Source organism: Devosia riboflavina, from assembly GCF_000743575.1.
GTDB classification, from domain to species: domain Bacteria; phylum Pseudomonadota; class Alphaproteobacteria; order Rhizobiales; family Devosiaceae; genus Devosia; species Devosia riboflavina.
Map to the genome: position 1 here is coordinate 1 of NZ_JQGC01000033.1, position 113568 is coordinate 113568.

Sequence of the window (113568 nt, forward strand, 5' to 3'; positions counted from 1 at the left end):
CGCCAGCTGGAACCGGAAGCCTATCGCCCTGAGCCTGCCGCGCAGACTCTCGTCGATCCGATCCGCACCACGGCTCGCCCGGCAGAACCGGCCCGCGCCCCTGCCCGTCCGGCCGTCCAGGCTCAGCAGCCCGCCCCGGCTCCGGTCCAGCAGCCCCAGCCTGCTCCGGTTGCCCGTCAGGCCGCTCCTGTGCCGCAGCGTCAGGAAGCCGAAGCCGGTGAAGGCGGTTGGCTGCGTGATGTGCTGCGCAACGCTTCGGCCAGCCAGGCCGGCCAGCCCACGCAAGGCCTTTCCACGCTGACCGAAGAAATCGCCAATGCCATCGACGACAACGCCCTGGCCGATGCCTGGGCCCGTTATCAGGCCGGCGAATCCAACGTCTTCTCGCGCCGCATCTATTCGCTGACCGGCCAGGGCACCTATGACGAAGTCCGCAAGCGCCTGCAGCGCGATCCTGAATTCGCCCGCACGGCCCAGGCCTATATGAGCGATTTCGAACAGCTTCTTAAGCGCGCCGCCGCCGGCCCGCGCCCCGCTGCCGAAACCCGCGAATACCTGCTCTCCGATCGCGGCAAGGTCTACACTACCCTCGCCCATGCCAGCGGCCGCCTGAGCTAAGGCAAAGCAAAGAAACGCAAAAGCCCCGGAGCGATCCGGGGCTTTTTTGTTTTGGAGTACTTGCTGGCGCACTATCACTCAGTGGACCATATCGCGGTGCGACCATCGCACTTCTAGAGCATACCCCTTTGAACTGGTGCTCTCGCAAGCGCAGGCGTCCTAAACGCCTGATGTTCGATTTGTCGGAAAACCTTCATTTCCACCGTGCTGCCCTCGGGCTCGACCCGAGGGCCGGTGCGGGAGCCGCATAGGTCTGTGCTTGACATGGACGGCCCTCGGGTCGAGCCCGAGGGCAGCACAGTGGCTGGGATAAAATCTACCCAACCTGTCCCTTTCGAAATCCCCCCCTGGAGCTGTCACCACCAGGCTTGTACTGGCGGTACACGCAGCCGCGAAATGGATTGCCGGGACAATCCGGCAATGGCGACAGCGGAGAAGGCGAAGAACAGTTACTTCCCCTGCGCCGGCATCAGTCGCAGCGATAGCCACACGCAGAGCCCGCCCAGCAGCGCCAAAGCTGCGGCCACGAAATAGGCCCCGGCGCCCATATCCTTGACGAGCCAGCCAAAACCGACAACCGCAATGATGGAGAGCAATTGCTGCCCGACGACATAAAGGCTTTGTGTTTCGGCCGCGATGTCCTCGCTCGTCCAATTGGCGATGAAATGCACACAGCCCATATAGCCCAGGGCAAAAGTGATGCCGTGGGTCAATTGCAGCGCCACGAGGAAACCGATGCCGGGCTCAAAGCCCATGGCAAACCAGCGCAGCGCCGAAGCGATGGCCGAGATCAGGATCACGACGCGGGCCGAAATCCCCCCGCCGAACCGCTTCCACAAAAACATCATCGCCGCTTCCGACGCTGCCCCGAGCGCGATCAACGGCCCGATAACGTCTTCGGAAATGCCCTGCTCCTTCCACAGCAGCGAGGCAAAGGCATTGAGAATGAAATGCGTGCCGAACACCATGCAGAAGCCGAACAGCGGCAGAAGGAACCATGGCTTTGCAATGTCGCGCAGACGAGCGGCCGGAGCCGAGGTTGCCGCCTTCACCGTCTTTTCCTCGGCCGGCGCCCGGAAAGCGGGCAATTGCAGCGCTACCAGTGCGCGCAATATGGCGAGGCCGACAAAGAGCGGCACGAAGATATCGGCGCCGAACCAGACGACGAGATAGCCGGTGAGCCCATTGAAGACCATGTAGCCCACCGTGCCCCAGGCCCGCATGACACCGAAATCGCTGCCATTGCGCCGCGCCAGCCGCATGGCCGCCGCATCGAGCACCGGCCCGACGGCGCCGCCGGGAAGGCAGACCAGCGTCCAGAACAGTAAAATGCCCCAGAACTCGTTGACGAAGAAAAGGCCGATGGGGACGATGCCGCCGATTAGCGCCCCGATGACGATGACCTGCCGCCAGTCTTTGGCCCGGTCGGCCACGCGCCCGATCACCAGGTTGAACAGCAGGATCATGGCAATGGGCACGGCGTTGATGAGGCCGATCTGCTCGGGCGTAATGCCCTTGCCCGAAAGCCAGATCGGCAGGAACATCACCGCCGCGCCGCTGCCGGTGAAGAAGCTCGCATAAAAGGCCGAAGTGCGCATTTCGGGCGTCACGCGGCCGGCAGGCATCTGGCTCATTCAAGCAATCCGAGGAAACGAGAAAGGCGGGCGGGTGCCCGCGTCAGGAAACGGCTGGCCGCGTCGCGTCCTTGGGTGGACGCATACGCAGCGAAATCAATACGCAGACAATACCGACAGAGCAGGTCACGGTCGAAGCAAAGAAGGCGGCCGAACCGAACCATTCGACCAGCCACCCGAACGTCACCAGCATGATCATGGCCGCGCCCTGGTTGAGCATATTGGCAAAACCCTGCGCTTCGGCGGCGTTGGATTCATGCGTCCAATTGGCAATGAAGTGCACGACCCCGAAATAGCCCATGCCGAAACTGAAGGCATGCAGCAATTGCAGGAAGAACAGCGCCTGCACCGGCGGCGCAAAGGCGAGGACGGTGAAGCGGAAGAGCCCGGCCAGGCAGGCGACGAGGATCATGTTGCGCGCCGTGACCCGTCCGCCGAAGCGGCGCCAGGCGAACATCAGGACCGCCTCGCCTACGGCCGCAATGCCGAGCAGCGGGCCGAGGAAATGATCGGGAACCCCCTGCTGGTGCCAGAGCAGCGCGCCAAAGCTGCCCATCACCGCATTGCTGGCATTGACCAGCGCGAAGGCGATAAGTGGCAGCACGAACCAGGGCTTTAGCGAATCGCGCAGCTTGACCCGCTGCAGCGGCGCGCCCTGTGGAACATTGGCGAGGGTCGCTTCCTGCGCCGGCGCCCGAAAGCGCGGCAGGAGAAAGCCGAGAACGGCGCGGATCACCGTCATGGCGATATAGAGCGTCACGAAGGCACCCGGCCCGACAACGGTGAGAAGGCCGCCAATACCAGCCGCGCCGACCACATAGCCGATGGTCGCCCAGGCGCGCACGGCGCCAAAATCCGTGCCGTTGCGCTTGGTCATGCGCACCGTCGCCGCATCGATGATGGGCGGAACCAAGCCATTGGACATGGCCGTCAGCGCCCAGATGAGCAGGATGCCCCAGAATTCGCTCATGAAATAAAGCGCGAAGGGAATGACCGCCGAAACCAGCGAAATGGAAATGATGGCGGTGCGCCAGTCATCCGCGCGGTCGGCTATGCGACCGATGACCATGTTCAGGAGCAGAAGGCCCAGCATGGGCAGTGCGTTGATCAGGCCGATCTGGTCGGCCGGTATGCCATGCAGGCTCAACCAGATGCCGAGAAAGACCGACGCCACGGCGCCCGGAAGATAGACGGTAAATTGATAAAGCGATGCACGCGCCTCGGGTGTATCGAGGCGCGACAGAACGGAAGACATGGAAAAAAGACTCCGGGCGCAAATCAGCGCCCCGGACCCCTTGGTGCCTTGCACTGTCACACAATGCAAGACCCAAATAGGGGCAGGCTGCAACGTTCTAAAGCAATGCGTCCTTTCGGGTACGCCTAGATCGCTTCGGCCAGTTGCGGCAGCCGCACCGTCGCCGGCACGAGCCCATCGAGAAACTGCCTCGCGCTGGCGGCCCAGGTGAAATTCTGCGCATGCGCACTGGCATCGCGCCGATCGAGCATCAGCGCCCGCCGCACGGCAACGGAAAGCTCCGTATGCAGCGCCCCTGCCCGCCCATCGGTGAGAATGTCCTTGGGGCCAGTGACCGGATAGGCCGCCACCGGCGTACCGCAGGCTAGCGCCTCGGTCATGACATTGCCAAAGGTGTCGGTGCGGCTGGGGAAGACGAAGACGTCGGCGCCCTGATAGGCTTCCACCAGCGCATCGCCATGGCGATAGCCGCAGAACACCACATCGGGGTGCAGCTTTTCGAGCCGGACGCGGTCGGGACCGTCGCCGACGACGATCTTGGTGCCCGGCACGTCGAGCGCCAGGAATGCCTCGATATTCTTCTCCGCCGCCACCCGGCCCACATAGAGCAGATGCGGTCCCGGACGATGGGCGAAAACATCGGACTTACCGGGCTGGAAGCGCTCCATATCGACGCCGCGCCCCCAGAGTTTCAGGTGCTTGAAATCGCGGGCCGCGAGATCGTCACGCAGCGATGGCGTGGGGACCAGCGTATTGCCGGCGGGATCGTGGAACCAGCGCAGATACCCATAGCTCCAATCCTGCGGCACCGGCAGGCGCGCCGACACATATTCGGGGAAGCGCGTGTGAAAGCTCGTCGAAAAACCCTTGCCGCGCTCGATGCAATATTGCCGGGCCAGCAACCCCAGCGGGCCTTCGGTCGCGATGTGGATATGATGGGCACGCGAATGGGCCAGGCGATGGAACACGGCCCGGCGCGAGGCCAGCGACAACCGGATTTCGGGATAGGTCGGCACCGGCACGGTCCAGAAGGCCTCCGGCGTCAGATAATCGACGCTGTGCCCCCACTCGCGCAAAACCTTGCCGACGCTTTCGAGCGTGCGCACGACGCCGTTGATCTGTGGGCGCCAGGCATCGGTGACGATAACGATGCGACGGGATGACGGAAATGAAACGGTATTGGCCATGGCGGCACCGCGTGGCTGAGTTCAGGCAAGTTCAGCCTGCTCCCGCCAATTTGCGTTGCCATGACGATATTGCGACGGAGCGGCGACAGCCTATTCCGTTACCGGGCGACGGATTTTCGCCCGCCGCGGTTCGCCCACCACCATCTCGGTCCACTTGATGAGTTCGAATTCGCCATCGTGATTCTCAGCGACTGCCGTGCAGCTTTCGACCCAATCGCCGGTATTGATGTAATGGATGCCGAGGCGGTCATGCATATCGGCAAAGTGGATATGGCCGCAGATGACGCCGTGGACGCCCGACTCCTTGGCCTCATGCACCAGCGCCTCTTCGAAGCGCCCGATCACTGAGACGGCGTTCTTCACCTTCTGCTTGGCCCAGGCGCTCAGCGACCAGTATTGCAGCCCCAGCCGGCGCCGCACCCAGTTGATGGCAATGTTCACGCGCAACGCGAAGTTGTAGGCCCAATCCCCTACATGGGCGAGCCATTTTGCATTCATCACCACCACGTCGAACTGGTCGCCATGGATGACGAGATAGGTGCGTCCGGTCGCCGAAGTGTGGATCGTCCGATCCACCAGCTCGATCTCGCCAAAATAGGTGCCGAGATATTCGCGCAGGAATTCGTCGTGATTGCCCGGCAGGTAGATGACGCGCGTGCCGGCTGTCGCCTTATCGAGCAGGATTTGGGCGAGGATGTTGTAGTCCTCGGGCCAGTGCCAGGCCTTGGCCAGCCGCCAGCCATCGAGAATGTCGCCGACCAGATAAATGGTCTCGGCGTCATGCAGGCGCAAAAATTCGATAAGCTGCTTCACCCGGGTGGGCTTCATGCCCAGATGCACGTCGGACAGGAACAACGCCCTTACGCGCCGCACCTCGCGGTCATCCGTCATTGCCCGGCCTCCAAGTTACTGCGGCACTTTATCTTCGGAGCGCGACGGAGGAAACCGGCTTCGTCAGAAAGAGGTGGAAAGCCCAGCGACTGTTCCGCCTATTCTAGCCGCTGCTTCAGGGCAACAATGCGGTTGTAGCTCTGTTCGATACGCCCAGCGAAGGCGGGATCGGCCTCGGCCTCTTTGACGAGAATATCCAGAACCTCGCTCGACAGGGTCGGCCGCTGATAGCCGGTATTGGAAAAGAGCAGGATATCCATCCCCGCCTTCACGCCTTCGATGACAGTCTGTTCGAGCGTGAAATGATCGCGGATGGCGCCCATTTCGAGATCGTCGCTGATCACCACGCCGTCGTAGCCGAGATCGGTGCGCAAGACACCGTCGATCCAGCGCGCCGAAAGCGAGGATGGGGTCTGGCCGTCATCGTCGGCATAGTCGGCGTGATAGAGGTGGCCGACCATGACCATGTCGACGACGCCTTCGGAAATCAGCTCCTGATAGGGCTTTAGCTCGTCGGGCGACCAGGTCTTGGTGATATCGACAAAGCCTTCATGGCTATCCGCGGTTGAAGATCCATGGCCGGGAAAATGCTTTAGCGCCGTCGCGAGCCCAGCCTTGTGGTGGCCTTCGATAAAGGCCCGGTCATAGTCGATTACCGTGGCGGGATTGGCCCCATAGGCGCGGCCAAACTTGGCAATCACCTGATTGTTGGGATTGGTATTGAGATCAGCCACCGGCCCGAAATTGACGGTAAAACCCTGCGCCGCGATACCCTTGGCCATGTCGCCATAGATCGCCTCGGCCTCTTCCGGCGTATCGCGCGCGGCTATGGTGGCTGCATTGGGGATCTCGGTGAAACCGACATCCTTGGTAAGCCGCTCGACCGCTCCGCCTTCCTGATCGATGGTGATGAAGGGCGGCAGGTCCGGCGACGCCGCACGAAATTCCGCATTCATCGCCGCGACGGCTTCGAGGCTCGCCACATTCTTCTTGAGATACATGACGCCGCCGAGTCGGCCGGCTGCCAACTCCGCGCTGATCGCCTCAACGCTGGCATCGCCTGCGCTGTCGCCTTCAAAACCCATGACGATCATTTGCCCCGCCATTTCTTCAAGCGTGGCGGCATGAACAGGCACGGCAATGGCTAGGCATGTGAAAGCAGCGGCGAATATCGGGCGCAAAACGGGACTCCGGCGGGCGAATCTGTCGCGCAGAGTGGCCATGAAAAACGGGCGAGACAATGACTGAGGTTGGGTGGCGGGCTCCGTGCCTCCAACACCCCCACCCTTGATCCCTCCCCACAAGGGGGAGGGAGACGATGGAACCGCGACGTCTCAGCCTGCGCCTCCCTCCCCCTTGTGGGGAGGGAATGAGGGTGGGGGTAGCGACAGGCTCCGAGCTAAAATCAGCCCGCCGTGCGGTTCTGCCGGTTGGCAATCAGATCGTCGACCACGGCCGGATCGGCCAGTGTCGACGTATCACCGAGCGACCCAAAGTCGTTTTCGGCGACCTTGCGCAGGATGCGGCGCATGATCTTGCCCGAGCGGGTCTTGGGCAGGCCCGGCGCCCACTGGATGAGGTCCGGCGTAGCGATCGGTCCGATTTCCTTGCGCACCCAGTTCTTGAGCTCGGCCCGCAACTCGTCGGAACTGCTCTCGCCCGCCATCAGGGTCACATAGCAATAAATGCCCTGCCCCTTGATATCGTGCGGATAGCCGACAACGGCCGCTTCGCTGACCTTTGGATGAGCCACGAGCGCGCTTTCGACTTCCGCCGTGCCAAGCCGGTGGCCGGACACGTTGAGCACGTCGTCGACGCGGCCCGTGATCCAGTAGTAGCCGTCCTTATCGCGCCGGCAGCCGTCGCCGGTGAAATAATAGCCCTTGTACTGGGTGAAGTAGGTATCGATGAAGCGCTGGTGATCGCCATAGACGGTGCGCATCTGCCCCGGCCAGCTATCGGCAATGGCCAAGACACCCTCGGCCTTGGTCTGCTCCTGCAACACGCCCTCGGGCGAGAGCACGACAGGCTGCACCCCGAAGAAGGGCTTGGTCGCCGAACCCGGCTTCACCGGGAAAGCGCCCGGGAACGGGGCAATCATGTGGCCGCCCGTTTCCGTCTGCCACCAGCAGTCGACCACGCCGCAGCGATCCTTGCCCACATGCTTGGAATACCAGAGCCAGGCTTCGGGATTGATCGGTTCGCCCACCGTGCCCAAAAGGCGCAGGCTCGGCATTTCGAACTTGTCCACGAAATCCGACCCGGCCCCCATCAGCGCGCGAATGGCCGTCGGCGCGGTGTGGAAGATGTTGACCTTGTGGCGCTCGACAACCTGCCAGAAGCGGCTGGCATCGGGCCAGGAGGGAATGCCCTCGAACATCAGCGTCGTCGCGCCATTGGCCAGCGGCCCGTAGACGATATAGCTGTGGCCGGTGACCCAACCCACGTCCGCCGTGCACCAAAAAACTTCGCCACGCTTGTAGTCAAAGGTCTTTTCGTGCGTCAGCGCTGCATAGGTAAGGTAGCCACCCGAAGTGTGCAGCACGCCCTTGGGCTTACCGGTGGAGCCGGACGTATAGAGGATGAAAAGCGGATCTTCCGCATTCATCGGCTCCGGCTCGTTGAACGGCTCGACGCCAGCGGCGGCCTCATGCCACCACACGTCGCGCGAACCCTTCATCGGCACATCGGCGCCGGTATTGTGCACCACGAGCACCTTGCGCACGCCGGGGCAATCCTGCAGCGCCTTGTCGACATTGGCCTTGAGCGGCACGGCCTTGCCGCCGCGACGGCCTTCGTCGGCCGTGATCACGACCTCGGAATTGCAGTCATTGATGCGGCCGGCCAGCGCGTCCGGCGAAAAACCGCCGAACACCACCGAATGCACCGCGCCGATACGGGCGCAGGCCAGCATGGCATAGGCAGCCTGCGGAATCATCGGCAGGTAGATGGTGACGCGGTCGCCCTTCTTGACGCCCAGCGATTTCAGCACATTGGCGCAGCGACACACTTTCTCGTGCAGCTTGCGATAGCTGATATATTCCGCTTCATCGGCCGGATTGTCCGGCTCCCAGATGATCGCAATATCGTCGCCACGCTCGGCCAGATGCCGGTCGATGCAATTGGCGGCAACGTTCAGAACCCCGTCCTCGAACCACTTGATCGAGACATCAGGATATTCGAACGTCGTATTCTTTATGGTCTTGGGAAAGGTCACCCAATCGAGGCGCTTGGCCTGCTCAGCCCAGAATCCGTTCGGATCTGTGACTGACCGCTCATATTGCGCAGCATATTGCTCGCCCGTCGTCTGGGTATGTGCAATCGCGGCCGCACTTGGCTGGAACAAGAGCTCTTCGCTCATTGTCATCCTCCCTGGTCTCTCCCGGGACCCGTTCTAATGAGCCGTTCTATCCGCCGCAAGCCCTTGACGATACGACTGAAGTGTTACGCCACGCTCCATTAACGGCCTCGCGCTAGACTAAATGTCGCAGATTTGCGCAAGGGAGCAGAGCCATGGCCGAAATGACCATCCGTGCCGCCACGCCAGGGGATGTGCCGCTTATCCATGCCGAACTCATGGATGTGATCGCGACCTCGCCGCACTATAGCGACCGCTTCAAGGCCCACGAAATGGGCCGCCTCAACAAGACCTTTCTCCACAACCTGATGGCCATCGATCCCTGGCACATCATGATCATGTGCGCCGATGGTGTGCCCGGCGGCGCCATGGTCTCGGGTCCCGAATGCGGCGCCGTCTTCCGCTACTGGAGCTGGGTTTTCCCCTCGCATCGCCAGACCAAGCTCGGCATGTTCGGCATGCGCGCCTTCGACGAGCATTGGGACAAGAAGCGTTTCCACAAGGCTTTCACCTTCGTGCGCCCCGAAAACGAAGTCGCCCGCATGCTGCTCAAGCGCTACGGCTATAAGGAAACGGCGCTGCTCGAGCAGCACATCTTCGGGCAGGATTACCTGCTGATCGAAAAGTTCTACACCAAGGAAGAGGAAGGCTATGACAGCGGCGTCAATATCGGCCGCCTCGGACGCCTCAAAAATCGGCTGAAAGGTCTCGTAGGGGCCTGAGCGTCCCTACTCTGCTGCCACCACGCGCCGCCGCGAGCGGAACCACTGCAGGATCGACACGTCGATATGGGCCGTGTGGAGAGCGGTCAGCCACAGCGCGACGGACCAGATGCTGATCGCAAAGATTGCCGCCAGCGACGCGCCGACCAGCCCAAAGCTCGGCACCAGCAGCAGATTGCCCAGGAACAGGGCAAAAATCCCCAGCGCAATGGCGGGCAAGCTCGCCCAGGGCCGATCATGGATCGACAGCACGATCGAAGCCGGCCCCATGGCCGAGCGCACCACGAGCGACAGGCACAGAATCGCGAGCGGCATCGCCCCGGCTGAAAATTCGGGCCCGAACAGCATCAGCGCAATCGGCGCGCCCACCAGGGCCACGCAGAACAGCAGCAGCGCCACCCCACTCGCCACCACATTGGCCTCGCCGACCTTGCGGTTGAATTCGTCGCGATCGGCCTTGGCCTCGCTCTCGAACATGTCGGGCATGGTCACGGCGTAAACCGCCGCCACGCCGAAGGAGACGAGCGAGAAGATGCGCGTGCAGACGCCGAAAATGGCCAATTCCTCACGACCGAGCTGTTGGCTCAGCAACAGGAGATCGATGTCGAAGAAGAAATCGGTGGCAAGGCTGATCACCACCCATGGGAGAGCAAATCGCCACCAGCGGCGGGTCTCGGCAGTCTGAGCGCTCTCACCGAGCGGAATTTTTGGCAGGCTCGTCACCACAAAGCCGAACTGCACCAGCGACACCACGACATAGCCGACGCCGATGCACCAGAGCATCTGGGTAAACCCGGCCTCCGGAATGCCCGCGCCCAGCGCTACGAGGAAGGACGCCAGCACGATCATCGGCCGCAGCAGCGTATCGGCAAAAAAACCGGCAAAAGGCCGCTTGAGCCCGACCAGGGTCGCACTGTTCACATAGACAACGGCCGTACCCAGAGTAAGCAGCGCGAAGGGCACGAAGTGCAGCGCCACAGCGCCCTGCCCTTGCCCGATGGCTTCAAGCAGCATCGGCCCGATGATGATCAACCCGGCAAAGCTCAGCGCCACGAAGCCGTAGGAGCGCGTCAGGAAGGCCAGCAATTGCTGCCGATTGCCCCGCGCCCGATATTCCGCGGCAAAATAGGTGCCGACGGTGTGATAGCCGAGCGGCATCACCACCGAGACGAGATTGACGCTGGCGACCACCAGGAGGAACTCGCCCAAAAGCTCCGCCCCCCACAGCCGCGCAATCAGCGCCTGGGCAACGAAAATGAAGCCGGCCCCGAAAATGCGGGCGGCAAAGATGATGGAGGATTGCGAGGCCAGTTTTCGGGCGAGGCTCATTGCAGATACTCGTCCCAGATATGCGGCGCCTGATCGGGCCGCGCCTTGCTGCTCCGCAGCCAATCGAGATGCCGGCGCGTATGCTGGACCACGTCACGGGCCGTGAAGGCAGCGTTACCGACAAAACCAGCCCAGGGTGACGAGGCATAGTTCAGCACCGGCGGCACGGGACGGATAGCGCCCGCCGTACCCACCATGCCGGTCTTGAACTGATGCAACCCGTGGAAACCATCGGTACCGCCGAGGTCATACCATTGTGCGCGCGTATGGTCGCGCAGCCAGCGGATCACATGCCAATGGAGGAAATAGCCGGCCCGCAAGGGCAAGGCCTTGTCATTGGTCGCGCCATAGAGATAGACGGCCCGCTCGCCGGCCTTGAAGACCAGCGCGCCGGCCACCGTCTCGCCTTCGTGGCGCACAAAAAACAGCTCCGGCCGCAACGGCTCGTCGAGCGCCATCAGCGCGTCGAGCGTTTCATAGGCCGAATGATCGGGAAACTGCTTGCGCTCGGTCATCGAGGCATAAAGCGTCTTGAAGGCCTCGATATCGCCCCCTTGAGCCCATTCGAATTCAAGCCCCGACTTTTCGGCCTTGTTGAGCTGCCGCCGCCAGGTCTGGTGGAAGCTTTTTCGCAGCTCATCGTCGGAAAGGCGCAGCCTCACCAGATAGCGATTGGGGAACAGCAGCGTCGAACCGCGCCTGAAACCGCGCTGGCGCAGCGCCAGATAGCCGCGGTTGATTTCCTCGGGCGAGGCATGCAGCAGGACCGACAACATCATGCCGCGCTTTTCCGCATAGTCTTCGGCGAGACGCTCGACCATGGCCGAGCGGAGCGCGTCAGCATCCGGCCCATTGGTCGAAGCGAGCATGGGCGCCCATTTCACCACGGCCATCTTGCTCAGCCGCAGCGGCAAGGGTTGGATCATGACCAGCGCGCCGCCCACAACCGTGTTGCCGCGCTGAAAGACAACCGGCTCCTGGCTCACGCCCGGCCAGCGGGTGGAGGCAAAAGCATGCATCTGCTCCTGGCAGACTTCATCGAAACCGCCGATGAGCCTGTCCCATTCGGCGCCGGAAACCTGCCGCGCCACAAGCGCGATGGCATTGGCGCCGGCAGCCGGAACGGCGGCCCGCGCAGGCTCCATCATCTCCCCGGCAATAACGGACATGAAAATCCCCGCAGATTGGTCGTCTGCGGGGAGGCTAGTGGTTCGAGGTGAGCAAATTCCTATTTCGCTGCACCAAATGCCTGCAATCGCGGCACTTGGTTAGCGAATGCTCAAGCCTTAATGCGCTGCGGCTGCAGCAGCCGGCGCATGCGGCGTGTAGAGGAACGGGATTTCCGGAATGGTGAAGAACGCCCCAGCACCCTCGAGCACCATGCGGATGGCGACGAAGAGGATGATGAGGAGACCAATCCAGGCAATCCAGCGGAAGCGATGCAGCAGGCGGGCGATGAAGGTCGCCGCAACGCCCATCATCACGACGGAGAGCGCCAGGCCGAAGATTAGCGCCTCAAAATGGTGCTGCGCCGCGCCAGCCACGGCCAGAACGTTGTCGAGCGACATGGAAACGTCGGCGATGATGATCTGGGTGACCGCCTGGCGCAGCGTCTTGCGCGGCGCCTTGCCGGCGACAGTGCCGTCGGCATTGAGATCATGCCCGGCCAGGGCCTCGGTTGCTTCGCCCTCTTCCTCGTCGGAAACGGTCAGCTCGCGATACATCTTCCAGCAGACCCACAGCAGCAGGACGCCGCCGGCGATCAGCAGGCCGCCGCCAAGCGACAGCAACTGGGTGGTGATCAGCGCAAAGCCGATGCGCAGCACGGTGGCCGCAGCAATACCCACGAGGATAGCCTTGCGGCGCAGGTCAGAAGGAAGTCCGGCAGCGGCGAGGCCGATGACGACAGCATTGTCTCCCGCCAGCACCAGATCGATGAGAATGACCTGAAGCAGCGAGCTGAAGAAACTCGGATCGATGCCGAACATGAAGGAGGCGCTTTCCAATCAGAAAAATCTTCTGCGGCTATACGATGCCTGATGGAAGGAAGAAAGCGCCTGTTCCGTAAACAATTGGGATAGTTGTGCGCGGGGCCGACATTTGATCTCGCAGCCCCGCACAGCGCAGCAAAAAGCCCCGGTAGCGCTTGCTGCCGGGGCCTTTGTTGTCGACGTTGATATGTTTCCATCTCGTATCGACACTTGAACAACGTGCCGCCCACCGGATCGTTCCACCTCCCTGTCGATTTTTCTCCCCACCCAGCGCGCACAGCCGTCCAACAAACTTTAGAATGAATCTAAGAAAAGCGCTTGCAGTCTGGATTCATTCTAATCTATTCTCGCTAACAGGTTGAGATCACTAGATTTCATGATTTCAAAAGTCGAGTTTACGGAGCGACCAATGACCACTTCCGCCGCCACCACCTGCACCTCCTGCGTGTTCTTCGAAGACAAGGCCGCTGCCAATGCCGGCGTGTGCCGCGCCCATCCGCCGGTCCCCTCCTCCGCCTCGGAAAAGCCGGCCGCGGTGTGGCCGACGGTCAAGAATGACGACTGGTGCGGTCAGCACACGGCCGGTCGCCAGTAAGCGCCAGAACCTCACGACAAAGCCCCGCACATGCGGGGCTTTTTTTGTGTCCGCAAGCCCGGTCCCAAAAGCAAAACAGGCGCCGCTGGTTGGCGGCACCCTGTTTTAAGGCTTTGTATTTCTTGAAACTTTGGTGGGCGCACAAGGGCTCGAACCTTGGACCCGCTGATTAAGAGTCAGCTGCTCTACCATCTGAGCTATGCGCCCGTCTCTAGGGACCGGCACCAAAGTGGCGCCTCTCTAGCAAGCGACTTTTCGGCTGTCTAGAGCGTTTTCAAGAAAAGTGGTCGCCGGTTTTCTGCTTCGAAAACGCGACAAAGGATGTCGGTTTCTCCGACTATCCTCGGCTCGTCTGAGAGGCAGAAACGACAGAGGCGACCCGAAGGTCGCCTCTCGTAGTCCTTGTAAACAAGGAAGACTTTGGTGGGCGCACAAGGGCTCGAACCTTGGACCCGCTGATTAAGAGTCAGCTGCTCTACCATCTGAGCTATGCGCCCGTCTTAGGAAGACCGGCACCAAAGTGGCGCCTCTCTACCAACTGACTTTTCGACTGTCTAGCCCGTTTCGTCACAAAATGTGGATAAGCTTCTGGGATCCTTGTGGATCGCCCCTCCTGCGGCGCGACCGGGCGCCGCAACAGATCGTGATGCCTCCCGGCGCATCGGGCGGGAGAGCAGACTTCTACGAGCGCAGGTGCCTATAGGCGTTCAATTCGAAGACATTGTCGCGCGGCTCGGGCTCTTCAGGCCGGAAATCGTCCATCAGGCCGATCGTCCGCTCGATGATGTGACGCAATTGGCGAGATTGCTGGTCGGCGCCTTGCAGGATAACCGCAGCGCGCTGCAAATGGTCACGAGCAAGCAAATAGGTCGGGTTCACTTTTGCTCCTTTCTATACGGCTTAAGGGGAATCGGCGCATGAACAAGGGTGAACGCGCATAGTTGTCGGCTACTTGCTGACTTGCCTGCGATTTAGTTCAAATGCCATGGACCGGGAACGCCGCCCCGAGAGCCCCGGCCCAAGGGGCTCTGCCGGTTTTGAACACCTAATCTGGCTGTTGAGAACTTCCCCGCCTTCGCCCCGATCTCCGCTGGCACGGCCGCACAGATGCGCTAAAACGGAGCTGCACCTCTTGTCGGAGCCGTCAATTGCCTCTGCCCGAACTCACGGAAATCGCCGAAAAACTGCCGGAAACCGTTCCTTTCGTCGGCCCGGAGGCCATCGAGCGCAAGACCGGGGTGAAGATTCGGGCCCGAATCGGCGCCAACGAATCCGGCTTCGGCCCCAGCCCCAAAGTTCTGGCCGCCATTCGCGAGGCCGCCGAGGGCATCTGGAAATATCCCGACCCCGAAAATTACGAGCTCCGCGTCGCTCTCGCTAACTTCCACGGCATCGCGCCTGACGAAGTCACCATCGGCGAAGGGGTCGATGGCCTGATGGGCCTGATCGTGCGCCTCTTCATGGAACCGGGCGACGTGCTGCTGACCTCGCTCGGCGCCTATCCGACGCTCAACTATCACGTCGTCGGCCATGGCGGCCGTCTGGAATTCGTGCCCTATCAGGGCGCCCACGAGGACCTCGCCGCCCTCGCCGAAGCCGCCCAGCGCCTGAAGCCGCGCATCGTCTATGTCGCTAACCCCGACAATCCCATGGGCTCCTATTGGCCCGCGGCCGACATCGAAAAATTCATCGCCGCCGTGCCCGACGAAACCCTCATCATGCTCGACGAGGCCTATGGCGAACTGGCGCCCGACGACGCCCTGCCGCCCATCGATACCAGCAAGGGCAATCTCCTGCGCCTCAGGAGCTTTTCAAAAGCCTATGGCCTTGCCGGCATCCGCGTCGGCTATGCCATCGGCCCGAAAAAATTCATCGGCGCCTTCAACCGCGTGCGCAACCATTTTGGTGTCAATCGCCTCGCCCAGGCTGCCGCCATGGCCGCGCTGGCCGATCAGGACTATCTGCGTGAGGCGAAAGCCAACATCGCCGCCGCCCGGGAGCGTATTGCCCGGATTGCGCGGGACAATGGCCTTACTGCCCTGCCCTCCGCCACCAATTTCGTCGCGGTCGATTGTGGCCGCGATGGCGACTATGCCACGAAAATCCTCGAGCAACTCGCCCTGCTCGGCGTCTTCATCCGCAAGCCCGGCACGCCGGGGCTCGACAAGCACATCCGCATCAGCGTCGGCCCGGAGGCCGACATGGCCCTCCTCGCCGAATCCCTGCCCAAGGCCATTCGCGCCGCTCAGGGCGGCGCATGAAAGCCAATCCGTGCGAGGAGATAGCGATGGTTGGAACCATGGCTATCGGCACCCGCTGACACGTCGAGAATACGCGCGTCGCCCCGCGTAAAAATATTGTCGATGGGCACGCCAAGCGGCCCCAGTTCCACCGGCCACGTCGCCGGGTAAGTCGGCCCGGGCACAAGGTTTTGCGCCCGCCCCAGCCAGGCGACCGGCGCGGTCCAGAGAGCCGAGTTGAAATCGCCCGACAGCACTACCGGCCCCTCGATTTGAGCCAGCGTGTAGCGCAGATAGCCCAGCTCCTGCAGCGAAGCCTCGTCGAAATAGGGTTTTGAGAGGTGAATTCCAACCACTGTGAGATCAACGCCGTCGATGCTCATCGGCGCCACTACCAGTCTCGAGCGCCGGAAAGGCGGAATTTCCAGCACCTTCCCATCCACGATAGGATGGCGAGAAAACAGCGAAATATCGCAGGTCGCCACCCGATCGCAGCCCAACCGATAGGGCAAGGCCGCCTCGATCTGCGGGATATATTCGACGACGCCCGGCGTCTCCATGATCAGCGCCACATCGGGCGCCGTAGCGACGATGAAATCGACCGCCTCGCTGGCCGTGCGATTGCCGCTCAGCACATTGTAGTTGAGGAAGCTCATTTCAGCCCGCAGCGCGCCGACCGGCTCATTCCGCCGCGCCTGGAACTCCCAGACGTAGTAGGCGCCATGGGCGAAAGCGACGGCAAGCACAGCCATGAACAGCAGCGCCCGCCACCTGGCGCCGAACAACACCATGAACAAGGCGAGCACCAGTCCCAACCCCACGAGATGAAACCGCAGGGTCTGCAACAAAAGTTCGCCGGGCAGACCCGGCGTAACCGACGTGATGACGAGAATGATGGCGAGCACGCCGCCAAGGGCAAGGACCGCGCCTCGATATTCCGCTTTGCTCCACATGCCGCTCTCTCGCGCTGGTCGGAACAGGCTAGAGCAGCTTCCTCATTTGGATGCAAGACAGCGGACTGTTCACGAGCTCGCTGGGGTCCCATTCGAACGGTTCCCAACCCGTCTTTTCGTAAAAGCCCAACGCGGTCTCGACGGCATTGACGAGCAGAGTGTGAACACCAAGCACACGCGCCTCTTCGGTCACCAACGCTTCCATGACCCGCCCATGTCCTCGCTTTTGCTCCGAAGCCGTGATCGCCACAAGCCGGACCGCAGCCCGGCCGCCTCCGAACAAATCGAGTCGCACCGTACCCAGCGCCTGCCCATTCCGTTTCAGCAGAAACGGATGAGCGAACTCAGCACGATCGAGCGGGTGGTTCTCATCGTAAATACCGAAGCGCCCCCGCGCTTCGAACAGCTCGACCCGGCGAATGGCGTGAAAATCAGCCCAATCCGCCGGATCGACAACTCTAACTAGCTCATAGCCCATCGCACGCCCTTCCCCTCGGCCGTGCCGCCCAGAAGCACCGGGGCGGCATCGAGCTTGCAATCAGGACGGCGAGTTTAGCCGGCCAGCGCGCCCTGCGCCGAGGCGCCACGTTCGATCATCACGCGGTTGAGCGCATTGAGATAGGCACGAGCCGAGGCCACCAGGGTGTCGGGCTCCGCCGCATTGCCCGAGGCAATCCGGCCATTCATTTCGAGACGCACATGGGCCGAAGCCTGCGCGTCGGTGCCGCCGGTCACGCCATCGACGGCATAGAGCACCAGATGTGGATCCTGCCCCGAAGCTTCCTTGATGGCGTTGAAGATCGCATCGACCGACCCCGTTCCCTCATAGGAGACAGTGGTCTCGACGCCATCAATCGTCACCACCAGGTTACACTTGTGCACGCCGCCGGTCTTCGAAACGACTTCCATGTCGACCAGCTTGATCCGGTCGCCGACGGAGCCGACTTCGTCGTCCACCAGCGCGATGATATCGGCGTCATAGACGTGCTTCTTGCGGTCAGCCAGGTCCTTGAAGCGCTGGAACGCTTCCTGGAAGGCATTGTCGCCCAGCTCGTAGCCCAGTTCCTTGAGCTTATCCTTGAAGGCGGCGCGGCCCGAATGCTTGCCCATCACCAAGGTGGTTTCCTTGATGCCGACGCTGGCCGGGGTCATGATTTCATAGGTCTCGGCATTCTTGAGCATGCCATCCTGATGGATGCCGCTTTCATGCGCGAAAGCATTCTTGCCCACGATGGCCTTGTTGTACTGCACCGGGAAATTCGACGCGGCCGATACGATGCGGCTGGCGCGCGAGAGCTGGGTCGTCTCGATCTCGGTGAAGAACGGCATGGCATCGCCGCGGGTCCGCAGCGCCATTACCACTTCTTCCAGCGCGGCATTGCCGGCGCGTTCGCCCAGACCATTGATGGTGCATTCGATCTGCCGCGCACCACCGGCCACACCGGCCAGCGAATTGGCGACGGCCATGCCCAAGTCGTCGTGGCAGTGTACCGAGAAAATCGCCTTGTCAGCATTCGGCACGCTTTCGATGATGGTCTTGAACATGCGGAAGTGCTCTTCCGGCACCGCATAGCCCACCGTATCGGGCAGGTTGATCGTCGTCGCGCCGGCCTTGATGGCAGTATCGACGCAGCGCTTCAGAAATTCGAGCGGCGTGCGGGTCGCGTCCATAGCCGACCATTCGACGTCATCGACCAGATTGCGCGCCTGCGCCACCGTGCGGGCGATGATCTCGATCACCTCGTCCTCGGTCTTCTTCATCTGGTGGGCCAGATGGATCGGCGAGGTCGAAACGAAAGTGTGGATGCGGCCCTTGCGAGCGTGGCGAACCGCCTCGCCTGCCCGGTCGATATCCGCGGTGATGGCGCGGGCCAAACCAGCCACGGTCGCATTCTTCACCTGCTTGGCGACGGCAACGACGGCCTCGAAGTCGCCATTGGAAGCAATCGGGAAACCGGCTTCGATGATATCGACGCCCATTTCGTCGAGCGCGTCGGCAACCTGCAGCTTTTCTTCCAGCGTCATGGTCGCGCCGGGCGATTGCTCGCCGTCACGCAGCGTGGTGTCGAAGATGAAGACGCGTTCTTTGTTGCTGTTGGAAGCAGTAGAGGTCATTTCAGGCACTTTCCTATCGGCCCCGAGGCAATGGCTCGCTGGACCGGACATGTTTCGATGTTCGGTTTATGGCGATATCCCCTGACGACCCGCTCGCTAATCCGAGCTGCCGGTGATCAGGGGCTGATAAGAAGGAGAAGAAGCGCGGCCGGAAGCAGCAGCAAGCCAGCAGCAATCATCAAGGCGCGGTTGCGCTCCTGAGTCTGTGCGATTGCTATGGCTTTGGCGCGGCGGCGCTGCATGGAGAAAACTCTCTAATTTGAAGCCAGCATGATCGAATTCGCCGCATCGTGCAAGCCTGCAACGCGGGATTGATATGATTTTATCGAGATCGGCGCCGCATTGGTTTCCGAAGTCATACCGACGAGCGCGCCCTACCCCAGATCCAGCACCCCCTCGCCCACGATCACCGCATGCCCGCCAATAGCCCCATGCGTCAGCACCTCATTCTCCTTGCGTAATTGCAAGGAGATTCGGCACAGCCGGCCCATTTCCTTGCCCTGGCGCAGCGAGAAATCTCCCTGCCCGGTCCCGAAATCCGCCTTGTCGGAAAGCAGCCCGATCAGCGCCGCGGCGGCCGAACCTGTGCCGGGATCTTCGCCCACGCCGAACATACGCGCGGCAATATCGTTTTCCGGCTCTTCCGGCGTCAGCGTGAATACATAGGCCGAGTTGTGATCGTGGAAGAAGATGTCTTCGAACATCGCCATGTTCGGCTTCGCGCGCTTCAACACGCCCGCATCGCGAACAGGAATGAGGTGAAACGTCACCCCGGCCGTATAGACCGCCGGCGTGAACACATCGCAGCCAATTTCCTCGACCTCAATGCCGAGCGCCTGGGCAATACCCAGCTTATCGGTCAGGTCAGCCACCTTGGTCGGCAGGCGCGGCAGCGCAAAGCGGGCCTCGCCCGAGCGCTTGTCGGCCTTTTCGAACAGTGCGGTGACGAGACCGATCTTTTCTTCCATCCGCACCGCACTGCGATCATTCTGCAGCCCGAGCACGACGGCGGCGCCAACAGTCGGGTGCCCGGCAAAGGGCAGTTCCTGATGCGGGGTAAAAATGCGCACCCCGGCAGCATTACGCTCGCTCTGCGGCTTGGTCAGAAACACCGTCTCGCTGAGATTGAATTCACGCGCAATGGCCTGCATCTCATTGTCGAGCAAGCCGTCGGCCTTCAACACAACGGCGAGCTGATTGCCCTGCAGACGCTCGCGCGTAAACACGTCGAGCAGCAGATAATCGAGCTTCATCTTTCAGGCCTCGGGCAGGGCAAAATCGGCACGATTACGGCCAAGATGATCGCAGAGCGCGTCGACGGCCACGCCATGATCCTTGCGGCCCGGCAGGCCCGAAATGGTCAGCGAACCAATGATCCCGGCGCCCGGCACACGTAGCGGAAAGCCGCCGCCAGCAATGACATAATCCGCCACATCGGCGCCCGATTGCGGCGAGAACGGCACTTCGCCCCGCTCGAGCACCAGCCGATAGCTGGCGCGCTGAAAACGGCGCACGGAATTGATCTTGCGACGCACCCATTCGGCATTGTCGGCACTCGTGCCCGGTGTCGCCGAGAAGAACAGTTGCCGATCCCAGGTGCGGATATCGACCACGAGGGAAAGCCCCTCCTCAAGCGCACGGGCTCGAATGGACGAGCCGATCTCAAAAGCCACAGCCTCATCCAGCGCCGGCAGAACCAGTTCCAGCTCCTGGCGTTTTACCAGGGCGATATCGTCTTCGGTGGTCATGTCACTCAATCCTGATGCGAACGGGTCCAGGCGTCGAAAAGCGGCGTGCGGTCGGCGGCGCCCTTGGGAAAATTGACCTGTGCCGGGTCAATATGCGCCCAGGCAGCCTTGCTGTCTGTCCAGATATTTCCCACTGGCGCGGCCCAGTCGATATCGTCCAGCGTACCGGCCCGCACCACCTTGATGGTCCCAGCCGGCGGGTCGTTCCAGAGCCAGCCATGGCAATGGGCGCAAAAATTCATGCGAACGACATTGCCGCTATCGGCCGTGCGATCATAGCGGTCGATCTCGCCCTGCAGCAGTTCGAAGTCGTCATTCCTAACGATGACCGACATCGACCAGCCGGCACCCGAAAAGCGCTGGCAGTCCTTGCAATGGCAATTATAGACCGAAAGCGGCGAGGCATTGAGGCGGTAGCGCGCACGCCCGCACTGACACCCACCCTCAACGGGAAAATCCGGCAAAGCCATGCTGTCCTCCATCAGGCGAGCTTGGTTCTACTGCATCGGCGAGGCTGTGCTAAAGCGAAATCTTGCCGTCCTGCCAAACATCTAGCAGCGCCGCTGTATAGGCCATCACCTGCCCCCTGCCCGCGGCATCGGACGCGCGCTTGAGCGCCACGACATCGGCCAGTTCGCGATGCTCCTGCCGGTCAAGATTGGCGCGAATCTCCGCCAACAATTCTTCGGCCGACGCGTCAAAATGGAAAGCCTGGCCGATAGACACGCGCGGCCCATCGAGCACTGCAACGAGATTGCCTATCCGCGCATCAGCCGCATCGAGCCCGGTCTCTTCCGTCAGCTCGATCTCCGTCGATCGAGCGACATCCACCCGCCCATCCTCCAGCACATCCCGCGGCTCAAGCGAGCCACCCGGCGGATAGATCCGTCCGGCATTGGCGGTGTCCTCGCCCATCACGCCCAGGATTAGGAATCCGTCGGCAGAGATCACCAGCGCCGAACCGAAAAGATTGCGGATCCCCATCTCTGGAAACCCCGCCTCGCGCCAGGTCAAAAAGGCCGAAAACGCATCCTCCCGCGCTTCCGCGCGCAGAATGCCATCAGCGCTCACGATCGGCGGCGACACACCCAGGATTCTCCCATCCCAAAGATGCGGATTTGCCTCCAGCATCGCCGCCCACCGCCCCGACACCGACGCACGCAACTCCTCCGGCATCGGCCATGCCCCCGGCACGAAACGGATATCGACGCCATTGATAGGAAGGACACTAATACTCATGGAAGACTTCTCGACGCTGGAGAAACGAAAACGGGGGCCGAAGCCCCCGTCTCTAGATACCAATTATGGCGATTAGTTCTTCGCCTTGTCGACCAGCGCGCCGGCCTTGATCCAGGGCATCATGTCGCGCAGCTTGCCACCGACTTCTTCGATCGGGTGCTCGTCAGCGAGGCGACGGGTTGCCTTGAAGCGGGCGCCGCCTGACTTGATTTCCTGCATCCATTCCGAAGTGAACTTGCCCGACTGGATGTCGTGGAGCACGCGCTTCATCTCGGCCTTGGTTTCCGAGGTGATGATGCGCGGACCGGTGACGTATTCGCCCCATTCGGCCGTGTTCGAGATCGAGTAGTTCATGTTGGCGATGCCGCCCTGGTAGATCAGGTCGACGATCAGCTTCACTTCGTGCAGACACTCGAAATAGGCCATTTCCGGCGCGTAGCCGGCTTCCACCAGCGTTTCGAAGCCGGCGCGGATCAGCTCGACGAGACCGCCGCACAGAACTGCCTGTTCGCCGAAGAGGTCGGTTTCGCACTCTTCGCGGAAGTTGGTTTCGATAACGCCCGAACGGCCGCCGCCAACGCCCGATGCGTAAGCGAGAGCGATGTCATGGGCATTGCCCGAAGCGTCGTGGTGCACGGCGATGAGGCACGGCACGCCGCCACCCTTCTGGTATTCGCCACGAACGGTGTGGCCCGGGCCCTTCGGCGCGATCATGATCACGTCGACGGTGGACTTGGGTTCGATCAGGTTGAAGTGCACGTTGAGGCCGTGGGCAAATGCCAGGGCAGCGCCGTCACGAATATTGGGCTCGATGTCCTTCTTGTAGATATCGGCCTGCAGTTCGTCGGGCGTAAGAAGCATGATGACGTCGGCCCAGGCAGAAGCCTCGGCGACCGACATGACCTTCAGGCCTTCGCTCTCAGCCTTCTTGGCCGACGGCGAGCCCGGACGCAGGCCAACGGCGACATTGGTCACGCCGGAATCGCGCAGGTTCAGCACATGCGCGTGGCCCTGCGAGCCGTAGCCGATGATGGCAACCTTGCGGGACTTGATGATGTTGATATCGGCATCACGATCGTAATAGACGCGCATGGGAATCTCCCCTCAGTAGCGAATTTCAGGTATTGGCCTTGGCCCCATAAAGGGCCAGGAATTGATCCGTCGCGGCCTTAACATCGGCTTCGATATTGGCTTCGACATTGGATTGGGTCAGGCTCTTGTCGCCGAGCAGCAGACGGATCTGCACATCGCGGACAACAAGGCCGAAAAAGATACGATAAGCGTCTTCGCTCGAATTGAAGCGTAGGAGTCGCGCATCGCGCGCCGCCTCCAGAATGGGTTTTAGTCGCCGCCGGATCGCCATCGGCCCGTTTTCGAGCACGATGTTCCCCAGGCTGTCCTTTTCCTGGGCAGCGTGGGTAATGGCGGTGCGGTTCAGCGTGATCGAGACTTCGCCAATGATGGTGGTCAGCAGGTCACGCGCAAACTGCTCCAGGCTTTCGCGCAGTACTTTTGCGCTGAGATGGCTGCGGTCCACATGCGGCATGCGCACTTTTGCTGCCTGCCACTGCACAGTCGCAGTGAGCAGCCCATCGCGATCGCCAAACCACTTGTAAAGCGTTTCCTTGGAACACGAAGCGCGCCGCGCCACGGCCGTCATGGTCAACCCGTCGCCATTCTCGACCAAGAGATCGAGCGCAGCCGTCAGCACCGCCTGCTGGCGAGGCGTGAAGGTCTCTTCACTGATCTTGATGGGCAAAGGCACTGGTCGTTCCCCGCACAGCCACAGCCGAACGCTTTCGGCAATTTCCGTCCGCAGGCGTACCGTACGGTACGGTTCCGCGCAAGGGGGATTTTTGGATTTGGAGCGGATTTTGGTGATGACGGGGCGACGAGCGCCTAGCGTCCCTACCGATACCGCCGCAGCAGATGCGGGGCGGTCGTGATGAACCTACCGAAAGTGAAAGGCCTCTACCAGCGGCGACGACGTCGCATGAATACTCTCCCCAAGGGCACACCAAGGAGGATAGCGAGAGTAGTCGCTGAAAGGAGGCTCATAGCAACAGGGAAGTTCACGGGCGCACCTATCGATCAATATTGGAGCGCATACGCAGTACCTAAGCGCGATATTGAGTCTGGGCTGATTTGGTGAACAACCACTAAATGGAGGGGGCGCGGCGCGCCCCCTCGAGGCTTACGAGGCGATCTTCTCCCAATCGAGCACGATCTTCCCGCCCGTCCCGGACGCCGCCTCTTCGAACGCCGCTGCATAGTCGCCAGCCGGTCTGCGCCCGGTGATCACCCCGCGCACATCGAGCCCGCTTTCGAGCATGGCCAGCATCTTGTGCCAGGTCTCGAACATTTCGCGCCCATAAATCCCCTTGAGCGTGATCATGCGGAACACGATCTTGCCGAGGTCAAACGGGAACGGACGCGCCGGAATACCGAGCAGCGCAATCTTCCCGCCCATAACCATATGGTCGATCATCTGGTCGAGCGCCGCCGGCGCGCCGCTCATTTCGAGCCCGACGTCAAAACCCTCGCGCATCCCCAACCGGTTCATGACGTCGCGAAGGTCTTCCTGCGCCACATTGACCGGCACCACATCGGCGACCTTCGCCGCCAGCTCCAGCCGCTGCGGGCTGATATCGGTAATCACCACATGCCGCGCCCCGACATGCCGCGCAACGGCACCAGCCATGATCCCGATGGGACCGGCGCCGGTGATAAGCACATCCTCGCCGACAATATCGAACGACAGCGCCGTATGCACCGCATTGCCGAGTGGATCGAGAATGGCCCCGATTTCATCGTCGACACTGTCCGGCAGCGGCACGACGTTGAACGCCGGAATACGCACAAATTCGGCAAACGCCCCCGGCAGATTGACCCCGATCCCCTTGGTATCGGGATCGAGATGATACTTGCCGCCCCGCGCCGCGCGGCTATTGCCGCCGACCACATGGCCCTCGCCGGACACACGCTGCCCAATCTTGAGCCCGCGCACATTGTCGCCAACGGCGACGATCTCCCCGGCATATTCATGCCCGGTGATCATCGACACCGGCACCGTCCGGCTCGCCCATTCGTCCCAATTGTAGATATGCACGTCCGTGCCGCAGATACCGGTCTTCTTGACCTTGATCAGCACGTCATCGGGCCCAATTGCAGGCACCGGACGATCTTCCATCCAGATGCCGCGTTCCGCCTTTGCCTTGACCAGCGCCTTCATCAAATCACTCCCAGCGCGCGGCCGGCATCGCCGAATGCCGCAATTGCGAAATCCACATCCTCATCGGTCAGTGCCGCCGACATCTGCGTGCGAATACGCGCCTTGCCCTGCGGCACCACCGGATAGAAGAACCCGGCGACATAGACGCCCCGCGCATCCAGCTCCTTAGCCATGTTCTGCGCCAGCACCGCATCGCCCAGCATCACCGGAATGATCGGCGTCTGCCCATCGATCAGCGAAAAGCCAGCCTCGCTAAGCCCCTTGCGGAATTTCGCCGCATGCCCCGCCAGCTTCGCCCGCAGATCGTCGGCCTCTTCGGCAATATCGATCGCCTTCAACGACCCCGCCGCCACGGCCGGAGCGAGACTGTTGGAAAAGAGATAAGGCCGCGCCCGCTGCCGCAGCAGGTCAATGATCGGCTGTGCCGCCGCGATAAAGCCGCCCATGGAGCCGCCCAGCGTCTTGCCCAGCGTACCCGTAACAATATCGACACCGTTCCCCGCGCCCGTCAGCGCCGGCGTGCCCCTGCCCTTTTCGCCCAAATGCCCCGTGGCATGGCAATCATCCACCGCCACCAGCGCCCCAAACCGCTCGGCTAGCGCACAGATTTCATTGAGCTTGGCGACATGCCCATCCATGGAGAATACGCCATCGGTGATGATGAGCTTGAAGCGGCAGCCATCCGCCTCTGCCTGCTTGAGCTGAGTTTCCAGCGCATCCATGTCCGAGGTGTCATAACGATAGCGCTTCGCCTTGCTCAGCCGCACGCCGTCGATAATCGACGCATGGTTGAGCGAGTCGGAGATGACTGCATCCTCTGCCCCCAGCAGGGTTTCGAACAGCGCCCCATTCGCGTCGAAGCACGCGGCGAACAGGATCGCGTCATCCTTCCCGAGATACTTTGCGATCCGCTGCTCCAGTTCGCGATGCAGATCCTGCGTGCCGCAGATGAACCGCACCGACGCCATGCCGAACCCATGGCTATCCAGCGCCCCGGCCGCCGCGCGGCGAATATCTGGATGGTTCGCAAGCCCAAGATAGTTATTGGCGCAAAGGTTCAGCATCTCGCGCCCGCCGACGGCGATCCGACCGCCCTGCGGCCCGGAAATCTCCCGTTCCACCTTGCGCAGGCCCGCCGCCTCGATCTCGGCCAGAACCGAGGTCACATGATCCAGAAATCCGCTATCCACCGCCGCATCCTCCGCTATAATGGAAATTCCGATATATTGGATTTTGTATTCCGTCACAATGGAATTCGTATGAGCACCGAGTCCGCGCCCCAACTGGGTCCCATCATTCAGGCCGAGCGCAAGGCCCGCCACCTGACGCTGGAACAACTTGCGGCCCGGTCGGGGGTTTCAAAATCCATGCTGTCCCAGATCGAACGTGGCGAGGCCAATCCGACCTTCGCCGTTCTTTGGGGCCTCACCCAGGCTCTGCAACTCGATCTGTCGGAACTGGTCGGCGGCGGCGTCACACAAAAGCAGGCCGAAACCATCGAGGTCGTGAGTCTCGCCCACACCCCGGAAATCCGCTCACCCAAGGGCGACTGGACCCTGCGCATCCTCAGCCCGCCGAACCTTGCGAGCCAGGTGGAATGGTATGAAGTGGAAATCGCCGCGGGCAAAAGCCTCGCCAGCTCCCCGCATTCGGCCGGCACCACCGAGCACCTGACCGCCTGGACAGACGGCCTCTCGGTCATCAGCGGCGGCAATCGCCAGAAATTGGCAAATGGCGAGACGGCGCGCTACCGCGCCGACTTGCCCCACGAAATCGTCAATGAAGCCACCGCGCCAGCGAGGGCGCTGATGGTGGTGCATTATCGCAGCTAGACGGTGGCCCTCAACGAGGGCCGCCAATGCTCAAACCACCTCGGGAATCCAGACCACCATGCTCCCCTGCCCGCGATTGGCCCAGAGATAGTATGGAATAGCCGTGAGGTTCGCCTCGCGCTCTGCCGGCGGTTTGGTGCGATAAAGCCCCGACCACTCGCCCTCATCGATCGCCGTTGCCGGCGCCTTCAGCGTAACAACGCCATCGAACAGCCCCGCCTCGGTCTTCACCTCCAGCGCCGCATCGCGCTTGATCTTCAGCCGCTGCACGCGCCCGCCGGGATTGTCCACTTCCTCGACGCAATAGACCAGCGGTCCACGCTTCAGCGCCACGCGCCCAGCATTCATGATCACGCCCGGATGCGAATAGAGCCGCTCCGCCGGCATCGGCAGGTCGAGCTCAATCGTATCGCCCTTCGCCCAGGTACGGTTGATCGTGACGTAGCCGTTCACGGCCTTGGCCTCGACCTTCTGCCCGTTCACCGAAACCGTCGCCCCATGGCACCAGCCCGGAATACGCAGCTTCACATCGAACACCGCCGGCGCTTCCGGATCGACCGAGATCCTGATGTCACCCGACCAGGGATAATCAGACACTTCCTTGAGCGCGACCTTCTGCCCACCGATCTCGACCGTCGAGCCAATCCCGCCATAGAGATGGAACGCCACACCGTCGTCCGACGTCGAGACGAAGTAGCCACCAACCGAAGCCACCAGCCGCGACACATTCATCGTGCAGCATGGGCAGGTGTGCCAATCCCACCGCGTCGGCGTGCCGTCGCTTTCGAGCGGATTGGCATAGAAATAGTGCTCGCCATCGCGGCTCAACCCCGAAAGCGCGCCATTGAACATGGCGAGTTCGAGAATGTCCGCATATTTCCCATCAAGATCGAGATGCAGCATGCGCTGCGCCCAGAAGATCAGCGCCACCGAGGCGCACGTCTCGGCATAAGCCGTCTGGTTGGGCAGGTCGAAATCATGCGTAAAACCCTCGTTATGCGCCGAGGGGCCAAGGCCCGCCGTCACATACATCTTGGTTTCCATCACATCGTCCCAAAGCACCTCGCAGGCACGCTTCAGCGCCGGATCGTTCAGCTCTGCGGCGAGGTCCGCCATGGCCGTATAGAGATACATGGCGCGCACGGCGTGCCCGACCACCTTCTCCTGCTCGCGCACCGGCTTGTGGCTCTGCGAATATTCGTAATTGCCGAAGACATAGCGCTGCTTGCTGTCTCCGCCCTCGCGCGCCTCGCGCTCGATGTCGAAATAATGCGGGTTCGGCCGCCCCCGCTCGTTGATCATATAGGTGGCAAAGTCGAGATGCTTCTTCTCCCCTGTGAGGTAGTAGAGCTTCATCAGCGCCAGCTCGATTTCCTCGTGCCCATCATAGCCACGCTTCTTGCCCGGTTCGGTGCCGAAGGTCGAATAGATGTGGTCGAGATAGCGCTCCATCACATCCAGGAACCGTCGCCGACCGGTTACTTGAAAATAGGCTATCGCGCCTTCGAGCAGGTGCCCGGCATTATACATCTCGTGATTGTCACGCAGATTGGTCCAGCGGTTCTCCGGCTCATGCCCGAGATACCAGCAATTGAGATAACCATCCGGCGCCTGCGCCTTTTCAAGGTCATCGACGGCGGCCTCAATCTTGGCCTCGATGTCGGCATCGCGCCGATGCGCCAGCGCATAGCTCGCCGCCTCGATCCACTTGCCAACGTCGCTGTCCCAGAAAACCTGCACGGTAAAACCGTTGCTGTGCCGCGGGAAGCGCAGCGGCGGCTGCGGATTGGGCAGCTTCAGCGAGTCGAGAATGCCATATTCACCCAGTTTCTTGTGCTGGCTGGGCACGGTTCGGTCAAGCACCGTTTCGAGCCGTTCATGCCAGAATTTTCCCTCAAGCCGCACATCGGGAAAGGGAACGGGAGCGTAACGAGACATGAGAAAACCTTTTCGCTTTCAAAGCTGTAGAGTTTCGTAGTTGGGCTCTCCCCACCTCCGATTGTCACCCCGGCGAAGGCCGGGGCCCATCCTGAGATCTCAAGATGGATCCCGGCCTTCGCCGGGATGACACGCGGTGGGGGCTGATAGTGTTTGCTAAATCCTTGCCCCGGTCTGCGGATCGAACAGGTGCACCAGCGCCGGATCGATATCGAGGCCCACCCGGTCCCCCACCGAAAAGCCAAGCCGCTCCGTCTGCACCAGTTGCAGGGCACCATCCTTGGAGGTCAGATACGTCGCCGAGCCGGTCGACTCCACATTGCCAACTTCGAAATGGAAGCTTGCCGCCCCCTCGGCCACGCGCAGATTTTCAGGGCGCACGCCGGCAACCACCTTGCGATTGGGTTCAGCCTGCCGCGCCAGCGGAATGCGATCCCCCGCCCCCACGACAACACCGCGGCCATCTTCGGAAATGACACCGTCGACAAAATTCATCGCCGGCGAACCGATGAACCCGGCGACGAACCGATTGACCGGCTGGTCGTAGAGGTCGAGCGGCCGCCCCTGCTGTTCGATGACGCCATCCCGCATGACCACGACCCAATCAGCCATGGTCATGGCCTCGATCTGATCATGCGTCACATAGACCGATGTCGCCCCGAGCCGATCATGCAGCGCGCGGATTTCCTTGCGCATCTGCACGCGCAGCGCCGCATCGAGATTGCTGAGCGGCTCGTCGAACAGAAACGCCTTGGGATTGCGGATAATCGCCCGGCCCATGGCCACACGCTGCCGCTGCCCGCCCGAAAGCTGCCGCGGATAACGCGACAGCAGCGCCGAAAGCCCCGTCGTGGCCGCCACTTCCGCCGCCTTGGCCTTTGCCTCCGCCTTCCCCACGCCGTGCAGACGCAGCGAGTAGGTCAGGTTTTCCTCCACCGTCATATGCGGATAGAGCGCATAGCTCTGAAACACCATGGCAATGTCCCGGTGTCGCGGCGGCACACCCGTCATCTCCTTCCCGGCAATATGAAGGTCACCCGAGGTAATGGTTTCGAGCCCGGCAATCGAGCGCAGCAGTGTAGACTTGCCACAGCCAGAAGGCCCAACCAGCGCTACAAAGCTCCCCTTCTCAATGGAAAGGCTGACCTTTTTCAGCGCATGAAAAGCGCCATAATGCTTATCGATATTTTTCAGTTCGATCTGGGCAGTCATTTGAGTGCTCCCGAGGTGAGGCCGGAGACGATGCGGCGCTGCAGCAGGACGAAGACGGCAAGGATCGGCGTCACATAGATCGCCGAATAGGCCATGATGGCGTTCCAGTCGGTCGAATTGGGTCCGAGGAAGCCCGAAAGACCCACGCTGGCCGGCTGCAAGGCGGGCGCCTGGATGATCGACTTGGAATAGATGTACTCGCCGAACGAGCTCATGAAGGTGAGGATGGCGCAGACCAAAATGCCATTCCGCGCCAGCGGCAGCACGATGGAGAAGAACGCCCCAACTCGGGAATTGCCGTCCACCAGCGCCGCCTCTTCGAGTTCACGCGGCACGGTCATGAAGGTGGCGCGCACCAAGACGACGAAGAACGGCATGGCCTTCGCCGCCGCCGCCAGCACCACCGCCGTGCGCGGATAGTTCAGCAAGCCGAACTGATTGAACGCGACAAAGAGTGGCGTCACCATCACCGAAGCCGGCAGCACCTGCAGCATCAGCACCGAGAACAGCCCGATATCCAGCCAGACATTCCGGTAACGCGCCAGCACATAGGCGCAGCCGGTGCCGAAAATCACGGTAATGGCGGTGACGCCCGCCGCGATCAGCGTCGAGTTCCAGAGGAACACATGCATGGTCCGCCGCGTCCATACATTGGGATAGATCGAAAGGTCGATCTCACGCGGCCAGAAGGTGGGGGGATTGGCAAAGATCTCCGAGCCCGATTTGAAGCTCGTGACATACATCCAGTAGAGCGGGAAGAGATAGACCGCGGCCAGCGCCAGAGCGACGACAACGAGCAGCCAGGGAACATACGGCCGGGTCATCCGCGCACCTCATGGCGGGTGGAGCGCACATAGATGATCGAAGCGATCAGCACGAGCACTAGCATCATCACGGAAATCGTGGCGCCCTTGGCGAAGTCGTAAAGCTGAAAGCTCATCTGCCAGGACCAGTATTGGGCAACCGTCGAGGTATTGGCCGGGCCGCCCTCGGTGATTGCAGGGAAAAGGTCGAACTGTTGCAAGGTGCCAATCAGCCCCAGCGAGAGCACCGCACCAATGGTCGAGCGCATCATCGGCAACGTGATCGTCCAGAAGCGCTGCAGCGCATTGGCGCCATCCAGTTCGGCGGCCTCGTAGAGATCACGCGGAATGGCGGCGAGCCCGACCGACAGCAGCAGCATGTTGAAAGCGAGGCCCAGCCAGATATTGGCGATGACCACGGCCCAAATCGAAAAGGCCGGATCGGACTTCCAGAACACATTCGACTGGATGATCCCAAGGCCCTTGAGGATCGTGTTGAGCACGCCGAAATCGCCGGCGAGAATCCAGCTCCAGATGGCGCCGACCACCAGGCCCGGCATCACCCACGAGACAAGGAACAGCCCGCGAATGGTCGATGCACCCGGAAAGTTCTGCGCGAAGAACAGCGCCAGCGCGAAGCCGATGACGAACTGTCCGCCCATCGAGAAGAAGACAAAGATAAAAGTGTTCTTCGCCACCAGCCAGAATGCCGGCTCGCGCACCACATCGATATAGTTCTGGAAGCCGGCCCATGGCCGGATCAGCGAGCCCAGGGTGAACATATCCACCTGCTGAAAGCTCATGAGCACGTTGTAGATCAGCGGCAGGCCAGCCATGGCGATGAGAAAAACCATCGCCGCGCCCACCAGCAGAATATCGAAACCCACGCCATCGCGCAGGGAAGCCAAAAATCGTCGCATAAGACCTCCAACGGCGGGACCAGTTTCCATGATCACCCCCACCCTCATTCCCTCCCCACAAGGGGGAGGGAGGCGCTCGCCTCGGCGTCACGGTTCCATCGTCTCCCTCCCCCTTGTGGGGAGGGATCAAGGGTGGGGGTGCGGCAGACGCAGCTCCACCCGATGGGTCCTACTTCCCGAGAATGCCGTTGATGGTGGTCTGGGCCTGGGCCAGCGCATCCTTGGACGACATCTGGCCGGTCAGGGCCTGCTGCATGGCGTCATAAATGGCCTTGGAGATCTTCTGCCATTCCGGATGCGGACCGCGCGGCTGGGCATACTGGAGCTGTTCCAGGAACACTTTTAGCGCCGCATCCTTCTTCTCGACGCCGGTTACCGGCAGTTCGATATCGCTGCGTGCCGGAATGGAGCCGAATTCTTCAAAAATCCGGTTGTCCTGGCTGGCAAAATATTCGAGCGCGCGGAACGCTTCGTCCGGATGCTTGGTGGTCGACATGATACCCCAGTCGAACCCACCGAGAGCCGAAGACCGCTCGCCGCCGTCAGTGATGGTCGGCAGCAGCGCCACGCCCCAGTCGAACTTGGCGTCTTCGACCATACGGTCAACTTCCCACGGGCCAGAGATCGCCATGGCGGCATTGCCCGAGTTGAACGTGCCGGTAGAATCCCACTGGCCGAGGCTCAAAACGTCCTTGGAAGCCCAGCCATTGTCGACCATCTTCTTCCACAGATCGAGCACTTCGGCCGCGCCGTCGGTCGCCACATTGTCGTAGCCACCACCCGACATCTGGATGATCGGCAGGAACTGGAATGTGCCCTCTTCGCCCGCACGGGCCGAGAAGGTCGCGCCATAGACGTTATTTGCCGGATCGGTCAGCTTTTCGGCATATTCAGTCAACTGCGCCCAGGTCTTCGGTGGCTCGGTGATCCCTGCCTCGGCGAAGAGGTCCTTGTTGTAGAACACGCCGATCGTGTCGGTATATTTCGGAATGCCGAACAGCTTGCCATCCCACGACACCGAGTTCAGCGGACCCTGGAAATAGTTCTCGGCCTTGATCACGCTCGAGTTGGCCACCCGGTCGGTAATGTCGAGCATGGCGCCGCGCGACGAGAACAGCGCAAAGTCCGGATTATCGAACGACACGATGTCAGGCGCATTGCCCGTCGCAAAAGCGCGCAGCGTTTCGTTGACGAGATCGTCGAACGGAATGGCGCGGTATTCGACGACGATATCCTCATTAGCCTCGTCGAATTCCTTCGAGAACGTATCGGCGATACCGACGCGATCCACCCCATCGATCGACCAGATTTTCAGCGTCACCTGCGCAAAGGCCGGCGTCGCCAGGCTCATTGCGCCAAGGCTCACGGCAGCCAGCAGTCCGTATGCGTTCAGTTTCATCAGGTTCTCCTCCCTGAGCGGCACAATCGCCGCAAATATGCTGCACGGAGCCCTCCTGCCCCTTGGCAGCGACTAATCGACGGCGGCGACAACACCCCCGCGACTTTCCGTAACCGCAGCGTTACCGCCGCAGGATTCTCGAATGACGAGCTGGCATGGCAATTTCCGCACGCCCGGCTCCACCGGCTTGCCCTCGGCAAGCTCCAGCACCAGCCGCCCGGCCTCGCGGCCGAGAGCCTTCAAATTCATGTCGACCGAAGTCAGCGGCGGCCGCGTCTGGCCCGCGACAATTTCCCAATTGTCGAAGCCGACCACCGACACATCCGCAGGCACCTTCACCCCACGCTCGCGCAGAGCATCGACGACACCACGCGCGATCTGGTCATTGCCGCAGAAAATGGCATCTGGCGTCTCGCCCTGTTGCCAGAGCTGCGCCACCGCTTCATGCCCCCAGTGTTCGGACCAGGCGCCGTAAAGCACTACACCGTCCCCGCCAATGCCAGCCCGATAGGCCTTCGTCCGCTCCTTGACCGAGGCAAAAGTTTCGGGACCCGTAACATGCACGATACGCTTGCACCCCAGCGCGATCAGGTGCTCCACCGCCTCGGCGGAACCCTGAAAATCGTCCGAAACCAGCGTCACCGAACCCTCATGCCCCTCGGTAAAGGCATAGACCACCGGCACCGGCAGATTGCTGAGATCCACCGGCAACCGCCGGTCGATGCGTTTTCCGGACGCGATGATCCCATCCACCTGCTTGTCGAGCATGGCATCGAGATGCACGCGCCCCAGCGCCGGGTCATCCTCGATCCCGCACAGGAAAACCGAGACGCCCTGATCGACCAGCGCCTCCGAAATCCCCGCCATCACCGGCAGCGTAAAACGCCCGTAGGTGTCGTTCGTAAGAAGCCCAATCGTAAAACTGCGCTTCTGGATCAGCCCTCGCGCCATGGCATTGGGCCGAAACCCCAGTTCCGTCGCCGCCGCCTTGACGCGCTGCCGCGTGTCCTCGGTCATTCGACCGGTATCGTTGAGCGCCTTGGAGGCCGTCGCAACACTCACGCCGGCACGGCTTGCCACGTCATAAATACGGACTCGACCTCCCCCAGCGCTCACGAAAACCTCCTCTGAGAAACCGTTTTCTCGTGCAGAGAAAACCTTTTCTTCCGCTCCGTCAAGTTAAGTATGATTTATGACGGGATGAAATCGCCACCCCGGCTCGCCTTGAGATAATTGAGCGCATGCACCTGGCCGCTCATTTCGAGATCGCCGCGATAGACCGGGTCATGCCAGCCCTCGATATCGATCGAGCCCTGGTAGCCGGCGAGCCGCAGTTCCGAGATCACATCGGTCCAATTGGTGTCGCCAAAACCCGGCGTGCGCATGAACACGAACGGCACCTTGCCGAAAACGCCGTGCTCGCGAATGACATCCCAGCGGATGGTCGCGTCCTTGCCGTGCACATGGAAGAATTTGTGCGCCCATTTACGGATCTGCGGGATGGGCTCGATCAGATAGACCATCTGATGGCACGGCTCCCATTCGAGCCCGATATTGTCGTCCGGCGTCTCGTTGAACATCAGCTCCCAGGCGTCGGGATTGTGCGCAATGTTCCAGTCGCCGGTCTGCCAGTTGCCGTCCATAGCGCAGTTTTCGAACGCGATCTTCACACCCTTGTCCGCCGCACGCTTGGCCAACTCGCTCCACACTTCCTTGTAGCGCGGCAGGCTATCCGTCAGCACCTGGTTACGAATACGCCCGGTAAAGCCAGCCACGCAGGTCGCGCCAAAATGGTGCGCATTATCGATGCACTGCTTCCAGCCTTCGAGGGTAAGAAGGTCCTTTTCCTGCGTTTCCAGCGGGTTGCCGAACATGCCGATGGTCGAGATCGTGATGTCCCGGTCCCCGATCGCGTCGCGACACCGCTTCCCGAGTTCTGCCAGGTCCTGCCCACTAGTCGTCTGCCAGAAAAACGGCTCAAAGCTCTCAAAGCCGAGATCAGCTATCCGAGCGATATTCTCCGGCGCCTTACCCTCCGTGGATTGGATCATGGTGCCGATACGAATGGATTTGGCGGGATTGGTCACTGAACGAAAATCCTAGACAGAAATAGAAACACGTTGCTTGAGCTTGGCGCTCTCGATGGCAGCAAAGACCATGGCCAAGCTCTTGATATTGTCGCTGCCCGCCGTCTCCGGCTGGGCACCACTCTCGATGGCATCGAGGAAATCAGCGATGACGCTGGCATGCCCCTCGGTCTTAGAGCGGTCAGGCATTTCGGGAACATCAAGCGGCTCCAGCGCCCGGAAAAAGCCTTCCGTGCCAGCAACCCGATGGGCTTCGAACTTGTCGTAGCCGTCCCAAAGCAGCGTGCCCTTGGTGCCCACGATCCGCCAGGAAGCCTCCCAGCTCGTATTCGCCCCTTCGGCGCTCCAACTGCCGCGATAGTTGAAGACAATATCGTCCTCGAATTCGAAGATCGCATTGGCCGCCGCGCCATGGGCATACCAGGAGCCCGGTGGATTGGTTTCAAGGCAATAGACGGCCCGTGGCGCCGTGCCGGCCATAAACCGCGCCGCATCGAGCGTATGGATCGCCATATCGAGCAGCAGCACGTTTTCCATCTCTTCGCGGAACCCGCCGAAATGCGCGCCGACGAAGAAATCGCAATTAATGGAGGTCACCTGCCCCAGCGCGCCGCTTTCGATCAACTGCCGGATGCGCCTGACACCAGGCACATAGCGCCGGTTCTGCACCACGGCATGCACCCGCCCGGCAGCCTTGGCCTGCTCCACCATGGCACCTGCGCTCTCCAGCGTCGGCGCCATCGGCTTCTCAGTAAGAACATGACAGCGATGGGCAAGCCCCGTGGCCACCAAGGCCGGTCGCGCACTGGGCACCACAACGTCGAACAGCAGGTCAGGCTTGGTCTCAGCCAGCACCGCGTCGAGGTCGCTGCCGATGACAATATCGCTCAGCGAAAACTCGGACGCCCGCGCCTGGGCAATATTTGGATCGAGGTCGACCAGCCCAACCACCCGCACCCGGCCCTTGAGCAAGGGGTGCTCGGTCAAGGCATTGAGCCAGCCTTTGGACATGGCTCCGCAACCCGCAAGAACGGCCGTAAACTGCACCAAAACCCTCCCCGCAACGGACCGGCTGTCTCTGTGAAGCAGCCTTGAAGGGTCTCGTTACCGTAAACGTTTACGACGCTACAATTGAGATGAAATCCGTGTCAAGACGGTTCCGTAAACGTTTTTGGTGCCTGTTGAGAAAATTGAACGTGGCCTGTTTTTCGTCAGGCAAAGCGACAGGCAGGGCCTTGAGATCGCTCGCTGTTTCGGCCAACAGTGAGCCGCCGCTGCGGCATCTTTGGGGGATAGATGAAGGGCATCAGGCGCCTGGCGCAGGATTTGAATATTTCGATTGGCACGGTTTCCCGCGCGCTCAATGGCCGGACCGATGTCAGCGAAGACACGCGCCGCCGCGTGCTCGAAGCAGCCGCTGCCATGGGCTATGTGCCCAATCAGGCCGGCCGCAGCCTGCGCCAGGGCAATACCAATGCCATCGGCTTCATGATCGAGCTCGGCGCCGACATCAACAGCAATAGCGACACCTTCTTCATGGGCGTCTTCGATGGCGTGCAATCGGTGCTTACCCGGCACCATCTCGACCTCGTGGCCCTACCCTGCCCAACCGACGAAGACCCCTCCGCCTATCTCCAGCGCATGATCGGCCGACGGCTCGTCGACGGCCTGATCATCTCGGCCACGCATCGCAAGGATTCGCGTATCGATCTGCTCACCAAGGCGCGCATCCCCTTCGTCGCCCTCGGCCGATCCATGACCACGGGCGATTATCCCTGGATCGACCTCGATTTCGACGGCGTCGCCCGCCGCGGCGTGGACCGTCTCGTCGCCGCTGGCCACAGCCGCATTGCCGCGGCCGTGCCGAGCAATGACATCAATCTCGGCTTCGTTTTCCTTGATGGCTACAAGGCCGCGCTCAAGCGCCATGGCCTGCCGCTCGATCCCTCGCTGATCATGCGCGTGCCCTCGTCAGAACTCGGCGGCTACCAGCTCGGCCACGATATCCTGTCGATGAAGGACCGACCGACGGCCGTCATCCTCAATTATGAGCTGCTCGCGCTTGGCATCTATCGTCAATTGGCCGAAGCCGGCCTGCAGCCCGGCCGCGACCTCGCCATTATCGGCTTCCGCGAAAACCCGGTTTCGCGCTTCATGTCGCCCCGCCTCACCTGTTTCCGCCTGTCCCTGCGCGATCTCGGCATCGCGCTTGGCGAATCCCTCCTCGCCAGCATGCCGGCCTATGCCGATGCCTATCCCCTCGGCATGGTGCAGCGGATCTGGCCAATGGAGCTTATTCCCGGCGAGAGCGACCGGGTGTGAATCCAGTCCCCTCCACCAACTCTATCGCAGCCACTTCTCGAAAAACGCCAGCGTAGCCTCGCGCATCCGCGGCGTTTCCTGGTGCCCCACGCCCGGCTCGCTGACCAGCTCCAGCCGTTCCTCCATCCCCGCATAGGCCGGCGCCAATTCGGCCCAGGCCCGCTCGACGGCCAGCGGCGGGGTCAGCTTGTCCGCCTCGCCGATGCAGATCAGTTGCGGCCGAGGCGCCACGAGGGCAGCAATCGTCCCGCCATCCGCTTCGCGCAGCAGCCCCGGCACGGTGAGATAGATCCCGTGCCCGTCATGCGCCCCAAGTTCGATCATGGTGCGGAAATCGGCAAAACAGCAAAGGTGCGCCACTGCCGCGATCCGGTCATCCAGCGCCGCGAGCCAATAGCTCAGCGTGCAGCCCATCGAAATCCCGAATGCCCCGATCCGCTTGGGATCGACATCGCTACGCCCGGCGAGATAAGTCAGCGCCGCCGCATGCTCGCAAACCATCTGCCCGAAGAGCGACTTGCCGTGCCAAAGCAGCGCCTTGGCGGCAAAACTCTCGCTCACCGTTGCCCGCTCGCCGAAAATGGGCATGTCGATAGCGAGCGTTACATAGCCTGCCCGTGCAAAAACCGGTCCCAGCGGATCGACCAGATATTCCCGCCCGTCGAGCAGTTCCCGCGCCCCGATGGCATAGCCGCCACCATGCGAATGCCCATAGAGAATGGCCGGAAGGCGCCGGTCGACCTGTGCCGGCCGCGTCAAAATCCCGCGCACGACTTCATCGCCGATCTGCAGGCGCAGATGCTCAATCACATAGTCGCCCCGCCCCTCCTCTTCGCTCGATACCAGCGAAATCGGCGGTTCTTCAAAACCCAGCAATTCGCTGAAGCGGGAACGAGTTATCGGCATTCTGTCCTCCCTGACCGCAAAGTAACTAGCCAGTGACATGCACCGGACGCAAGAGCGCATCCTTTTATCGGTACTTGCCGATGGATGCAGGAATATGCATCTATCCGCTCGTCGCCCTCCCCGGCAGTTTATTCCGAGAGACCTTCCATGACGCTCATGTCCCCCTTCACGCTGCGCGATCTCACCCTGCGCAATCGGACGGTCGTTGCCCCCATGTGCCAATATTCGGCCGTGGATGGCTTTGCCAATGACTGGCACTTCGCCCATCTGTCGCGCTTCGGCATCGGCGGCTTCGGCCTCGTCATTTTCGAAGCGACCAGCGTCGTGCCCGAGGGACGCATCACTTATGGCGATCTCGGCCTCTGGAAGGACGAACAGATCGCTCCCCTCGCCCGCATCGTCGATTTTCTCCATAGCCAGGGTGCCGCCGCCGGCATCCAGCTCGCCCATGCCGGCCGCAAGGCTTCGACGCCTGTCGCTTGGCGCGGCCCCGAAACCCTGCAAACCGAAGAACAGCGCCGCGCCGCCGGTTATGAGCATTGGCAGCCCGTCGCCCCCTCGGCGGAATCGCACGATCCCGCCAATCCCAATTTTCAGGTGCCTCTCGCGCTCGACAAGGCCGGCATCCAGCGCGTCATCGACGGTTTCGTCAGTGCCACCCAGCGCGCCGAAAAGGCCGGTTTCGACACTATCGAAATCCACGCCGCCCACGGCTACCTGCTCAACGAATTCCTCTCCCCGCTCGCTAATCACCGCACCGACGAATATGGCGGCTCCAGAGAGAACCGCATGCGGCTCCTCTTGGAAGTGACCGAAGCTGTCCGCGCCGTCTGGCCCGCGCAAAAGCCCCTGCTGGTCCGCATTTCCGTCAGCGACAATGCCGAAGGCGGCTGGACCGTCGAGGACAGCGTCGTGCTCGCCCGCGAACTCAAGGCTCGTGGCGTCGACGCCGTCGATTGTTCAAGCAGCGGCTTTGCTCAGGGCCGCATCGCCTATGCTGCCTCCTACCAGGTGCCATTCGCCCGCGCCGTGAAGCAAGGCGCCGACATTCCAACCATGGCGGTTGGCCTCCTCGGCGATGTCGACGCCGCCGAATCGATCATAGCCAATGGCGACGCCGATTTCATCGCCCTCGCCCGCGGTGCCCTCAACGATCCCAATTGGCCGGTCCACGCCCAGCGCTATCTCGGCGCCGAGGACTATTCGCTCTGGCCCGTCCAGACCCAACGCGTCTCCGAGCACGACCGCGTACTCGGCTTGCGGGGCTGAGGCCCATTTGGGGCGAACCGCAACCCGCGATCGCCCCAACAATTTCACCGCCCAATCGAAATTTCGCCGCAAGGCGAATACACCCTTGAGCCAAGCGCTGCCGATACCCACTTCAGCGTCAGGCTCAAGGGAAGAGAACATGGATACCAAGGCTGCCGTCATCGCGCTTCTGAGCGTCTGGGGAGTTGGAACCGCAGCCTGCCTGCCGGCAACCGCCGAAGAGGCAGCGATCGAAGACGAAGGCGACAGCGACAATCCGCTGCTCAACAAGGTCTGGGTCCAGCAGGGCGAGTCGGCCAGCCCCGGCACCATGCAGATCTTCCTCGCCGACGGCACGCTCGTCAGCGATAGCTGCTGGGAAACCTATCGCCTCTCGAAGTGGCAGCAGGTTTCCGACACGGCGATTTCCTGGGAAGAAGACGGCATGACCATCAATGCCGATATTTCGTCGCTGACGGCAGACGAACTCGTGCTCTCGCTCAAGCTCGGCAGCGACGTCGTCGAGCAGCGTTTTGCCCCTGCCGTCGTCCCCACCGTCTGCCCGGATATGCCGCGCTAACCAATTCGGCCCAGGGCGGCACTCGATGTGAGCAGTCTGTTAGCGCAAGCGTGTCGCTACACGCCTAAATGACCACCTGCGTGCCGATTTCCACCACGCGACCGGTGGGAATGTGGAAGTACTCGGTCGCGTCGCTCGCATTGCGGGCGAGACGGATAAACAGCCGATCCTGCCAGAAGCGCAACGGCCCGCTCTTCTTGCCCAATTTCAACGAACGCCGCGACAGGAAGAACGAGGTCGACATGATGTCGAACTTCCACCCGAGCTTGCGCGCCAGCGCCAAGGCCGTCGGAATATTAGGCGTTTCCATATAGCCGAACGTCACGACCACGCGGAAAAACAGCTCGTTATAGGCGTCGATCGTCACCTTCTCATCATCCGGCACGCGCGGTGAAGCCGAAGTCCTGACCGTCAGGATGACGTTCTGTTCGTGCAACACCTTGTAATGCTTGAGAGAATGCAGGAGCGCCGTCGGCGCACCCTCGATATCGCTGGTGAGGAAAATCGCCGTACCCGGCACAGTCGTCGGTTTCTTCTTGGCGAGATTGTTGACGAGGAATTCCAGCGGCACCTCGTCGCGCCGGGTCTTTTCCGACAGGCGCCGACGTCCAGCCATCCAGCTCCACATGATCAGCGCCACGAACAGCGCCACCGCTGCCGGCACCCAGCCGCCCTGGAACAATTTCGAGACATTGGCGGCAAAGAACCCGCCATCGATGCAAAGATAGGCCACACCGAAAAGCACCACGGCGATGGGATGCCACTTCCAGTTGCGCCACATGACGACAACAAGCAGCATCAGCGTCACGATCATCACGCCCGACACAGCAATGCCGTAAGCATTTGAAAGTGCGGAGGAACTGCCGAATGCAGCCACCAGGACCAGCACGCCGATCATCAGCATGGAATTGATCTGCGGCATATAAATCTGCCCGCTCTGCGTCGCCGAAGTGTGGTGCACCACCATGCGCGGCAGCATGTTGAGAGCGATCGCCTGCTGGGTGAGACTGTAAGTGCCGGTGATCACCGCCTGGCTGGCGATGATGGTCGCCAGCGTCGCGAGAATCACGAAGGGCAGCAGGCCCCATTCCGGGATCATCTCGAAGAAGGGGCTCGCGACATTGTCGACGCCATGGCTGATCACATAAGCGCCCTGCCCGAAATAGTTGAGCAGCAGGCAGGGAAAGACGAGGCCGAACCAGGCCAGCACGATCGGCTTGCGGCCAAAGTGACCGAGATCGACATAGAGCGCCTCCGCACCGGTCACGGCCAGGAAAATGGCGCCGATCACGACGAAGGCAATGCCGAAATGGGTGACGAGAAACTGCACGCCCAGCAAGGGATTGATCGCCCAGAGAATTTCCGGGTGCTGGATGATGTTGGAAATGCCGGCAATCCCCAGCGTCAGGAACCAGATCGCGGTCACAGGGCCGAAGACGATGGACACCTTCGCCGTGCCGAATCTCTGGACGGCGAAGACGCCCAGAATCAGCACCAGCGTGATCGGCACCACCCAGCGGGTCATACCCGGCTGCACGAGCTCGAGCCCTTCAACCGCCGACAGCACGGACACGGCGGGAGTGATGATCGCATCGCCGAAAAACAGCGCCGCGCCGAGCACGCCGAGCGCGGTAATCCAGACCGGGGGATTGGTAAAAGTCTTTCGCGCAAGGGCCATAAGCGAGAGCGTGCCGCCTTCGCCATTGTTGTCGGCACGGGTCACGAAGAACACGTACTTGACCGCGACGGTCAGGGTCAGCGCCCAGACGATCAGCGAGAGCAGGCCAAGCACCTCAATATCCGAGGAAGCCGCGCCAGGCCGCACATACATGGCCTGCCGGAAGGCGTAGATGGGGCTGGTACCAATGTCCCCATAAACAACGCCGATAGCCCCAAGGGTCAGGATTGGCAGATTGCTTTTCGCATGCCCGGCCTGATCGGCCGCTGCGAGACCGGCCTGGTGGCCGGTGGTTTCCGCTTGCGTCATGAGCTTTGGGGCTCTCTGTTTAAGGGCGGGCGCCGCTATACACCCGGCACCTTACACAAACAACACCATAAGCGTAACGGATTCAAAAACGAGACAGGGGCCGCCCCTTGCGGAACGACCCCTGCTGCAAACGAGACCTGGAGGTCCTCGTAACTTATTCGGCAGCCTTGGCGGTAGCAGCGTCTTCTTCGCGCGCAGCCTTGGCAGCCTCACCCCACCAGATCAACTGGTCGAGCATGTCCTTGGCCGAATTGCCGATCGAGCCTTCGATTTCGGTGAGCGACTTGGTGCCGCCAAAGCCCGGGTGCACGGCCATGAAGTCGGCGCCGGCAATGTGGACGGCCGAACGGGTCGAAACCATCTGCAGCTCGATACCGATGGTGCGGAGGTTTTCGATGGCGCGAGCGCCGCCGACAGTGCCGTAACCCACTGCGCCGAAAGCCTTCTTGTTCCAGTTCACATAGGCCTGGTCGAGAGCATTCTTGAGGGCGCCGGTGATGGCACGGTTATATTCGGCAACGACGAAGATGAAGCCGTCGAATTCGGAGATCTTGTTCTGCCAACGAACAGCTTCGGCGTTCTGCGACGGCATCCAGGCATTGGAAGCCATTTCGTCAAAGAACGGGAGCTGGAAATCGCGCAGGTCGACGATTTCGGCGTCGATTTCAGGGCGCTCATTGGCCTTGTCCAGAATCCACTGGGCGGGCTTTTCGCCAAAGCGGGTGGGACGGGTGGAGGAGATGATGACGCCGATCTTGAGCTTGGACATTTGAGTGCCCTCCTTGGTAACAAAACGTAACTGAGGCGATATATGTGCCTGCCTCAGTTTCGCTCAAGAGGGCACCCGCTTGTGGTCCGGCGACATCGGAGTCACCCAGTCACATCGGTGTAAGTATAGGAAAACTCAGATTTTTCGCCGATTTTTCAGATTTTCCGGGAAAGGACAGCAGACTTGTCTCTTGGGAGCCAACTCAGCGTTCGCTAAATGGGAACAACCGGCACCTATTTTTACGCCAGCACCGCGATGTAGCGGCGCGTCGCTTCGGCAAAACCATAGAGCAAGGCATCGGCCGTGATTCCATGCCCGATGGACGCTTCCGCCACGCCCGGCACTGCCAACTGGAAAGCCGGCAGATTTTCGAGGGTGAGATCATGCCCCGCATTGAGGCCAATCCCAACCGAGAGCGCCGCCGCCGCCGTCTCGGCAAGTGAAGTCAGTTCGACTTGGGCGCGCGCTGGATCGGCGTAGCAGCCGCCATAGGGGCCGGTGAACAGTTCGACGCGATCGGCACCGGTGGCCTTTGCGGCGGCCACGCCCTTGAGCCCCGCATCCGGATCGCAGAACAACGAAATGCGGCGGTCACTACGCTTGAGACGCTGGACGACCGAGGTGAGGAAATTGCCCTTCCCGACGAAATCCCAGCCGTGGTCGGACGTCGCCTGCGCCGGATCGTCTGGTACCAGCGTGACCTGCTGCGGGTTGACGTCCTCGATCAGCTCAAGGAAATCGTCGCTCGGGTAGCCTTCAATATTGAATTCGGCATCCGGATATTCCTCGCGCAACAGGGCGCTGAGGTCATAGACATCGGTCCGGCGGATATGCCGCTCGTCAGGCCGCGGATGCACAGTAATGCCGCTAGCGCCGGCATCCATCACCACGCGCGCAATGCCCGTGACGCTCGGCCAGGGCAAATCGCGCCGGTTGCGAAGCTGAGCGACAGCATTGAGATTGACGGAAAGCAGGGTCATGGCGCGGACTCGGTAGGAATTTTGTTCTTCCTATACCGGATCGTCCGCGCCGCCCAATCGAACCTTTTGATAAGGCTTATGAGAGTTGTGACGGGTAGCCCGTCACATCCCTTCGGCACCCCGCCCGATGGCGGCCAGACCAGTGCGGACGACTTCGACGAGCCCGAGCGGCGACATCAAAGCAATAAAACTGTCGATCTTGTCGGGCTTGCCGGTCACTTCGAAAACAAAGCTTTCCACCGTCGCATCAATGATATGCGCGCGGAAGGCCTCGGCAAGGCGCAGGGTCTCGGCGCGGTGATCGCCCGTGCCCTTCACCTTGATCAAGGCGAGTTCGCGCTCGACATAATTGCCTTCGGCAGTCAGGTCGTGCACGCGGTGCACCGGCACCAAGCGCTCGAGCTGCAGCTTGATCTGCACCAGCGTCTTGGGCGTGGCGATGACGACAACCGTGATGCGACTAAGTCGACGTCCGTGTTCGGTCTCGCTGACAGTCAGGCTCTCGATATTGTAGCCGCGGGCCGAGAAGAGGCCGACGACCCGGGCGAGAATGCCCGGCTCATTATCGACGAGAACCGAGAGCGTGTGTCGCTCGGTCTGCTGGGTTTCCTGCGTGAGGAAATAGGCGGAGCCGGTAGGTTGGAGATGTGCGTTCATGTCTTTTTCCTCCGCAGCGCCTAGACCAGCGCCCTTCCCTTCTCGTCGATGATGGACCCGAGATTGGCGGTATCGGGCAGGATGATTTCGTTATGCGGCTTGCCCGACGGGATCATAGGCAGGCAGTTTTCGTCCTTTTCGACGATGACGTCGAAGAGCACCGGGCCGTCATAGTCGAGCATTTCGGCAATGGCAGCGTCGAGTTCGGCCGGGCTCTCGCAGCGGATACCCCGCCCCCCATAGGCTTCGGCCAGTTTGACGAAATCAGGCAGCGATTCCGAATAGGAATGTGCATAGCGCGAGCCGTGCAGCAGGTCCTGCCACTGGCGAACCATGCCCATGCGCTCATTGTTGAGAATGAAGATCTTGATCGGCAGGCGATACTGCACCGCCGTCGACATCTCCTGCATGGTCATCTGCACCGAGGCTTCGCCGGCAATGTCGATCACCAGCGCATCGGGATGCGCCACCTGCACGCCGACCGCTGCCGGCAGGCCATAGCCCATCGTGCCGAGGCCGCCGGAGGTCATCCAGTGGTTCGGCTTGTCGAAGTGGAAGTGCTGGGCGGCCCACATCTGGTGCTGGCCGACTTCGGTTGTGATGTAGACTTCCTTGGACTGCTGCTTGGTCGCCTCATAGAGACGCTGAATAGCCCATTGCGGCTTGATGACCGTGTCCGAATTCTTGAAGTTGAGCGAGCCAACGGCGCGCCACTTCTCGATCTGCTTCCACCAGGGCGCGATGGCTTCCGTGCGTGGCTGGTTGGTCCGGCTCCGCCAGATGCGGATCATTTCTTCGAGCACGCGATTGCAGTCGCCCACGATCGGCACATCCACTCGGATGATCTTGTTGATCGAGGACGGGTCGATGTCGACATGGATCTTGCGGCTATTGGGCGAGAAGGCGTCGATGCGGCCGGTGATGCGGTCGTCGAAGCGCGCGCCGATATTGATCATCACGTCGCAGTCGTGCATCGCCATATTGGCTTCGTAGGTGCCGTGCATGCCGAGCATGCCCATCCACTGCGGATCGGACGCCGGGAAAGCGCCCAGGCCCATCAGGGTCGAGGTCACCGGGAAACCAGTCAGTTCGGCCAGCTCGCGCAGGTTTTCCGAGGCTTCCGGGCCGGCATTGATCACGCCACCGCCGGTATAGAAGATCGGACGCTCGGCCTTGAGCATCAGGTCGACCGCAGCTTCGATCGCCTTGAGGTCGCCATCGACCTGCGGACGATAGGACGCGTGGCGCAGCGTTTCGATCTCGGGCTTGTAGTATTCGCCGACGGCGAACTGGATGTCCTTCGGAATATCGATGACCACCGGGCCAGGACGGCCGGTCGTGGCGATATGGAAGGCCTCGTGCAGCACGCGCGGCAGGTCGTTGACGTTCTTGACCAGATAATTGTGCTTTGTGCACGAGCGGGTGATGCCGACGGTGTCGCATTCCTGGAAACCGTCGGTCCCGATGAGGGTGGTCGGCACCTGGGCGGTAATGCAGACGAGCGGGATGGAATCCATCAGCGCGTCGGTGAGGCCGGTCACGGCATTGGTGGCACCGGGACCCGAGGTCACAAGGACCACGCCCGGCTTGCCGGTCGAACGCGCATAGCCCTCGGCCATGTGCGTCGCGCCCTGCTCGTGACGAACTAGAATGTGCTGGACCTGATCCTGCTGGAACATCGCGTCATAGATCGGCAGGGCAGCACCGCCCGGATAACCGAAGATATGCTCAACACCCTGATCCGCGAGCGCCTGGATCACCATTTCCGCGCCGGTCATTTTCTCGGCCATTTGCGCTTCCTACTCCTCGTGCCCGCCGTACCGGGCGTTACGTCCTTGACGCCTTTCAACCGCCTTGGCGGAAAAAGGCAATAAAAAAGGCCCCTTTCGGGACCTGTGTTCGGCGCACCAGCTATCGCGCGGGGTTTCACCCCACGTTGCCGATGCGCCTACCTACTACGAGAATGAGTGCCCGCACGGGACCTCTCCAAAAAATTAGTCGCGCATTGATAGGAGCATTGCAACGAAACTGTCAAGGCTCGCTTTGCACCCGAAGCTTCGTCATATTCTCCTCCTCTCTCCAAACGGCCATCCCGACGACATGAACAGAAATCCGCTCGACAAGGAGCTGCAACACATCTCGGGCATGAATACGGCCAGCCAGGCGCTGGTTCAGCGCATGGCGGCACCGGGCCTGGCAGTCCTGTTCCTTGCACTTGCGGCCCTGTGGGCATTCGCGTCAGTTGGTCATTCGCCGGCCGGAACAGTCGTCGTCATCGCTTCCATCGTCGCTGGCTATATGGCGCTCAACATTGGTGCCAATGACGTCGCCAACAATATGGGCCCGGCGGTCGGCGCCCGGGCGCTCACCATGCCCGCCGCGCTGCTTATTGCCGCCATCTGCGAGGCCGCAGGCGCGCTGCTGGCCGGTGGCGACGTCGTGCAAACGGTCGCATCGGATTTGTTGGTAGGATTGAACATAGCGCCGGCGAGTCTTGTGCTGGTCATGATTTCAGCGCTTCTCGCGTCGGCCATGTGGGTGCATCTCGCAACCTTCATCGGCGCGCCAGTTTCCACCACTCATTCCATCATTGGCGGCGTAACGGGCGCTGGTATCGCCGCGGCAGGTTTGAGCGCGGTGTCTTGGCCGTCAATCCTGACCATCGCCTTCGGCTGGGTCGTCTCGCCCGTCGCTGGAGGCGCAATTGCTGCCCTGCTGCTGCTCCTCACTCAGGTGACCATCACCGGAAGAATCGACAAGTTGCAGGCGGCACGAACCTGGGTGCCCGCCTTCGTTGCCGTTATGGCCGGCACTTTTGCGATGTATCTGGCTGACAAGGGGCTCCAACGGGTCTGGGATCCCGGCACGCCAGCCGTGGTGGTCGTTGGACTGCTGGCGGCGGCGATCGGTTGGACGATTTCATTCTCCGGGGTACGGCGTCGTTCGCAGCACCTTGAGAATCGCAAGAAGCACGTAGCGACACTCTTCCGCCTGCCGCTGATCCTCGCCGCTGCGCTCCTCTCCTTTTCCCACGGCGCCAATGACGTGGCCAACGCAATTGGGCCGCTGGCCGCTATCGTCTCTACCCTCGCCGATGGCCAAGCGACGCCGGACGCCGACCTGCCCTTTTGGGTGCTGTCCATCGGCGCCTTCGGCATCGCGGTCGGTCTCGCGCTGTTCGGACCCCGCCTGATCCGGACCGTTGGCGAACAGATTACCAAGCTCAATGAAATCCGCGCCTTTTGCGCGGCGCTGTCGACCGGGATCACGGTGCTGATCGCCTCGGCACTGGGCATGCCAGTTTCGACCACCCACATCGCCATCGGCGCGGTCTTCGGCATCGGTTTCTTGCGTGAATATCGCTCGCGCCGGGAAATGGAACGCAAGGCTGTGCCGATCTATGCCCGTTTCGTCGATCCGCGCGCCTTGAACGCGACCCCGGAAATGGCCTTTGCCAATGCGCGCGAGGCGGATCATCGGCGGCTGATCCGGCGCCAGAGCGTTTATCGCATCATGGGGGCGTGGATGGTCACCCTACCCTGCTCGGCCCTTTTGGCAGCTTTGGTATTTTTCGTCGTGAGCCAGTTCGCGCTCTAGGCGCGGCGCTTTTCGGCGCGGGCGTCGTGAAAGCCGGCGACGAGATCGGCAAGGTCGCGATGCGCGAGCAGCCGGCGCGACTCGCGCACCGTCACCCAATGGCGCAGGCGCTGTCCCTTTTCCTTCCAACTATCGAGTTGCTGGGTGACGCGCAGCGGATAGAGATCGATATCGATGAGCTTGTAGCCGCCCGAACCCGCCGCCGCACGATAGCTGCCGATCGGCTCCTGCTCGACCTCGCCGAGGACGCCGGCTTCCTCATAGGCTTCGAGGGCGGCGCTGTCCCAGGGCGTCAGGTCGGGCTCGATGGCGCCCTTGGGAAAAATCCAGCGCCCGCTGCGCCGGGACGTCACGAGCAAAAAGGCCATGCGTCCATCCACCACCGCATAAGGCAGAGCGCCGACCTGGCGGATTGCCCCCGGTGGAGCTTCCGCAGTTTGCCAATCCTTGAAGAGACGTCGCAGCATATCGAATTCGAACCTTTCTCAAGCGAGTTGAGACCGATTCCCTGTCATAAGACAGAGGGGCCCCGAAGGGCCCCTCAAAATTCCGTTGCTGAAGCGATTAGCTCAGCAGGGTCAGTTCGGTTGCCGAAACCTTGCCATCGCGGCCGGTCTGCAGTTCGAAGCTGACCTTGTCGCCTTCATAGAGGCCCTGGAGGCCCGAGCGCTGCACAGCAGAAATGTGCACGAACGCATCCTTCTCGCCATTGTCGGGCGAGATGAAGCCGTAGCCCTTGGTCGTGTTGAAGAATTTCACGGTACCGGTAATGGCAGCCATGTTGAACCTCGTGGTCTGTAATACCGCAACTTGCGGTGGGAGGGTTTATTCGGCCCCAGAGAGGGTTCCGAACTTACGATGCACCAAGATCAGGAGGTAGCCTAGATTCCGGAATAACCGGTCGTTCAGGTAACGCAAGTCGAGTGGCACGTATTTCGGGATTATTGCGATCCGCCGGGAAATTTTCAAGGCAATATCGGCAGTTGGACGTAGAACACCCGGTCGGTGGGGGCGCCGGCCGGGTGTCTTCGCAGCATGATGGCGGTTTGGGGACGACTAACCGCCTCAGCGAAACTTAGCCACGCGGGCAGGTGTCGATATACTGGCTACCATCGCGGCGCTGATAGACGCAGCGGTTGTTGCTGCCTTCGACGCGACCGAGCACGTCACCCGCAGCGGCACCAACAACGGTGCCGACGCCAGCACCCACAACCGTTCCCAGAAGGCTGCCGCCGGTTGCGCTGGCACCGACAACAGCGCCACCGAGAGCGCCGACTGTCGCACCCTGCTGGGTCGACGTGCATGCAGCGAGGGAAAGGGTAGCGGCAACGATAATCAGGAACTTATGCATGAGATCCTCCAGGACTGATCGGACGATTAATGTTCGGTCGGAATTTTAGTTCCAGCCACCGCTCAAGAAATGTTGAATCATTCGTTAAGTAAACCTCGGAACATTCCTGCGATCGCCACACCGAGCCATCCAAGGATCATACCGCCGCCACCAATGGGCGCCGCACCGGGGAAAAGCGAGGTGCCGACCCAGTGCCGCATGGCGAGGTCGCCAACGAAGATGAGGCAACCGGCCGTCAGCACCAGGCCCACAATGGAGAGTGCCCTGCCCCGTCCCATGAGACCCAGGACGAGCAGCACCGGTGCATGAGCCAGCGCCATGGCCGAGATGGCGGCGAGATTTCGTACATCTTCGCCATGCGAGGTCATTGCCGCCGTGGCGACGCCGATTGCCCCGAGCAAGCCTGCCACGCCAACCAGAACGCGCCGCATCCAATCACTCATTTCCGTCCCCACCTTCCAAGCCAGATGCCTTTCGACTAGAGCATGGCGGTGTGTGTGGGAAACGAAAATGACCGAGATTGTCGCACCGTCGCAGCAGGCGGCGGGCACGAGCGCTGAAGCGCCGACCAGTTGGGCCACTGAATTCCGGGCCACTTTTGCGCTCGCCTGGCCGCTGGTCATCGCACAGGTGGCGCAAAATGCGATCAATACCACCGACGTGATCATGACCGGCTGGCTGGGACCGGAATATCTGGCGGCCAGCACGCTCGCCTCCACCTTCATCATGCCCTTCCTGGTCGGCGGTATCGGCTTGGTTGGCGCCGTCGCACCGCTGACAGCCCAGGCCCGCGGCGCGCGTGACATCAAGGCGGTCCGGCGCATTGTCCGCCAGGGCTTTTGGGTTGCCCTTCTTACGGCGCTCGTCCTGGTGCCGATCATCCTGCAGATCAGGACCATTCTCGGCTGGCTCGGACAGGACCCGGTGCTCGCCATGCGGGCCGAGGAATATACCCAGATCGCGGCCTGGCTGCTGTTCCCCGGGCTAGGCATCATCGTGCTGCGCTCGCTCCTGTCGACTTTTGATGCGGCGCGCGTCGTGCTGCTGGTCACCCTTGGCGGCGTGGTCGTGAACTTTATCGGCAACTACGCCCTGATGTTCGGGAATTTCGGCATGCCGCGCCTCGAATTGCGCGGCGCCGCCATTTCGACTGTTATTACCAATATCGCGATGTTCCTCGCGCTGCTCACCTATGTGCTGCGCCATCGCCGCTTCAAGCGCTTCCATTTGCTGATTCGATTTTGGAAACCGGACTGGCCGCGCTTCCGTCAGATTTTCCGCCTCGGCCTGCCTATCGGCCTTACCGTCCTTGCCGAAGTCAGCCTGTTCACGGCCGCCGCAATGCTCATGGGCCGTCTTGGCACTGACGAAGTCGCGGCCCATGCTGTTGCCCTCCAGTGTGCCTCCCTCGCCTTCATGGTCCCCATGGGCATCGGCATGGCCACCACGGTTCGCGTCGGCATAGCTTACGGCAGGCGGGACCGGGTGGGGATAAGTCACGCCGGATGGACCGGACTTGCCCTGGGAACGGCATTCATGACGCTGTCCTGCTTCGCCTTCCTCAGCTTTGGGCCCTCAATCGTCTCGGTGTTCCTCGATCCGACCAAGCCCGAGAACCTCAACGCCCTGACCCTGGCGGCAACCTTCCTTGTCATCGCCGGCATCTTCCAGTTGGTCGATGGCGTGCAGGTGGTCGCCGCCCATGCCCTGCGTGGCCTTAGCGACGCCAAAATCCCGATGATCGTTGCCATCGTCGGCTATTGGCTCGTCGGGCTGCCCATCGCCTATCTGCTGGGGCTCGTGGTGGGCTGGCGCGGTATCGGCATCTGGATTGGCCTCGCTGCTGGCCTCGCTTTTGTGGCGGTCGTGCTGCTGGCTCGATTTGCACTGCGCGAACGGATCGGGCTGCTGCGCCAGATTAGCTGAGCGCGGAGCCTTCCAGCCCCAGCCGTGGCCAATCGCCCATACGGTTGCGGAACCAGGTGCGCTGGCGCTTGGCATATTGATGCGTGGCGATGATCGCGAGGGTGATGGCCTCATCGCGCGTCTCTACGCCGTCGAGCCAATCGCCGATTTCGCGCACGCCGATGGCTTTCATGACCGGCAGGGATGGGTCGAGATTTTGCGCTCGCAGGGCCTCGACTTCATCTACGGCGCCGCTCGCAAACATGGCTTCGAAACGTAGGGCGATGCGGGCGCGGAGCACGTCGCGATCGGGCGAGAGGACGAAGCGCTCGATGCTCCAGTCGTTCAGGAGACCGGATTGCGGATTGTCCTGGAAGGCGGAGAGCGGCTTGCCGGTGGCGCGCTTGACGGCGAGAGCGCGGGTGACGCGCTGCGGGTCCGCAACCTTGAGACGGCGCGCGGTTTCGGGGTCCTCTTGCAGAAGCAATGCCATGCGGTCGGTTTCATCGAGGTCTTCGATCTCGCGCTGAACCTGCAAGGTCAGCTCCTGAGAGATTTCCGGAACGTCGGCGAATCCGTTTGTCAGGGCTTCGAAATAGAGCCCAGTTCCGCCAACGAAAATCACCTCTCGGGAGGGGTCGATTTCGGCGACGATTTTGCGGACGGCTTCGAGCCATTGGCCAGTGGAAAAGCGCTGCGACGCCGGTACGGTGCCGTAGAGGCGATGCTCGGCCAGCGCCTCTTCCTCGATCGATGGGCGCGCAGTGACGATGCGGAGCGTGTCGTAGACCTGCATGGCGTCGGTGTTGACGATGACGCCGCCACTGGCGCGGGCACGGGCAAGCGCCATGCTCGACTTGCCGCTGGCAGTCGGACCCGCTATCAGGACGGCGCTTCTCTGGCGCGTCACCCTTGTCTCCCGAAAGTCATTTTCGCCATGCCGGTTCTCAGCCTCATCGCCAATCCCGCCGATTCCGACCTCGACGTCTCGCTTGCGGCCGCAGTGGTGCAGCAAACCGGCGGAGAACTCAACTGGCTGAACCACGAGGTCGCCTGCGATATTCTCGAACCCAAGGCGCCGAACGCGCTGGATATCGCCCGCGAGCTCATCGGCAGCCGGCGCGTTGACGCCAATGTCGTGCCGACCGAAGGCCGCCGCAAGCAAGTGCTCGTTGCCGACATGGATTCGACCATGATCGAGCAGGAGTGCATCGACGAACTGGCGGCTGCGCTCGGGCTCAAGGCTCAGGTCGCCGAAATCACCGAGCGCGCCATGCGCGGTGAGCTGGATTTCGGCCAGGCGCTCGATACGCGCGTCGCCCTGCTCAAGGGGCTGGAGCGCGCCACTATCGAGGAAATCCGCCGCGAGGCGATCACGCTGACGCCGGGCGGGCGGGCACTGGTGCACACCATGAAGGCCTATGGCGCTTTCACCTCGCTGGTCTCGGGCGGCTTTACGCTCTTTGCCGACTATTTTGCCAAGCGGATCGGCTTTGATGAGGCCATCGCCAATGTGCTGCAATTCGATGGTGACCGGCTGACGGGCACGGTGCAGAAGCCGATCGTCGACAAGAACACCAAGCGTATCCGGCTCGAAGCACTGGCGACGGAACGCGGGCTCAGCCTGAGCCAGACCATGGCCGTGGGCGATGGCGCCAATGACCTCGACATGATCGGGATCGCCGGATTCGGCGTGGCGCTGCATGCCAAGCCTGCCGTGGCGACCGCTGCAGGGTATCGGATCGACCATGGCGACCTGACGGCGCTGCTTTACCTGCAAGGCTATGCCGAGGACGATTTCGTCCGATAGGCGCGCAGCACCAAACGCCGCCCGGCCCTTTCGGCTTGCGGTTGCACGGTCGCGACACCCTTCGGGCGCACGGTGGGAAGCGGCTTTCGCCCTGAAAATTGGTAGAAAAGAAGAGGCGAAAGCCGCTTCGCACGTCCGGGATTTTTTGCGCACGCATCGAGCGGTCCCCTTTTGGGGTTTTACGGTCCAGATCGCCGTCGGAAGCATCCGAAGATGCGACGGGGGCTTTCTGCCGCTTGACCGGTGGTCAGCATCCACGCACTCGCCCAGGCGACCCCGAGCGACCCGACTTCCCGCCCGACACTTCGTCGGTGCCGCGTGTTATCGGCGGGAATGAGGGCATATTGCCATGGGAAGGAGTGGGCGGGGATAAGTGGGATAGATTTGCCCCCCTTTCGGCCGCAGGCATCGGTACTTCCGTCAGCGCCTCCCGGCCTCCTCAGATAGACGTGTCGTATCGAGCGCCATGGAATCTCCTCATATGCACCGGGCGGCCCTCGGGCCTGACCCGAGGGCCAAGTGTGCCCGGCACCAGTTCGCCCGCAATGGCCCTCGGATCAAGTCCGAGGGCAGCCCGGTGGGTGTTGGAGTTTCGGATGAAGGTCCATCCGGGTGATCGAGGCCTAAAATCAGCAAAAACCTCAAAACAAAAAAGCCCGGCACGAATGCCGGGCTTTCTGTTTTTGTCGACCGCCTTACTGGCTGGTCGCCGGGGCTTCCACGGGCGCCGGGGCTTCCGTGCCGATGGTTGGGGTCAGTTCCGAGCCATCTTCCAGCGTGATCGCCGGCGGTGCCACGGTTTCTTCGATGCCGAGACCATCAAGGGCCGGTTCGTCGCTCGTGACGGTCAGCGGAGCAGCCGTCGGTGCGATGGGCGTCGCAAAGGTCGTGCTTGCCGCAGGCAGTTCGCCGTTCGAACCGAAATAGCGGAAGAAGGCGCTATCGGGCGAGAGGACCATGGTAGTGCCGGTCTTGGCCAGTGCCGAACGATACGCATCCATCGAGCGGTAGAACTCGAAGAATTCCGGATCCTGGCCATAGGCAGCCGCGAAGATACGGTTGCGTTCGGCGTCGCCGGTACCGCGGATGATTTCCGCGTCGCGGGTGGCAGCTGCCACGATTTCGACGCCCTGACGATCGGCGATGGCGCGCAGGCTCTGGGCCTGTTCTTCACCGCGGGCGCGCAGGAGTGCGGCTTCGGCGAGACGCTCTGCGCGCATACGCTCGAAGGTCGTGGCCGAGACGTCTTCATCGAGATCGGTGCGCAGGATACGCACGTCGATGACGTCGATGCCGAGTTCCGCCAGATCCGGACGGATCAGTTCGGCGGTTTCGCGCATCATCTGAGCGCGCTGGTCGGAAAGGGCCGCGCTGAATTCACGCAGACCATAGACCTGACGCAGGGCCGCATCGAGGCTGGCGCCGATACGGTCCTCGGCCACCGACAACTGGCCCGTTGCACGTTCGCGGAAGAGACGCGCATTGGAGATGCGATAGGTGAGGAAAGCATCGACCTGGTAGAAGGCGTTGCCCGAAACCTGCACGCGCATATTGGCGATGTCATAGCGCAGCAGGCGGTCTTCGATGATCTGCACGCTATCCACGAAATCGGTCGGGATCTTGAAGTAGATGCCCGGCTCGGTGCGCACGTCGGTAATGCTGCCGAAGCGCGTGACGATGGCCTGTTCGCGCTCGTCGACGACGTAGAGCGAGGAGAACAGGATGTAGAGGGCCACGACAATGACGGCACCAAGAATAAAGAGGCGGTTCGTCATGATCAGTTCCCCGTCGATGTCGTTGGGCCGGAGCGAAGCTCAGGCAGCGGCAGATAGGGGACGACGCCGGAGCCCGAGGCCCCGTTTTCGATCAGCACCTTTTCCGAGCCCCCCAGAACCTCTTCCATGGTTTCGAGGAACAGGCGCTTGCGGGTGACTTCCGGGGAATTCACGTATTCGGCATAGACCGCATTGAAACGCTCGGCTTCACCGGTTGCTTCCTGAACGACTCGGTTGGTGTAAGCGGCTGCGTCTTCACGCAGGGCCGCGGCACGACCACGAGCATCGCCGAGAAGGGTGTTGGCGTAGGAACGCGCTTCTTCCTGGAGACGGGTTTCGTCCTGACGGGCACGCTGCACTTCGTTGAAGGCATCGTAGACTTCGGACGGCGGACCCGCATTTTCGATCAGGATCTGATTGACCGAAACACCGAGGCCATAGCTTTCGAGCGTGGCGAGCGTGATGCGCTGCACTTCAGCCGAAATGCCGGAGCGGTCGTCGCTATAGATGTCCTGTGCCGGCCGGCGGCCGACCACTTCGCGCATGGCGCTTTCGGCGGCATAGCGAACCATGGATTCAGGATCGCGGACATTGAACAGGTAGGAAACCGGGTCATTGATGGCCCAGAAGACCGAGAACTGCACATTGACGATGTTCTGATCGCCCGAGAGCATCAGGCCATCGCGCGCCGCGGCACGCGAGCCGCCGCTGGCATTGGCAACGCCGATCTGCGTCTGGTTGACCGTGGTGGTGGCGCGTTCGACGGTTTCGACCGGCCAGAACAGGAAGTGCAGGCCCGGACCGGAGAGTTCCGGCTTGGGCGCACCGAAGCGTAGCTCGACGCCGACTTCCTGCGGATTGATGGTGTAGATCGAATTGACGCCCCAGAAAGCGAGGAGCGCAATCACGCCGCCGACAATGGCCCAGCGGCCACCGGGGACACCACCGCGGAACTGGTCGCGTCCTCGATTGAGGATGTCTTCGAGATTGGGAGTATTTCCACCAGGACGGCGCGGGCCGCCGCCACCTCCACCGGGTGCCTGGCCCCAGGGGCCGCCGTTATTGCGGCCGCCTCCGCCTCCATTATTCTCCCAAGGCATCTCGTTCCTTTCGGTTCCTGCGTATTTTGTTCGCAAACTTATATAGGCAAGGCGATGACGCGATCAATGCGTAGGGCGTTTGCGCCTTTCGTAGATTTTGATGCGATAGGGCGCGGCATCCTTTTCCGAGGGCGCTACCTCCGGCGTATCGACAACCGCCCAGATTTCCGGGTCGATATCGGGAAAACGGACGTCTCCATCGGGGGATAGCTCGACATGGCTGATATAGAGCCGGTCGGCTTTCGCCATCGCCTGCGCGTAAATGTCGCCCCCGCCGATGACCATGATCTCATCGGTGCCCGCCTCGGCGGCAAGGCGCGCGGCGAGCACATATGCGGCATCGAGATCGTGGACCACATCGACGCCTTCGGGCGCATAGTTCTTCTGCCGGGTGACGACGATATGCGGCCGGCCGGCGAGCGGCTTGGGGAAGGTCTCGAACTGTTTGCGGCCCATGATCATGGGCTTGCCCATGGTGCTGCGCTTGAACCAGGCAAAGTCGGACGGAATGCGCCAGGGCATGTCACCGTCCTTGCCGATAACATTGTTTGCCCCAACTGCGGCGATGAGCGAAATGCGTGGGGTCATCCCCTGCCCTTTCCGGCTATTCGGCTTCGACCTTGTTGAGCAGCAGGATTTCCAGCTCCCGATCATAAGGCGGCCACCAGTCAGTCGCCGTCATCTGGAAAGTGGTCGGGCCGATTTTCTTGACGTCTTCGCCGCAGAACGACACCAGGTTGTCGGTGCTGCCCTTGTCGACGGTGAGGGTGAACTTGCCGATGGAGCCGGACCAGTTATTGCCCGTCGACCAGATGTATGAAATCCAGTTTTCGTAATAGGGATAGTTGGTCCAACCGTCCTGGGTCACGCCCTGCTTGCGCAGGGTCGCGAGAAGATTGTCCTCGACGCAGTATTTCTTCACATATTCGGCGTAGCGCGCCTCGGAATATTCGTCGCCTTCCTTGGGCACGAAGGTCGTCGCGACCGTGCCGCCAACGCTGGGGCGGTAGGTATGGACGACGTTGGAAATGCCCGGCTCGAAGGTCGCTTCCCAGCTATAGGTCGAGCGCAGTGTCCAGAGCGGCACGATGTCAAACTCCGCACCATTTCCGGCATCGTATTCATAGGAGAAGACGAGGCCCAGCCGGGTCAGGTTCTGGACGTCGTCGGCATCGAGCTTGGCCAGCGCGTCCGAGGTCGCATCGCCGAAGGGTTCGAGCGGCACGCCGAGGTTTCTAAGCAGCTTGGTGTAGTCGATATTGTTGTTGAAGACGTATTGATGGAGTTCCGCATCGACCGGAGCGCCATTGAAGGTGGTGGCGAAGCCGAAGAGGTTATCGGGATCATCGATGGGTTCGGCAGTGCCGTAATTCGCGTTCTGGATCGGCACGTCGACCATGAAATCGCCGCTGCCCTGAATGTCGGGCATGGGGAAGGCCACGAGGATGCGCTGGTCCTCGTCGGACGTGTTCTCGAACTCATAGGTCACCCGCACTTCGGTGGGCGAAATATAGAGGTCTTCCGAAGCCATCCGGATCTGTTCATTGGTGACGAAGACCAGACCGCCCGTGCCCAATTGCGCCGTGGTGTCGTTGCCGACCGCCGGCGCTGCCAGCATCAATGCAAGAATGGCTGCCGCGCAAAGCCGCATGATCTATCTCCCCTATCCCTCGGTGCCGATATGTCTAGCCGTTCTCTTTGTCGGCGCGAAGATAGGAGAACCATTTCCGATCGAGCGCCGCTTCAAGGTCGATGCCATTGTGCCGGGCATAGAGCAGCAGGAAGGCGAGCAGATCCGCCGCCTCGTCGTCCCGCGCCTCAATGATCTCGGCATCGGTGAAATTCTTGCGGCGTCCGCGGCCGGAAAGGCGCAGGTGCTCCGCGATCAGCTCGCCCAGCTCTTCCTGCATCTTGAGCGCATACCAATCGTCGTCGCGCCGCACACCGGTCTCGCGCTCGTACATATCCGAGACCCGGGCAGCGAGCGCCGTGAGATCAGCAAGGGTCCGGCTCATACCGAGACGTCGGCCTTGATATGCGGATGCGGATCGTAGCCCTCGAAGGAAAAGTCTTCGAAGACGAAATCTTCGAGCCGCTTGCGCTCGGGATTGATGACGAGGCGCGGCAGCGGGCGCGGCTCGCGGGTCAGTTGCAGGCGGGCCTGCTCGAAATGGTTGTTGTAGAGGTGCACATCGCCGAAGGAATGAACGAAATCGCCAACCTGCAACCCGGCCACCTGCGCCACCATGTGCGTGAGGAGCGCATAGGAGGCGATATTGAAGGGTACGCCCAGAAACGTGTCGGCCGAGCGCTGATAGAGCTGGCAGCTCAGCTTGCCGTTGGCGACGTAGAACTGGAAGAGGCAATGGCATGGCGGCAGGGCCATCTCATCGACCTCGGCCGGGTTCCAGGCGCTAACGATATGGCGGCGGGAATCGGGCTTGGTGCGGATCGATTCCACTACTGCCGCGAGCTGGTCGATATGCCGCCCATCGGGCGCAGGCCAGCTTCGCCACTGCGAGCCGTAGACAGGGCCGAGGTCGCCGTTCTCGTCGGCCCATTCGTCCCAGATCTTGACGCCGTGCTCCTGCAGCCAGCGCACATTGGTCTCGCCACGGATGAACCAGAGCAGTTCATAGATGATCGATTTGAGATGCAGCTTCTTCGTCGTCAGCAGCGGAAAGCCCTTCGAGAGATCGAAGCGCATCTGATAGCCGAAAAGGCTGCGCGTGCCGGTGCCGGTGCGATCCGACTTGTCGGCGCCGTTTTCGAGAATATCGGAGAGAAGTTTCAGGTAGGGCTGCATGGCCCTACTCTACTTCGATTCGCTTCCGCCACACGGCGATTGTGGTATGCTGTGCACATGTCAAAGCAGGTCAAGCGCAACGCCAACACGGGTCAATTCGTCATCAGCCGTCGCGCGGCCATACAATTCAATGCCGTCGAGGGCATTCAAGTCTCTGTTCGAGCGCGCAAACTAATGACCGAAGCCGATGCGCATGGCGAAAGCGGCGAACAGCGGCGCGCTCGCATACGGGCGGAATTTTCCAGGAAGTCATGAGCTACGAAGCGGAACAAAATCCGCTTTGCTATCCTGGCACAACCGTTACCGCTTAGCGCTCCACCTGCTTGAGATGCCCCTCGATCAGTTTCGTCAACAGATCGATTTGTTCCTGCTGCTTGGTGATGAGTTCGCGCAGTTCGGCGCTCCTCATGTGGTCCAGCTTTTCGTGCAGCGCCATGATCTCGATCTCGGACTTGAGGTTCACCTCGTAGTCATGGGTCGACACTTCGCGATCCTTCGCGGCCTGGCGGTTCTGGCTCATCATGATCACCGGGGCCTGGATGGCTGCGAGCATGGAGAGCATCAGATTGAGGAAGATGAAGGGATAGGAATCGAAGGCCCGATTGGCGAGGAGGATATTCGTGGCAGTCCAGAGCACGAGGAATATGCCGAAGCCAGCGATGAAGGCCCAAGAGCCGCCAAATGCCGCAACGCCGTCGGCAAGCCTCTGTCCAAAGGTCAGCCGGTCGTCGAAGGCGGCGCCGGAATCGCGCGCCAGGGTTTGCCGGTGGATCGCCTTTTCGACGACGCTCCGCTCTCGCTCGGTCAGGGCGTCTTCGGCCTTGCCCAGAAAAGTCTCGGCGGCATGGATAAACTTGTCGGTTTTGTCGTTTGACATTTCGGACTCGCGAAGCGGTAGACTGCCCTACTCTATCGCGAGATCGCAGCCGCAACACGGCGTGAGTGCCGGTAATAGAATACCGCCGGATTTGCTGACAGGGCGTGGCAGGAGCCCTGGTCTAGGACTGAGGCATCGCCAGGAACCGAGGAAAAATCATGGCCATCGAATATGTGAACCCGTCGGGAATGTATCAGAGCCCCGTCTTTTCGCAGGGCATCATCCTGCCGGCCAATGCCCGTATCCTGCTCATCGGCGGGCAGAACAGCGTCAACGAGAAGGGTGAGGTCGTCCACAAGGGTGACGTCGTCAAGCAGACCGAGCAGGCGCTGGCCAATATGCAGAAGGTGCTGGAAGCTGCGGGCGCGACGGTCGAGAACCTCGTCAAGACGACGATCATCATGCAGCAGGATATCGATCTCAGGGCAGCATTCGGCGCCTGGATGGCGGTCTGGGGCAATCGGCCCAATCCGCCGACAGTGACGGGGCTGCGCGTGGCGGGCCTCGCCAATCCCGATTTTCTCATCGAAATCGAAGCCCAGGCCGTCTTGCCGTGAGCCCGGTCCTGCGTCCGCTGCGCAAGCGCGAGGACATGCCCGAATTCGTCAGGGCCGCGCTCGAAGAGCGCGGTCTTCGCGAACAATATGACGCGCGGCCGCCCTATCAGCGCAACGACTACCTGATGTGGATCAACCACGCCAAACAGGAAGCGACCAAGCAGAAGCGGCTGGGGCAAATGCTTGAAGAGCTGGAAGACGGCTATGTCTATATGCGGATGGACTGGAACCGCTAGGGCCTAGCACCAGCTTTCGCGGCGGCCGCGCCATTCATGCGCCAGCCCTTCGGCGACCAGCGCCTGCCCGACGGAGCGCCCATCGCGCTCGACCACCCGCAACTTCCGGCCATATTGGTCTTCGTCGCGATCGGCGGCGCGCAGATCTAGGGTCGCGCCACTGAGAAGCTCAGCGAGACGGAGCGAGGCCTTGCGGCCCAGCGCCGCTTCGGCGGCGCAATCTGGCTCACCGATTTCTGGGGTATTGATATCGGCGATGCGGATTTTGGTGCCATCGAACCAGAACGTATCGCCGTCAACGACACAGGTTTTTCGCGCGCCACCGCCACAAAGGCCAAAGCTGCGCGGCGCTATGGTGCCAACGATCGGCGATGGCGGATCGAGGAGGAACGTGGCGAGGTCGGTTTCCCGAATGCTGACGGCGGCCATGGCTACAAGGCCGATGAAGAGCAAGGGCATCAGCGGCAGGTTGAACCACGCGCGTCCTCTACGTCGCCCGGTCCTGCCCCCGAAAAATTGCCTGCCTGTCGCCACGCCGAATCCACCCGCCAAGCCGGTCCGTTGGTTTGGCAGATGACACTTGCAGGGTATATTCGGGGTTAATCCGTAAGGTGTGCCCGGCCCTGCCCCCAAAATTGGCGATCTTTGGAACTGCTGCGGCGGTGGTCCATTGGAAGCCTCATGGAGGTTCCAATGCAGAACAATCCCGACGCGAAAGACGGAAATCGCGGGGTCGGCCGGCCCCTCGTCATCATTGTGATCGTCGCCATCGTGGCCATTATCGGCTATGTGGTCATCGGCCAGGGCGGCGGATCGGGCGCCGTTCCCGATCGGACCAATGACGAGACGGAAGTGGTGCCGTCATAATCGCCTGGGCAGGACCAATGCGCCAAAATGGCGGCGGCGGAATTTGTCCTCCGCCGCATTTGCATCTGGGGCTACCCTCACCTATATAGAGCGTGCCCTTCGGGGCTATGGCGATAAACTGTCATTGTAATAAACCCATCGGACCCGGGGGCGGTACCCGGCGTCTCCACCATCTCCCCTAGAGGGGGAGCCAATGGGGACGAAATAGGATCGACGAGGGCGTAAAGAGTGTGCTTTTGCTCGGTGAGGTACCACCGTTATCGGTCCACAACTTATAGTTGCTAATGACAACCATAAGGCTCCGGTCGCTCTCGCCGCTTAAGCGGTGCTAGCACTGGGAATTAAAGTCCTCCGCTCCTAGCCGGGCGACAGGCGGGGTTCGCAGGCACCTGGCAACAGAAGCCTGCACTTTTCCTCTATTCCGCCCGACACTTGTGCCTTAGTCCTTGAAAAGTTCGGGAACGTAAGGCTGATATGGGCCGTTCGGGATTCTGCCTGAAAAAGCGACGACCAAGGAACTAAAATGGCCGAAGATCATCTGCGCTACGACATTCTCGCCCAGGAAGCCCTGCGCGGCGTCGTGCGCAAGGTTTTGGCCGAAGTGTCCCGCACTGGTCTTCCCGGCGAGCACCACTTCTTCATTTCCTTTGCTACCCGCGCGCCCGGCGTGCGCCTCAGCGAGAAATTGCTGACGCAGTACGACAAGGAAATGACCATCGTGCTGCAGAACCAGTATTGGGATCTCAAGGTCAACGAGACCGGTTTTGAAGTCGGCCTCAGCTTTGACGGCGTGCCCGAAACGCTGGTGATCCCCTTTGCCGCCATCAAGGGCTTCTTCGATCCCTCCGTGCAGTTTGGCCTGCAGTTCGACCCGGCCACCGCGCCGCGCGAGGATGGCTCGGAAGAAGACGCGGCCGATGCCAAGGCAGAACGCACCGAAAAGGGCGAGGCTGCTGAAGGCGAGCAGAGCGGCGAAAAGGTCGTCAGCCTCGACGCCTTCCGCAAAAAGCCCTGATTTTCGAGCCGCGTGATGCAGAAGCGGTCTTTCTCGATCGCCGGCCACCGCACTTCCATCGCTCTTGAACCCGAATTCTGGCTGGCGCTCGAAGAGATCGCTTCGGTGCGTGGGCTAAGCCTTGCCGGCCTTGTGCGGGAGATCGACGAGACGCGCGAAGCGGCGAACCTTTCCTCTGCCATCCGGCTATCGATCCTCGCCTGGTATCGGGCGCGCGCCGTCGAGCCTATCGAAAAAGCAGATTGACCGGGCCAGTGGGCACAGTGCTCACGCCGGGCTGAAAGCCCAGATTGAGCGGCTGCGCAGGGATAGTCGGTTGAGGCTCTTCAGGGGCTTCGGCCGGCGGGGGCGTGCCTGTGCCCTGCTGCTCTTCGAGCGCCTCGCGGGCGGCGTCCTCGATCGCCTGGCGCGCGGCGGCTTCTTCGGCGGCCTTCCGGCGCTGTTCTTCGATCAAGCGGTTGCGCTCGGCGGCGGCGGCACGCTGGCGCTCTTCGTCTTCGATCCGCAGGGCTTCTAGCCGGTCGACCTCAAGCTCATTGGCGCGAACCTGGATGGCGGCGATCAGTTCGGTGGTATCGAGATCGACAACCGGCGCGAAGAAGGTGCCGCTCAGCCGGGCGATGATGCGCGCGGCGTCGTTTTCGATGAGGCCCGAGGGATCGACATAGCTGAAGGGGGTCAGCACGAAGCTGCCGTTGAGGCCCAGCGAGGGGAGCGCGAAATCGACACCGCCAGCGAGGCGCGCGCCGCTGCCTTCGACGATCAGATTGGCAAGACGCAGCGTGCCGCCGGCGATGGCGAAGGCGCCGTTTGCAGTTTCGGCTGTGAAAGGGCCCTGCCCCAGCGATTGATCGATGAGAATATCGAGGGCTTCGGCGTCGATATTGAGCACGTCCTGCAGCCCGGCAAGGGCCGGATAAACGCCCGGATTGAGGCGGTCGAGCGACAGATCGGCCAGCGAGAAATTGCCTTCGCCAGCGAGGCTCGAAACGACTTCGGCGAGCGAGGCGCCGGTGCCTTCAAAACTGCCGCTGCCGGTGAGGCGGGCCGAAAGGCCGGAGGCAGCTTCGGAAGTCAGGAGAGCGGCCATCTGAACATTATCGAGCGACACGCGGCCGGTAATCGTCCGATCGGTCAACGGTCCGGCGCAGCAATTGCTGAGGGTGGCATTGATACTGCCCCCGCCGATCGAGCCCTTGAGGTTGGCAATGGCCAGGGTCTGCTGATCCCATGTAAGGTCGAAGGCCGCATCCGTGAGCGTGGAGGCGCCCAGCGTGATCTCGCCGGCCGTTATCGCAATGGCGCCGCGCGTGGTGCGGGTCCTGTTGCTGGCAGCGAGTGGGCCTTCCGGCCACAGGCCGTCACCGGGGACAAGGGCGACGGGCGAAAGCAATGCTGCGGCAAGGCCCGTGCCAGGCAGGCGGTCGAAATGCAGCGCGCCCTGGACACTGGGGCGCAGCGCCACCTGCTCCACGGCCACATCGCCCGAAAAGGCCGTGCCGGCCGAGGTGCCGGCAATGCCGGTCACGGCGATGGACTGGAGACCATAGAATTCGACGCCGGCACTGGCTTGAAGCGAACCCAGGCCTATGCCGGTGCCGCCAGCCAGCGCCGCAAGGCCGGAGCCATCATCGAGCGCCACATCGAGCGTGCCGGTGCCGGCCAGTTCGCCGCTCTCAAGCACAGAAAGCTCGCCGCCGAAGGCCAGGAGTTCGTTGCCCTGGCCGATGGAAAGGCGTGCATCAAAACCGGCAGCCGCGTCGCCCTCGGCAAAAAGGCTGAGGAAGGCAGATTCATTGCCTGAGAACAGCGACATATCGGACGCATCAAGCTGGCGAATGAGATCGCCGCCATTGCTGGCTTCGAGCGAGCCGATCACTTGGACATGGCCTTCCGAGACGCCACTGAGCCCGCCTGCCATATCGATGGCGAGGTCGAGATGCGCGACGCCCGCCGTGCCGTTGAGAGTAAAACGCTGCGAACCAGGATTGTCGCCACCGAGCAGTGCGAAATCGAGCGAGGCAGGCACGGACCGATCGAGCACCGGGCGCCAATTGATCGGCACGCCGAGAAAGCCATAGATCGCGTCGAGCGCCGGGGCATTGGCGGCGCCGACATCGACATGGCCAGAGCCGGTGATAAAGGGTTGCGCTAGCGTGCCTGCGAGATCGCCCGAGGCATTGATGCCCATGCCGCCCCAATCGCTGCTGACGAGCCTGGAGAAGCGGAGCCCGGAGCCGGACCAACTGCCCTCGGCTATGAGGTCCTGTGCCTCGAGCCCGAGAATGCGGATCGTCTGGCTGTTGAAGGAAAAGCTGCCTTCGGGAAAACTGGTGCCAAAAGTGCGGTCGCTGTTCGGATCGGGGAACATGGCGGCCAGAATGGCGCTGTCCCCGGGAGCGAGGTCGTCGAAGCGACCGACGAGGTCGAGGCGCGGTTCGTCCCCGAAACCCAGGCGCAGTTCGAGCGCATGGACCTTATTGTTGAGCACCAGCCGGCCATGAGAAAAGCCCAGGGCATCGCCAGCCAGAATGATCTGGCCGGAGAGTTCGGCCGGGACATTGAAAAGCGGGCTGTTTTCGCTTGCCTTACGCCAGAGCTGGCTCAGGGCGTCAAGGCGTGTGGTTGTGATAGTGATGTCGCCATTGAAACCGGCGACGCCGCTATCGTTGCGCAGGGCGCCAGTGAGGCTGACCTGGCTATTGCCGGGCAGTTCGGCCTCGGCGCTGGAAATGGTCCAGATATCGCCATTGGTGCTGGCATCGATGCGCACATTGCGCAGAGCCGCACCGCGCAGGCCGATTTCGGCGAGGTCGATGCCGATTTCGCCCGGAATGGGCGGTAGCGGCGGCGGCGGCAATTCGCCGAGAAGGCGCACCAGCTCATAGGGCATCAGGCTCGCATCTTCCTCCGCATCGCGCGGCGGCAGGGTGAAGACGCCACCGGACACGACCGCTTCGAAAGACGTGCGGGCGCCGAGCTGAATGCTGGCCGCGCCGGTGAGGCGCATGCCGGCCCGGTTCTCGTCGGGCAGCAGCGTATAGCCATTGAGGACGACGCGGTCGGTCGAGGCAGTGACCTTGCTTTCCAGCACCAGATTGCCGCGGATCTGCTCGGCGCGCTCGGCCGGCGGCGGCGCCTGCTTGAGGATCATGGTGCCGTCGAATTTCGGCGCCTGCCCGGTCACGAGGGCGCCATCGAGGGTCAGCGAGCCACCGCCCGCCACTTCGGCGATAAAAGCGGAAACGCGGGCGGAACCTGCGTCATCGACGACGCCGCTATTGAGGCGCAGACTATAGGCCGTGCCGTCCCGGGTAGCATTGCCCTGGAACTGGAATGGTCCGGCAAAGCTGCCGAGGCGCAGGTCGCCATTGATGGTCGTGAACTCGTAGATCGACCCGGACCGGCGATCGGTCAGCGTCAGGCGCCCGCTCTCGATGCGCGCCTGATCGAGCGCTACACCCTCGCCGGCGCCAGAGAGATCGACGCCGCTGGTGAGAAGGCCGTTTTCGTCGAGTTCAAAGGCGATTGCGGGCGATTTGAGGATCAGCGCCGAGAGATTGTATTGATCGCGCAGAAAATCCATCAGCGCGAACTGCGCCTCGACGGCGCCGACCGTGGCGGCGGGCTTGTCGACGGGGCCGATCACCACATCGGAGAAAGCCAGCCGCGGGGCCGGCAGCAGGGCAAAATCGATATCGCCGCGAATGGTGACTTCGGTGCCGAACACACCCTCGGCCAGCATCTCCATGCGATCGCGATAGTCGCCCCACTGGATGAAGCGCGGCGCAATGAAGGCGCCCGCCAGAGCCAGGATCGCGATAATACCGACGATGATGTAGATCCGGTTGAGCACGGCTTCTCGAACTGAATGTCAGATTCCTGGCGCGAGTGTAGGGACTTGCCGTCCCCGTGCAAGTGCGCCGGGCACGAATCCTGCGCAAGATTCCGACATGAGAATCCAATCCGTTCAAATGATAACGGCCGGACTTTCGTCCGGCCGCTCATTATCCGCTCAAGGGCAGCTTATTCGAGGTCGATGGACCAGAAGAAGGTCTCACCCGAGGAGTCATCGACACCGTCATTGTCGGTGATGACGAAGCCCTTGCCGGTCGAGTCGATGGCGAAGCTTTCGACCTTGTCGACGACATAGCCATTGTTCGAAGCGAGGTCCGGGATCAGGTCACGGACCAGTTCCTTGGTGACGACAGGCAGTTCGCCGCCGAGTTCGGCACCGGCGAGTTCGGCGACCGGGACACGGTAGATGGCCTTGAGGCCGGCCTTTTCGGCGATCTGGTTGTCGCGTTCGACGATATAGGCATAGTCACCATGGATGGTGATTTCGCTGAGGCCAACCCAGCCGCCTTCCGGCGCAGCTTCGAGCGGGTAGCGCACGGCAGCCCATTCTTCGCTGGCAGGCTTGTAGGAAACGAGCTTCACAAAGCCCTTTTCGTCATCCTTCCATTCGCGCTGGATGGCGATCCAGAGCGTCAGGTCGTCACCGGTCCCGATGGCAGCAATACCTTCCGAGCCCGAACGAGTTTCACCGGCCAGCAGAGACGAGGGGAACGCGATTTCGTCTTCGATCTCGCCGTCGGCATTGACGTGGAACAGGGCGTGCGGGGTGAGCACGGCCGTGTCGCCTTCCGAAGCCAGCCAGAAGCCGCCTTCGCCATCGAGGGTGATGCCTTCGAGGTCAAGCTTCTGGGCCGGTTCGCCACCGCGCGTAACCACCGTCTTCTTATCGATGCGGGCCGGCTTGGCGGTCGCATCGATCTCGTAGATCGCGGCTTCGGTAAAGGCGCTGTCGCTCACGGCATAGAGAATGCCCGGCTTTTCGGCATCGCCGACCGCGCCCGAAAGAGCGGCCCAGCCGATCGGCAGGTTGTTTTCGTCGAGGTCGGAGATGATCTGCGGATAGTTCGGCTGTTCGACGTCCTGCAGTTCAAAGATCATGACATGGGCGCCGGCGAGGCCATCGACGCTAAGGTCGGTCTCGTTGGCAGTCACGTAGAGGTTACGCGAGGGAATGGCGAGGGCCCCTTCCGGGCCGAGGCCCGAGGGAACGGACTGCCAGTATTCGGGAGCAGCACCGGTATCCTTGTAGATGCCGACCAGCGAGGAGCGTTCTTGGTTGACGAAGATGAACTTGGTGTCGCCAAAAGTGCCGACTTCCATGCCTTCGGGCTCGATGCCCTTGGCGTCCGAACGGCCTTCCGGATAGTGACCGAGGCGGGCTGCTTCATATTCCAGCGACGGACCGCTTTCGTAGAGCAGAGTGCCGTCCTTGTTGAAGATGGTGAAGCCGCGCGAGCCGCCGTTCCAGTCGCCTTCATTGGCAATGACGACGCGGTCGTCATCCAGCCACTGGATGGCATCGGGTTCGCGCAGGCGGTCAGTCTGGGTTTCCGAGAAGGACAGGCGCCCATCTTCGGTCGCATCGATATTTTCCAGCGTCACCGAGCCGGCGGAGAAATCGTTGATGATTTCGCCGGTCACGCCGTTGAGGATGACGATGTGGTTGTTTTCCTGCAGCGTCACGGCGAGTTCGTTGGCGCCGTTGAAGTCGGTATATTCGGGCTCGGCATCTTCGCCGGCAATGTCGGCAACGCCGGTCAGGTCAGTGACGCGCATGGTGGCGCAATCGACCGAGCCGCCTTCGGCGACGTCGAAGAAGGTGATGTTGCCGCCCGGAAGCTGCGGGATGGCGCCGTCATTGACGTCTTCGTCGCGCTGATTTTCCATCGAGATAGCGATGATCTTGCTATCATGGTTTTTGGCAACGGCATCCGGCTGGCCGCCAAGATCGCAGGTGAGATCAACCGCCTTGGTGGCGAGGTCGACGATGGCGAGATAGCCGGTCGGGGCAGTGAAGTCTTCGGTTGTATCGACGGTGACCAGGGCCTTGCTGCCAATCACGGCAACCGAGGTCGGCGAGCCGTCGAGAGGGACGAAACCGCCCGCCTTGGGAGCGGCAGCATCGGTGATGTCGACAAAGCCAATGCCACCCAGCAGCGCGTTCGAATAGATCAGCGTGTTGCCGTCTTCGGTCCCGGTGATGATTTCCGACGAGTTTTCGGTCGAACCGGGCTCAACGTCTGGATTGTTGAGCGCCACGGCAAAGCTGGCGATACGATTAAAATATTCGGCGGCCTGCACGCCGGCCGTGGAAAGCAGCAACGCAACTGTGAGCGCGCCAAGAGCCTTGGAAGTATGCATTTGCGGAGTCCCCCTGAAAAATGCAGGTTCCGCTTAAGAGTGGGACAAAACATTGCCATGACGGGCTTGTGACGTTTGGATGACGAAGCGGGCTTCTATACACCGCGCCCCCGCATCCCTATATTGCGCATGAGAACAAAATAAGATTCGTCAATCCCGCGCAGAGCGTGCTGCCCCGGCCCGGCGCGACGGAAAGGCCCTCGATGCCCGGTGAAATCCACCCCCTGCCCCGTCCCCAAGGCGGCCCGATCACGAGCCAGTTGAACCGGCAAGTACCGGACTATCTGCGCGGCCTCAATCCCGAGCAGCGCGACGCCGTGTCGACGACGGAAGGCCCGCTTCTGGTGCTCGCCGGGGCGGGCACCGGCAAGACACGGGTGCTGACGACGCGCATTGCCCATATTCTCAACCAGCGCATGGCTTGGGGCAGCCAGATCCTGGCGGTGACTTTTACCAACAAAGCCGCCAACGAGATGAAGAAGCGCGTCCACGAATTCGTGCCGAACTTCGAGGGCCTGCCATGGATGGGCACGTTCCACTCCGTATCGGCGCGCATCTTGCGCACTCATGCCGAACTGGTCGACCTCAAGCCGCAATTCACCATTCTGGATACGGACGACCAGATCAGGCTGATCAAGCAGCTCCTCGAAGTCGAAAACATCGACGAGAAGCGCTGGCCGGCGCGGCAGTTCGCCAATATGCTCGACGCCTGGAAGAACCGGGGCTGGCTGCCCAAGGACGTGCCCGCTGCCGAGAATGGCTACTTCGCCAATGGCAAGGCGCCGAACCTTTACGCCGACTACCAGGCCCGCCTCAAAACGTTGAACGCCGTCGACTTCGGCGACCTGCTGCTTGAATGTATCCGGCTATTCCGAGAAAACCCGGAAGTGCTCGCCGAATATCACCGCAAATTCAAATACATGCTGGTCGACGAATATCAGGACAGCAACACGGCCCAATACCTTTGGCTCCGTCTGCTCGCCCAGGGAAAGCCGGCCTCGGAAGCCAATATCTGCGTGGTGGGCGACGACGACCAGTCGATCTATGGCTGGCGCGGCGCCGAGGTGGACAATATCCTGCGCTTCGAAACCGATTTTCCCGGCGCAAAAGTCATAAAGCTCGAACGCAATTATCGATCGACGGCCAATATCCTCAAGGCCGCCTCGACGCTGATTGCGCACAACGAAAGCCGGCTCGGCAAGACGCTGCACACGGACGTTGCAGAGGCAGGCGAGCCGATCTCCTTCACGCAAGTCTATGACTCCGAGGAAGAGGCGCGGACGGTCGGTGAGGAGATCGAGCAGTATCAGCGCCTCAACGAGCCGCTGAACTCGATGGCGATATTGGTGCGCGCATCGTACCAGATGCGTGAGCTTGAAGAGCGCTTCATCACGCTGGGGCTGAATTATCGCGTCGTCGGCGGCCCGCGTTTTTATGAGCGTAAGGAAATCCGCGACGCCCTCGCCTATCTGCGGCTCGTGGCGCAGCCGGCCGACGATCTGGCCTTCGAACGCATCATCAATGTTCCTAAGCGCGGCCTTGGCGATTCCACGGTGAAGACGCTGATGGAAACGGCACGTCACCAGAGCGTGCCGCTGCTTTCGGCGACGCGCATGCTGATCGAGACGGAAGAGCTGAAACCCAAGCAGCGTACGACCCTGCGCGGGCTCGTCGACCAGTTCGACAACTGGGCCTATCGCGCGGAAAACCTGCCGCCCTATCAGCTCGTCGAACAGATTCTCGAAGAGAGCGGCTATATGGACATGCTGGCGGCCGACAAATCCGCCGAGTCTCAGGGCCGCAAGGAAAACCTCAAGGAACTCAGCCGCTCGATGGAAGAGTTCGAGACGCTTGGCGGTTTCCTCGAGCATATTTCCCTGGTCATGGACCGCGACAACGCCGAAGCCAGCGATGCCGTGACCATCATGACGCTGCATTCGGCCAAGGGGCTGGAATTCAACACGGTCTTCCTGACGGGCTGGGAAGAAGGCACGTTTCCAAGCCAGCGCTCGATGGACGAAAGCGGCCGCGCCGGACTCGAGGAAGAACGCCGGCTGGCCTATGTGGGGATCACGAGAGGCCGCAAGCGCGTTCGCATTTCGGCGGCGCAGAACCGGCGCATTCATGGATTGTGGCAATCGGCCATGCCATCGCGCTTTGTCGACGAACTGCCGCCGGATGCGGTGGTCGTGACCGATCGGGGCTCGGCCTATGGCGGCTATGGCTACGGTGGTGGGGCCACGTCGCGCTTCAACAAGGCCGATCCGTTTGAAAGCGTCTATGAAACGCCGGGCTGGCAGCGCGCACGCGCCAACCAGGCCAATCGCAAGGGTGGCGGTCCCCTCACCATCGAGGGTGAATTGGTGGCGCGGTCGGTCGACCTCGGCGGCCAATCGAGCGGCTATAAGCCCGGCGAGCGCGTCTTCCATCTCAAATTCGGCTATGGCGAAGTGATGAGTGTCGAGGGCAACAAGCTGACGATCGATTTCGAGAAGGCCGGCACCAAGAAAGTTCTCGAAAGCTTCATCCAGAAAGGTTAGTCCCGGCGCGTTCGGGCATGGAGGCAATACCGATGATCATTTCGACGACACCGACGCTCGAGGGACACCAGATCCGGGAATATCTCGGCATCGCGACCGGCGAAGTCATCGTTGGCGCCAATATTTTCAAGGACCTCTTCGCCGGCATCCGCGACATCGTCGGCGGCCGTGCCGGGGCCTATGAATCCACCCTGCGCGATGCGCGCCGCGAGGCCTTTGCCGAACTCGAAAACGAAGCCAAGCGCCTCGGCGCCAATGCCGTCGTCGGCGTCGATATCGATTATGAGGTGGTCGGCCAGGGCGGCTCGATGCTCATGGTGTCTGTCTCCGGCACCGCCGTACTTATCTGATAGCCAAACTCAATTAACCACCTGCGTTCACGCCTTGTCAGAACCACTCGTGCTTTGATGAGCACAGTGCGTGGGGTCCGTCGTGTTCAGAATACAGCACCTGCAATGGATGGGGATCGCGGCGGCGGCCATTGGCTGCCTGCTGCTGGGCGGCACCGCGGTTCTCACCAATCTGAATGACTATCAGCGCCATAGCCATGGCGCCTACGAACTCGAACGCTTCAGCGCCTTGCTCGAAGCGGTGAACGCCATTTCCTCGGAACGCGGACCGGCCAACTCGGCCATGGGCGCGACCGACGAAGACGCCGCCGCCCGCCGCGCCGAACTGGCCGCCAAGCGCGCAGAGACCGATGCCGCCGTGGGCCGCATGGAAGCGGTGTTCGAGGGAACGCTCGTTGACGACGAATGCGGCGCGGCGCGAGCGCGCCTGCATGCCGACCTCGCCAATGGCCGCCAGAAGGTGGACTTTGCCGCCAATACGAGCTTTGCCGAGCGCGACCCGCGCGAAATTGCCCGGGGCATCCTGGCCATGTTTACCGCGGCCGACGCCGCAACAACGCTACGCGATCTCGTCAGCGGCCACATCATGGTCGAGACGCCGAGCCTTGCCGGTGAACTGATGCTCGCCAACAGCGCCAGCACCCTGCGCGATCAGGAAGGCCGGCTCGGTTCCTTCGTCGTCATGGCCCTCGTGGCGCCACCGGAGCGGGATCCGATGTATCTGCAGCGGATGCAGGCGACCGACGGCATTATCCGCAGCGTCTGGTCCACCAGCGTGAGCCAGGCGGACAAGCTGCTGCCAGATCCCGAGATCGCCGACTTGGTCAAGGCGGTGCAGCACGATTTCTTTGATGGCGCGCTCCTCCTGGCGCTCGACGCGGCGGAGAACCATACCGCCTACAACTCGCTCTCCCCCGCGGCGCTGACGGCGGACTATGTTCCCGGCATGCGCAGTTCGGAACTGTTGCGGACGGCCGTCGTCACCCATTCGGTCGCGGCCATGCATCGCAATGCCGAAAATTCATTGAAGGCACTGGTGAGTGCGGCACTGCTGACCGGGGGTATCCTGGCGGTGCTGGTGATCGTTGCCGTTGTCTTCCGGCGGACGCTGTTTTCGCCGTTGATGCGTCTTCATGACGAGGTGCTGGCGCTGGCCGGCGGAGATCACAGCCGGCCGGAGCTGCCGCAGGGCATGGCGCGTGAAGTCGGTAACATCTTCAGCGGCCTCGATGTTTTGCGTCAGAACCTGACGGAAAAGCGCGTTCTCGAAGAGGAGCAGCGCCGTCTCAATCGTCGTCTGCGCCGGTTGGCCGAGACCGATACGCTGACGGGCCTGCTCAACCGCCGCGCGCTCCTGAGCCGCGTCGGCGCCATGTTCCGCCGCGCCGACCGGATCGGGGAATCCCTCGCGGTCGTGCTGTTCGACATCGACCATTTCAAGGTGGTCAACGATACCCATGGCCATGCCGTGGGCGACGAAGTGCTTTCGGGGGTGGCGCGGCTGATGGACGGCGCGCTGCGGACCGGTGACACATTGGCGCGCATTGGTGGCGAGGAATTTGTCCTCATCCTGCGCCGGGCCGACGACATTACCGCCTATAACCTTTTGGAACGCCTGCGCATTTTGCTGTGCGAGACGGCGGTTCAGAGCAAGCTGGATCTGAAGGTCACGGCGAGCTTCGGCGTCGCCATGCGGCCCGCCGGCTCGGCGCAGGACTGGGACGACATCTTCTCGCTCGCCGATCAGCGGCTCTATATGGCCAAGGGCGCGGGTCGCAACTGCATCGTCACCGAGGGCTTTTCGCCCCAGACGCGCCAGCGCGCCTGAAGTCATTTCCCTGATAAATCAAAGTGATATGGCACGGCATTGACTCGCCGCGCCACCTGCCGCAACTAGGGCGGCAAATAACCCGGGATTACCTGCCATGTCCGTCGACCAGCTTTCCGCGACCCTCACCAAGGAACAGGCCTATGCCCTGGTCGATGCCGTCATGGAGCGCGACGATCTGGCCCTGACTGCCTCGGCGCATGAGATCGAGGAGACGGGCGAATGGGTGTTTGAAGCCACCTGCGACAGCCCTCCCAATATTGATGCCTTCAATGAACTCGCGAGCCAAGTGCTTGGCGGTGCTGTGGATTTCTCCGTCGAGGAAATCGACATGGAGATCAACTGGGTCGCCAAGTCGCTCGAAGGTCTGGCGCCGGTGATCGCGGGCGGCTTTTATGTTTATGGCAGCCACGAGACCGGGCCGATCCCCGAGGGTCTGACGCCGATGAAAATCGATGCGGCTCAGGCCTTTGGCACCGGGCATCACGAGACAACGACGGGTTGCCTCGAAGCCATCGAAATGTTGCTGGCCAAGACGACGCCGAAGACAGTCATCGATATCGGCACCGGAACGGGTGTGTTAGCGATTGCGGTGGCGAAGCGCCTGGGCGGCAAGATTCTGGCGACGGATATCGACCCCATCGCGGTGACGACGACCATTGAAAATGCTCAGGAAAATGGCGTTGGCGAGAATATCGACTCGATCGAGGCGACGGGACTGGACCATCCCGAAATCGCGGCGCGGGCGCCCTATGATCTGATCGTCGCGAACATTCTTGCTGGGCCGCTGACCGAGCTGGCGCCGGGTATGGGCGGGATCGCTCAGTCTGGCGGCACGGCGATTCTGTCGGGGATTCTCAACACCCAGGCCGATGGCGTCATCGCCGCCTATGAACTGGCCGGCTTCCGGCTGGTGGACCACCTCAAGCGCAAGGACTGGACAACGCTGGTGCTCGAAAAGCGCTGACTTCGTTAGCAGACTGGTAGCATCGAGGGGCGCGCGAGCGCCCCTTTCGTTATGGATCTGCTACCCCCAAAAGCAAAATCCCCGAAGCAGGCTTCGGGGATCGTCGGATCGTCAACAGGTAACTAGCTGCCGCTTAGGGGCGCTTGGTTACGGCGCCGATCAGCTGGTGCTGCATGCGGTAGCTGACCTGGCGAGACGCTTCGCGACCACGAGCGTCAATCAGACCACCCAGTGCGTTGCGGAAACCGTTCTTGCTCTCAGTCATCTTTTACTCCATGCGACGTAGGTCTATTGCCTAGCGTCGAGTTGGGTTTTACCTATTTTCTCAGCCCTGCGTTAGAGGTTTAGCGACAGACCAGCCATGCCACTCGTGCAAGGCGCAGTTAACGCTTGTTCACTTTCGATTCAGACCGCATGTGATCGCGCGCATACTGCGCGACATAACGTTCGGCCTGACGGGTGCGGCCTTCGACCAGAGCGTTGAGGGCGCGCTGGAAGAAATTACTCTCTTTGCTCATTTTTCGTCTCCTGGTTCCGCACAATAAGATAGGTTCCCCGGGCGCTTTCACCAGCGCAGGAACCACAAGCCAGCCATGACGGCGACGCAGTCGGGATGACATTCATGACCACCTCCCCCTTCCCTCCCGCAAAATTCCAGAGCTTTGAGGAAAAGTCCGACCCGAGCCAGGTGGCCCCGCGTCTGGCGGCGCTACGCAAGGCGATGAAGGCGGCCGGCGTAGACTATTTCCTCGTACCGCGCGCCGACGCGCATCGCGGCGAATCTGTCCCCGCAAGCGAGGCGCGCCTTGCTTATGTGACGGGCTTTACCGGTTCGGCCGGGCTGGCGCTGGTTGGCCTCAAGGATGCACACCTTTTCATCGACAGCCGCTACACGCTGCAGGCGCCGGCGCAGACGGACACCGCGCTGGTGGATGTGCACGAGGTGACAAGCCTGGCGATCGATGCAAAGCCCTATGTGAAGAAGGACACGGTCGTTGCCTATGATCCCTGGCTGCATACGCCGGGCGAGGTGCGCGACCTGACCGAGAAACTCAAGGGTCATGCCAAGGTTGTCGCCCATGACAATCTCGTCGACAGCGTCTGGAGCGATCGCCCGGCGCCGCCGGCCGGCGCCATCGAAATTCTCGGTCACAACCGAGCGGGCCAGACGGCCGAGGACAAGATCGAGCAGTTGCAGCAGACGCTCGGCGCGGATGGGGCCGATGCGGTGGTTTTCACCCTGCCCGAATCCATTTGCTGGCTGTTCAATATTCGCGGCCGCGACGTGCCGAACACGCCTTTCGTGCTCGGCTTTGCGGTCGTGCCGCAAAAGGGCAAGCCGACGCTTTTCCTCGATCCGGCCAAGGTGACGCCGGAACTGGAAACGGCGCTCGATGGCGTCGCCAAGATCGAAGCGGCGAAGAAGCTGACCAAGGCGCTGGAAAAGCTGGGCAAGAACGCTAGGGCCGTGCTGGTCGACCCCGCTAGCGCGCCGATCGCCATTGCCGAGACGCTGACCGGAGCCGGCGCAAAGCTCATCGAAAAGCGCGATCCGGTGTTGCTACCAAAATCGCGGAAGAATGAAGCAGAACTGGCCGGGATGCGCGAGGCGCATCGGCTCGATGGCGTGGCGCTGGCAAAGTTTCTGAGTTGGTTCGACAAAGAAGCGCCGAAGGGCGAGCTGACCGAGATCGGCATCGTCACGGCGCTCGAAGCCTTCCGCCGCGAGGAAGAAAGCTGTGTCGACGCCAGTTTCGATACGATTTCGGGCGCCGGGCCGAATGGCGCCATCGTGCATTATCGCGTTTCGACCAAGACCGACCGCAAGCTCAACGCCGGCGAAATCATGCTGGTCGATAGCGGCGCGCAATATCTCTCGGGCACGACGGACATTACCCGGACGCTGGCCACTGGCGAGGCGACGGCCGAGCAGAAGGACCGCTATACGCGCGTACTGAAGGGCATGATCGCCATTTCGATGGCGCGTTTTCCGAAGGGCACCAGCGGCGCGCAGATCGACGTGCTGGCACGGCAATTCCTCTGGGCCGATGGCGTCACCTACAATCACGGCACCGGCCATGGCGTGGGCGCCTATCTCGGCGTGCATGAAGGCCCGATCGGCATCGCGCCGCGCTATCCGCTGCCGCTGGAAGTGGGCAATGTGATTTCCAATGAGCCGGGTTTTTACAAGGCCGGCGAATATGGCATCCGCATCGAGAACCTGGTGGTGGTGAAAGAGGCCGAGGGTTTTGCGGGCTATCTGGAATTCGAAACGCTGACGCTGGCGCCGATCGACGTCAGGTTGATCGACAAGGGACTGCTCACCGAGGCGGAGCTTGGCTGGCTCAATGCCTTCCACAAGCGGGTTTGGGACGAGATCGGGCCGAAGGTTTCGGGGGACGTGAAGGCCTGGCTTGAGGGGGCTACGGCGGCGATTTAGGTACCCGCCCTACCCCTCTTACCCCCACCCTCATTCCCTCCCCACAAGGGGGAGGGAGGCGCAAGCCTCCAGCGTCCCGGTTCCATCGTCTCCCTCCCCCTTGTGGGGAGGGATCAAGGGTGGGGGACCCGGCGCGTGGCAAAGCCCTCACATCGCATAGGGATCAGCCGCCAGAGCCCAGCTCAATAGCCATGGCACGTCGCTGCCCATCGAGGCGACGTCGTCGACTTTCCAACTGCCGTCTTCTTCCACCAGCGAAATGGCCAGGAGCCGCGGCTGGTCGAAATTGTGATAGGTAACTGTCACCACGGCACGGTCATCGAGGCGCGCCGGTTCGCCGACCCTGAGATCGAACAGCAGCGCATTGGTATCGGGCAGGAACGGATTGAAGGTCGGGTCGGCGACCGGATCGAGTTCGGAGCCCGCGGTCTTGGTGACATGGGCGCTTTCTTCGGCGAGCTGGGCAATGCCCTTGAGCCGGGCCGAATAATGCACGGTGGGATCGCCATGCGGCGCGCCGGGTCGATAGCCGTCATAAATGGCCTGCACCAGCGCCTTGGGATCGGAATAGGTCTCTGCGGCCAAAGCCGGGGCCAGCGGCATGGCCAGCAGGACCAGAGCGAGAATCGCTGATTTCATCGTGCCCTCATTGCAAGTTGGGGCACACGATCGCGATGAGGCTGGGCCGAATTGCGGCTGCGGGATTAATTCTTGGACAGGATGGTGGGATCGAGGAAGACGTCACCCGCTAAGCAGAGACCTGAATATTTCGCTACCTCAGATCGCCACCCTCGGGCTTGAACCGAGTGCTTCTTACTCGCGGTGACATTGCCAAGTGAAGTGTCCTCGGGTCAGGCCCGAGGATGACGTTCAGTGGGTGTTTCCTCTACTCCCAGCGCGTGGCTGCCTCCGCAAAAATCTCGCTGAGGCGATAGGTGAAGTCGGGGTTTTCGCCCGCCAAATCATTGATGCGCCAGCCGCCGTCTTCGAAGACCAGATCATAGGTGATGTGCCTGGGCTCGCCGAAATTGGTGAAGGTGACCTCCACCGTGGCAAAGCCCTCGCTCTCTTCCGGCTCGCCGATGACGAAATCGGCAAGGTCATAGTCCTGCCCGTCAATATAGGGATCGAAATCGAGCGCACCGATTTCGCCCTCGGGGGTGTTTTGCGCATCGGCCTCATAGAGCGCATTGAGCGCGGCCGTGCGGTAGTCGGATTCGAACTCGGGGAAATCGCCGGAGAAATAGGGCTCGTAAAAGGCTTCGAGCAGTTCCTGGGGCGTTGCATAGGGTTGGGCGAAGGCCGGAGCGGCGAGGGCCAGCAGCAGGGCAGGAATGAGGGTAAGGCGACGCATCGGAAAAACTCCTATTGGACCAGAGGACTGGCCAGATATTCGGATAGGGGCCAACTGCCCTCGGAATCGCCATTGGGCAGCAGGATTTCATCGATCTTCCAGCCGCGGGCGGCGCCCTCATCGACCAATTGGAAAGTGATCGTATAGAGCGGATCGCCGGAGAGCAGGATATCGACATCGCCGATGGCGCGGCCGCCCTTCACCTTGGGATCGTGAATGACATAGGTCTGGCCGCCCGAATCCTGGCCATTGATGAAGGGCGAGAAATCGAGGGCGCCCATTTCGCTGCCGGCGGCAAAAAGCTTTTCGTCAGCCTCCTGGAGCAGCGTGCCGAGACGGGTGGAAAAGGATTCCACGTCGTCGAAACTGTCTTCGGGGTCGAACGTGCCGTTTGTATAGGCTTCTTCATAGCTTTCGATCTGCCCGTAAATCGCTTCGAGCAGAGCCTTGGGCTCGTCGAAGACGGGTATGGGTGCGGAGAAAGCCGGCAGCGCCAGGAGGGAGAGGCCGAGGAACGGTAGCGCGCGCAGCATCAATTGAACCACAGGGCAAACATGGGCCATTCGTCGCCCATGACACGGTTGAGCTCGGCAAAGGCGGCAGCGTCCGCGACGGGGCCGTCGCTGAGATAGGGCAAGGCATCGTGGCCGGTGAAGAGCATCACGAGGTCGGTTTCGGTGGCCGTCTCGAAATAGGTCTTCAAATTGAAACCCTTGCTGAAGCGCCAATGCGGCAGCAGCAATTCGCCATTGATGATGAGATCGAGCTGATCGAGGGTCGCTAACCAGGCCTTGACCACATCCTCGGTGATCGTCTGATCGGGCACGAGGGACGTCTGGGTCGGCGATGGCAGCAGTTCGCGATCGTCGTCGGTTTCAGCGAGGATCATTTCCCAGTTCTGGCGGCTGAGGGCGGTGATGGCGCTGAGGCGTCCGAGCACGGCGGCGAGCCTGGGCTGATCGATGACCGGGAAATCGGCGGTGTGAATGGCCGCGACGATATCGGCGATGAAGGCATCGCTGTCGGCATCCATCATCAAGGTGCCTTCGCCACGCGAAAACTCCTGCATGGGCAGGCCCGCCTTGGGAAAGATGCGGTGGAAATAGGCGTTGAAGAAATCGGAAAAGTCATGCGCCAGGATGATTTCGACCGGCGTAGCGCTGATACTGGCGTAGCCGGCGAACCAGATGGCATCGGCATTATCGAAACCGATAATGGTGTTTTCCGTCGGCTCAGTGCCCTTGGACTTGGTCTTGCCCGGCGGCGGGGCATCGGGCGCGGGGATATCAACGAACTCACCCGCTTCGCCCAGGAGCGCGCCGAGTGTTTCGCCGACGCCGGCTTCGCCATTGCCGTCGAGATCGATGCGGACTTGCAGCGGGTCGATATGGATGACGAAGGGCGTGCCTTCGCCGGCTTGTTTCATGTGGCCCGCGGCAGTGTCAAGCGTTTTGGAAAAGGTGTCGAGGAGATCGCGGAACTGCTCATAGGTGAGCGGCTCCGGGTTGGGATTGGCTGGTGCCGCGGGGGTATCGAGGCCCATGCCGAGCAGCATGGCCATGGCGGGAGAATTGGGCGTGACCGCGCCGTGGCGATAAAGGCCCTGGGCGAAAGTCTCGTAGGCGGTGATGAAGCCATCGAGGCCGAGGGCGAAACAGGCATCGCCTTCGCCGGCATCGCAGGCGGCGGTGGAGCGGGCGGCGAGATCGCTGATTGTGCCATCGTAGAGGCTTTGGGCGAGCTGATCGCCCGCCTCGCCGGCCTGTGCGGCGCCGGCACTCAGCGCCAGCGCAAGGCCTGCTGCGGCTGTAAAAATCCTCATGCGATCCCCTCCCCTCAAAAGCTATCTGCCGACGCGCGCGAACCACTCGTCTTCGGTGATGACCTCGACGCCATGCTCCTGCGCCGTCTTCAATTTCGAGCCGGCGCCGGGGCCGGCAACCAGAATATCGGTCTTGGCCGAAACAGAGCCCGCCACCTTGGCGCCGAGCCGTTCGGCCATAGCCTTGGCTTCGGATCGTGACATTTTTTCGAGCGTGCCGGTGAAAACCACTGTCTTGCCAGCAATTTGGCTATCGGCCGAAATGGTGACGACATAGTCCTTGGGCGTCACCTGCTGCAGCAGGGCATCGAGCGCATCGACATTGCGCTGATTGCCGAAGAAGGTGACGAGGGCTTCCACCACCGTGCTGCCGATGCCATCGGTGGAGGGGAAGACGGTCATGGGGTCCTCGGCGGCGACCATTTCCTTGCCGGCTTCTTCGAGTTTTTGGATCGAACCAAAGGTGCGGGCAAGGACGGCCCCCGTAGTCTCCCCGATATGGCGGATGCCGAGGGCGAAGATGAAGCGGTCGAGTTCCGGATCGCGGCGCGCGTCGATGGCGGCGAAGAGCTTGTCGAGGCCTTCGTAGTTGCGGTCTTCGACACCCCTAACGTTCTTCCGCGTTTTGCCCGAAGCGGCCTCGCGGGCCCTGGCCTGCTCCTCGCGGCGCTCGGCGAGCGCCTTTTGCACCTCGGGGCGACGGTCTTTCAGCGTAAAAATATCGGCGGCGGTGCGGATGAGGCCGGCATTGAAGAAGGTGTCGATGTTTTCCGCGCCGAGGCCCTCGATATCGAGGGCGCCGCGGGAAACGAAGTGGCGCAGGCCTTCAACGGCCTGGGCGGGGCAGATCAGCTCGCCGGTGCAGCGGCGGCGGGAATCTTCCTTGCCGGTCTTTTCGTTGATTTCGCGCACCGCTGGCGAGCCGCAGACCGGGCAGGTATGCGGCATTTCATAGGGTTTTGCGTCGGCCGGGCGCTTGTCGAGGATGACATCGACGATCTGCGGAATGACATCCCCTGCCCGCTGGATGACGACGGTGTCGCCGATGCGGATATCCTTGCCCTCGCGGATCGGCAGGCCGGTGCTATCGCGGCCGGCGATATAATCCTCGTTGTGGAGGGTCACGTTGACCACGGTGACACCGCCGACGCCGACGGGATCGAGCCGGGCAACAGGCGCCAGGGTGCCGGTGCGGCCGACCTGGATTTCGATATCGCGAACGACGGTCATGGCTTGTTCGGCCGGGAATTTGTGGGCCACGGCCCAGCGCGGCTCGCCGGTGACAAAACCCCAGCGCCGCTGCAGTTCGAGCTGGTCGACTTTGTAGACGACACCATCGATATCGTAGCCGAGCGAGGAGCGCAGTTCCTCGATCTTGTGATACTGGGCGATCAGCTCTTCGACCGTCTTGGCGCGGCTCATCAGCGGGCTGACGGCAAAACCCCATTCGGCGAATTTTTGCACGGCTTCGTATTGGGTCGGCGCCGGATCTTCCGTGGTCGCACCCCAGGCATAAGCGAAAAATTTGAGATTGCGGCTGGCGGTGACGCTGGGGTCTTTCTGGCGCAGGGAACCGGCGGCGGTGTTGCGCGGATTGACGTAATTCTGGCCACCGACGGCGGCGGAGCGCTCCTTGAGGGCCTGGAATTCGGCATAGGTCATATAGACCTCGCCGCGGATTTCGATGCTTTTGGGCCAGCCTGAGCCCTTCAGCTTGTGCGGAATATCGGCAATGGTTTTGAGGTTGGCCGTGATGTCCTCGCCCACGGCTCCGTCGCCGCGGGTGGCGCCGCGAACGAAAACGCCGTCTTCATAGAGCAGCGAGGCGGAAAGGCCATCGATCTTGGGCTCGGCGGTGAAGGCGATTTCGAGACCCTCGTCCTGCTTGAAGAAACGGCGGCCGCGCTCGATGAAATCGACGACGTCTTCATCGGTATAGGCCTTGGCGAGGCTGAGCATGGGCACGGCATGACGCACCTTGGCAAAGCCTTCGGCCGGGGCGGCCCCGACCCTACCGGTGGGACTGTCGGGGCGAACCAGCTCGGGAAAGGCTTCCTCGAGCTCGGCATTGCGAATGACCAGGGCGTCATAGGTCGCGTCGGTGATCTCGGGTGCGTCGTTCTGGTGATAGGCGATGTCGGCCGCGGCAATGGCGGCGGCGAGCCGTTCGAGCTCAAGCCGGGCTTCGTCTTCGGTAAGATCGGCGGCGGGCTTTTGGGACAGGTCGGACATGGCTCACTCAACTCGAGGCTAGGTCAGTATTTTAGCCACCACACCACGCGCGCGAAAGCCGGAATCCCCGCGAGCAAAACAGACTTTCCCGCTTAAGCGGGAATGACACGGAGATGGCGTGGTAGCGGTAGAGGCGGTTATTTCACCGCGGCGAGCAATTTCTTGGCAGCAGCGCGAGCTTCCGAGGTGATTTCGGCGCCGGCCAGCATGCGGGCGACCTCTTCCTGGCGGGAGTCGGGCTCGAGCGGGCGAACATGGGTGCGCATGAAGGCGCCCTCCTCCACCATCTGCTTTTCGATAAGCAGATGGCGATTGGCGCGGGCAGCCACCTGCGGCGCGTGGGTGACGGTGAGCACCTGCACGGTCTTGGCGAGACGCGCGAGGCGACGACCGATGGCATCGGCCACGGCACCACCGACACCGGTGTCGATTTCGTCAAAAATCAGGACCGGGGCAGAGCCGCGATCTGCGAGGACGACCTTCAGCGCCAGGAGGAAACGGCTCAATTCGCCGCCCGAAGCGACCTTGAGCAAGGGGCCGGCGGCCGTGCCCGGGTTGGTCTGGACGTGGAAGGCGATCTGATCGAAGCCGGCGGCAGCGACGCGGTCGGTTTCGATCTGGTGATCAACGATGAATTTGGCGGCGCCGAGTTTGAGGTCCGGCAGTTCGGCTTCGACCGCCTTGCTGAGGGCCTTGGCGGCCTTGGCGCGGCCCGCGGAAAGGGTTTCGGCGACTTCGCGATAGCGAGAGCGGGCGCGAGACTCATCGGCCTCCAGCGCCTTGAGGCGGCTTTCCCCGCTTTGCAGGGTATCGAGATCGCCCTGATACTTTTCGAGAATGGCGGGCAGCTCGTCGCAGGTGGCCTGGTGCTTGCGGGCAGCGGCGCGGAGGGCAAAGAGACGCTCTTCGACGCCTTCCAGCTCGGCAGGGTCGTAGGCCATCTGGCGTTGCAGGTCTTCGAGGGCTTCGCCGGCGCGATCGAGTGTGGCGAGAGAAGCGTCGAGCGCATCGACGATGGGCTGAAAAAGCTCGGCGCCGCCGTCGATTTTTCTGAGCAGGCGCCGCATCAGGCCGGACAGTGCGGGCGACGGAGCGCTGGGGCCGTTGAGGATTTCGTCGATCTCGATGAGATCGGCAGCCGACTTTTCGGCCTGCTGCAATTGCTGGCGGCGTTCGGCGAGTTCGGTTTCTTCGCCTTCGACGGGTTTGAGCTTTTCGAGTTCGTCGACGGCGTGGCGGGCGTAGTCCTCGGCCGCGAGGGCTTCGGCGACCCTGGCTTGCTGTTCCCGTACGGACTGCTGGATTTCGACGAGGTCGGCCCAGGCTTCGCGCACGGCGACGGCCGGCGCGGCGAGTTCGCCGAAGGCATCGAGGGCGGCGCGATGGGTGGCAACATCGACAAGCGCCCGGTCGTCGTGCTGGCCGTGGATTTCGATGATCTGGCTGCCGATCTTTTGCAGCAGTGCCGCGGAAACCGGCTGATCATTGATGAAGGCGCGGGTGCGGCCATCGGCGAATTGCACGCGGCGAAGGATCACCTCTTCGTCGTCGGCAATGGCATTGTCGCGCAATTGGGCGCGGGCCGGATGATTGGCCGGCAATTGCACCATGGCGACCACCTGGCCGCTCTCCTGCCCCTGCCGGACCAGCGAGGCGTCGCCGCGGCCGCCAAGGGCCAGGGTCAGCGCATCGAGAAGGATGGATTTGCCGGCACCAGTCTCGCCGGTGAGAACGGTCATGCCCGTATCGAGTGCCAGGTCGAGCTGGTCGATAAGGACAATGTTGCGAACCGAAAGCGCGTTCAGCATGCGGATCTATCCAAGGCCTGTCGGGCTTTCCTCATAGCATTCGAGGGCCGGCCCGGCGTCAGCGGCGAGTCACTTTCGCACAGCAATGCGAATGGGAACGCATGATAGAGAAAAAGAACAAAATGGCAACTAGGCTTGTTGCCAATCCACTTCCCGGTGTCACTCCCGCGGAAGCGGGAGCCTCTGTTGTTTGCGCTGACGTCCCAAACAGGGGTTCCCGCTTTCGCGGGAATGACACGGTGGGTGGGTTGGGTGCAGCGGAAGAACCTTAGCTTGCGTAGGACACCCAACCGCGAAAACTGAAGGCGGCGTAGAAGGGGGTGATGTTGGCAAAGCCCGCTTCGCGGAGCATGGCTTCTTCCTCTTCGGGCGCGAGAATGGTCAGGCGGGTGCCGATGGCTTCGCGGGCTTTTGCTGCGACGGCGGGATCGACGTCGTCGGCCTGGCCATAGGCGACGTGGCGGGCGATCCAGGCGGAGCGCTCGGGTTCGGTCTGCGGGAAGCTGATATGGGCGAGGATGAAGGGGGCGCCGGGCTTTAGACGGCGGCGGATTTGACGAAGCGTTTCAAGGCGCTGGTCGCGCGGGATGAAATGGAAGGTAAGAAGGCTGGTGGCGGCATCGAACTGGCCTTCGGGCGCGGCGTCGATATAACCTTCGGTGAGGTCGATGCGCGGGGCGTGCTCGGCCGTGATCTGGCGGGCGAGCTGCAGCATGTCGGCGGAGGGGTCGACGCCCGAAAAACGCCAGCCGGGGCGAAAATCGGCCATTGCCTTGAGTTCAAGGCCGCCGCCGGCGCCGAGAACGAGAATCTGGGCGTCGTTCGAGAGGATTTCGGCGAGGAGCAGGTTCATCATGCGATGGAGGCCGGCAAAGCCGGGCACCTGACGCGGCGGGCCTTCGGCATAGTGGCGGGCAGCTTGGGCGTCGAAGGGGGATGGGGGCATGGGTCTCTCCGTTTCCGGGGAGATGGGGCTTGGCTTCGCTGATGTCAAACCCTGACGAGGGGACGCTTACCGCCGATCAGAACGCGATAATTTTCGTGCGTCGCGAAATCCTCGATGCTCCACTCGACGGGGAAGCCGACAGTTCGGGAGAGGTGGACGCCCTACCCGCGCCCACGCAAACGGCCACGTGGGCGCCGAAGGCATCGGCGGTCTTGCTAAAGAGCAGAAGGTCGAGGGGCTCGAACGCCTCTACCGCGCGCGAATACTCGGCATCGGCCCAGAGCTCGCTCGACCGCAGAGGGGGAAAGGCAATGCCGAAGTGGGCCAGAAGCGCGTAGGCGAAAACCTGGCAATTGGCCCCGGTCGACAAGTCGGCCGGATGCGCGACGCCGGGATGGACCGCGGCGTTGTAGCGGACGGTGAGCAAATGCGCGGGAATCGTGATGCTTGGCGCCATGGGCGCGAGCTTAGGGCCCTGAGTGACCAAAGACCAAGCAAGGTTTGATCCGCTGCAAGGCGCCCAATAACCACCGAACGTCATCCTCGGGCCTGACCCGAGGACACTGCACTTGGCAATAGCGCAGCAAGTTTAGGGCCCTCGGGGCCAGCCCGAGGGTGACGACCTTGGTTGTTCGAGCGACCATCGGCGTCTGACCAAACAAAAAGGGCCCCGAAGGGCCCTTTCGAATTCAGATTACAAAAGACTCAGGTCCGGTGAGCAGCGAGCCAACTACCGGAGTTGAGCTGGGGGGCGAGGCCTTGCTTGCCGAGGAGCTCGAAGGCGCGCTTGTACCAGTCGCTGGACGGGTAGTTGTGACCCAGGACGGCTGCGGCGGACATGGCTTCGTTGGTGAGGCCAAGCAGCAGGTAGCCTTCGGTCAGGCGGTAAAGGGCTTCCTCGATATGCGTGGACGTCTGCCACTTTTCGACCACTTCGCGGAAGCGGTTGATGGCGGCGGTGTATTCGCCATTGCCCAGATAATAGCGGCCGACGGACATTTCCTTGCCGGCGAGCTGGTCATAGGCGACGAGGAGTTTTTCCTTGGCGTCCTTGGCGTACTCGGAATTCGGGTAGTTCGAAATCAGCAGGGTGTAGGTGTCGATGGCATCGCGCGAAAGCTGCTGGTCGCGGGTGATGTCCTTGATCTGACCGTAATAGGACGTGCCCTTGAGCCAGAGGACGTAGGGGACGTCCTTGCCATTGGGATAGAGCGCCATATAGCGGTCGGCGGCCAGGATCGCTTCGTTGAACTTGCCGATGCGATAATGGGCATAGACCTGCATCAGCTTGCTCTTCTCGGTCAGCGCATCGCGCGGATGCTGGCGATCGAGCTGTTCGAGCTTCTTGATGGCGGTCTGGTAATATTGGCGGTCCATATCGTCCAGCGCGCCCTGATAGAGCGCGGCAGCGGGAACGATCGGTTCTTCCTTGAGCTTGGGGGGCCCAAACAGGTTCATGCCGGCGCAAGCGGTGAGAACAGTGGCGAACAGACCCACGGCGGCAAATCGGAATGCCCAATTCGCCATCTGGCTTACAACTTTAACAGTCACGAAGTGCCCCGTTCTCAAACATCCACAAGCGATTGCGGCGTAATTAGCAATTGGATCAAAACTGTGGCGTGATGACCGGCAGAGCCGGTCAGCGCACGGACCGGAGATAGTGGCGAACGCCCAAACCCTCCGGATGGTCGTCGAAAGCCTCGACTTCCAGCGGCAGATCCTCGGCGTTGACTATCTCATAATTGGCTTCGCTCGAAAAGAGACCGGCCAGGACATGGGCATTGAGCGCATGCCCGCCCTTGTAGGAGCGGAAGCGGCCCCAGATGGGCAGGCCACCAAGCGAAAGATCGCCAATGGCGTCGAGCAGCTTGTGGCGCACGAATTCGTCTTCGTAGCGCAGGCCGTTCGGATTGAGCACGCGGTCTTCATCGACCGTGATGGAATTGTCGAGGCTGGAGCCCAGCGCATAGCCGGCCTGGCGCAGCGCCTTGGCGTCGCGGGCAAAGCCGAAGGTACGGGCGCGGGAGACGTCGTCGAGATAACGGCGCGGGGTCCAGTCGAAAATCATGCGCTGGCGGCCGATGACCTTGGAATCGAAGTCGATTTCGAGGTCGAGCGCACGGCCATTATAGGGCTCGAGGGCGGCGAAGGCGTCATTGTTGCGCACGGTGACGGCGCGAATGATCTTGAGGAACTTTCGCGGGGCCGGCTGGGATTCGAGGCCGACTTCCATGATGGCGGCTGCAAAGGGATGCGCGCTGCCATCGAGAATGGGGCATTCCGGGCCGTCGACGGTGATGAGCGCGTTGTCGACGCCCATGCCGGAGAGCGCGGAGGTGACATGCTCGACGGTCGCGACGCTGACGCTGTCGCCGAGATCGAGCGTGGTGCAAAGAGTCGTACGGCTGACGCGCGAGAAGTGCACGGAAACGGGCTGGGTAACACGCCCCTCGCCGAGATCGCGGCGAATGAGGAAGCCGCTATCGGCCGGAGCCGGGCTGATCGTGAGATTTACAGGCGCAGCAGAGTGCACGCCGTATCCGGAAAAGGTGACTTCGCCGGAAAGCGTGCGCTGGCGTGTGGACATTGTTTTCATACTTTACTTACTCCACCCCCAAGGGTCTCACGCTCGCGCAACTGTTAGCCAAAAAAAACTCGGCGCGGAAGCCGCGCCGAGTAACGTTTACAGAGTTCTCTTTAAGAGACTTTAACCGTGCTTGCGGAGGAAAGCCGGAATTTCGAGGCTGTCCTTCTGGGGCGCTGCAGGCTGGCTGCGACCCTGATTGTCGAGGTTGCCGCGGGCGCCTTCGACAGCAGGCGGAACGCGGGAAGTCCTTGCGCCGCCTGCCTCAATCGCGCTGCGGGCAGCAGCGTCATCGGCCATGCTGGAGGCCGGTTCGCGACGCGGTTCGGCCTGCGGTTGACCGAGGTTCAGACCCACATTGGAGGCCAGGCGCTTGAAGAGAGCGCGAGCATTGCGCGGCTCTTCGGCATGACGATCCTGTGCCTGCTGTGACTGGCGTGCAACAACCGGGAGCTCCTCGGTGCGCGGCATGCGGCGATAGCCATCGGGGCGGGCCGCATGAGACGGCACATAAACGCTCGGAATCGGCTTTTCTTCAATCATGGGAGCCTCTTCCGGCTCCGAGTGCATTTCAGCAGCGGGCGTGTAGGGCTCAACGACGATGCCGTCATCTTCCATATACTGCTGCTGGGGAGCGGCAGCGGGGCGTTCGGCGGCGAAAGCCTGGGCGACAGCCGATTCGACCTCGAAACCGATGTCTTCGATCAGTTCAGCGGTCGGCTCGGGGGCCGGAGCCGGTGCGGCAGCACGGGTGGTTTCGACCGGCACGTGGCGGCGAACGGCCAGCGGCGTGCGCGAAGCATGCGGCTTTGCCGGCTCGAGGGCCTGGACCATGGTGGCATCGGTGCCGGTGGCGACGACGGACACGCGGATGGTGCCGGTGAGGTCCGGATCGTAGGTGGCGCCGAGGATGATGTTGGCGTCGGAGTCGACTTCCTCGCGGATGCGGCTCGCCGCTTCGTCGACTTCGTAGAGGGTGAGGTCGGGACCGCCGGTGATGGAGATGAGGAGGCCACGGGCACCCTGCATCGACACATCGTCGAGGAGCGGATTGGCAATGGCGGCTTCGGCGGCGTGGCGGGCACGATCTTCGCCCGAGGCTTCGCCGGTACCCATCATCGCCTTGCCCATGCCGCGCATGACGGCGCGGACGTCGGCGAAGTCGAGGTTGATCAGGCCCTCTTTGACCATGAGGTCAGTGATACAGGCCACGCCGGAGAACAGCACCTGGTCGGCCATCGCGAAAGCGTCGGCGAAGGTGGTCTTCTCGTTGGCAACGCGGAAGAGGTTCTGGTTCGGGATGACGATGAGCGTATCGACATGGCGGTGCAGCTCGTCGATGCCGTCCTCGGCCAGACGCATGCGGCGATTGCCTTCGAAATTGAACGGCTTGGTGACCACGCCAACCGTCAAAATGCCCTGCTCGCGAGCGGCACGGGCAATAACCGGGGCAGAACCGGTACCGGTACCACCACCCATGCCGGCGGTGATGAAGACCATGTGCGAGCCGGAGAGATGGTCGTTGATCTCATCCCAGCTTTCTTCGGCAGCCGCGCGACCCACTTCGGGGTGCGAACCTGCGCCGAGACCTTCGGTGACGCCGACACCGAGTTGAATGATGCGCTGGGCCTTGGAAAGGGCCAAGGCCTGGGCGTCCGTATTGGCCACCACGAAATCGACGCCGCTGAGACCGGACTCGATCATGTTGTTGACGGCGTTACCCCCGGCGCCGCCGGCACCGAAGACAGTAATGCGGGGCTTGAGTTCCTGGATATCGGGGATCGTGAGATTGATGGTCATTTATGGCTTGGCCCCATAGGTGGCGTGGTTAGGTAAAGATTTACCCGCCAATTCGTTAACCAGAGCCTAACAATTGTCCCAACCGCGTTAACTTCTGCGCAAATTGCGAGACAGCATGGTTACCCATTCATGTCCCATTAACCGCGCGAGCGCCCGCAAACCCGCTTGACAGCCGGGGATTTATTCCATAACCAAATAAGAATATAGCCTTTTGGTTATTCATTAAGAGAGGAGATCGTGATGACCAAGCTGACCCCCTGCCTGTGGTTCGATGACCGCATCGACGAGGCAATCAAGTTCTATACGACCACTTTCAAGGATTCGAAGGTGATCGAGCTGGTGCGTAATTCCCCTGATTCTGCCGCCTTCACGGCGGTGATCGAGCTCGCCGGCCAGCAGATATTCCTGCTCAACGGCGGCCCGCGATTCCCCTTCACCGAGGCGGTCAGCATAATGATCGAGTGTGACGGCCAGGCGGAGGTCGACTATTACTGGAACAATTTCGTCGACAATGGCGGCGAAGAGAGCATGTGCGGCTGGTGCAAGGACAAGTTCGGCTTTTCCTGGCAGGTGGTGCCAAAGCAGTTCCGCGACACCGTATTCGGGCCGGACAAGGCGGGCGCAGGCCGCGCCATGCAGGCCATGATGGGGATGAAGAAGCTGATCCTGGCGGACCTCGAAAAGGCCTATGCCGGGAGCTAAGGCGGAACTGGTCAATGGGCCGGAGCGTGGCTAGGCTCCTCTCCGGAGGACAGCATGCACCAGCAAGACATTATCGCCGCGGCAAAAACGGCGTTTAGAGATGACGAGGCCGTACGCGGCCTCTTTCTTTCCGGCAGTTTTGGGCGCGGCACCGCTGACGAATGGAGTGATGTCGATCTGCTGGCTGTGGTCGACAAAGGCGAGCAACGCGGTGTTGCGGACCGCTGGCGGACGGCTCTGAACGCGCTGGCACCGGTGGTCTACTGGAATGAGCTGGAGCGCGGCGGGTTTCTGATCAATGCCGTGACCGACGACTGGCTGCGCTGCGATCTCAACATGGTCGAACCGGGCCATATCGGGCAGCGGGCACAGAACACCATTTCCCCGCTTATCGATCGGGACGGCATTTATGACGCGCTGCCGGCCGCCCTGCCCCTCAAAACGCCGAATCCGCATGCCCTGCGCTACCAGATCAATGAATTCATCCGCATTCTTGGGCTGATGCCGGTCGTCGTGGGTCGTGGCGAACATTTGACGGGTGTCATGGGCAATGGGCTGTTGCGCGGCCTGCTCACCGACCTCTTCATGCTGGATGTCAGCAATCCCGATCCGGGCGGCATTTTGCATATGTCAAAGCTGCTGTCGGCCGAACAGATTGGAATCATGAGCGGGTTGCCCTTTCCCAGCGCCACGAAAGATGAAGTGATCGAGGCCCAACTGGCAGTGGCGCGGGTCTTCATGCCGCGCGCAAGGGCCATGGCCGAGCGATTGAATGTGGAATGGCCGGAGGCGTTCGAAGCGGCGACGCGCAGGGTATTGGAAGGGAAGCTTGGGGTGAAGGCGGATTGGTGAGGCCTCGCGACAAGGGCCTGCCCTGATGCATTCGTCTCACCCACAGGGCTGCCCTCGGGCTCGACCCGAGGGCCACTCGCCCAAGCGAAATGCTTGTGGCTCCCGTATTGGCCCTCGGGTCAGGCCCGAGGGCAGCGCCGTGTTCATGGAAGTATCAAGGCAATCAGACGTGGGCGGCGTAAATACCCGAGCGGTTGCCGTCTTTACGTCGCCCGAGCGGTTTTCAACGCACCGGCCCACCAGACCAATTGATCGAGCATCGTCGTTGCCGCGTCGGCGAGGTAGGGGAAATCGACAAAATCCTTTTCGGCCTTCATCAGCGGCAAAAGCTCGTTGGCGTTGATATGGACCGTGTGTTTGAGCGTGGCGACCTGCAACTCGGCAAGGATCAGGCGCAACTGCTCAACTGCCCGGGCGGCACCCACGCCGCCATAGCCGAGAAAGGCCGCCGGCTTGCGGTTGTATTCGGGATAGGCGTAGTCGAGCGCGTTCTTGAGCACGGCCGGGATCGAGTGATTGTATTCGGCGGTGACGAAGACGTAGCCATCGAGCTCGGCCATCTTGGCCGCCCAAGCCTGCGCGGCGGGGTTGGACGACGGGGCGCCATAGAGCGGGGACACGGCTTCGTCGAAGAAGGGCATGGGATAGTCGCGCAGATCAACGATTTCGACGTCGATATCGCTGCGGGCTTCGGCAAGCGCCTTCAGCCATTGGGTTGGCTTGTCGGCAAAGCGCGCGGCGCGCGTGGTGCTGATGACGATGCCGATGCGGGGTCTATTGGACATTCTCAATTCCTGACTGGTGTTTGAACCATAGCGGAAATGGTCCCTGCCCCAAGCGCTTCTCAAGAACGGTGATTTTTGTAAGAGACGAACAAATCTGTTCGCTACAGCATGTCTCCCGAAAGTGGGTACCGGTTTCGGGACAAAGACATGCGTGAAAACAAAGAGCTAAAGCGCAGAGCGCGAATCTGAAAGATCGCGACGCGCTTTAGCGATCGGACGCGTCGAATTCGCGGCGCGACTCTTCGATGTCGGCCATGTGCTCGGTGGCCCAGATATGCAGCGCAATGAGCGGTTCCTGCAGGCTACGGCCGCGAGCGGAGAGTTCATAATCGACCCTTGGCGGCACACTGGGCGTGACATGGCGTTCGATGAGGCCATCGCGCTCCAATGTGCGCAGGGTGAGCGTCAGCATGCGCTCGGAAATACCGGAAATAGCATCGGCCAATTCGGAAAAGCGCCTGGGCCCGGCATTGAGCTGGCCGATGACGGCAATGGCCCACTTGCCGCCGAACTGGGTGAGAATTTCGGCCGTAGGCCGGCAATGCTCGGGCAGATGGGCGGTGGCGTTCTTGTAGATGTGCTTGCTCATGGTCGCAATTTAGGTGCGGCCGAGGCCAATTAAAAGCTGTGGCGCAGCCAATTGCCGACGCGGGCGATATAGCCGTCGGTGCCGGTGAGGCGGCGGGAGTTGCGCGGCTCGGTATATTCCTGGGCGCAAACCTGCGGATAGACCAGCATGCCGGCGACCGTCGAGAAGGCAGCGCTCTTGGCGATTTCCGGCAGGCCGGCAATGCCCATGGGGCGGCCGTTGCGGACGTTGCGGGCCAGCGTGCGGCGAGCAACTTCGGGGAGGCCCGTGAGTTCGCTGCCCCCGCCCGTCAGCACGAAGCGGCGGCCGCAGATATCCATCATGCCGGTCGCTTGCATGCGATCGCGAATGGCGGTGAGGATTTCCTCGATGCGCGGGCGCATGATGCGGGTGAGGACCGAACGAGCCACCTGCCCCGGCGCTTCGTCGAGCGCGGCACCGACGGGCTGGATCGGGATCATGTCGCGCTCGTCGGCCTGGCCGGGCAGCACGGAACCGTAGAGGGTTTTGAGGCGCTCGGCATCGGCGACGCTCACCGAAAGCTGGCGGGCAATGTCGAGGGTCAGGTGATGGCCGCCGATGGCGATGGCATCGGCATAGACGAGGTGGCCATCGTTGAAGACGGAAACCGTGGTGGTGGCCCCGCCGAAGTCGAGGCAGGCAACGCCGAGCTGGGCTTCATCATCGACGAGGCTGGCGAGGCCTGACGCATAGGGCGTCGCGACAAGCGCTTCGATCTGGAGGTGGCAGCGGTGCAGCACCAGTTCGAGATTGCGCATGGCGAGGGTTTCGGCCGAGATCACCGCGACATCGACGCCGAGCTTTTCACCGACCATGCCCTTGGGATCGCGAATGCCTTTCTGGCCATCCAAGGCGTAACCGATCGGTAGCGCATGGACGATGGAGCGTTCGGGGCGCACGGAGCGCGAATTGACGGCTTTCAGCACGCGGACGATGTCGGTCTTTTCGACTTCCTGGCCATCGAGCGAAACGGCGGCGGAGAAGGTTTCGGAGCCCAGGCGGCCGGCAGTGACATTGACCAGCACGGATTCAAGCGTCAAGCCGGCTGCACGCTCGGCCATGCCGACGACATTGCGGATCGCCTGTTCGGCCTTTTCGATATCGGTAACGACGCCGCTCTTGACGCCCGAGGACGGCCCGTAACCAAAGCCGATCACTTCAGCCTGGTGGGAGCGACCACGAAGGGACCTGCCCTCGGCGCGCGGCACGAGGCGGGCGATGACGCAACAGATCTTGGTCGAGCCGATATCGAGCACCGCGACAAGGGTGGCCTTGCCGAGTTGAACGGGCCGCAACCGAGATGTCATCGCATCGGTCATCATGATTTTTTGGGGTCTTCGCGTTTGGTCGGCCGAACGGCGACGACGCTATCGACACGCAGGTCGATGACGTCGAGGTCGCGCTGGAGCAGTTGATATTCGGATTGGTAGGCGGCGAGTTTTACGAGCGCCTGGGCGACGCCCTGCTCGGGAAGCTGGATGCGGAGGCCCGTGTCGTAGATCATGTCCCAGCGCCGGTCGGCGATGCGCGACAGGGCAACGAGGCCCTCCTGCAATTGCGGGACATGGCTGAGGGCGCGGATCATGACGAGGGCATCGTCGGCGGCGCCATCGCCGATGACGAGCGGCAGATCGGAATAGGCGCCGCCATCTTCGCCGATCTGGGCGCCTGATGAATCGATCACGAAGGTGATGCCATCGACGCGCCAGCGGGCGACGGGCACCTTCTCGGTGACGGAAACGGTGACATCGGCAGGATAGGTCTTGCGGACGGTGACGGTATCGATGGCGGGGAGTTCGGCGATGCGCTCGCGAGCCCCTTCGACATCGAAGGCCAGGGTGGACGTATCGGGTTGAATGCCGAGGGCGTCAAAGATCGCCTGCTCGGAAGTCAGCGTCTGGCCGGAAATGTTGATTTCGCCGACAGAGAGGCCGGCATCGGCGAAGCCGCCCTGCGCCAGGGTCGAGAGCGCGCCAATGCCGGCGCCGATGGGTTCATGGGCGGCATAGACCGCGGTGGCGCCAGCAAGCAGGCCCGCGATCATGAAACTGCGGCGAATGGCGGCGCCGTGAAGAACGAAGGCGCGATTGAAACGGTTATTGACGCGCTGCAGGGGGGAGCGGCGTGCGGGGACAGGTAGTGTGCGGGGATCGACGGGACGGGCCCCGGCGAAAAATGCCTCGCTCTTTACCTGTTGCAACTCGCATCCTCCACCAGCCAGGCGCATAGCTCCGAATAGGAGTGCCCCGCGTACGCAGCTTGTTCGGGCGCCAGGGACACCTCGGTCATACCCGGCTGGGTGTTGATCTCGAGGAGTACCAGTTCACCATCCTCGCCTGCCGCGTCGTTGTAGCGGAAATCGCACCGCGTCAGTCCGCGACAGTTGAGGGCCGCATGGGCGGCTAAACTGAATTGTTGCACTTTGTCGTAAATTTTCGGTTTCAACTGAGCCGGCAAGACGTGGACGGCGCCGCCATCGCTGTACTTGGCTTCGTAGTTGAAAAAGGTGCGGTCGGTGATGATTTCGGTAACGCCCAGAGCGACATCGCCCATGACCGCGCAGGTCAGTTCGCGACCGGGAATGAAACGCTCGACCATCATCTCTTCGCCTGAGGTCCAATCCTCGCGGAGAAGCTCCTGCGGCGGATGGCTGGTTTCGGCCTTGACGATGAAGACACCGAAACTGGAGCCATCGGCGATGGGTTTTATTACGTAGGGCGGCGCCATGACGTGAGCGCGAGCCGCTTCGGCGCGCGAGACGATGACGTGATCGGTGACGGGAATACCGGCGGCCTTGAAGAGAATCTTGGCCTGGTGCTTGTTCATGGCGAGGGCCGAGGCCAGGACGCCTGAATGGGTATAGGGAATTTCGAGCAGTTCGAGCACGCCCTGGATGTAGCCACCTTCGCCGAAGGGGCCGTGGAGGGCGTTGAAGGCAACGTCGGGCTTCAGCGCCGTGAGCACCTGGACGATGTCGCGACCGACATCGACCTCGGTCACCTGATAGCCAGCCTCGCGCAGGGCCGCGGCGCAGCCGGCGCCGGTGCGGAGGGAAACGGGGCGCTCATTGTTCCAGCCCCCCATGAGAACGGCGACGTGCTTGCTCATTTCGCTTCCTCGCCCATCAGTGCACCAAGTTCGCCCGGCAGGGCGGCGGCCCATTGGGTGATGTTGCCAGCGCCGAGGCAAACGACATAGTCGCCGTCTTCAACGCGCGAGGCGACGAGTGCGGCGAGGTCTTCGGGCTTGTTCAACACGCGGGCATCGCGATGGCCGCGGGCGCGGATGCGGTTGACCAGCTCCTCGTGGGTCACGCCCGGCAGCGGCTGTTCGCCGGCAGCGTAGATTGGCGCGACGATGACGGTGTCGGCATCGTTGAAGCAGGCGGCGAAGTCGTCGAAGAGATCGTGGACGCGGCTGAAGCGGTGCGGCTGGACCACGGCGACGACATCGCGGCGGGCCGACTGGCGCGCGGCCTTGAGCACGGCGGCGATTTCGACCGGGTGGTGACCATAGTCGTCGATGACGGTGACGCCGCCGACTTCGCCGGTCTTGGTGAAGCGACGCTTCACACCGGTAAAACCCTTGAGTCCCCTACGGATGGCTTCGGCGGGAACGTGGAGCTGATCGGCGACGGCAATGGCGGCCGTGGCGTTGAGAGCGTTGTGGATGCCCGGCATGGGCAGTTCCAAGCCGTCGATGCGGAGCTGCGTCTGGCGGATGCGGTCGCGGATTTCGACGGAAAAATGCTGGACGCCGTCGCGGTTCTCGATATCGAGCAGGCGCACATCGGCCTGCGGATTGCGGCCATAGGTGATGACGCGGCGATCACGGATTTCGCCAACCAGCGACTGCACCTCGGGGTGATCGAGGCACATCACGGCAAAGCCGTAGAAGGGCACGTTTTCGACGAACTGGTGGAAGGCCTTTTTCACGCCTTCGAAGTCGCCGTAGTGATCGAGGTGCTCGGGATCGATATTGGTGACGATAGCGACGTCGGCGGGCAGCTTGATGAAAGTGCCGTCGGATTCGTCGGCTTCAACCACCATCCATTCCCCTGCCCCGAGGCGCGCATTGGTGCCATAGGCGTTGATGATGCCGCCATTGATGACGGTGGGATCGAGATTGCCGGCATCGAGGAGCGTCGCGACGAGGGTGGTCGTCGTGGTCTTGCCGTGCGTGCCGCCGATGGCGATGGCGGTCTTGAAGCGCATGATCTCGGCGAGCATTTCGGCGCGACGCACGATGGGCAGAGCGCGGGCGCGGGCTTCGACCAGTTCGGGATTATCGCGCTTGATGGCGGAAGACACGACGACGACTTCGGCTTTGCCGAGATTGTCACCGCTCTGGCCGATTTCGACCTTGATGCCCATGTCGCGCAGGCGCTGGACATTGGGATTGAGCGAGGCGTCGGAGCCCTGGACCGTATAGCCCTGGTTGTGCAGGATTTCGGCAATGCCGCTCATGCCGATGCCGCCGATGCCGATAAAGTGGACCGGGCCGATATTGCGGGGCATTTTCATGAGGCGGATTCCAATGTGCTTGTGCCCTGGCCGGCCAGGCTTTCAGCGAGGTCGGCGAGCTTTTCAACGGCGCGGGGCTGACCGAGGGCCTGAGCAGCCTTGCCAGCCTTGCTAAGGCTAGTCGGGTCGGTAAACAGTGCTTCGAGGCGAGTGGCAAGCGATTGCGGCGAAAGCGCGGCTTGTTCCATCACCCAGCCGCCGCCGCCCGCTTCAACCACAAGAGCATTGTTCTTCTGGTCAGCATCGAGCGCGCCAGGCAGCGGAATGAGGATCGAGGGGCGGCCAATGACGGTCAATTCGGCGATGGTCGAGGCGCCGGAGCGGCCAATGACGAGGTGGCTTTGCGCGATGCGCTCGGGCAGATCGGTGAAAAAGGGCGCGAGTTCGACGCTGGTGCGCGACTGGCGATAGGTTTTCGTCACACGGTCGAGGTCTTCGCTGCGCACCTGCTGGACGATGCGGAGGCGCGAACGCAGGGCATCGGGCAAGAGCGTAATGGCTTCGGGCACGACGTCCGAAATGGCGCGGGCACCCTGGCTGCCGCCGAAGACGACGAGATTGATCGGGCTGGTCGCGGACAGTTCGGGAAACGGGCTCGCCGCAATGGCGCGCACGCGATCGCGGACCGGATTGCCGGTAAGAACCTTTTCGAGGCCCTGATCGTCGGCGAAACGAGTCTTGGCAAAGCTCAGGGCCAAAACGTCGGCAAAGCGGCTGAGGGCGCGATTGGCGCGACCCATGACGGCGTTCTGCTCGTGGAGGATGCCCGGGATACTGAGGAGGCTTGCTGCGATGAAGGGCGGAAAGGTTGGATAACCGCCAAAGCCGATCACAGCGTCAGGGCGCAGCGCGCGCAAAATGCCGAAGGACTTTGCGACGCCCTTGGCAATCGTAAAACTCGCGCCGGCAAACTTGAAGGGATTGGTGAGGCTCGGCGTGGCCGACGGCACCATGTGGATGCGGCGGGCCGGGAAATCCTGGCCATAGCCTTCGACGCGATGGTCGGTCATCAGCTCGACGGCATGGCCACGCCGGATCAGTTCCTGCGCGAGCGCCATGGCGGGGAAGAGATGGCCGCCGGTACCGCCGGCCATAAGGACAAAAGTCTTCATTCGGCGGGTGCAACCACGGCGCTGCGATAGGATGGAATGCCGGTAGTCATGCGCTCCTCGGGCTTTGTTCTTGTCATGGCCAGCATCAACCCCATGCCGAAGGCGACCGCAAGCATGGACGTGCCACCATAGGACACGAATGGCAGCGTCATGCCCTTGGGGGGAATCAGGTTGAGATTCACCGCGAGGTTGATGCCCGACTGCATGGCAAACTGGATGGCGATTGTGGAGGCGGCAAGGCGAGCAAACAGGCTCTGCTGGCGCTGCGCACCCATCATGGCGCGAAGCACGATGAAGGCGATGAGGCCAACGAGGGCCATGCAGAAGAGAATGCCGTATTCACCGGCAGCGGCGGAGAAGACATAGTCGGCGTGGGCGTCGGGGATGAGCTTTTTGGCCAGCGACTCGCCGGGACCGCGGCCGAACCACCCGCCTTCGGCGAGAGACTGCAGGGCGCGGTCGATCTGGTAGGTGTTGCCGCCGCCTTCGGGGTTGAGGAAGGTATCGATACGGCGGGCGAAGTGCGGGAAAAAGGCATAGGCGCCGACGAGGAGGCCGCCGGCAGCGCCGGCGAGGCCGAAGATGATCCACCAGGAAATGCCCGAGAGGAACAGCAGTACGGCCCAGGTGGCGAGGATCAGCGCAGTCTGACCGATGTCGGGCTGCAGCAAGAGGCCAGCGACGATGACCAGCATGAGCGCGGTGGCGATGAGGCGACCGGGCACGTTGCGGTGGATCATATATTCGGAAAAGAGCCAGGCGCCGATGACGGCGAAGGCGGGTTTTACGAATTCCGAGGGCTGCACGGACTGGCCGGCAAAGGACATCCAGCGGCGGGCGCCCTTCACTTCGGTGCCGAAACGGAGCGTGGCCCAGAGGAGGATGGTCATGACGATCAGCGTGCCGAGGGCCGCGAAACGCGCTTGGCGGTGGCTGAGGAGCGAAGTGGCCAGCATGACCGGCACCGCAAGGGCGCAGAACATGGCGTGGCGGATAACAAAATGCCATTCGTTGAGGCCGATGCGTTCGGCGACTGGAGGGCTGGCGGCAAGACTGAGGACCATGCCGCAGATGAGGAGCAGGATCAGGCCCGAAAGCAATTCGCGGTCAATCGACCACCACCATTCGGCGAGGGGCGTTTTTTCGGCGCGGGAGAACATCATGTGGCTGGGCCGGCTACTCGGTACAAACTGCAGACAATTGTACCGAGTGGTGGTTACCGATTTGGTAAGGGATTTCGCGTTTTGCGAGTCAGGCGCTGGAAAGCCTGTGTGAGTTTGGGGCGAAGAATTGCCCCAATTGTCGTCACCACCGGGCTTGTCCCGGTGGTCCATGCGGAGGCGAGATGGATTGCCGGGACAAGCCCGGCAATGACGACTGAGGAAGTGGCGAGGATCGCTTGTTAACGCAGCTTGAGGCTCGAAAGACCGATCAGCGCCAGGACGAAGGAGATGATCCAGAACCGAATAACGACCTGGCTTTCGGTCCAGCCGAGGTGTTCGAAATGGTGGTGTATCGGCGCCATTCGGAAGACGCGTTTGCCGGTCAAACGGAACGAGGTCACCTGCACGATCACCGAGACGGTTTCGAGCACGAAGAGGCCGCCGATGATGCCGAGGACGATTTCGTGCTTGGTGGCGACGGCGATGGTGCCGAGGGCGCCGCCGAGGGCCAGCGAGCCCGTATCGCCCATGAAAATCTGGGCCGGCGGGGCGTTGAACCAGAGGAAGCCGAGGCCGGCGCCGATCAGCGCGCCGCAGACGACGGCGAGTTCGGCCGTGCCGGGGACGGCGTTGAGCAGCAGGTAATCGGCATAGTTTTGGCTGCCGACGAGATAGGCGATGAAGCCGAAGCAACCGGCCGCGACCATGACCGGTACGATCGCAAGACCATCGAGACCGTCGGTGAGGTTGACCGAGTTTCCGGCCGCAACCACGACGAAGCCGCCGAAGAGAATGTAGAAATAGCCGAGATTGACCGCCAGGTCCTTCACGAAGGGGAAGAGCAGCGAGGTGCCGTAGGAACCGGCGGCGAGCTGGGAAATGGCGAAGGCGGCGATACAGCCGATGATGGCTTCGAGAAGCAGACGCTGCTTCGAGCCAAAACCCTTGTGGCTCATACGCTTGACCTTGAGATAGTCGTCGTAAAAGCCGATGGCGCCAAAACCGATGGTGACGAAGAGCACCACCCAGACATAGCCATTGGAAAGGTTCGACCACAGCAGGGTCGAAATGACGGCGCCCGAAAGGATCATGAGCCCGCCCATGGTGGGCGTGCCCTTCTTGGTGAGGAGATGCGTCTGCGGGCCATCTTCGCGGATCGGCTGGCCCCTGCCCTGCTTGAGACGCAGCAGCGCGATCATGCCCGGACCGAACATGAAGACGAAGAACAGGGCTGTGATCATCGCCCCCGCGGTGCGGAAGGTGATGTAGCGGAAGACGTTGAACGCGGCGAGGGAGTCACCCAACTGGCCGAGAAAATAGAGCATGCTCTCTAAAAATCCTGATTGGGCGGTTTAGCGCTGTTCAAACTTGTCTTTGATGGCGGCGACAAGGCGAGAAAGCCCCACGCCGTTGGACCCTTTGACCATAACTGCATCCCCATAGGCAAGCGCGGCAAGCAGTTCGGGCATGGCTTGTTCAACACTTGTGAAATGCCGGGAAAACAGGGTTTTGGGCAGCGCTTCGGCAAGCCGCGCCATATTGGCGCCCACGAGATAGACCTGGTCGGCGCCGCTGCTGCGCACCGTGTCGGCAAGGCCGGCATGGAGCGCGGGACCGGCTTCGCCCAGTTCGAGCATGTCGCCAAGGACCACGACCTTCTTGCCATCGGGCGCGGAAACCGAGCCGAAGACATCGAGGGCGGCTGTCATCGAGGCGGTATTGGCATTGTAGCTTTCGTCGATGAGCAGCAGCGGTTTGTCTTTTGATCCCAGATGGATACGCTGACCGCGGCCGGGCTGCGGACCGAAGCCGGCGAGCGCGCGGAGGGCGATTTCCGGCGCAACGCCGACAAGGCTGGCGACGGCCAAGGCAGCAGTGGCATTGCTCAGCATGTGGCGGCCGGCGACGCCGATGGTGAGGGCATGGCTGACATCGCCGTTGAGGACGGTCGCGAAGCTGCGGTCACCGGCAGTTTCGGCATCAAGGATCTGCCAGTCGGTGCCGCGGGCAAAGCCGAAGGTGACGACATTTATTCCTGCCGTCCGAGCCAATTCGAGGAGAAGGTCGATCTGCGGGTGATCGGCATTGATGACGGCGGTACCGCCGGGTTCGATTCCCTCGAAAATCTCCGCCTTGGCGCGAGCGATGGCTTCAATACTGCCGAGCTTTTCGAGATGGGCGGGGGCGATGGTGGTGATGATGCCGATATGGGGGCGGACCAATTGGCTGAGGGGCCGGATTTCATTGGGCGCGTTCATGCCCATTTCGAAGACGCCGAACTGCGCCGTCTCGGGCATGCGGGCGAGCATCAGCGGCACGCCCCAGTGATTGTTGAAACTCTTGATGGAAGCGTGGGTTTCGCCTGATGCTTCGAAGACGATGCGGAGGGCTTCCTTGGTGGTGGTCTTGCCGACGCTGCCGGTGACGCCGACGATCAGCGCACGGCTGCGGGCACGGGCGGCACGGGCGAGGTCGACGAGGCCTTCGAGTGCGTCGGGGACGGTGATGCGCCCTGCCCCGGTGCCGCGACTGACAAGCGCTGCGGCGGCGCCATTGGCGAGGGCTGTTTCGACGAAATCGTGGCCATCGAAGCGATCGCCCTTGATGGCGACGAAGAGCGCATCGGGGCCGATTTCGCGGGAATCGATGGAGATGGAGCGGATGGCGTCGGCCTTGATGCCGTCGGCGCGGCCGCCGGTGGCGGTAAGGACGGCATCTAGGGTGTAGAGAGGTTGGGTCATGCTTCGGCTCTCACGCTGGCACCGTGTCGAACTCGATATGACACCTCCCCCTTGACGGGGGAGGATGGGAGGGGGTGCCCACCACCCTATCGTTCAGGGGGCGCCATACCCCCTCCCCGACCCTCCCCGCAAGGGGGAGGGTGAAGAAGGATAGAGCGCGCCCGGACTTCCCGTTAGCCCTTGATCGCCTCGGCCACGACTTCGTGGTCCGAAAAATGGTGCTTGGTGGTGCCGATGATCTGGTAGGTCTCGTGGCCCTTGCCGGCGATGAGCAGGACGTCGCCCTTTTGCAGGGACTTGATCGCCGTTTCGATGGCTTTCTTGCGATCGGCAACTTCCTTGGCCCCTTTTGCCTCGGCCAGGATCTGGGCGCGAATGGCGGCGGCGTCTTCGGTGCGCGGATTGTCGTCCGTCACGATGACGTCATCGGCAAGTTCGCTGGCAATTGCGCCCATTTGCGGGCGCTTGCCCTTGTCGCGATCGCCGCCGCAGCCGAAGACGAGGCGGAGCTTGCCCTTGACATAGGGGCGCAGCGTATTGAGCGCCGTGCGCAGGGCTTCGGGCTTGTGCGAATAGTCGATGAAGATCGCGGCGCCCTTGTACTCGCCGACGAGTTCGAGGCGCCCGACGGCGCCGACGAGGTGGGGCAGCGCGGCAAAGGCATCATTCTTGTCGACACCGGAGGACATCGCGAGGGCCGCGGCGATCAGGGCGTTCGACACCTGGAACTCGCCCGGGATTTTCAGGTGGAAATCCACCAACTCGCCGATGTGACGAATCTGTACGCGCTGGCCGTAGCCTTCGGTGGTGATCGAAATGATTTCGATATAGGCGCCCTCCTTGCCCACGGTGAGCAGGGTCGCATTGGCCGATAGCGCGGCGAACATGAAGGGTTCGTATTCGGGATCGTCGACATTGACGATGGCAGCGCCGCCATCGACGAGGAGATCGGAGAAGAGCCGCAGCTTGGCATTGCGGTACTCGTCCATATCGGCGTGATAGTCGAGATGGTCGCGGCTGAGATTGGTGAAGGCGACCGCTTCGAAGTGGATGCCGTCAAGGCGGCGCTGATCGAGGCCGTGGCTGGAGGCTTCGACAGCGACGTGGTCGACGCCCTGGGCGCGGAGAGCGCGGAGGGCCTGGTGCAGGGTGCGCGAATCCGGGGTGGTCAGCGCGCCTTCGATGGTGCGGGTGGCGGTCTGCACGCCGAGCGTACCGACGCTGGCGCCGGGCACGCCGGCATGATCCCAGATCTGACGCACGAAGGAGGCAACGGAGGTCTTGCCATTGGTGCCGGTGACGGCGACCGAGATTTCCGGCTGCGGTTCGAAGACGCGCGAAGCAGCGCGGGCATAGGAGGCGCGAACGTCCTTGACGACGATAACCGGCACGCCGGGATCGCCAACGGGGTGTATGTCGGTGACGATTGCCAATGCACCCCGATGCACGGCATCGGCGATGAATTCATTGCCGTGGACCTTCTGCCCCGGCAGAGCGAAGAAGATATCTCCCGGCTCGATGCGACGGCTGTCCGAGTTGAGGCCAAAGACCGTGCCCAACCCCTTCTTGGGGCGGGCGCCAGAACCTTCGAGCAGTTGCGAGACGCTAAGAGACACGAATCAATATCCTTCTGGAAAGATCCGCCGGACTTCTGGCGGAACGATCTGCTGATCAAGCAAACCCTCAAAATCCGGGGCAATACCAAGCATGGGCGCGATGCGCTGCACAACCCTGCCGGTGACCGTGCCGGCATTCCAGCCGGCAGTGGTGCCGGACTGCGGGTTTTCGGCCTTGGGCTCGTCCACCATGATAACAAGCGCATAGCGCGGATTATCGAGGGGGAAGGCCGAGGCAAAAAAGTTGGTCACCTTGTTCGACGAATAGCGGCCGTCGACCACCTTTTCAGCGGTGCCGGTCTTGCCGCCGACGCGATAGCCCTGAGCGGCCTTGTTCATCTGCGAGCCCGAGCCGCCGGTCGAAATGGCGTTGAGGCGCATAAGATAGCGCATATAGGCGCTGGTCTGGGGCTGGATGACACGCTCATAGAGCGGTTCGGCCTCAGCCACGCTGCGCTTGTAGAGCGTCGGCGCGATATAATTGCCGCCGTTGACGAAGGCGGCATAAGCCGTGAGCATGTGGAGCGGAGAAACGGAAAGACCATGGCCGAAAGAGGCCGTGGCGGCGCCGACTTCCGATAGTTCCTTGGGAACGCTGGGGACACGCATTTCCGGCAGTTCGAACTGCACGCGCTCGTCGAATTTCATGCGGCTCAGGAAGGCGCGGTAGTTGTCCTTGCCCATAGCCTGCATCACGCGGATGGTGCCGATATTCGACGAGTACTTGTATACCTCGGGCAGGCTCAGGATGCGGTGCTTGCCGTGGAAATCGTCGATGGTATAGCGACCGAAGCGCACGCCATAACGAGCATCGAAGTCGTCAGTGATGCGGACCATGCCGCTATCGAGGGCTCCGGCCATGGTCACGGTCTTGAAGATCGAGCCGGGCTCGAAAATGCCCGATGTGACGCGGTTGAACGTGTCTTTCACCAGTGCCGAGGCCGGATCATTGGGATTGAAATCCGGCAGGGAAGCCAGAGCGACGATTTCACCGGTGTAAATATCCATCATCGCGCCAGCAGCGGCGATGGCCTGGTAGCGGGTCATGGCATCGGTCAGCTGGTCGTGCAGCACATGCTGCACGCGCATGTCGATGCTGAGTTCGACCGGGGTCAGCGCATTGCCGCGCGCGAGACCCAGCTCCTGCAGCAGCGCGATGGATTCGGTATCCATATGGCGCTCGATGCCGGCGATGCCCTGATTGTCCACATTGGTGGAGCCGAGGACATGGCTGGCCTCGTTCATGGCCGGGTAGAAGCGCTTGGATTCGGTGATGAAATCGATGCCCGGAATGCCGAGGCGCATGACCTGCTCTTCGATGGCCGGGGTCAGCTCCCGCTTGAGCCAGACAAAGCCCTTGTCGCCGGTGAGGCGGTTACGCAGCCATTCTTCGCTGAGATCGGGCAGCACGGTGCGCAGCTTGGTGACCGCCTCCTCGATATCGATGATGCGGCGCGGCTCGGCATAGAGCGAGGGCACGCGGATATCGACGGCCATTTCGAGGCCGTTGCGATCAAGAATCGGCGGGCGGGTCGCGGTGATGGCGTCGCGCGTCTGGCCTTCGATGGTCGTATCGGTTTCGACCATCCCGAGCTGGACAAGGCGGCCGCCAACGGCGCCGAAACCAAGCACCAGCGCCAGAATCATCCAGCGGATTCGGGCCTGGGTGAGATTGCCGCGCGCCTTGCGCACGCCGTCGAGGGAAATGGTAGGGACGAGACCGTCTGCAGTTATGGTCATTCGATCCCCTCCAGTTCGAGAATGGCATCAATCGGGTCGACGCCCGCATCGATGGCCAGGAAAAGCGCGTCCATGGCGGCGGTGTCGGGCTTGGCAGGGCGCATGGGCAGATCAGCAAAAGAGCCGAACTGTTCCTGCTGCACTTGGGTGACGCCCAGCTCGGCCTCGTGGCGGCGGACGATGGGTTCGACATAGCCGGGCTGATTCAGCACGGCCCAATCGGCCTTGAGCGTGGTCAGATCGTCTTCCTGTTCGGAAATATGAATCTGCAAGGCAGTGCGCTCGGCAGCGGTGCCTTCGATGGAGAATTTCAGCATATAGACGCCCACCAGCATGACGATGCTGGTGCAGATCAGGAAAATATTGAGGCGCCGGATCATGCAGAACCCCTGACGACGGGCACGCCGAGCTGGTCATGCGAGACGGGCCGGGCTTCGACACCGGTGCGAATGGCACTGCGCAGCACCGAAGAGCGCGCGCGCGGATTGCGCTCGAGTTCGGCGGAGCCCGGCTTGATCGCCTTGGCGACCGGATCCCAGCGGCGAGGATCAAGCTTGATCTGCGGCAGGTGGCGCGACTGGGCGGGACCACCCTTGTCGGGATCGAAGAAGCGCTTGACGATGCGATCTTCGAGCGAATGGAAGGTGACGACGGCGAGAATGCCGCCCTCGACGAGGAGGCGTTCGGCGGCAAAGAGGCCTTCGACGAGCTGGTCGAACTCGCCGTTCACGGCAATGCGGAGGGCCTGGAAGGAGCGGGTCGCGGGGTGGGCGTCGCCCGGCTTGCGGCCGATGGCCTTTTCGATGATGCGGGCCAGTTCCAGCGTTGTGGTAATCTCGGCGGTTTCGCGGGCGGCAACGATGAACTGGGCGATGCGGCGCGACTTGCGCTCTTCACCGAAGGCATAGAGCAGGTTGGCCAGCTCTTCCTGTTCGAGATTGTTGACGAGATCGGCAGCGCTCTCGCCCGACTGGCTCATGCGCATGTCGAGCGGCCCTTCGCGCATGAAGGAAAAGCCGCGCTCGCTCTCATCGAGCTGCATGGAACTGACGCCAATATCGAGCACCACACCATGGATGGGCGCGAAAGGCGTTGCGAGCACATCGAGTTCGGAAAAGGTGCCGGGCACGAAATGGAAGCGACCCGGAAAGTCGGCAGCGAGCCGCTCGGCATGCGGCTTCACATTGGGGTCACGGTCAATGGCCACGACATCGGCACCCGCTTCGAGCAAGGCGCGCGAATAACCGCCCGCGCCAAAAGTGCCATCAACGATGCGCCGGCCAGCAAGCGGCGCAAATGCAGCCACAACCTCATCCAGAAGGACGGGGATGTGAGGTGCATTCATCTCCGGGGATTCGGGCAGGTGCCGCTTGCCCATACTGACCAAAACTCCACTTCAGGCCGCAAAGATCGACCATGCAGACCGTTTCCGACAATTGCATGTGGACGCTTAAGATTCTGTTTCCCATGCACCTTCCGGAGCCGGCCGATCAAATCCGTCCTGCAATTAATCTATGTTATTGCGGCGGCGGTGCATTCGGGCCATGTAAGGCCATCGCTCAGCGGAACCCTTCATGCCGATCACCAGCAAGTCATTCGTCCGTTCAACGGCCCTGCTCCTGCTGGTCGGACTTCTCGCACTTCTAGGTATCATCGGCACCAATATCTGGCTCGTCGAGCGCTCGCAGGGCTATTTCGACGAAGTCATAGAGGCCCGCATCGCACGGCGCGTCGCAGTTGACCTCCGCGCCCAGTTGCAGGACCTCGAAACCGGCCAGCGCGGTTTCATCATCACGCTCGATGAAACCTATCTCGACCCCTACAATGCCGCCCTGCCCCTGGTGGACGAACAGCTTGTGCGGCTGCGCGAAATTTTGGGACCATATCCCCAGGCGCAGGAGCCGCTGGACACGCTCGAAGCGGATATCCATTTCAAGATCGACGAACTCAACCGGACGATTGCCGAGGCCCAGGCCGGCAATCGCGAAGCCGCCATTGCGCTGATCAGCACCAATGAAGGCAAGCAGGCCATGGATCGTATCCGGGCCTTTGTCGACGGACTGATCGAGGCGGTCGACACCCGCCTGACCGAAGGCGTGGCGAACCAGCGCGGCACGATCAATGCCCTGCGCTGGGTTTCCATCATCGGCGGGCTTGTGATTCTGATCGTCGTCTCCGGCGCGATCTGGGCAGTGCTCTCCTATACGGGCGAATTGGCAAAGGCCCGCCGCGAGGTCGAAGACGCCAATGCGGGCCTTGAGGAACGCGTGCGCGAACGCACGGCCGACCTGGGCAAGGCCAATGAGGAAATCCAGCGCTTCGCCTATATCGTGACGCATGACCTGCGTGCACCGCTCGTCAATATCATGGGGTTCACCAGCGAGCTCGAAACGAGCATCAGCGCGCTACGCAGCTATATGGAGTCCAAGCCAGCGGACGCCGATCCCAATTTCATCGAAGCGCGCGAAGCCGCGACCGAGGAACTGCCGGAGGCCATCTCCTTCATCCGCGCTGCCACCCGCAAGATGGACGGGCTCATCAACGCAATCCTGAAAATTTCCCGCGAGGGCCGTCGGCAGCTCAAACCCGAACTTGTGGACATCCGCGAGGTGGCCGAAGCCTCGTCCGCTGCCATACACCATCAGCTTGCCGACAATGGCGGCGCCATCGAAACCGATATCCGCATGGGCAAGCTGGTCACCGACCGCCTGTCGATCGAACAGGTGCTGGGCAACCTGCTCGACAATGCGATCAAGTATCAGGAGCCCGATCGCGCGCTCAAGGTCGCCATCCGCGCCAAGCACGCACCGGGAAATCGGGTGGAGATCGAGGTCGAGGACAATGGCCGGGGCATTGCCGACACCGACCATGAACGCGTATTCGAACTGTTCCGCCGCTCGGGCAAGCAGAGCCAGCCGGGCGAAGGCATTGGCCTGGCGCATGTGCGCACCATGGTCCGAAGCCTCGGCGGCGACGTGACGCTCCGCTCGACCTTCGGGCAAGGGACGACCTTCATCATCAATCTGCCGCGCGACCTGCGCAGCCATCTGGGGACTTCGAGCCAATGAACGACGCGCGGCCAGTGACCATCATCATGATCGAGGACGATGAAGGCCATGCGCGCCTCATCGAAAAGAACATTCGGCGCGCCGGTGTCGCCAACCAGATCGTTCCGTTCACCAATGGAACCGAGGCCCTCGCCTATCTGCTCGGCCCGGACGGGACTGGTTCGGTCAACAAGGGTCGGCAATTGCTGGTGCTGCTCGACCTCAACCTGCCCGACATGACGGGCATCGACATCCTCGAAAAGATCAAGGGCAACGACCACACCAAGCGCTCTCCGGTCGTCGTGCTGACCACCACGGACGACCAGCGCGAAATCCAGCGCTGCTATGATCTTGGCGCTAACGTCTATATCACCAAGCCCGTCGACTACGAAGGATTCGCCAACGCCATCAAGCAGTTGGGCCTATTCTTCTCGGTCATGCAGATTCCCGAGGCCGACTAAGACCATGCCGAACCGCACGCCGCATGTGCTCTATATTGACGACGATCCGGGCCTCGCGCGCCTGGTGGAAAAGGCCATGCAGCGGCGTGGCTATATCTTCGATCACGTCAACAGCGGCGAGGAAGGCCTGGAGCTGGTCCGCAAGGGCGGCATCGATGTCGTGGTGCTCGACCACTACCTGCCCACCGGCACGGGTCTCGATGTGCTCGCCGCCCTCGGCGAATTCGAGGAAAAGCCGACAGTCGTTTACGTGACCGGCTCGGCCGAAACCGCCGTGGCCGTAGCCGCGCTCAAGACCGGTGCGACTGATTATGTGCCCAAGACGCTGTCCGAGGAGTTCATGGAACTGCTCGTGACGGCAATAGAGCATGCCATTGAGCGTGTGCGCCTCAACCGCGCCAAGGCCCAGGCCGAGCGCGAGACGCTGGAAGCGCGCGAACGTGCCGAAATGCTGCTGGGAGAGGTCAACCATCGGGTGGCCAATTCCCTCGCCATGGTGGCGGCCCTGGTGGGCCTGCAGGCGAATGCCGTGACCGATGCCGAGGCCAAGAGCGCGCTGGCCGAGACGCAGGCGCGTATCCACGCCATCGCCGGCGTGCATCGCCATCTCTATACCTCGGACGACGTTCGTCTGGTGCAGGTAGCCGACTATATCAGCTCGCTGGTGGGCGAACTCGAAACCTCGGTGCAGCTCGAAGGGCAGACGGCGAGCCTCAAGGTCAGCGTCGAACCGCTGCTGCTGGCGACCGAAAAGGTTGCCTCGCTCGGCGTCATGCTGATTGAACTGGTGACCAACGCGCTCAAATACGCCTATTCCGGCCGCGAAGCCGGTGAGGTCCGCATCTTCATGGCGCGGCGCGACGATCAGGTGGAATTGCGCGTCGAGGACGACGGGATCGGCTGGACCGGCACGGGTAAGCCGCAGGGCACTGGCCTCGGCAGCCGCATCGTCAAGGCAATGGCCCACTCGCTTGCCGCAGACGTCAGCTATGAGACGGCGCGAGGGGGAACTAGCGTGGCCGTGAGGTTCAGCGCCTAACCCCAGCCCCTCGATCGGACTTTTGACAGCGCCGATATTTCGGCGCTGTCTTACTGTCAGGAGGCGCCGAGGCGTGCCTTCTTCTGCTCCGGCAGCTTTTCGCCCACAAAGCTCCGATCGCCCTTGGCGTCGCGAAGGCGGGTCGGCAGGCCCATGGTTTCGAGCAAAGCCAGCAACGGCACCGGCGGCAATTCCTCGATATTGGCCATGTGGTGGCAATCCCACTCACCTCTAGCGATCAGCATCGCTGCAGCAACGGCCGGCACGCCGGCCGTATAGGAGATCGCCTGGCTGCCGGTTTCGGCGAAAGTCTCTTCGTGGTCGCAGATGTTGTAGATCAGCATTTCGGTATCGGCGCCGTTGCGCGTGCCCTTGATCAGATTGCCAATGAAGGTTTTTCCCGCGTAGTCGGGCGCGAGCGACGCGGGATCCGGGAGAACGGCCTTCACGACCTTGAGCGGCACGATTTCCTGGCCCTCGGCAGTGACAACCGGCTTTTCCGAAAGCAGGCCGAGATTCTTCAGCACCGTGAAGACGTTGATATAGTGCTCGCCAAAACCCATCCAGAACCGGATATCCGGCACGCCGAGATTGGCCGAAAGCGAATGCACCTCGTCGTGACCGGTGAGATAGGTCTTGTGCGTGCCAACGACCGGCAGATCATCGGTGCGGCTCACCTCGAACATCTCGTTCGGGGTCCATTGGCTCTGCTGCCAGCTCCAGACCGTGCCGGTAAACTCGCGAAAATTGATCTCGGGATCGAAATTGGTCGCGAAATAGCGGCCGTGGCTGCCTGCGTTCACATCGATGATGTCGATGGAATCGATCCGGTCGAAATAGTGCTGCGAAGCGAGCGCGGCATAGGCATTGACGACTCCCGGATCGAAGCCGGCGCCGAGCACGGCGGTGATGCCCTTGCGCTCGCATTCCTCGCGGTGCTTCCACTCGTAATTGCCATACCAGGGCGGCGTTTCGCAGACTTTTGACGGGTCCTCGTGGATGGCCGTGTCGATATAGGCGGCCCCCGTCTCGATTGAGGCGCGGAGCACCGACATGTTGAGGAAGGCCGACCCAGCATTGAGCACGATCTGGCTTTTCGTGCGCCGGATCAGGGCCTTGGTCGCTTCGATATCCATGGCGTCGAGCTGATGCGCGGCGATGAGGCCAGGGCGCTTCAGCACCTTGCGCTCAAGAATGCCGGCAATGATCGACTCGCATTTTTCGACGGTGCGGGAGGCGATGTTGATGTCACCGAGGACATCATTGTGCATGGCAGCCTTAGCAGCTGCGACCTGCGCGACACCTCCGGCACCGATGATCAGAATGTTCTTTTTCAATTGGCACGAAACACCTTCTTGGTGGTGGACATTGCCCAGCCGGGATCAGGACAGGCTGGAGACGTAATCGGCATAGCCGAACTCGCGCACGAGCTCGATTTCACCGCTTTTCCGACGGATGGCTATGGACGGCATGTTGACGCCGTTGAACCAGTTCTTCTTCACCATAGTATAGCCGCCCGCATTGAGCAGCGATATGCGACTTCCAACGCGCAAAGGCTCGGGAAAGTCGAATTCACCGAACACATCGCCCGCAAGGCAGGATTTTCCTGCAATGAAATAGCGATGAGGCCCAGCATCCGGCGCCACTGCGGCGCTCTGACGATAGACTAAAAGATCGAGCATGTGTGCTTCAACTGCACTGTCGACTATGGCGACGGCTTTGCCGTTTTCGACAATATCGAGAACGCTGACTTCCAGCGTCGTCGTATCGGTGACGGCTGTGTCGCCGGGCTCGAGATAGACCTGGACGCCGAAGCGCTCGGCAAAGGCTTTCAGGCGCACGGCAAGACCGTCGATCGGATAGCCGGGCTTGGTAAAGTGGATGCCGCCGCCGAGGCTGACCCAATCCAAGCGTTCCAGCAGAGGGCCGAGCCTGGCTTCGAACTGATCGAGCAATACGGAAAAGGCTTCGAGCGAGTCGTTCTCGCAATTGCAGTGCAGCATGAAGCCCGAAACGCGATCCATGACGGCCTCGACGCGCGCAAAATCCCATTCGCCAAGGCGGCTGAAGGGGCGGGCGGGGTCGGCGAGATCGAAATGGGAGTGGCTGACGCCGGGATTGACCCGGAGGCCTATGGGCAGATGCGTGGCCCTGCCAGCATAGCGCTCAAGCTGGCCGACGGAATTGAAGATGATCTTGTCGGCATTGGCGATGGCCTCGTCGATCTCGCTATCGGACCAGGCGACGGAATAAGCATGGGTCTCGCCGCCGAACTTTTCGCGGCCGAGCTTGACCTCATTGAGCGAAGAGGAGGTCGTGCCATCCATGTGGGGCGCCATCTGGGCGAAGGCGGACCAGGTGGCGAAGCATTTCAGGGCCAGCAGGCACTTGGCGCCCGATTGCGCCCTGAGCTGGTCGATCAGGGCCAGATTGCGATCGAGCGCAGTTTCGTCGATCAGGTAGTATGGTGTGGCCAGGGGCATCGCGCTCAAACTCCTACAGCGTGTGCCGCCGGTCTACGGCGGAAAAAGCGAAGGGTTCGCATTAAAGCCATGAGGGGGAGCGCGCAAGAGCGGGGCGCCGAGTATCACCTATGCCGGAAAAGGAAAAGCCCCGGGCCGGGAGGGTCCAGGGGCTCAAACATTGGCGCTGATGCTGCCGAATTAAACGACCCAGTGAGCAGGCGCTTCATTGGCGAGCGGAGCGATGCTCTCGTTCGTGCAGAGCGAAGGGTCCTTGAACACACAATTGTTCGGGTCGGTGGCAGACGCAGCGAAGCTCGGAGCCGCAGTCACGGAAATGAGCAATACAGCGACGATGCTTCCAAAAATGGTTTTCATCAAAAGATCTCCTAGATACGAAATACCGTGGCTTCTAGTTGTGCCGCCTTGCCCAAGCATTACCGCAAAAGCCGAAATTGGCCGCGACGGCTCAGATCGTGTGGCTATGGTTGACCACAAATTGAGCCGTCGGCGGATGGTGCCAGACACTCAGGCGAAGGCCCGAGAATCTCAAATGTTCGGCCCGGAGGCCACAGCGATTAGCCGTTGTTTACGTCAACCAGCGATTCGGTGACGCAGAGGGCCTTGTCCTTGAACGAGCAGTTGTCGCCCGAAGTGGCGGCGAAGGTCGGAGCGGCAGCGCCGGCAACCATGGCAGTGGCAAAAACGAGAGCAATGATCTTCTTCATTTGGAGTGTCTCCGTGTGTTGTTGACGAGACAGAGATAACCACCCCAGTATTGCCGCAACATTGCGCGCTGATAAAATCTCTCAATGAAATCATAAACTTATCGCAATGTAGCCGTAATGTACATTAACCCGCAGTCATGGCTGTGGCGCCGCGCAGGCGGAATTATGGCAGTTCCGTGAAGAGGTTAACGCCAGTTGACCTATAAGCCGGGTTCTGTAGGGCCGCGCCGAGGCGCGACGTGGTGACCATTCATCTGAGGCGCCTGTTGCCAGGACGCTCGTGCAACCAACCCGGATGATCTGGCCTCGAAACAGGCTGGGGCCGAAACCCCGCGTCATCCCTATTTGGTCTTGCTCCCGGTGGGGTTTACCGTGCGGCTTCTGTTACCAGACGCCCGGTGCGCTCTTACCGCACCCTTTCACCCTTACCCCAGCCAGGCCGAGGCGGTTTGCT

At 61.9% G+C, this 113568-nt stretch carries 109 protein-coding genes, 2 tRNA genes and 2 other RNA genes (1 of these 113 only partly in view); 28 read left to right on the forward strand and 85 right to left on the reverse strand.

Features of this window, described 5'->3' with window-relative positions:
- On the forward strand, positions 1-618 hold a 618-nt coding region (locus tag JP75_RS26675; protein ID WP_035087118.1), incomplete at its 5' end, for a hypothetical protein.
- Positions 619-1067: 449 nt separating this feature from the next.
- Here JP75_RS26675 and JP75_RS22495 read toward each other — a convergent pair.
- The 6 genes from JP75_RS22495 to acs all read right to left on the reverse strand — a co-directional run bounded on the left by JP75_RS22495 (position 1068) and on the right by acs (position 8946).
- Positions 1068-2252, reverse strand: coding sequence for an MFS transporter (locus tag JP75_RS22495; RefSeq protein ID WP_084587881.1), 1185 nt, complete (start codon positions 2250-2252; stop codon positions 1068-1070).
- 43 nt (positions 2253-2295) lie between these two features.
- The gene (locus tag JP75_RS22500; protein WP_035087122.1) at positions 2296-3507 is read right to left on the reverse strand and encodes an MFS transporter; all 1212 of its coding nucleotides are present in this window, start codon (positions 3505-3507) and stop codon (positions 2296-2298) included.
- 125 nt (positions 3508-3632) lie between these two features.
- Positions 3633-4694, reverse strand: coding sequence for a glycosyltransferase family 4 protein (locus tag JP75_RS22505; protein WP_035087124.1), 1062 nt, complete (start codon positions 4692-4694; stop codon positions 3633-3635).
- A 90-nt stretch (positions 4695-4784) separates the two neighbouring features.
- Entirely contained in the window at positions 4785-5585 is an 801-nt protein-coding gene (locus tag JP75_RS22510; RefSeq protein ID WP_035087125.1) for a UDP-2,3-diacylglucosamine diphosphatase, read from the reverse strand.
- 98 nt (positions 5586-5683) lie between these two features.
- Positions 5684-6766 (reverse strand): glycoside hydrolase family 3 protein, encoded by a 1083-nt coding sequence (locus JP75_RS22515; protein ID WP_160194763.1) that lies wholly within the window; start codon positions 6764-6766, stop codon positions 5684-5686.
- 224 nt (positions 6767-6990) lie between these two features.
- The gene (gene acs, locus JP75_RS22520) at positions 6991-8946 is read right to left on the reverse strand and encodes an acetate--CoA ligase (protein ID WP_035087129.1); all 1956 of its coding nucleotides are present in this window, start codon (positions 8944-8946) and stop codon (positions 6991-6993) included.
- 152 nt (positions 8947-9098) lie between these two features.
- Here acs and JP75_RS22525 point away from each other — a divergent pair, with 152 nt between their 5' ends.
- A complete protein-coding gene (locus JP75_RS22525) occupies positions 9099-9665 on the forward strand; it encodes a hypothetical protein (protein ID WP_035087131.1) in 567 nt (188 codons plus the stop codon).
- A gap of 6 nt (positions 9666-9671) precedes the next feature.
- Here JP75_RS22525 and JP75_RS22530 read toward each other — a convergent pair whose 3' ends face one another.
- The 3 genes from JP75_RS22530 to JP75_RS22540 all read right to left on the reverse strand — a co-directional run bounded on the left by JP75_RS22530 (position 9672) and on the right by JP75_RS22540 (position 12982).
- Entirely contained in the window at positions 9672-10994 is a 1323-nt protein-coding gene (locus JP75_RS22530) for a lipopolysaccharide biosynthesis protein (protein WP_035087134.1), read from the reverse strand.
- Positions 10991-12163, reverse strand: a complete 1173-nt coding sequence (locus JP75_RS22535) for a lipid II:glycine glycyltransferase FemX (protein WP_035087135.1) — start codon at positions 12161-12163, stop codon at positions 10991-10993. Before JP75_RS22535 ends, JP75_RS22530 begins: the two co-directional genes overlap by 4 nt.
- Positions 12164-12280: 117 nt before the next feature.
- On the reverse strand, positions 12281-12982 hold the full coding sequence (locus JP75_RS22540) for a TerC family protein (protein ID WP_051961216.1): 702 nt from the start codon (positions 12980-12982) through the stop codon (positions 12281-12283).
- Between the two features lie 412 nt (positions 12983-13394).
- Here JP75_RS22540 and JP75_RS22545 point away from each other — a divergent pair, with 412 nt between their 5' ends.
- Positions 13395-13580 carry a hypothetical protein gene (locus tag JP75_RS22545; protein ID WP_035087137.1) on the forward strand — a complete coding sequence of 62 codons (186 nt, stop codon included), beginning with the start codon at positions 13395-13397 and terminating at the stop codon, positions 13578-13580.
- 131 nt (positions 13581-13711) lie between these two features.
- Here JP75_RS22545 and JP75_RS22550 read toward each other — a convergent pair.
- From JP75_RS22550 to JP75_RS22560, 3 genes are all read right to left on the reverse strand, one after another.
- Positions 13712-13787 (reverse strand) — tRNA-Lys (locus JP75_RS22550).
- A 214-nt stretch (positions 13788-14001) separates the two neighbouring features.
- Positions 14002-14077 (reverse strand) — tRNA-Lys (locus JP75_RS22555).
- A 184-nt stretch (positions 14078-14261) separates the two neighbouring features.
- Positions 14262-14459 carry a hypothetical protein gene (locus JP75_RS22560; RefSeq protein WP_035087139.1) on the reverse strand — a complete coding sequence of 66 codons (198 nt, stop codon included), beginning with the start codon at positions 14457-14459 and terminating at the stop codon, positions 14262-14264.
- A gap of 269 nt (positions 14460-14728) precedes the next feature.
- On the opposite strand from JP75_RS22560, the gene JP75_RS22565 reads away from it, so the two are divergent.
- Positions 14729-15841: a pyridoxal phosphate-dependent aminotransferase gene (locus JP75_RS22565; RefSeq protein WP_035087141.1), complete on the forward strand. Its 1113-nt coding sequence runs from the start codon at positions 14729-14731 to the stop codon at positions 15839-15841.
- Here JP75_RS22565 and JP75_RS22570 read toward each other — a convergent pair.
- From JP75_RS22570 to JP75_RS22620, 12 genes are all read right to left on the reverse strand, one after another.
- Positions 15826-16773 (reverse strand): endonuclease/exonuclease/phosphatase family protein, encoded by a 948-nt coding sequence (locus JP75_RS22570; protein ID WP_035087143.1) that lies wholly within the window; start codon positions 16771-16773, stop codon positions 15826-15828. The two genes, JP75_RS22565 and JP75_RS22570, sit on opposite strands and share 16 nt — an antisense overlap.
- Before the next feature lie 28 nt (positions 16774-16801).
- Positions 16802-17251: a GNAT family N-acetyltransferase gene (locus tag JP75_RS22575; RefSeq protein WP_035087145.1), complete on the reverse strand. Its 450-nt coding sequence runs from the start codon at positions 17249-17251 to the stop codon at positions 16802-16804.
- Between the two features lie 74 nt (positions 17252-17325).
- Positions 17326-18888, reverse strand: a complete 1563-nt coding sequence (locus JP75_RS22580; protein WP_035087147.1) for a 2-isopropylmalate synthase — start codon at positions 18886-18888, stop codon at positions 17326-17328.
- Between the two features lie 116 nt (positions 18889-19004).
- Positions 19005-19130, reverse strand: a complete 126-nt coding sequence (locus JP75_RS27260) for a hypothetical protein (protein ID WP_280114010.1) — start codon at positions 19128-19130, stop codon at positions 19005-19007.
- Between the two features lie 132 nt (positions 19131-19262).
- Positions 19263-20141, reverse strand: coding sequence for a PhzF family phenazine biosynthesis protein (locus tag JP75_RS22585; protein ID WP_035087148.1), 879 nt, complete (start codon positions 20139-20141; stop codon positions 19263-19265).
- Positions 20142-20144: 3 nt separating this feature from the next.
- A complete protein-coding gene (locus tag JP75_RS22590) occupies positions 20145-20636 on the reverse strand; it encodes a heme-degrading domain-containing protein (RefSeq protein WP_035087150.1) in 492 nt (163 codons plus the stop codon).
- A gap of 5 nt (positions 20637-20641) precedes the next feature.
- Complete coding sequence (locus tag JP75_RS22595; RefSeq protein ID WP_051961218.1) at positions 20642-21106, reverse strand: GFA family protein; 465 nt, start codon at positions 21104-21106, stop codon at positions 20642-20644.
- A gap of 49 nt (positions 21107-21155) precedes the next feature.
- The gene (locus JP75_RS22600) at positions 21156-21875 is read right to left on the reverse strand and encodes a hypothetical protein (RefSeq protein WP_152565957.1); all 720 of its coding nucleotides are present in this window, start codon (positions 21873-21875) and stop codon (positions 21156-21158) included.
- A gap of 72 nt (positions 21876-21947) precedes the next feature.
- A complete protein-coding gene (gene ilvC, locus JP75_RS22605) occupies positions 21948-22967 on the reverse strand; it encodes a ketol-acid reductoisomerase (RefSeq protein WP_035087152.1) in 1020 nt (339 codons plus the stop codon).
- Positions 22968-22992: 25 nt separating this feature from the next.
- Positions 22993-23640: a TetR/AcrR family transcriptional regulator gene (locus JP75_RS22610; protein WP_051961222.1), complete on the reverse strand. Its 648-nt coding sequence runs from the start codon at positions 23638-23640 to the stop codon at positions 22993-22995.
- 429 nt (positions 23641-24069) lie between these two features.
- The gene (gene tdh / locus JP75_RS22615) at positions 24070-25107 is read right to left on the reverse strand and encodes an L-threonine 3-dehydrogenase (protein WP_035087153.1); all 1038 of its coding nucleotides are present in this window, start codon (positions 25105-25107) and stop codon (positions 24070-24072) included.
- Positions 25107-26297, reverse strand: coding sequence for a glycine C-acetyltransferase (locus JP75_RS22620; RefSeq protein WP_035087369.1), 1191 nt, complete (start codon positions 26295-26297; stop codon positions 25107-25109). The genes tdh and JP75_RS22620 overlap by 1 nt, the downstream gene beginning before the upstream one ends.
- Positions 26298-26366: 69 nt before the next feature.
- Between JP75_RS22620 and JP75_RS22625 the strand changes: the two genes are divergently transcribed.
- Positions 26367-26939, forward strand: coding sequence for a helix-turn-helix domain-containing protein (locus JP75_RS22625; RefSeq protein WP_035087155.1), 573 nt, complete (start codon positions 26367-26369; stop codon positions 26937-26939).
- 30 nt (positions 26940-26969) lie between these two features.
- Here JP75_RS22625 and JP75_RS22630 read toward each other — a convergent pair whose 3' ends face one another.
- From JP75_RS22630 to JP75_RS22665, 8 genes are all read right to left on the reverse strand, one after another.
- Positions 26970-28877: a glycoside hydrolase family 127 protein gene (locus JP75_RS22630; protein ID WP_035087156.1), complete on the reverse strand. Its 1908-nt coding sequence runs from the start codon at positions 28875-28877 to the stop codon at positions 26970-26972.
- Between the two features lie 156 nt (positions 28878-29033).
- On the reverse strand, positions 29034-30089 hold the full coding sequence (locus tag JP75_RS22635) for an ABC transporter ATP-binding protein (RefSeq protein ID WP_035087158.1): 1056 nt from the start codon (positions 30087-30089) through the stop codon (positions 29034-29036).
- Positions 30086-30913, reverse strand: coding sequence for a carbohydrate ABC transporter permease (locus JP75_RS22640; RefSeq protein WP_035087160.1), 828 nt, complete (start codon positions 30911-30913; stop codon positions 30086-30088). The genes JP75_RS22635 and JP75_RS22640 overlap by 4 nt, the downstream gene beginning before the upstream one ends.
- Complete coding sequence (locus tag JP75_RS22645) at positions 30910-31812, reverse strand: carbohydrate ABC transporter permease (RefSeq protein WP_035087162.1); 903 nt, start codon at positions 31810-31812, stop codon at positions 30910-30912. Before JP75_RS22645 ends, JP75_RS22640 begins: the two co-directional genes overlap by 4 nt.
- Before the next feature lie 169 nt (positions 31813-31981).
- The gene (locus JP75_RS22650) at positions 31982-33211 is read right to left on the reverse strand and encodes an ABC transporter substrate-binding protein (RefSeq protein WP_035087163.1); all 1230 of its coding nucleotides are present in this window, start codon (positions 33209-33211) and stop codon (positions 31982-31984) included.
- Positions 33212-33283: 72 nt separating this feature from the next.
- Complete coding sequence (locus JP75_RS22655) at positions 33284-34327, reverse strand: LacI family DNA-binding transcriptional regulator (RefSeq protein ID WP_084587883.1); 1044 nt, start codon at positions 34325-34327, stop codon at positions 33284-33286.
- Between the two features lie 74 nt (positions 34328-34401).
- Positions 34402-35298 (reverse strand): sugar phosphate isomerase/epimerase family protein, encoded by an 897-nt coding sequence (locus tag JP75_RS22660; protein ID WP_035087167.1) that lies wholly within the window; start codon positions 35296-35298, stop codon positions 34402-34404.
- Positions 35299-35310: 12 nt separating this feature from the next.
- The gene (locus JP75_RS22665; protein WP_084587884.1) at positions 35311-36348 is read right to left on the reverse strand and encodes a Gfo/Idh/MocA family protein; all 1038 of its coding nucleotides are present in this window, start codon (positions 36346-36348) and stop codon (positions 35311-35313) included.
- A gap of 246 nt (positions 36349-36594) precedes the next feature.
- Here JP75_RS22665 and JP75_RS22670 point away from each other — a divergent pair, with 246 nt between their 5' ends.
- On the forward strand, positions 36595-37620 hold the full coding sequence (locus JP75_RS22670; protein WP_035087170.1) for a LacI family DNA-binding transcriptional regulator: 1026 nt from the start codon (positions 36595-36597) through the stop codon (positions 37618-37620).
- Positions 37621-37641: 21 nt separating this feature from the next.
- On the opposite strand, the gene JP75_RS22675 is transcribed toward JP75_RS22670, so the two are convergent.
- Positions 37642-38526 carry an alpha/beta hydrolase family protein gene (locus JP75_RS22675; protein WP_035087171.1) on the reverse strand — a complete coding sequence of 295 codons (885 nt, stop codon included), beginning with the start codon at positions 38524-38526 and terminating at the stop codon, positions 37642-37644.
- A gap of 147 nt (positions 38527-38673) precedes the next feature.
- On the opposite strand from JP75_RS22675, the gene JP75_RS22680 reads away from it, so the two are divergent.
- Together JP75_RS22680 and JP75_RS22685 are read left to right on the forward strand one after the other, a co-directional pair.
- Positions 38674-39795: an NADH:flavin oxidoreductase/NADH oxidase gene (locus JP75_RS22680; protein WP_035087172.1), complete on the forward strand. Its 1122-nt coding sequence runs from the start codon at positions 38674-38676 to the stop codon at positions 39793-39795.
- Between the two features lie 139 nt (positions 39796-39934).
- Positions 39935-40354 carry a hypothetical protein gene (locus JP75_RS22685; RefSeq protein ID WP_035087174.1) on the forward strand — a complete coding sequence of 140 codons (420 nt, stop codon included), beginning with the start codon at positions 39935-39937 and terminating at the stop codon, positions 40352-40354.
- Positions 40355-40418: 64 nt separating this feature from the next.
- Here the strand turns inward: JP75_RS22685 and JP75_RS22690 are convergent, their stop codons facing one another.
- From JP75_RS22690 to JP75_RS22710, 5 genes are all read right to left on the reverse strand, one after another.
- On the reverse strand, positions 40419-42341 hold the full coding sequence (locus tag JP75_RS22690) for a potassium transporter Kup (protein WP_051961224.1): 1923 nt from the start codon (positions 42339-42341) through the stop codon (positions 40419-40421).
- A gap of 154 nt (positions 42342-42495) precedes the next feature.
- The gene (locus tag JP75_RS22695) at positions 42496-43110 is read right to left on the reverse strand and encodes an NADPH-dependent FMN reductase (protein WP_035087175.1); all 615 of its coding nucleotides are present in this window, start codon (positions 43108-43110) and stop codon (positions 42496-42498) included.
- Between the two features lie 239 nt (positions 43111-43349).
- Positions 43350-44090, reverse strand: coding sequence for a pyridoxine 5'-phosphate synthase (locus tag JP75_RS22700; RefSeq protein WP_035087176.1), 741 nt, complete (start codon positions 44088-44090; stop codon positions 43350-43352).
- Between the two features lie 102 nt (positions 44091-44192).
- The gene (ilvN, locus tag JP75_RS22705; RefSeq protein ID WP_035087177.1) at positions 44193-44747 is read right to left on the reverse strand and encodes an acetolactate synthase small subunit; all 555 of its coding nucleotides are present in this window, start codon (positions 44745-44747) and stop codon (positions 44193-44195) included.
- A gap of 20 nt (positions 44748-44767) precedes the next feature.
- On the reverse strand, positions 44768-46537 hold the full coding sequence (locus JP75_RS22710) for an acetolactate synthase 3 large subunit (protein WP_035087179.1): 1770 nt from the start codon (positions 46535-46537) through the stop codon (positions 44768-44770).
- Positions 46538-46847: 310 nt separating this feature from the next.
- Between JP75_RS22710 and JP75_RS22715 the strand changes: the two genes are divergently transcribed.
- Positions 46848-48344, forward strand: coding sequence for an inorganic phosphate transporter (locus JP75_RS22715; protein WP_035087373.1), 1497 nt, complete (start codon positions 46848-46850; stop codon positions 48342-48344).
- Here JP75_RS22715 and JP75_RS22720 read toward each other — a convergent pair.
- The 4 genes from JP75_RS22720 to JP75_RS22735 form a co-directional block, all read right to left on the reverse strand.
- Entirely contained in the window at positions 48341-48811 is a 471-nt protein-coding gene (locus JP75_RS22720) for an NUDIX hydrolase (protein ID WP_051961226.1), read from the reverse strand. The two genes, JP75_RS22715 and JP75_RS22720, sit on opposite strands and share 4 nt — an antisense overlap.
- A gap of 97 nt (positions 48812-48908) precedes the next feature.
- Positions 48909-49124, reverse strand: coding sequence for a cold-shock protein (locus JP75_RS22725; protein WP_035087182.1), 216 nt, complete (start codon positions 49122-49124; stop codon positions 48909-48911).
- A 295-nt stretch (positions 49125-49419) separates the two neighbouring features.
- The gene (locus tag JP75_RS22730; protein WP_035087184.1) at positions 49420-49695 is read right to left on the reverse strand and encodes a YMGG-like glycine zipper-containing protein; all 276 of its coding nucleotides are present in this window, start codon (positions 49693-49695) and stop codon (positions 49420-49422) included.
- A gap of 77 nt (positions 49696-49772) precedes the next feature.
- A complete protein-coding gene (locus JP75_RS22735) occupies positions 49773-50138 on the reverse strand; it encodes a DUF423 domain-containing protein (protein WP_035087186.1) in 366 nt (121 codons plus the stop codon).
- A gap of 67 nt (positions 50139-50205) precedes the next feature.
- Between JP75_RS22735 and JP75_RS22740 the strand changes: the two genes are divergently transcribed.
- Positions 50206-51621: an MATE family efflux transporter gene (locus JP75_RS22740; RefSeq protein ID WP_051961228.1), complete on the forward strand. Its 1416-nt coding sequence runs from the start codon at positions 50206-50208 to the stop codon at positions 51619-51621.
- On the opposite strand, the gene miaA is transcribed toward JP75_RS22740, so the two are convergent.
- Positions 51614-52510 carry a tRNA (adenosine(37)-N6)-dimethylallyltransferase MiaA gene (miaA, locus tag JP75_RS22745; protein ID WP_035087188.1) on the reverse strand — a complete coding sequence of 299 codons (897 nt, stop codon included), beginning with the start codon at positions 52508-52510 and terminating at the stop codon, positions 51614-51616. The genes JP75_RS22740 and miaA overlap by 8 nt on opposite strands.
- A 27-nt stretch (positions 52511-52537) precedes the next feature.
- On the opposite strand from miaA, the gene serB reads away from it, so the two are divergent.
- Positions 52538-53410 carry a phosphoserine phosphatase SerB gene (gene serB, locus JP75_RS22750; protein ID WP_035087189.1) on the forward strand — a complete coding sequence of 291 codons (873 nt, stop codon included), beginning with the start codon at positions 52538-52540 and terminating at the stop codon, positions 53408-53410.
- A 695-nt stretch (positions 53411-54105) separates the two neighbouring features.
- On the opposite strand, the gene hflC is transcribed toward serB, so the two are convergent.
- The 6 genes from hflC to JP75_RS22780 form a co-directional block, all read right to left on the reverse strand.
- On the reverse strand, positions 54106-55185 hold the full coding sequence (gene hflC, locus JP75_RS22755) for a protease modulator HflC (protein ID WP_084587885.1): 1080 nt from the start codon (positions 55183-55185) through the stop codon (positions 54106-54108).
- 2 nt (positions 55186-55187) lie between these two features.
- Positions 55188-56285: an FtsH protease activity modulator HflK gene (gene hflK / locus JP75_RS22760; protein ID WP_035087191.1), complete on the reverse strand. Its 1098-nt coding sequence runs from the start codon at positions 56283-56285 to the stop codon at positions 55188-55190.
- 63 nt (positions 56286-56348) lie between these two features.
- Positions 56349-56873: a dihydrofolate reductase gene (locus JP75_RS22765; protein WP_035087193.1), complete on the reverse strand. Its 525-nt coding sequence runs from the start codon at positions 56871-56873 to the stop codon at positions 56349-56351.
- 16 nt (positions 56874-56889) lie between these two features.
- Positions 56890-57936 carry a DUF4424 domain-containing protein gene (locus tag JP75_RS22770; protein WP_035087195.1) on the reverse strand — a complete coding sequence of 349 codons (1047 nt, stop codon included), beginning with the start codon at positions 57934-57936 and terminating at the stop codon, positions 56890-56892.
- A 34-nt stretch (positions 57937-57970) separates the two neighbouring features.
- Positions 57971-58300, reverse strand: a complete 330-nt coding sequence (locus JP75_RS22775) for a nucleoside triphosphate pyrophosphohydrolase family protein (protein ID WP_035087197.1) — start codon at positions 58298-58300, stop codon at positions 57971-57973.
- A complete protein-coding gene (locus JP75_RS22780; protein WP_035087199.1) occupies positions 58297-59091 on the reverse strand; it encodes a thymidylate synthase in 795 nt (264 codons plus the stop codon). The genes JP75_RS22775 and JP75_RS22780 overlap by 4 nt, the downstream gene beginning before the upstream one ends.
- A 57-nt stretch (positions 59092-59148) precedes the next feature.
- Between JP75_RS22780 and JP75_RS22785 the strand changes: the two genes are divergently transcribed.
- Positions 59149-59346: a hypothetical protein gene (locus JP75_RS22785; protein WP_035087201.1), complete on the forward strand. Its 198-nt coding sequence runs from the start codon at positions 59149-59151 to the stop codon at positions 59344-59346.
- Positions 59347-59398: 52 nt separating this feature from the next.
- Here JP75_RS22785 and JP75_RS22790 read toward each other — a convergent pair whose 3' ends face one another.
- Entirely contained in the window at positions 59399-59968 is a 570-nt protein-coding gene (locus tag JP75_RS22790; RefSeq protein WP_035087203.1) for a DUF1003 domain-containing protein, read from the reverse strand.
- 158 nt (positions 59969-60126) lie between these two features.
- On the opposite strand from JP75_RS22790, the gene JP75_RS22795 reads away from it, so the two are divergent.
- Positions 60127-60525 (forward strand): RidA family protein, encoded by a 399-nt coding sequence (locus JP75_RS22795; RefSeq protein ID WP_035087205.1) that lies wholly within the window; start codon positions 60127-60129, stop codon positions 60523-60525.
- Complete coding sequence (locus JP75_RS22800) at positions 60522-60761, forward strand: YdeI/OmpD-associated family protein (protein ID WP_035087207.1); 240 nt, start codon at positions 60522-60524, stop codon at positions 60759-60761. The genes JP75_RS22795 and JP75_RS22800 overlap by 4 nt, the downstream gene beginning before the upstream one ends.
- A gap of 3 nt (positions 60762-60764) precedes the next feature.
- Here the strand turns inward: JP75_RS22800 and JP75_RS22805 are convergent, their stop codons facing one another.
- Positions 60765-61220, reverse strand: coding sequence for a thermonuclease family protein (locus JP75_RS22805; protein WP_035087208.1), 456 nt, complete (start codon positions 61218-61220; stop codon positions 60765-60767).
- A 234-nt stretch (positions 61221-61454) separates the two neighbouring features.
- Between JP75_RS22805 and JP75_RS26680 the strand changes: the two genes are divergently transcribed.
- From JP75_RS26680 to JP75_RS22815, 4 genes are all read left to right on the forward strand, one after another.
- Positions 61455-61628: a hypothetical protein gene (locus tag JP75_RS26680; RefSeq protein WP_160194765.1), complete on the forward strand. Its 174-nt coding sequence runs from the start codon at positions 61455-61457 to the stop codon at positions 61626-61628.
- Positions 61629-61683: 55 nt separating this feature from the next.
- Positions 61684-62038, forward strand: a transfer-messenger RNA (tmRNA) gene (ssrA, locus tag JP75_RS26065).
- Between the two features lie 113 nt (positions 62039-62151).
- Positions 62152-62643, forward strand: a complete 492-nt coding sequence (locus JP75_RS22810; RefSeq protein ID WP_035087209.1) for an SspB family protein — start codon at positions 62152-62154, stop codon at positions 62641-62643.
- Positions 62644-62658: 15 nt separating this feature from the next.
- On the forward strand, positions 62659-62889 hold the full coding sequence (locus JP75_RS22815; protein WP_035087210.1) for a ribbon-helix-helix domain-containing protein: 231 nt from the start codon (positions 62659-62661) through the stop codon (positions 62887-62889).
- On the opposite strand, the gene JP75_RS22820 is transcribed toward JP75_RS22815, so the two are convergent.
- Positions 62870-66499 carry an AsmA family protein gene (locus JP75_RS22820; RefSeq protein WP_035087211.1) on the reverse strand — a complete coding sequence of 1210 codons (3630 nt, stop codon included), beginning with the start codon at positions 66497-66499 and terminating at the stop codon, positions 62870-62872. The two genes, JP75_RS22815 and JP75_RS22820, sit on opposite strands and share 20 nt — an antisense overlap.
- Before the next feature lie 170 nt (positions 66500-66669).
- Complete coding sequence (locus tag JP75_RS22825; protein ID WP_035087213.1) at positions 66670-68862, reverse strand: esterase-like activity of phytase family protein; 2193 nt, start codon at positions 68860-68862, stop codon at positions 66670-66672.
- Between the two features lie 203 nt (positions 68863-69065).
- On the opposite strand from JP75_RS22825, the gene JP75_RS22830 reads away from it, so the two are divergent.
- The 4 genes from JP75_RS22830 to JP75_RS22845 all read left to right on the forward strand — a co-directional run bounded on the left by JP75_RS22830 (position 69066) and on the right by JP75_RS22845 (position 74547).
- On the forward strand, positions 69066-71402 hold the full coding sequence (locus JP75_RS22830) for an ATP-dependent helicase (protein WP_035087215.1): 2337 nt from the start codon (positions 69066-69068) through the stop codon (positions 71400-71402).
- A 32-nt stretch (positions 71403-71434) separates the two neighbouring features.
- Positions 71435-71752 carry a heavy metal-binding domain-containing protein gene (locus tag JP75_RS22835; RefSeq protein WP_035087217.1) on the forward strand — a complete coding sequence of 106 codons (318 nt, stop codon included), beginning with the start codon at positions 71435-71437 and terminating at the stop codon, positions 71750-71752.
- An 82-nt stretch (positions 71753-71834) separates the two neighbouring features.
- A complete protein-coding gene (locus JP75_RS22840) occupies positions 71835-73580 on the forward strand; it encodes a GGDEF domain-containing protein (RefSeq protein WP_152565958.1) in 1746 nt (581 codons plus the stop codon).
- A gap of 97 nt (positions 73581-73677) precedes the next feature.
- The gene (locus tag JP75_RS22845; protein WP_035087221.1) at positions 73678-74547 is read left to right on the forward strand and encodes a 50S ribosomal protein L11 methyltransferase; all 870 of its coding nucleotides are present in this window, start codon (positions 73678-73680) and stop codon (positions 74545-74547) included.
- Between the two features lie 133 nt (positions 74548-74680).
- Here JP75_RS22845 and JP75_RS27265 read toward each other — a convergent pair whose 3' ends face one another.
- Positions 74681-74812, reverse strand: coding sequence for a hypothetical protein (locus tag JP75_RS27265; protein ID WP_280114011.1), 132 nt, complete (start codon positions 74810-74812; stop codon positions 74681-74683).
- Positions 74813-74930: 118 nt separating this feature from the next.
- Positions 74931-75065 (reverse strand): hypothetical protein, encoded by a 135-nt coding sequence (locus tag JP75_RS27270; protein WP_280114012.1) that lies wholly within the window; start codon positions 75063-75065, stop codon positions 74931-74933.
- A gap of 104 nt (positions 75066-75169) precedes the next feature.
- Between JP75_RS27270 and JP75_RS22850 the strand changes: the two genes are divergently transcribed.
- Complete coding sequence (locus tag JP75_RS22850) at positions 75170-76987, forward strand: aminopeptidase P family protein (protein ID WP_035087378.1); 1818 nt, start codon at positions 75170-75172, stop codon at positions 76985-76987.
- Between the two features lie 147 nt (positions 76988-77134).
- On the opposite strand, the gene JP75_RS22855 is transcribed toward JP75_RS22850, so the two are convergent.
- The 11 genes from JP75_RS22855 to ftsZ all read right to left on the reverse strand — a co-directional run bounded on the left by JP75_RS22855 (position 77135) and on the right by ftsZ (position 89533).
- On the reverse strand, positions 77135-77626 hold the full coding sequence (locus JP75_RS22855; protein ID WP_035087223.1) for a hypothetical protein: 492 nt from the start codon (positions 77624-77626) through the stop codon (positions 77135-77137).
- Positions 77627-77873: 247 nt separating this feature from the next.
- Entirely contained in the window at positions 77874-78341 is a 468-nt protein-coding gene (locus JP75_RS22860) for a DUF3828 domain-containing protein (protein WP_035087225.1), read from the reverse strand.
- A gap of 11 nt (positions 78342-78352) precedes the next feature.
- Complete coding sequence (locus tag JP75_RS22865; RefSeq protein ID WP_035087227.1) at positions 78353-78874, reverse strand: hypothetical protein; 522 nt, start codon at positions 78872-78874, stop codon at positions 78353-78355.
- Positions 78874-80163 carry a hypothetical protein gene (locus JP75_RS22870; protein ID WP_035087229.1) on the reverse strand — a complete coding sequence of 430 codons (1290 nt, stop codon included), beginning with the start codon at positions 80161-80163 and terminating at the stop codon, positions 78874-78876. Before JP75_RS22870 ends, JP75_RS22865 begins: the two co-directional genes overlap by 1 nt.
- 21 nt (positions 80164-80184) lie before the next feature.
- On the reverse strand, positions 80185-82395 hold the full coding sequence (ligA, locus tag JP75_RS22875; protein ID WP_201772971.1) for an NAD-dependent DNA ligase LigA: 2211 nt from the start codon (positions 82393-82395) through the stop codon (positions 80185-80187).
- A gap of 137 nt (positions 82396-82532) precedes the next feature.
- On the reverse strand, positions 82533-84203 hold the full coding sequence (gene recN / locus JP75_RS22880) for a DNA repair protein RecN (protein ID WP_035087231.1): 1671 nt from the start codon (positions 84201-84203) through the stop codon (positions 82533-82535).
- Positions 84204-84471: 268 nt separating this feature from the next.
- The gene (locus tag JP75_RS22885) at positions 84472-85149 is read right to left on the reverse strand and encodes a class I SAM-dependent methyltransferase (RefSeq protein ID WP_035087233.1); all 678 of its coding nucleotides are present in this window, start codon (positions 85147-85149) and stop codon (positions 84472-84474) included.
- A 76-nt stretch (positions 85150-85225) separates the two neighbouring features.
- Positions 85226-85606, reverse strand: coding sequence for a hypothetical protein (locus JP75_RS22890; protein WP_051961231.1), 381 nt, complete (start codon positions 85604-85606; stop codon positions 85226-85228).
- A gap of 248 nt (positions 85607-85854) precedes the next feature.
- Positions 85855-86700 carry an outer membrane protein assembly factor BamD gene (locus tag JP75_RS22895; protein WP_152565959.1) on the reverse strand — a complete coding sequence of 282 codons (846 nt, stop codon included), beginning with the start codon at positions 86698-86700 and terminating at the stop codon, positions 85855-85857.
- A gap of 88 nt (positions 86701-86788) precedes the next feature.
- Positions 86789-87745 (reverse strand): UDP-3-O-acyl-N-acetylglucosamine deacetylase, encoded by a 957-nt coding sequence (gene lpxC, locus JP75_RS22900; protein ID WP_084587886.1) that lies wholly within the window; start codon positions 87743-87745, stop codon positions 86789-86791.
- A 111-nt stretch (positions 87746-87856) separates the two neighbouring features.
- Positions 87857-89533 (reverse strand): cell division protein FtsZ, encoded by a 1677-nt coding sequence (ftsZ, locus tag JP75_RS22905; RefSeq protein ID WP_035087235.1) that lies wholly within the window; start codon positions 89531-89533, stop codon positions 87857-87859.
- A gap of 240 nt (positions 89534-89773) precedes the next feature.
- Between ftsZ and JP75_RS22910 the strand changes: the two genes are divergently transcribed.
- On the forward strand, positions 89774-90235 hold the full coding sequence (locus tag JP75_RS22910) for a VOC family protein (protein WP_035087236.1): 462 nt from the start codon (positions 89774-89776) through the stop codon (positions 90233-90235).
- A 54-nt stretch (positions 90236-90289) separates the two neighbouring features.
- On the forward strand, positions 90290-91087 hold the full coding sequence (locus tag JP75_RS22915) for a nucleotidyltransferase domain-containing protein (RefSeq protein WP_035087237.1): 798 nt from the start codon (positions 90290-90292) through the stop codon (positions 91085-91087).
- Positions 91088-91290: 203 nt separating this feature from the next.
- Here JP75_RS22915 and JP75_RS22920 read toward each other — a convergent pair whose 3' ends face one another.
- From JP75_RS22920 to rsmH, 14 genes are all read right to left on the reverse strand, one after another.
- Positions 91291-91872: an NADPH-dependent FMN reductase gene (locus JP75_RS22920; protein WP_035087238.1), complete on the reverse strand. Its 582-nt coding sequence runs from the start codon at positions 91870-91872 to the stop codon at positions 91291-91293.
- Positions 91873-92077: 205 nt separating this feature from the next.
- Entirely contained in the window at positions 92078-92461 is a 384-nt protein-coding gene (locus JP75_RS22925; protein ID WP_035087239.1) for a winged helix-turn-helix transcriptional regulator, read from the reverse strand.
- 29 nt (positions 92462-92490) lie between these two features.
- Positions 92491-93804 (reverse strand): cell division protein FtsA, encoded by a 1314-nt coding sequence (gene ftsA, locus JP75_RS22930; protein ID WP_152565960.1) that lies wholly within the window; start codon positions 93802-93804, stop codon positions 92491-92493.
- Positions 93801-94682: a cell division protein FtsQ/DivIB gene (locus JP75_RS22935; RefSeq protein WP_035087240.1), complete on the reverse strand. Its 882-nt coding sequence runs from the start codon at positions 94680-94682 to the stop codon at positions 93801-93803. Before JP75_RS22935 ends, ftsA begins: the two co-directional genes overlap by 4 nt.
- Positions 94670-95590 carry a D-alanine--D-alanine ligase gene (locus tag JP75_RS22940; protein WP_035087241.1) on the reverse strand — a complete coding sequence of 307 codons (921 nt, stop codon included), beginning with the start codon at positions 95588-95590 and terminating at the stop codon, positions 94670-94672. Before JP75_RS22940 ends, JP75_RS22935 begins: the two co-directional genes overlap by 13 nt.
- Positions 95587-97005 carry a UDP-N-acetylmuramate--L-alanine ligase gene (murC, locus tag JP75_RS22945; protein WP_035087242.1) on the reverse strand — a complete coding sequence of 473 codons (1419 nt, stop codon included), beginning with the start codon at positions 97003-97005 and terminating at the stop codon, positions 95587-95589. Before murC ends, JP75_RS22940 begins: the two co-directional genes overlap by 4 nt.
- Positions 97002-98117 carry an undecaprenyldiphospho-muramoylpentapeptide beta-N-acetylglucosaminyltransferase gene (gene murG / locus JP75_RS22950; RefSeq protein ID WP_035087243.1) on the reverse strand — a complete coding sequence of 372 codons (1116 nt, stop codon included), beginning with the start codon at positions 98115-98117 and terminating at the stop codon, positions 97002-97004. The genes murC and murG overlap by 4 nt, the downstream gene beginning before the upstream one ends.
- Entirely contained in the window at positions 98114-99277 is a 1164-nt protein-coding gene (locus JP75_RS22955; protein ID WP_035087383.1) for an FtsW/RodA/SpoVE family cell cycle protein, read from the reverse strand. The genes murG and JP75_RS22955 overlap by 4 nt, the downstream gene beginning before the upstream one ends.
- 242 nt (positions 99278-99519) lie before the next feature.
- The gene (mraY, locus tag JP75_RS22960; protein ID WP_035087244.1) at positions 99520-100605 is read right to left on the reverse strand and encodes a phospho-N-acetylmuramoyl-pentapeptide-transferase; all 1086 of its coding nucleotides are present in this window, start codon (positions 100603-100605) and stop codon (positions 99520-99522) included.
- Between the two features lie 27 nt (positions 100606-100632).
- On the reverse strand, positions 100633-102021 hold the full coding sequence (locus tag JP75_RS22965; RefSeq protein WP_035087245.1) for a UDP-N-acetylmuramoyl-tripeptide--D-alanyl-D-alanine ligase: 1389 nt from the start codon (positions 102019-102021) through the stop codon (positions 100633-100635).
- 173 nt (positions 102022-102194) lie between these two features.
- On the reverse strand, positions 102195-103637 hold the full coding sequence (locus tag JP75_RS22970; RefSeq protein ID WP_035087247.1) for a UDP-N-acetylmuramoyl-L-alanyl-D-glutamate--2,6-diaminopimelate ligase: 1443 nt from the start codon (positions 103635-103637) through the stop codon (positions 102195-102197).
- Positions 103638-103640: 3 nt separating this feature from the next.
- The gene (locus JP75_RS22975; RefSeq protein ID WP_035087248.1) at positions 103641-105377 is read right to left on the reverse strand and encodes a peptidoglycan D,D-transpeptidase FtsI family protein; all 1737 of its coding nucleotides are present in this window, start codon (positions 105375-105377) and stop codon (positions 103641-103643) included.
- Positions 105374-105757 (reverse strand): cell division protein FtsL, encoded by a 384-nt coding sequence (gene ftsL, locus JP75_RS22980; RefSeq protein ID WP_035087249.1) that lies wholly within the window; start codon positions 105755-105757, stop codon positions 105374-105376. The genes JP75_RS22975 and ftsL overlap by 4 nt, the downstream gene beginning before the upstream one ends.
- Positions 105754-106755, reverse strand: coding sequence for a 16S rRNA (cytosine(1402)-N(4))-methyltransferase RsmH (gene rsmH / locus JP75_RS22985; RefSeq protein WP_211199118.1), 1002 nt, complete (start codon positions 106753-106755; stop codon positions 105754-105756). Before rsmH ends, ftsL begins: the two co-directional genes overlap by 4 nt.
- Before the next feature lie 196 nt (positions 106756-106951).
- On the opposite strand from rsmH, the gene JP75_RS22990 reads away from it, so the two are divergent.
- The 3 genes from JP75_RS22990 to JP75_RS23000 are packed head-to-tail and all read left to right on the forward strand — an operon-like array spanning position 106952 to position 109924.
- The gene (locus JP75_RS22990; protein WP_035087250.1) at positions 106952-108445 is read left to right on the forward strand and encodes a sensor histidine kinase; all 1494 of its coding nucleotides are present in this window, start codon (positions 106952-106954) and stop codon (positions 108443-108445) included.
- Positions 108442-108885, forward strand: coding sequence for a response regulator (locus JP75_RS22995; RefSeq protein ID WP_035087251.1), 444 nt, complete (start codon positions 108442-108444; stop codon positions 108883-108885). The genes JP75_RS22990 and JP75_RS22995 overlap by 4 nt, the downstream gene beginning before the upstream one ends.
- Before the next feature lie 4 nt (positions 108886-108889).
- Entirely contained in the window at positions 108890-109924 is a 1035-nt protein-coding gene (locus JP75_RS23000) for a histidine kinase dimerization/phosphoacceptor domain -containing protein (RefSeq protein WP_035087253.1), read from the forward strand.
- Positions 109925-109980: 56 nt separating this feature from the next.
- Here JP75_RS23000 and JP75_RS23005 read toward each other — a convergent pair whose 3' ends face one another.
- From JP75_RS23005 to rnpB, 5 genes are all read right to left on the reverse strand, one after another.
- The gene (locus JP75_RS23005) at positions 109981-111261 is read right to left on the reverse strand and encodes a saccharopine dehydrogenase family protein (RefSeq protein WP_051961235.1); all 1281 of its coding nucleotides are present in this window, start codon (positions 111259-111261) and stop codon (positions 109981-109983) included.
- Positions 111262-111306: 45 nt separating this feature from the next.
- A complete protein-coding gene (locus JP75_RS23010) occupies positions 111307-112407 on the reverse strand; it encodes a carboxynorspermidine decarboxylase (RefSeq protein WP_035087255.1) in 1101 nt (366 codons plus the stop codon).
- Between the two features lie 180 nt (positions 112408-112587).
- Positions 112588-112764 (reverse strand): hypothetical protein, encoded by a 177-nt coding sequence (locus JP75_RS26685; protein WP_160194767.1) that lies wholly within the window; start codon positions 112762-112764, stop codon positions 112588-112590.
- 200 nt (positions 112765-112964) lie between these two features.
- Positions 112965-113114: a hypothetical protein gene (locus JP75_RS26690; protein ID WP_160194769.1), complete on the reverse strand. Its 150-nt coding sequence runs from the start codon at positions 113112-113114 to the stop codon at positions 112965-112967.
- 187 nt (positions 113115-113301) lie between these two features.
- Positions 113302-113568, reverse strand: an RNA gene (rnpB, locus tag JP75_RS25625) — RNase P RNA component class A (it continues 122 nt past the right edge of the window).

Coding starts and splice junctions, on each gene's coding strand:
- ftsL (WP_035087249.1), bottom strand. CDS start 105,757: ATGATCCGGCGCCTCAATATTTTCCTGATCTGCACCAGCATCGTCATG.
- JP75_RS22675 (WP_035087171.1), bottom strand. CDS start 38,526: ATGCCGATAACTCGTTCCCGCTTCAGCGAATTGCTGGGTTTTGAAGAA.
- JP75_RS22940 (WP_035087241.1), bottom strand. CDS start 95,590: ATGAGCAAGCACGTCGCCGTTCTCATGGGGGGCTGGAACAATGAGCGC.
- JP75_RS22785 (WP_035087201.1), top strand. CDS start 59,149: ATGTCAAAGCAGGTCAAGCGCAACGCCAACACGGGTCAATTCGTCATC.
- JP75_RS22640 (WP_035087160.1), bottom strand. CDS start 30,913: ATGACCCGGCCGTATGTTCCCTGGCTGCTCGTTGTCGTCGCTCTGGCG.
- JP75_RS26680 (WP_160194765.1), top strand. CDS start 61,455: ATGCAGAACAATCCCGACGCGAAAGACGGAAATCGCGGGGTCGGCCGG.
- JP75_RS22790 (WP_035087203.1), bottom strand. CDS start 59,968: ATGTCAAACGACAAAACCGACAAGTTTATCCATGCCGCCGAGACTTTT.
- JP75_RS22530 (WP_035087134.1), bottom strand. CDS start 10,994: ATGAGCCTCGCCCGAAAACTGGCCTCGCAATCCTCCATCATCTTTGCC.
- JP75_RS22865 (WP_035087227.1), bottom strand. CDS start 78,874: ATGCTGCGCGCGCTACCGTTCCTCGGCCTCTCCCTCCTGGCGCTGCCG.
- JP75_RS23010 (WP_035087255.1), bottom strand. CDS start 112,407: ATGCCCCTGGCCACACCATACTACCTGATCGACGAAACTGCGCTCGAT.
- JP75_RS22575 (WP_035087145.1), bottom strand. CDS start 17,251: ATGGGCTATGAGCTAGTTAGAGTTGTCGATCCGGCGGATTGGGCTGAT.
- JP75_RS22505 (WP_035087124.1), bottom strand. CDS start 4,694: ATGGCCAATACCGTTTCATTTCCGTCATCCCGTCGCATCGTTATCGTC.
- JP75_RS27270 (WP_280114012.1), bottom strand. CDS start 75,065: ATGAGCAAAGAGAGTAATTTCTTCCAGCGCGCCCTCAACGCTCTGGTC.
- JP75_RS22995 (WP_035087251.1), top strand. CDS start 108,442: ATGAACGACGCGCGGCCAGTGACCATCATCATGATCGAGGACGATGAA.
- JP75_RS22925 (WP_035087239.1), bottom strand. CDS start 92,461: ATGAGCAAGCACATCTACAAGAACGCCACCGCCCATCTGCCCGAGCAT.
- JP75_RS22815 (WP_035087210.1), top strand. CDS start 62,659: ATGCAGAAGCGGTCTTTCTCGATCGCCGGCCACCGCACTTCCATCGCT.
- JP75_RS22885 (WP_035087233.1), bottom strand. CDS start 85,149: ATGCCCCCATCCCCCTTCGACGCCCAAGCTGCCCGCCACTATGCCGAA.
- JP75_RS22500 (WP_035087122.1), bottom strand. CDS start 3,507: ATGTCTTCCGTTCTGTCGCGCCTCGATACACCCGAGGCGCGTGCATCG.
- hflC (WP_084587885.1), bottom strand. CDS start 55,185: ATGACGAACCGCCTCTTTATTCTTGGTGCCGTCATTGTCGTGGCCCTC.
- murG (WP_035087243.1), bottom strand. CDS start 98,117: ATGAAGACTTTTGTCCTTATGGCCGGCGGTACCGGCGGCCATCTCTTC.
- JP75_RS22805 (WP_035087208.1), bottom strand. CDS start 61,220: ATGCCCTTGCTCTTCATCGGCCTTGTAGCCATGGCCGCCGTCAGCATT.
- JP75_RS22780 (WP_035087199.1), bottom strand. CDS start 59,091: ATGCAGCCCTACCTGAAACTTCTCTCCGATATTCTCGAAAACGGCGCC.
- JP75_RS22710 (WP_035087179.1), bottom strand. CDS start 46,537: ATGGCCGAGAAAATGACCGGCGCGGAAATGGTGATCCAGGCGCTCGCG.
- JP75_RS22915 (WP_035087237.1), top strand. CDS start 90,290: ATGCACCAGCAAGACATTATCGCCGCGGCAAAAACGGCGTTTAGAGAT.
- JP75_RS22770 (WP_035087195.1), bottom strand. CDS start 57,936: ATGCGGCTTTGCGCGGCAGCCATTCTTGCATTGATGCTGGCAGCGCCG.
- JP75_RS22775 (WP_035087197.1), bottom strand. CDS start 58,300: ATGAGCCGGACCCTTGCTGATCTCACGGCGCTCGCTGCCCGGGTCTCG.
- rsmH (WP_211199118.1), bottom strand. CDS start 106,755: ATGGGCAAGCGGCACCTGCCCGAATCCCCGGAGATGAATGCACCTCAC.
- ligA (WP_201772971.1), bottom strand. CDS start 82,395: ATGTCCGACCTGTCCCAAAAGCCCGCCGCCGATCTTACCGAAGACGAA.
- JP75_RS22920 (WP_035087238.1), bottom strand. CDS start 91,872: ATGTCCAATAGACCCCGCATCGGCATCGTCATCAGCACCACGCGCGCC.
- JP75_RS26690 (WP_160194769.1), bottom strand. CDS start 113,114: ATGAAGAAGATCATTGCTCTCGTTTTTGCCACTGCCATGGTTGCCGGC.
- JP75_RS22830 (WP_035087215.1), top strand. CDS start 69,066: ATGCCCGGTGAAATCCACCCCCTGCCCCGTCCCCAAGGCGGCCCGATC.
- JP75_RS22625 (WP_035087155.1), top strand. CDS start 26,367: ATGAGCACCGAGTCCGCGCCCCAACTGGGTCCCATCATTCAGGCCGAG.
- JP75_RS22645 (WP_035087162.1), bottom strand. CDS start 31,812: ATGCGACGATTTTTGGCTTCCCTGCGCGATGGCGTGGGTTTCGATATT.
- JP75_RS22700 (WP_035087176.1), bottom strand. CDS start 44,090: ATGACCCTGCTTTCCGTCAATCTCAATGCTGTCGCTCAGCTTCGCAAC.
- JP75_RS22725 (WP_035087182.1), bottom strand. CDS start 49,124: ATGGCTGCCATTACCGGTACCGTGAAATTCTTCAACACGACCAAGGGC.
- JP75_RS22630 (WP_035087156.1), bottom strand. CDS start 28,877: ATGTCTCGTTACGCTCCCGTTCCCTTTCCCGATGTGCGGCTTGAGGGA.
- JP75_RS22740 (WP_051961228.1), top strand. CDS start 50,206: ATGACCGAGATTGTCGCACCGTCGCAGCAGGCGGCGGGCACGAGCGCT.
- JP75_RS22680 (WP_035087172.1), top strand. CDS start 38,674: ATGACGCTCATGTCCCCCTTCACGCTGCGCGATCTCACCCTGCGCAAT.
- acs (WP_035087129.1), bottom strand. CDS start 8,946: ATGAGCGAAGAGCTCTTGTTCCAGCCAAGTGCGGCCGCGATTGCACAT.
- mraY (WP_035087244.1), bottom strand. CDS start 100,605: ATGCTCTATTTTCTCGGCCAGTTGGGTGACTCCCTCGCCGCGTTCAAC.
- JP75_RS22635 (WP_035087158.1), bottom strand. CDS start 30,089: ATGACTGCCCAGATCGAACTGAAAAATATCGATAAGCATTATGGCGCT.
- JP75_RS27260 (WP_280114010.1), bottom strand. CDS start 19,130: ATGCAGCGCCGCCGCGCCAAAGCCATAGCAATCGCACAGACTCAGGAG.
- JP75_RS22715 (WP_035087373.1), top strand. CDS start 46,848: ATGAACAGAAATCCGCTCGACAAGGAGCTGCAACACATCTCGGGCATG.
- JP75_RS22965 (WP_035087245.1), bottom strand. CDS start 102,021: ATGACCCAACCTCTCTACACCCTAGATGCCGTCCTTACCGCCACCGGC.
- recN (WP_035087231.1), bottom strand. CDS start 84,203: ATGCTGAACGCGCTTTCGGTTCGCAACATTGTCCTTATCGACCAGCTC.
- JP75_RS22685 (WP_035087174.1), top strand. CDS start 39,935: ATGGATACCAAGGCTGCCGTCATCGCGCTTCTGAGCGTCTGGGGAGTT.
- tdh (WP_035087153.1), bottom strand. CDS start 25,107: ATGAAGGCGCTGGTCAAGGCAAAGGCGGAACGCGGCATCTGGATGGAA.
- JP75_RS22955 (WP_035087383.1), bottom strand. CDS start 99,277: ATGTTCTCCCGCGCCGAAAAAACGCCCCTCGCCGAATGGTGGTGGTCG.
- JP75_RS22525 (WP_035087131.1), top strand. CDS start 9,099: ATGGCCGAAATGACCATCCGTGCCGCCACGCCAGGGGATGTGCCGCTT.
- JP75_RS22695 (WP_035087175.1), bottom strand. CDS start 43,110: ATGTCCAAGCTCAAGATCGGCGTCATCATCTCCTCCACCCGTCCCACC.
- JP75_RS22850 (WP_035087378.1), top strand. CDS start 75,170: ATGACCACCTCCCCCTTCCCTCCCGCAAAATTCCAGAGCTTTGAGGAA.
- JP75_RS22580 (WP_035087147.1), bottom strand. CDS start 18,888: ATGACCTCTACTGCTTCCAACAGCAACAAAGAACGCGTCTTCATCTTC.
- serB (WP_035087189.1), top strand. CDS start 52,538: ATGCCGGTTCTCAGCCTCATCGCCAATCCCGCCGATTCCGACCTCGAC.
- JP75_RS22690 (WP_051961224.1), bottom strand. CDS start 42,341: ATGACGCAAGCGGAAACCACCGGCCACCAGGCCGGTCTCGCAGCGGCC.
- JP75_RS22845 (WP_035087221.1), top strand. CDS start 73,678: ATGTCCGTCGACCAGCTTTCCGCGACCCTCACCAAGGAACAGGCCTAT.
- ftsA (WP_152565960.1), bottom strand. CDS start 93,804: ATGATGACCGATGCGATGACATCTCGGTTGCGGCCCGTTCAACTCGGC.
- JP75_RS22810 (WP_035087209.1), top strand. CDS start 62,152: ATGGCCGAAGATCATCTGCGCTACGACATTCTCGCCCAGGAAGCCCTG.
- JP75_RS22825 (WP_035087213.1), bottom strand. CDS start 68,862: ATGCATACTTCCAAGGCTCTTGGCGCGCTCACAGTTGCGTTGCTGCTT.
- ftsZ (WP_035087235.1), bottom strand. CDS start 89,533: ATGACCATCAATCTCACGATCCCCGATATCCAGGAACTCAAGCCCCGC.
- lpxC (WP_084587886.1), bottom strand. CDS start 87,745: ATGAAAACAATGTCCACACGCCAGCGCACGCTTTCCGGCGAAGTCACC.
- JP75_RS22860 (WP_035087225.1), bottom strand. CDS start 78,341: ATGCGTCGCCTTACCCTCATTCCTGCCCTGCTGCTGGCCCTCGCCGCT.
- JP75_RS22545 (WP_035087137.1), top strand. CDS start 13,395: ATGACCACTTCCGCCGCCACCACCTGCACCTCCTGCGTGTTCTTCGAA.
- JP75_RS22835 (WP_035087217.1), top strand. CDS start 71,435: ATGATCATTTCGACGACACCGACGCTCGAGGGACACCAGATCCGGGAA.
- JP75_RS22600 (WP_152565957.1), bottom strand. CDS start 21,875: ATGAGTATTAGTGTCCTTCCTATCAATGGCGTCGATATCCGTTTCGTG.
- JP75_RS22765 (WP_035087193.1), bottom strand. CDS start 56,873: ATGACCCCACGCATTTCGCTCATCGCCGCAGTTGGGGCAAACAATGTT.
- JP75_RS22730 (WP_035087184.1), bottom strand. CDS start 49,695: ATGCATAAGTTCCTGATTATCGTTGCCGCTACCCTTTCCCTCGCTGCA.
- JP75_RS22795 (WP_035087205.1), top strand. CDS start 60,127: ATGGCCATCGAATATGTGAACCCGTCGGGAATGTATCAGAGCCCCGTC.
- JP75_RS22720 (WP_051961226.1), bottom strand. CDS start 48,811: ATGCTGCGACGTCTCTTCAAGGATTGGCAAACTGCGGAAGCTCCACCG.
- JP75_RS22495 (WP_084587881.1), bottom strand. CDS start 2,252: ATGAGCCAGATGCCTGCCGGCCGCGTGACGCCCGAAATGCGCACTTCG.
- JP75_RS22890 (WP_051961231.1), bottom strand. CDS start 85,606: ATGGCGCCAAGCATCACGATTCCCGCGCATTTGCTCACCGTCCGCTAC.
- JP75_RS22595 (WP_051961218.1), bottom strand. CDS start 21,106: ATGGCTTTGCCGGATTTTCCCGTTGAGGGTGGGTGTCAGTGCGGGCGT.
- JP75_RS22590 (WP_035087150.1), bottom strand. CDS start 20,636: ATGACCACCGAAGACGATATCGCCCTGGTAAAACGCCAGGAGCTGGAA.
- JP75_RS22535 (WP_035087135.1), bottom strand. CDS start 12,163: ATGTCCGTTATTGCCGGGGAGATGATGGAGCCTGCGCGGGCCGCCGTT.
- JP75_RS22870 (WP_035087229.1), bottom strand. CDS start 80,163: ATGAGGATTTTTACAGCCGCAGCAGGCCTTGCGCTGGCGCTGAGTGCC.
- JP75_RS22670 (WP_035087170.1), top strand. CDS start 36,595: ATGAAGGGCATCAGGCGCCTGGCGCAGGATTTGAATATTTCGATTGGC.
- JP75_RS22585 (WP_035087148.1), bottom strand. CDS start 20,141: ATGAAGCTCGATTATCTGCTGCTCGACGTGTTTACGCGCGAGCGTCTG.
- hflK (WP_035087191.1), bottom strand. CDS start 56,285: ATGCCTTGGGAGAATAATGGAGGCGGAGGCGGCCGCAATAACGGCGGC.
- JP75_RS22990 (WP_035087250.1), top strand. CDS start 106,952: ATGCCGATCACCAGCAAGTCATTCGTCCGTTCAACGGCCCTGCTCCTG.
- JP75_RS22650 (WP_035087163.1), bottom strand. CDS start 33,211: ATGAAACTGAACGCATACGGACTGCTGGCTGCCGTGAGCCTTGGCGCA.
- ilvN (WP_035087177.1), bottom strand. CDS start 44,747: ATGAACGCACATCTCCAACCTACCGGCTCCGCCTATTTCCTCACGCAG.
- JP75_RS22855 (WP_035087223.1), bottom strand. CDS start 77,626: ATGAAATCAGCGATTCTCGCTCTGGTCCTGCTGGCCATGCCGCTGGCC.
- JP75_RS27265 (WP_280114011.1), bottom strand. CDS start 74,812: ATGACTGAGAGCAAGAACGGTTTCCGCAACGCACTGGGTGGTCTGATT.
- JP75_RS26685 (WP_160194767.1), bottom strand. CDS start 112,764: ATGAAAACCATTTTTGGAAGCATCGTCGCTGTATTGCTCATTTCCGTG.
- JP75_RS22975 (WP_035087248.1), bottom strand. CDS start 105,377: ATGACCATAACTGCAGACGGTCTCGTCCCTACCATTTCCCTCGACGGC.
- JP75_RS22910 (WP_035087236.1), top strand. CDS start 89,774: ATGACCAAGCTGACCCCCTGCCTGTGGTTCGATGACCGCATCGACGAG.
- JP75_RS22735 (WP_035087186.1), bottom strand. CDS start 50,138: ATGAGTGATTGGATGCGGCGCGTTCTGGTTGGCGTGGCAGGCTTGCTC.
- JP75_RS22570 (WP_035087143.1), bottom strand. CDS start 16,773: ATGTGGAGCAAAGCGGAATATCGAGGCGCGGTCCTTGCCCTTGGCGGC.
- JP75_RS22510 (WP_035087125.1), bottom strand. CDS start 5,585: ATGACGGATGACCGCGAGGTGCGGCGCGTAAGGGCGTTGTTCCTGTCC.
- ilvC (WP_035087152.1), bottom strand. CDS start 22,967: ATGCGCGTCTATTACGATCGTGATGCCGATATCAACATCATCAAGTCC.
- JP75_RS22540 (WP_051961216.1), bottom strand. CDS start 12,982: ATGTTCGGCATCGATCCGAGTTTCTTCAGCTCGCTGCTTCAGGTCATT.
- murC (WP_035087242.1), bottom strand. CDS start 97,005: ATGAAAATGCCCCGCAATATCGGCCCGGTCCACTTTATCGGCATCGGC.
- JP75_RS23000 (WP_035087253.1), top strand. CDS start 108,890: ATGCCGAACCGCACGCCGCATGTGCTCTATATTGACGACGATCCGGGC.